The sequence below is a fragment of the Escherichia sp. MOD1-EC7011 genome (genome assembly GCF_002965005.1).
In the GTDB taxonomy this organism is placed as follows: domain Bacteria; phylum Pseudomonadota; class Gammaproteobacteria; order Enterobacterales; family Enterobacteriaceae; genus Escherichia; species Escherichia ruysiae.
Genome location: NZ_PTRD01000014.1, coordinates 1 through 101,385 on the forward strand (window position 1 = coordinate 1; position 101,385 = coordinate 101,385).

Sequence of the window (101,385 nt, forward strand, 5' to 3'; positions counted from 1 at the left end):
GCCGAAGCTGTTTTGGCGGATGAGAGAAGATTTTCAGCCTGATACAGATTAAATCGACAGGTCAGAACATGACGTGTTGATAAACAGAATTTGCCTGGCGGCCGTAGCGCGGTGGTCCCACCTGACCCCATGCCGAACTCAGAAGTGAAACGCCGTAGCGCCGATGGTAGTGTGGGGTCTCCCCATGCGAGAGTAGGGAACTGCCAGGCATCAAATTACGAAGAATGGCACTGACCTTTGAGGCAGTTCACTACTCGATAAGAGAGTAGGACAAAAGCGAAAGCTTTTGAACGTTGCGAAGCAACGGCTCGAAGGGTGAATCACGAAGTGATTCATAAACTGCCAGGCATCAGATAAAGCGAAAGGCCATCCGTAAGGATGGCCTTTTTGCGCTGGTGCAGAAAAATGCCGGATGCGACGCTGGCGCGTCTTGTCCGGTCTACGCAGGCACGGTAAGGGGAAACCGCGCATTATTCCCCCATATACGCCAGATTCAGCAATGGATACGGTTTCATCAATTTCCCCACTTCCATGCGTTCTCCTTACCAGGAATCTCTTCTGAAGCGCCTTAATAACCGTTCTCATGCTAACTAAAGTCACTGTTAAGGTTGCATAACCTCACGCAACAAATGTATAACATTTACTTTACTAAAAAATAAACAACAGCAACCGACAAAGCATCGGATTATGGCAGGAGAAATAGTGGCATGGCAGAAAGCACTGTAACGGCAGACGGCAAACTGACAAGTAGTGATACTCGTCGCCGCATTTGGGCAATTGTGGGGGCCTCTTCAGGTAATCTGGTCGAGTGGTTCGATTTCTATGTCTACTCGTTCTGTTCACTCTACTTCGCCCACATCTTCTTCCCTTCTGGGAACACGACTACTCAACTACTGCAAACAGCCGGTGTTTTTGCTGCGGGATTCCTGATGCGCCCAATAGGCGGTTGGCTATTTGGACGCATAGCCGATAAACATGGTCGTAAAAAATCGATGCTGTTATCGGTGTGTATGATGTGTTTCGGCTCACTGGTAATCGCCTGTTTGCCTGGTTATGAAACAATCGGTACCTGGGCTCCAGCATTATTGCTTCTCGCGCGTTTATTTCAGGGATTATCCGTTGGTGGAGAATATGGCACCAGCGCCACCTATATGAGTGAAGTCGCAGTAGAAGGTCGTAAAGGTTTTTATGCCTCATTTCAGTATGTCACGTTGATCGGCGGACAACTGCTAGCCCTACTGGTTGTCGTGGTTTTACAACACACCATGGAAGACGCTGCACTCAGAGAGTGGGGGTGGCGTATTCCTTTTGCGTTAGGAGCTGTGTTAGCTGTTGTGGCGTTGTGGTTACGCCGTCAATTGGATGAAACTTCACAACAAGAAACACGCGCTTTAAAAGAAGCTGGATCTCTGAAAGGATTATGGCGCAATCGCCGAGCATTCATCATGGTTCTCGGTTTTACCGCTGCGGGCTCCCTTTGTTTCTATACCTTCACCACTTACATGCAGAAGTATCTGGTGAATACTGCGGGAATGCACGCAAACGTAGCAAGCGGCATTATGACAGCAGCACTGTTTGTATTTATGCTCATCCAGCCGCTCATTGGGGCACTGTCGGATAAGATTGGCCGCCGAACTTCAATGTTATGTTTCGGTTCTCTGGCAGCCATTTTTACCGTTCCGATTCTTTCAGCATTGCAGAACGTTTCCTCTCCTTATGCCGCTTTTGGTCTGGTGATGTGCGCCCTGCTGATAGTGAGTTTTTATACTTCAATCAGTGGAATACTGAAGGCTGAGATGTTCCCGGCACAGGTTCGTGCATTAGGCGTTGGTCTGTCATATGCAGTCGCCAATGCTATATTTGGTGGCTCAGCGGAGTATGTGGCGCTGTCGCTGAAATCGGTAGGGATGGAAACAGCCTTCTTCTGGTATGTCACCTTTATGTCAGTTATTGCATTTCTGGTTTCACTAACATTGCATCGCAAAGGGAAGGGAATGCGTCTTTAGTGATGCGCCAGTTGCCAGACGGTATAGCCGGTGCTTGCACCGGCGATATCCCAGGCAAAATCTTTCCAGCTCCAGCCGCTCCCTTCAGGGCGGCTATCCCAAAGTTCTTTTGACGCGCCCAGCCCTACAGAGAACATCAGCCCGAACGTGGCGCTACGGTCAGAGCTCATTCCCTGATGCTGTGCGTATTCATTTCCGGCGGCAGAAAGCATCGCCGAGGCGATAAAGTGTTGAGCTTTATCCTGCCCGCTCCAGCTATCGTTAGCCATGTGGCTGCATCCAGAAAGTAACAATAGCGAACAGACAAAAAGAATACGCAAAACGTGGCCTCCAAAAAACAAACCCCGTACAGGACGGGGTTGTGATTACAGGATGCGGCTAATTAATCGGTCGATGCGGATACGGCGCAAACGGCGGATAAGTTTGCGAACCTTCACCGGATAATCGGCAATACTTTGCAGATCGCGGTAGTGCTTAACGATGGTAGTATGCTCGCGGATCAGCTCCAGTTCTTTCTCACGCTGTGGTGCAAGCTCCAGTTGCGGATCGTGGATCAAAATGGCGTTTTCCAGATCCAGACGCCAGGCGCGTGGGTTCAGGTTATTACCGGTTACCAGCATCCATTTATCATCAACCCACATCCCTTTCAGGTGATAGGTGTTGTCGTCATCTTTCCATAACCGAACCACTAACTGGTCAGTATTGACGTAATACTGCAAACGGCTCAGGAAGCGACGCAGATTGATCTCATAAAGATAAGGCAGTGCGCCAATTATCTTGAAAGGTTCATCTTCCGGAATGTAGAAGTCATTCGCGGTTTTATCACCAACAATAATTTCGACCTTTTTCCCTTCGCGCAGCAACTGGATGATATTGCGCACAAGGATTGCTGGCAGGTTGAAGTAGGGGGTGCAGATGGTTAGTTTCTGCTCGGCACAAGGCATAAGATGGAAAATGGTCTTGTTCAACAGACTCGATTTCCCCAGACCTACCAACGGCGTTACGGAAAGCTGATCGTTGTCGGCATCGCCCTGGAAATGATAAGCGGCATCACGCAGCTCCTGGCGGAACAGGCGAATGTCGTTCTTGATTTCCGGACTTTTTGGGCGATTAACATCATCCAGACGATTAACGCCGCGACCATTCATAATATTCTGTGTAACCCATTCAAACATAATGTCTGACATCTTACGGTTACGGATCAGATGATAACGGTCGTAGCGATATTTATCGTGCTGATGCAGGTAAACATCGTTCAGGCTGGCACCGCTATAAAGTACACTATCGTCGATGATAAAGCCTTTAAAGTGCAGAACACCAAGGGCTTCACGGGTATTGATTGGAACGCCATAAACCGGAACATCTACGCCCGGATTTTCCTGCGCCATGCGGCAGTACCAGTCAGCGTTAGTGTCAGATGCCGCAGCGCCAATGCGTCCACGTTGTGCACGATGCCAGTCGACCAGCACCCGCACATCCAGTTCCGGACGTTGCCGTTTAGCCTCATACAACGCGTTCAGAATGCCTTTGCCACCGTCATCCTGTTCGAGATACAGGGCAACAATGCAAATGCGCTGCTTCGCGCTGGCTATTTTTTCCAGCAGCGTCTCCCGGAAGTCGGCGGGAGCGTAAAAGAAATCGACATCATCAACTGATTGAGAAATCTTGGGTAGTTGGGCAAGGTGTTGTTGATGTTTATTACGCTTAAATTTTGACAACATCACAGTGCATTTCTTCTCTGTTCATTGAAGGGTCCTCTGTGCAATGCAGACGACATAAGCGAGCAATAATAACACCAGTCCCGATTAAGTGGTCAACATTTCCAGTACCTTACTCATGATTCCTCGCGCTGGGCAAGATTTAGCGTAAGCCCAACGATCCCCTCTTCGAGCTGGATATCAACGTTAAACCCGAGCTTGCGAGCCAGCGCCACCATGCCACGATTGTTTGGCATCGTAATACCATTCAGGCGTTGCAGTCCGTGATCTCGCGTATAGGTAATCAACTTTTCCATTAAGCGGCGGCCTAAGCCTAATCCTTTGAGATCCGATCGAACCAGTACGGCAAATTCGGCATCGATGTTATCAGGGTCAGAGATCGCTCGTGTGACACCGAGGATCTCTTCTGTTTGATCAATACGTCGTACCGCCACAAAAGCCATTTCTCGATCGTAGTCGATCTGCGTCATGTTGGCTAAATCTTCATGGGTAAATTCGTTGATCTCGCTAAAGTAGCGGTAATAAAGATCTTCTTTGGTGACTCGCGAAATGAATTGCTGAAGCTGTGGCTCATCTTCTGGCAAAATCGGGCGGAACAAGCAACGTTCGCCGTTTTTCAATTCTACCCACTCTTCCAGCTGATGCGGATAAGGGCGCACTGCCAGCCGACTCTCGTTATCGCCTTCAAAAGGCGCAATATCCAGCGTGACATCCAGCGCGGTAAATTCACTGCCGGAAGCCAGCAAAGGATGAATATCCAGACGCTGAATTTCCGGGCAATCGACAATCAGGTTGGAAACCTGCACCAGTAACTGGCTTAAGCCCGCGACGTCGAGTGGACGCAGTGCACTGCGAGCACGAATCTTTTTACTTTTGATCCCCTGAATAACCAGATAGCGGGCCAGGTTCATATTCAGCGGCGGCAGTGCGACGACGGCTTGATCTTCAGGACGCCACTCCACACCGCCTTCACCCAGCATGATCAACGGCCCGAAAACCGGATCGTGCTCGACGACTACGCGCAACTCCTGAGCACCTGCACGGTTAGCCATACTTTGCACTAAAAGGCCGTGAATACGCGCCTGCGGCCAGGCCATTTTTACCCGATCGAAAATAGCGTTCGCGGCTTGCTGGACTTCACTAGCCGTACGCAAATAGAGCATCACGCCCTGAACTTCTGATTTATGCGGAATATCCGGCGAGCGCAACTTAAGCGCCACCGGATAACCAATCTGTTCGGCAATATGTACAGCTTCGGTGCTGTCAGTGGCAATCCAGGTGGGAAGCGTGTTCATGCCATACGCTTGCAGGATGGGCTGAACTTCATGGGTATCGAGTGATGTCGCTCCTTCAGCAATGGCTTGCTGTAGCAGAATATGCGCTTTTGCGGTATTAGAGGTCAGATTGCTGGGCAGCGCCGGCGTTTCGCGTAGTTGCTTCTGATTACGTCGGTACTCCACCATATGCATAAAAGCGGTAATAGTACCTTCCGGTGTTCGATAGGTCGGCAGCCCGGCTTCGCTGAATAAGCGTCGTGCCTCTTGCGAGGAGTGTTCTCCACACCAGTTCGTCAGCAGAGATACATACTTGCTGCGAGGGTGATGTTTTACCGCTTCAATTAATGCTTGCGCACTTTCTGTTGCGGGCGCTGCGGCGCTGGGCGAATGAATAACCATCAGCGCATCAAAATCCTGGCTGTGAAAAAGAATATCCAGCGTTTTGACATAATGCTCGCTGCTGGCGTCATCGCGCAGATCGAGCGGGTTAGAGATTGCCACATGTCCTGGCAGTGCATCGCGCAGTTTCTGGCAGGTTTCTTCGCTTAGCGTTGCCAGCTTGCCATTACGTGACCATAAGGCATCCAGCGCCAGCGCGGCAGGCGCAGCACCGTTGCTGATAATCATCAGGCGATCGCCACGCAGCGGGCGCATATGGCTAAGGGTTTCCACCGCCGAAAACAGTTCGTGGGTGTCCTGTACCCGCAACAAACCGGCACGCTGAATAGCCGCATCCCACGCCGGATCCATTCCTGCCGTGGTGTTCAACAGACGTTGAGCCGCCGGGCTACGTCCGCTTTTAATCACCAGAATCGGTTTATTGCGCGAGGCACTACGGGCTGCCGAAACAAAGCGTCGCGCGTCGCTTAACTGTTCGAGATAGAGCAGGATGGCGCTGGTTTTACTGTCCCGCGCCAGATAGTCGAGCAATTCATCAACGTCGATATCCAGGCTGTCGCCGAGCGCAATAAAGTAGGAAAAGCCCATCTCACGCTGTTGCGCCCAGTCGAGGATGGTGTTGGAGACGGCAGCCGATTGCGAAATAAACGCCAGCTTGCCGCGTTTAATCGGCACAGGCGAAAAGCTGGCATTCAACCCTTGCCAGGGAGCCAGTAAGCCCAGACTGTTTGGTCCTAGCAGGCGCATGTTATGGCGCAAGGCGCAGGCGCGGAGATCTTCGTGTTGCGATGCCGGGGCGGAAAGAATAATGCAGGTTTTACAGCCTTTCTCGCCGAGCTCTTCCAGAAGAGCAAGATTACGGCTGGCATTGGTACATAAAACCGCAAGGTCGGGTGTAAAGGGTAAGCTGGCAATATCCGGCCAGGCCAACACACCCAACACCGCTTTCCAGGCTGGCGTCACCGGGAGTACCGGTCCGTTAAAGCCTCCCGCCAGCAGGTTACGCATCATCAGGTAACCTGCGCGATTGGGTTTCATCGATGCGCCAATTACCGCAATCGATTTTGGTCGCAGTAGTGCTTCCAGTCCTCGCTGACTCATACCGGTCTCCCGCAGAAGTGACCGAATGATTTTAAACGCTTTCTAACAGTTCTGCTGTGATGCTACCCAGATGTTGCGTTTTTCCTGCCAGATAGCGCGTTTTAAAACGAGTGAAATGCTCGCCTAAGCCCGTTGCTGCTTCGGTATCGCCTGCCATATCTAAAAGTGCGATGGCTACTTCGGCAGTACAATATTGGCCTTCGGCCTGGGCTTCACGCAGGCGATAGGCAGAAAGCCGGGAAAGATCGACGGAAATAACCGGGAAATTATCCAGATACGGACTTTTACGAAACATCTTGCGTGCTTCCGGCCAGGTGCCATCGAGCATAATAAACAGCGGCGGCTTACCGGAAGGCGGCGAGAAGATGACTTCCCGTTGCTCGCCGGCATACGAGGCAGGAAAAACCACCATTGGCTGATAATCCGGGTTTTGTACCAGATCCAGCAAATCTTGCGAGGGTTCGGTACGCGACCATTGAAACGCGACAGTATCCGGCAAGATATCAGCAATTAAACGTCCGGTATTGCTGGGCTTCATTGGCTCGGTATCGAACATCAGCAAACAAAAACGGCTTTTTGCTTCAGTTGGGGTGATTGTCGAACAGAGGCAAAGTTTCTCTGGCAAAAGACAGCGTTGGCAACGACGAACGCGATTACCACGGGCAAGAAAAGGACGCGTTGCGCGTGCAATACGTTCGGCGCGTAACTGGAGAACAGCGTTTTCGGTCATGAGAGAGAGCGTCGAAAAACCGCCATTGTCGCAGAGGAGAAAACGGGGCACAAGATGCGCCCCGGCAAGATTAAAGAGATTCGTTCAACCAGCTATCGAACGGCGCTTTCGGCACAGCGCCGTTAAGCATGTCAACAACCTGACCATTTTTGAAAATCATGATCGTCGGAATGCTACGAATACCAAAGCGGCTGCTTAATTCACGTTCGGCTTCGGTATTCACTTTTACAAAACGCACTTTACCGCTACGCTCTTGCGCAACATCTTCAAAAATCGGCGCGAAGTTACGGCAAGGGCCGCACCACGGCGCCCAGAAGTCGATCACTACAGGCAGATCGTCTTTCAGCAATTTGTCGAGTGTTTCACCTGTCGCATTAATCACCTCTCCGTCAAACAGGTCGTGACCGCAGCGTCCACATTTTGCCGCATCTTCGATCCGATCGTCGGGAATGCGATTGATGGCCTGACAATGGGTACAAACGGTATTCATAACTAACCTCGGGATGAGTAAGGAGACTTATCGGCAATGACGCCGGTATGTTTCTAATATGTTACATATTATCAAAGGCAATGTTCCAGACAACAATCTGTTTTATTCAATAGGTATGATAGTCGCAGGCTTTGGTACGAAATCATGGCGAACCGCGCGCACTTCGGGTAATCTGCGCGCTTCGCGCAGCGCTGGTGGAGAAAAGCATGAACGATGAAATGAAAGGTAAAAGCGGCAAGGTCAAAGTGATGTATGTCCGCAGTGATGATGATTCTGATAAACGTACCCACAACCCGCGCACCGGGAAAGGGGGCGGGCGTCCAGGAAAATCTCGTGCTGACGGTGGCCGTCGCCCCGCCCGCGATGACAAACAGAGTCAGCCCCGTGACCGCAAGTGGGAAGATTCGCCGTGGCGCACGGTTTCCCGCGCGCCGGGTGATGAGACGCCGGAAAAGGCCGATCACGGTGGCATCAGTGGTAAAAGTTTTATTGATCCGGAAGTGTTGCGTCGTCAGCGTGCGGAAGAAACCCGCGTCTACGGCGAAAATGCATGTCAGGCACTGTTCCAGAGCCGTCCGGAAGCGATTGTTCGCGCCTGGTTTATCCAGAGCGTAACGCCACGTTTTAAAGAAGCATTGCGCTGGATGGCGGCAAACCGCAAAGCGTACCATGTAGTGGATGAAGCGGAACTGACAAAAGCATCAGGCACGGAACATCACGGTGGCGTTTGCTTCCTGATCAAAAAGCGTAACGGCACAACCGTACAGCAGTGGGTAAGCCAGGCTGGCGCGCAGGATTGCGTACTGGCGCTGGAAAACGAATCTAACCCGCATAACCTGGGTGGCATGATGCGTAGCTGCGCGCACTTTGGCGTGAAAGGCGTTGTGGTGCAGGATGCGGCGTTGCTGGAATCGGGTGCGGCAATCCGTACCGCAGAAGGCGGCGCAGAGCACGTTCAGCCGATTACCGGCGACAACATTGTTAATGTGCTGGATGATTTCCGTCAGGCGGGTTACACCGTGGTAACCACTTCCAGCGAACAGGGTAAACCGCTGTTCAAAACCAGTCTGCCAGCGAAAATGGTGCTGGTGCTGGGTCAGGAATATGAAGGATTACCGGATGCCGCACGCGATCCGAACGATCTGCGCGTGAAGATTGACGGTACTGGCAACGTTGCCGGGCTGAATATCTCTGTCGCAACTGGTGTGCTGCTTGGCGAATGGTGGCGTCAGAATAAAGCCTGATAAATCAGCCGGATGGCAATTCTGCCATCCGGTATTTTTCCGTCAATTACTCACTCTCTGCCGGTAATACTGGCATCCAGTCAATCGGCGTCTCGCCACGTTGTACCAGCCACTGATTTGCCAGCACAAAATGGTTGCAGCCAAAGAATCCACGATGCGCCGAAAGCGGTGACGGATGTGGCGCTTTCAGCACGTGATGGCGTTGCTTATCTATAATCGCCCCTTTCTTTTGCGCATGTGATCCCCACAACAAAAACACCACGCCTTCACGATGCTGATTAATCAGGCTGATGACTTTATCAGTAAACGTTTCCCAGCCGAGGCTGGCGTGGGAATGTGCCTGGCCTGCGCGCACCGTCAATACGGTGTTGAGCAGGAGAACCCCTTGACGTGCCCAGCTTTCAAGATAGCCATGTGTCGGGCGAGTAAAGCCTGGAAGGGTATTTTCCAGCTCTTTGTACATATTCAGTAGAGAAGGCGGTATAGCAATGCCTGGGCGAACGGAAAATGCCAGACCGTGCGCTTGTCCGGGGCCGTGGTAAGGATCCTGACCGAGGATCACCACTTTGACATCGCCCAGTTCAGTAAAGCGAAAGGCGTTAAAGACATCTTTTTGTGGTGGGTAGATGGTTATCCCGGACTGCCGCTCGCTGGCAACGGTCTGGAGGGTGTTAAGAAAATAGGGTTGCTGCTTTTCTTCAGCCAGCACGTCATGCCAGGTTAATTGGTTAGTCATCTCGCTCTCCTGCGGATCTTCAATCCGCCTAGCTTAACTGCTTCTTTCTACAGAACAAAATCAAGCTCATTTTTTAGCCATAAACGAGTGCAAAAAAATGTAAATTGGTAAAATTCCACACTCGTATAAGTTGATGTAAAACAATAAAATCCATTTACGACCACATTTGATGTGTGGTTTTTATTGATTTAAATCAAAGAATCAAGGGTGTTTGAGGAGTATATATACACTCAAGCAACAATGGTTTTACCAATTGGCCGCGACAGGCTAATCAAATCAAATAATTTGCCGGGGAGGCATCACATGATTACAGGTATCCAGATTACTAAAGCCGCTAATGACGATCTGCTGAACTCTTTCTGGCTGCTGGACAGCGAAAAAGGCGAAGCGCGTTGCATCGTTGCGAAAGCAGGTTTTGCAGAAGACGAAGTGGTTGCAGTAAGCAAACTGGGTGACATTGAATACCGTGAAGTTCCAGTAGAAGTTAAACCAGAAGTTCGCGTTGAAGGTGGCCAGCACCTGAACGTAAACGTTCTGCGTCGTGAAACTCTGGAAGATGCAGTTAAGCATCCGGAAAAATATCCGCAGCTGACCATCCGTGTATCCGGTTATGCAGTTCGCTTCAACTCTCTGACTCCGGAACAGCAGCGCGACGTTATCGCTCGTACCTTTACTGAAAGCCTGTAAGGCTTAAGTAGCAAGTTATTAAGCGGAAGAGGGTGACCTCTTCCGCTTTTCTTTTGTCTTTCAATAGAAAATGCGTACCGCACAATAGACCAGCAACAGCGCCAGCACGATATTCAACTGACGGCCATAGCGGTTAAACAATCGCTGAAACAGATGTCCCGCCAGCGCCCAACACACATTGCCAAACGTCCCAATCATCGCCAGCAAAACGCTGACGCCAACTACCCAGCTTAACGCCTGTGTTTGCGGCAGAACAAACGTCGACAGTGCCGTAATGCCGTACAAAATAATTTTGACGTTCACAAACTGCAAAGCAAAGCTGGCCCAAAAACTGATCGGTTTTGCCTGAAGTCCGTCTTCTTTTGTTGGACTGGTAGCGATTTTCCACGCCAGCCAGACAATATATGCTGCCCCCGCCCAACTCAACAAATGCACTACTGCCGGATCGATAACAGCCAGTGAAAACGAAATTCCCGCACACAGCAACATGACGATTAAAAATCCCAGACTCATCCCTGCCAGCACGCGGGAACTCTGACGAACCCCATGCGACGTGGCTGAACTCAGAGCGAGAATATTGTTCGGTCCAGGCGTGAGGGCTGTAATCAGGGTGTAGGTCCAGAAAGCACTTAATAGGGTCGGTGTCACTTGTTATCTCCTTTGTTTTGATAGACAGTACCCGACATGAAACATTTAAAAAAATGAATGTTTTTACATTCTAAATTCGATATTTTCGATAGGTTTGGGGTTATGGATCTGCGCCGCTTTATTACGCTTAAAACCGTGGTGGAAGAGGGGGCCTTTTTGCGAGCTTCGCAAAAATTGTGCTGTACACAATCGACGGTTACTTTTCATATTCAGCAGCTTGAACAGGAGTTCTCGGTTCAGTTGTTTGAGAAAATTGGCCGACGGATGTGCCTCACTCGCGAAGGAAAAAAGCTGCTGCCGCACATTTATGAACTCACCAGAGTGATGGATACGCTACGCGAGGCTGCCAAAAAAGAGTCGGATCCGGACGGAGAGCTGCGCGTTGTTTCAGGTGAAACGCTACTCTCTTACCGAATGCCGCAGGTGTTGCAGCGTTTTCGGCAACGCGCACCCAAAGTACGTTTATCGTTGCAGTCGCTGAACTGCTACGTGATCCGTGATGCACTGCTGAATGATGAGGCCGATGTCGGTGTCTTTTATCGCGTAGGGAATGATGATGCTCTGAACCGACGAGAGTTAGGTGAACAATCGTTGGTGCTGGTGGCTTCGCCGCATATTGAAGATGTCGATTTTACTGAGCCGGGAAGACATAACGCCTGTAGCTTTATTATTAACGAACCGCAATGTGTCTTCCGCCAGATATTTGAAAGCACGCTGCGTCAGCGGCGGATCACGGTGGAAAGCACCATTGAGCTTATAAGCATTGAAAGTATCAAGCGATGTGTCGCAGCAAATATCGGAGTCAGCTACTTACCGCGCTTTGCGGTAGCAAAAGAGCTGGAGTGCGGAGAATTAATTGAATTACCCTTTGGCGAACCGTCGCAGACCATTACGGCAATGTGCGCTCACCATGCCGGAAAAGCGGTTAGCCCGGCGATGCACATTTTTATTCAGTGTGTTGAAGAGTGTTTTTTGGCGGGATAAAAAAATGCCGGGATTAAACCCGGCATTCAACTTGTCGACAAATGCGCTTTGTTCATGCCGGATGCGGCGTGAACGCCTTATCCGGCCTACAAAATTGTGCAAATTCAATACATTGCATGAGTTTCGTAGGCCTGATAAGCGTAGCGCATCAGGCAATTTTGCGTTTGCCTGCACTTTTAATACCGGGCTTAAACCCGGCATTATGATTACTCTTCTGTCGTTTGCGGCGGCACGCCCGTTCCGCTTGGTTTGCGGCGCTTACCAATATTTTTGGTATCGCGATGGCGTTTTTTCACCCGTGGCTTCTCTTTCTCTTTAGCCTTTTTCTTCTCGGCGCGTTTTGCCAACACTTTTTTCGATGGCTTGCCGGTCTGTTTCTCGCTTGGCGCACGCGTTTTCGGGCGTAACTCATCAATTACGCGAGCTTTAATTGGCTCTTCAATATAACGGCCAACTTTGCCCAGCAGCAGATGGTCATGAGCTTCAACCAGTGAAATTGCGGTGCCTTTACGGCCAGCGCGAGCGGTACGCCCGATACGGTGCAAATAAGTATCGCCACTGCGCGGCATATCGAAGTTAAAGACGTGGCTGACATCCGGAATGTCGATACCACGCGCGGCAACATCAGTTGCAACCAGTACGTTAACGCGGCCTTCGGTCAGGCGTTTGATCGCTTCGTTGCGTTTGCCTTGCACCATCTCACCTTCGAGATAGCAGTTGTTGATGCCCGCTTCGCGCAGCCAGTTTGCCAGTTCATGCACACGCTCACGCTTACGCACAAAGACAATTGAGCGAGTCGCTTCCGGCTGTTTTAACAGATGCACCAGCAACGCAGTTTTATGCTCAAGATCATCGGCGCGGTAATACCACTGATGAATCTTTTTGCGCTCACGGGTGGACGGATTCGCAGAAACTTCCACCGGATCTTCGAGCAGACGCTCAGCAAAATCCTGAATAGCATCGCCTTCCAGCGTTGCCGAGAAGAGCAGGGTTTGTTTACGCCAGCGAGTTTCGCCAGCAATATGTTCGATATCCTGGGCGAAACCCATATCCAGCATACGGTCTGCTTCGTCGAGGATCAGCGTTTCAACCGCGCGGCAATCGAAGTTCTCTTCTTTTATATACTGCAGCAGACGACCAGTTGTGGCGACCACGATGTCCTGGTTTTCGCTGAACACTTCTGCGTGGTTCATATAAGCCACGCCACCGGTGATGGTGGCAATATCCAGATGCGTATGTTTCGCCAGTTCGCGGGCATGATCGGCCACCTGCATCGCCAGTTCGCGAGTTGGGGTGAGGATCAAAATACGCGGCGGACCGGATTTCTTACGCGGGAAATCGAGCAGGTGCTGCAACGCTGGCAGCAGATACGCCGCCGTTTTACCGGTGCCTGTCGGCGCAGAACCGAGTACATCACGGCCATCGAGCGCAGGCGGAATGGCGGCAGCCTGAATGGCGGTCGGGCGAGTGAAACCTTTATCATGGAGTGCTTCCAGCAGGCTTTCGTCGAGTTCAAGTTCGGAAAAAGTCGTTACAGTCATGTTCTACCTCTGTGTGGGGCGCTGATTATAGACGTTACGGCTGCAATCTTCATCTGTTTGTATGGATATCGCTTCTCAGGTATTGTTCTTACCCGGCGCTATCGCCGTTTTTCCAGCAAGGTTTTATTTTCATGTCACAGTCTACATCCGTGCTTCGTCGTAATGGATTTACTTTTAAACAGTTTTTTGTCGCACACGATCGCTGTGCAATGAAAGTGGGAACGGATGGAATTTTGCTGGGCGCATGGGCTCCTGTGGCTGGGGTAAAACGCTGCCTTGATATCGGCAGCGGTAGCGGCTTATTGGCTTTGATGCTGGCGCAGCGCACCGATGATGGCGTGATAATCGATGCGGTTGAAATTGAAAATGAAGCGGCTGCCCAGGCGCAGGAAAATATCGCGCAGTCCCCGTGGGCAGAGCGGATTAACGTCCATACGGTGGATATTCAGCAGTGGATTACCCAGCAGTCTGCGCGTTTTGATTTAATTATCAGCAACCCGCCGTATTATCAGCAGGGAGTAGAGTGCGCAACACCACAGCGGGAGCAGGCGCGCTATACCACTACACTTGATCACCAGACGTTGCTCACTTGCGCGGCAGAATGCATTACCGAAGAGGGATTTTTCTGCGTGGTGCTGCCAGAACAGGTCGGTAATGGTTTTACTGAACTGGCGTTAAATATGGGCTGGCATTTACGTTTACGGACGGATGTGGCGGAAAACGAAGCGCGACTGCCGCATCGGGTGCTGCTGGCATTCTCCCCACAGGCGGGGGAGTGTTTTAGCGATCGCTTAGTGATTCGTGGGCCAGACCAGAACTATTCCGAAGCGTATACGGCGCTGACCCAGGCTTTTTATCTGTTTATGTAATGATTGCCGGGGGTGAGAATCGACGGACCGGAATGCGCGAGTAGCTCCGGGTAATCCAGCGTGTAATGCAAGCCCCGACTCTCTTTGCGCATTATCGCGCAGCGAACAATCAACTCGGCAACCTGCACCAGATTACGCAGCTCCAGCAAATTATTCGACACACGGAAGTGAGCATAATATTCATCTATCTCCTGCTGCAACATATTGATCCGCCGCAGGGCGCGCTCCAGGCGCTTTGTTGTGCGTACAATGCCCACGTAATCCCACATAAACAGGCGTAACTCATGCCAGTTATGTTGAATCACCACCAGTTCATCAGGATTCTCAACGCGGCTTTCATCCCACGGCGGTAACGTACTGACGCCGCGCACATAGGGCATACGCTTTGCAATATCTTCCGCTGCCGACCAGCCGTAGACCAGACACTCCAGCAATGAGTTAGAGGCCATTCGGTTAGCGCCATGTAATCCTGTATAGCTGACTTCACCAATGGCATACAGGCCATCAACGTCGGTACGCCCATAATCATCTACCATCACGCCACCGCAGGTGTAGTGCGCAGCGGGCACTATTGGGACAGGCTCTTTCGTGAGATCAATACCCAGTCCCAATAACTTTTCATAAATCATCGGGAAATGCTGACGAATAAAATCCGCAGGTTTATGGCTGATATCGAGGAACATACAATCCGCGCCGAGGTGCTTCATTTCGTGATCAATAGCACGAGCAACAATATCGCGCGGTGCCAGTTCGCCGCGATCATCAAAATCGGGCATAAATCGTGTATCGTCCGGGCGTTTCAAATAAGCGCCTTCGCCACGTAAAGCTTCCGTTAACAGGAAATTTCGAGCCTGTGGATGATACAGTGCGGTAGGGTGGAACTGATTAAATTCAAGATTAGCAACCCGGCAACCCGCGCGCCAGGCCATGGCAATACCATCGCCGGAGGATATATCAGGATTGGTGGTATACTGATAAACTTTCGATGCGCCTCCGGTTGCCAGCACTACCGCTTTTGCGTGGCAGGTTTCTACCGCTTCTTTATTGCGATTCCATACCCACGCGCCAACAACCCGCCGCGTACCCGGCAGACCAATTTTGTCAGAAATAATCAGATCGACTGCGTTGCTGCGTTCCAGCACGCGAATATTCGGATGGTTCTGCGCCTTGCTCACCAGCGTGGTTTCTACTTCTTTACCAGTGGCGTCGGCGGCATGAAGAATACGACGGTGACTATGTCCACCTTCACGGGTCAGATGGTAGCTCTCTTCGCCATTTGGCCGAACGTGGGTATCAAACAACACCCCCTGGTCGATCAACCATTGCACGCAGGAACGCGCATTGCTGGCAACAAATTCAACTGCATGGCGATCGCAAATTCCGGCACCAGCAATTAAGGTATCTTCCACATGGGAATCGATGCTGTCAGTTTCATCAAACACGGCGGCAATTCCGCCCTGGGCGTAAAACGTCGAGCCTTCTGTAACTTGACCTTTACTTAGAACGATGACTTGATGCTTATCCGCCAGACGTAGCGCCAGTGAAAGCCCGGCGGCACCGCTACCAATAATCAACACATCACAAGAATGTTCAGGGGAAATATTCATTTTGATTGTTTAATTTACTAAACACCGTTCGGCCAGCATAGCATCATGTTGTACAATTAAACATCTGTTATTTTGATGTTTGTTACAAGGGCTAAACATGTTGATTCAGGAAGACGGGAAAAAGAGAAGTTGCTCGTCGGCGGAGGATTAGGTGGTGAAATAAAAAGGCCGTTGGGTTACTCTTCAGGCAGTTAAATGGGCATTTCTACACAGATAATGCGTTATTCAGATTCTGTAGACTTATAATGATAGATAATGATCCGTCTACAGCATGACAAACAAAAACAGATGCGTTACGGAACTTTACAAAAACGAGACACTCTAACCCTTTGCTTGCTCAAATTGCAGCTAATGGAGTGGCGTTTCGATAGCGCGTGGAAATTTGGTTTGGGGAGATTTTACCTCGGATGAGCGAGCAGTTAACGGACCAGGTCCTGGTTGAGCGGGTCCAGAAGGGAGATCAGAAAGCCTTTAACTTACTGGTAGTGCGCTATCAGCATAAGGTGGCGAGTCTGGTTTCCCGCTATGTGCCGTCGGGTGATGTTCCCGATGTGGTACAAGAAGCTTTTATTAAAGCCTATCGTGCGCTGGATTCGTTCCGGGGAGATAGTGCTTTTTATACATGGCTGTATCGGATTGCTGTTAATACGGCAAAAAATTACCTGGTTGCTCAGGGGCGTCGTCCACCTTCCAGTGATGTGGATGCCATTGAAGCTGAAAACTTCGAAAGTGGCGGCGCGCTGAAAGAAATTTCGAACCCTGAGAACTTAATGTTGTCAGAAGAACTGAGACAGATAGTTTTCCGAACTATTGAGTCCCTCCCGGAAGATTTACGCATGGCAATAACCTTGCGGGAGCTGGATGGCCTGAGCTATGAAGAGATAGCCGCTATCATGGATTGTCCGGTGGGTACGGTGCGTTCACGTATCTTCCGTGCGAGGGAAGCTATTGATAATAAAGTTCAACCGCTTATCAGGCGTTGACGATAGCGGGATACTGGATAAGGGTATTAGGCATGCAGAAAGAACAACTTTCCGCTTTAATGGATGGCGAAACGCTGGATAGTGAGCTGCTTAACGAACTGGCTCACAACCCGGAAATGCAGAAAACCTGGGAAAACTATCACTTAATCCGTGACTCTATGCGGGGTGATACTCCCGAGGTACTTCATTTCGATATCTCTTCCCGCGTGATGGCTGCCATTGAAGAAGAGCCAGTACGTCAACCGACGACATTGATCCCAGAGGCTCAGCCTGCACCGCATCAATGGCAGAAAATGCCATTCTGGCAGAAAGTCCGTCCGTGGGCGGCACAGCTTACCCAAATGGGCGTAGCGGCGTGTGTATCGCTTGCAGTTATCGTTGGCGTCCAGCACTATAATGGACAATCTGAAACGTCCCAGCAGCCCGAAACTCCGGTATTTAATACTCTGCCGATGATGGGTAAAGCCAGTCCGGTAAGTCTGGGAGTGCCTTCTGAAGCGACTACGAACAATGGTCAACAGCAGCAGGTACAGGAGCAGCGTCGTCGCATTAATGCCATGTTGCAGGATTACGAACTGCAACGTCGACTCCACTCCGAACAGCTTCAGTTTGAGCAGGCCCAGACACAGCAAGCCGCTGTACAGGTGCCAGGAATTCAAACTTTAGGAACGCAATCGCAGTAATGAAGCAACTTTGGTTTGCCATGTCATTAGTGACAGGTAGCCTGTTATTCTCTGCTAACGCCTCGGCCACCCCTGCGTCCGGGGCGTTATTACAGCAGATGAACCTGGCTAGCCAGTCACTGAATTACGAGCTGTCATTCATCAGCATCAATAAACAAGGTGTTGAGTCTCTGCGTTATCGACATGCACGCCTCGATAACCGTCCTCTTGCACAGTTGTTGCAAATGGATGGCCCGCGCCGGGAAGTGGTACAGCGCGGCAATGAAATCAGCTATTTTGAACCGGGTCTTGAACCGTTCACACTTAATGGCGATTACATTGTTGATTCTCTGCCATCGCTCATCTATACCGATTTCAAACGTCTTTCTCCATACTACGACTTTATCTCCGTGGGGCGTACGCGTATTGCCGACCGCTTATGTGAGGTAATCCGCGTAGTAGCTCGTGATGGCACACGCTACAGCTACATCGTATGGATGGATACCGAATCGAAATTACCGATGCGGGTAGATCTCCTTGATCGTGATGGTGAAACGCTGGAACAATTCCGTGTGATTGCTTTCAACGTCAATCAGGATATCAGCAGCAGTATGCAGACGCTGGCGAAAGCGAACTTGCCACCGCTGCTTTCTGTACCTGTGGGTGAAAAAGCCAAATTTAACTGGACTCCAACCTGGTTGCCGCAGGGCTTTAGTGAAGTCTCCAGCAGTCGGCGTTCGTTACCGACGATGGACAACATGCCTATCGAATCACGTCTCTATTCCGACGGATTATTCAGCTTCTCGGTAAACGTAAACCGTGCTACGCCATCGAGCACCGACCAGATGTTGCGCACCGGACGCAGAACCGTCAGTACCAGCGTACGTGATAACGCCGAAATCACCATTGTTGGTGAACTGCCACCGCAAACGGCGAAGCGCATTGCCGAGAATATTAAGTTTGGGGCAGGGCAATGATTAAAGAGTGGGCCACTGTTGTCTCCTGGAAAAACGGGCAGGCGCTGGTCAGTTGTGATGTCAAAGCCTCATGTAGCAGCTGTGCTTCCCGTGCTGGTTGCGGTAGCCGCGTGTTAAATAAACTTGGCCCGCAAACCACGCATACCATCGTCGTACCCTGTGATGAACCGTTAGTGCCGGGGCAAAAAGTGGAATTAGGAATCGCCGAAGGCAGCCTGCTCAGCTCCGCATTACTGGTTTATATGTCGCCGTTGGTGGGATTATTCTTCATCGCTTCGTTATTTCAGCTACTCTTTGCTTCAGATATTGCAGCATTATGTGGTGCGATTCTCGGCGGCGTTGGCGGATTCCTCATTGCGCGTGGATTCTCACGTAAGTTTGCTGCCCGGGCAGAGTGGCAACCTGTCATTTTAAGTGTGGCATTGCCGCCTGGCCTTGTGCGATTTGAAACATCTTCGGAAGACGCGAGCCAGTGATTTCACTGGCTTTGTTGTATTTTGCATAACAAATGCGAGGACGTTTCCAGATACCACAATCCATACGGTATGAACATTTCCTCGCCTCAATGTTGTAGTGTAGAATGCGGCGTTTCTATTAATACAGACGTTAAGCTCAGAACAGCGACTTCTAAAAGCCTGGTTAACCGGGCATTAAGGCACAATAATCATACTTTATGAAGAATATACGTAACTTTTCGATCATAGCTCACATTGACCACGGTAAATCGACGCTGTCTGACCGTATTATCCAGATCTGCGGTGGCCTGTCTGACCGTGAAATGGAGGCACAGGTTCTCGATTCCATGGATCTTGAGCGTGAGCGTGGCATAACTATCAAAGCGCAGAGCGTGACGCTGGACTATAAAGCGTCCGATGGCGAAACCTATCAACTTAACTTTATCGACACCCCGGGTCATGTGGACTTCTCTTATGAAGTATCGCGTTCGCTGGCCGCTTGTGAAGGTGCATTGCTGGTGGTTGACGCCGGGCAGGGCGTAGAAGCGCAAACCCTGGCAAACTGCTACACCGCAATGGAAATGGATCTTGAAGTGGTGCCGGTACTGAATAAGATTGACTTACCGGCAGCCGATCCGGAACGCGTGGCGGAAGAAATTGAAGATATCGTTGGTATCGACGCCACCGACGCAGTGCGTTGCTCGGCGAAAACCGGCGTTGGTGTGCAGGACGTTCTTGAACGTCTGGTGCGCGACATCCCACCGCCGGAAGGCGATCCGGAAGGCCCGTTGCAGGCTCTGATTATCGACTCCTGGTTCGACAACTACCTGGGCGTTGTCTCACTTATCCGTATTAAAAACGGCACCCTGCGTAAGGGCGACAAAGTGAAAGTCATGAGTACCGGGCAGACTTATAACGCCGACCGTCTGGGTATTTTCACGCCGAAGCAAGTTGACCGTACAGAACTGAAATGTGGCGAAGTAGGCTGGTTGGTATGTGCGATTAAAGATATCCACGGCGCACCAGTCGGTGACACCTTAACGCTGGCGCGTAATCCGGCAGAAAAGGCGCTGCCAGGATTTAAAAAAGTCAAACCGCAGGTTTACGCCGGTTTGTTTCCGGTAAGTTCTGACGACTATGAAGCCTTCCGCGATGCGCTGGGCAAACTTAGCCTGAACGATGCCTCATTGTTCTATGAGCCAGAAAGCTCCACGGCGCTGGGCTTTGGTTTCCGCTGCGGCTTCCTCGGCCTGCTGCACATGGAGATCATTCAGGAACGTCTGGAACGCGAGTACGACCTTGACCTGATTACTACCGCTCCGACAGTAGTGTATGAAGTAGAAACTACGGCGAAAGAAGTTATCTACGTCGACAGCCCATCCAAGCTGCCAGCGGTGAATAACATCTATGAATTGCGCGAACCGATAGCAGAGTGTCACATGCTGCTGCCGCAGGCGTATCTTGGTAACGTCATTACGCTATGCGTAGAAAAACGCGGCGTACAGACCAACATGGTTTATCACGGTAACCAGGTGGCACTGACGTATGAGATCCCTATGGCGGAAGTGGTACTCGACTTCTTCGATCGCCTGAAATCTACCTCGCGTGGTTATGCGTCTTTGGATTACAACTTCAAACGCTTCCAGGCGTCCGACATGGTGCGTGTTGACGTTTTAATCAACGGTGAACGTGTTGATGCGCTGGCGTTGATCACCCACCGTGATAATTCGCAAAACCGTGGTCGCGAGCTGGTGGAGAAGATGAAAGATCTGATCCCCCGCCAGCAGTTTGATATCGCCATTCAGGCTGCGATTGGAACGCACATCATTGCGCGTTCCACCGTGAAACAGCTGCGTAAAAACGTACTGGCTAAATGTTATGGCGGCGATATCAGCCGTAAGAAAAAGCTGCTGCAGAAGCAGAAAGAAGGTAAGAAACGCATGAAGCAGATCGGTAACGTCGAACTGCCGCAGGAAGCGTTCCTCGCCATTCTGCACGTCGGCAAAGACAACAAATAACCATTAGGAGTTGGCATGGCGAATATGTTTGCCCTGATTCTGGTGATTGCCACACTGGTGACGGGCATTTTGTGGTGCGTGGATAAATTCTTTTTCGCACCTAAACGGCGGGAACGTCAGGCAGCAGCACAAGCAGCTGCCGGGGACTCACTGGATAAAGCAACGCTGAAAAAAGTTGCGCCGAAGCCAGGTTGGCTCGAAACCGGCGCTTCTGTATTTCCGGTGCTGGCTATCGTATTGATTGTGCGTTCGTTTATTTATGAACCGTTCCAGATCCCGTCAGGTTCGATGATGCCGACTCTGTTAATCGGTGACTTTATTCTGGTAGAGAAGTTTGCTTACGGCATTAAAGATCCTATCTACCAGAAAACGCTGATCGAAACCGGTCATCCGAAACGTGGCGATATCGTGGTCTTTAAATACCCGGAAGATCCAAAGCTTGATTACATCAAGCGTGCGGTGGGTTTACCGGGCGATAAAGTCACTTACGATCCGGTTGCGAAAGAGGTGACTATTCAACCGGGATGCAGTTCCGGTCAGGCGTGTGAAAACGCGCTGCCGGTCACCTACTCAAACGTGGAACCGAGCGATTTCGTTCAGACCTTCTCGCGTCGTAACGGCGGGGAAGCAACCAGCGGATTCTTTGAGGTGCCGAAAAACGAAACCAAAGAAAATGGAATTCGTCTTTCTGAACGTAAAGAGACACTGGGCGATGTAACGCATCGTATCCTGACCGTGCCGATTGCGCAGGATCAGGTGGGGATGTATTACCAGCAGCCAGGACAACAACTGGCAACCTGGATTGTTCCGCCGGGTCAATACTTCATGATGGGTGACAACCGCGACAACAGCGCGGACAGCCGTTACTGGGGCTTTGTGCCGGAAGCGAATCTGGTCGGTCGGGCAACGGCTATCTGGATGAGTTTCGATAAGCAAGAAGGCGAATGGCCGACTGGTGTGCGCTTAAGTCGTATTGGCGGCATCCATTAATAGCTTATCTTCGTTCACGTTGTCGCCGTTATGGCGACAACGTGAATTATTTATGAGATAAATCTCCCGTGACTAACGACATCCCCCGTCGTTGTGTATAGAATATTCCCCCGAAGTTTAAGGTTGGCATCTCCAGGTTGCCACGGCACACGAAACAGCGTTGGTCCCCATATACCGGTAAACTGAAACTGCAGCGAAGCAGTTAGCAGAGCCATGTATATCAGGTCTGTTTCGTGTGCTGAATTGTTGACGCATTTATTTATTGGTATCGCATGAACCCCATCGTAATTAATCGGCTTCAACGGAAGCTGGGCTACACTTTTAATCATCAGGAGCTGTTGCAGCAGGCATTAACCCATCGTAGTGCCAGCAGCAAACATAACGAGCGTTTAGAATTTTTAGGCGACTCTATTTTGAGCTACGTTATCGCCAATGCGCTGTATCACCGTTTCCCTCGTGTGGATGAAGGCGATATGAGCCGGATGCGCGCCACGCTGGTTCGTGGCAATACGCTGGCAGAACTGGCGCGTGAATTTGAGTTAGGTGAGTGCTTGCGTTTAGGGCCTGGTGAACTTAAAAGCGGTGGATTTCGTCGTGAGTCGATTCTTGCTGACACCGTTGAAGCATTAATTGGCGGCGTATTCCTCGACAGCGATATTCAGACCGTCGAGAAATTAATCCTTAACTGGTATCAAACCCGTCTGGACGAAATTAGCCCAGGCGATAAACAAAAAGATCCGAAAACGCGCTTGCAAGAATATTTGCAGGGGCGCCATCTGCCTCTGCCAACTTATCTGGTAGTTCAGGTACGTGGCGAAGCGCACGATCAGGAATTTACTATCCACTGCCAGGTTAGCGGCCTGAGCGAACCGGTGGTTGGCACAGGTTCAAGCCGTCGTAAGGCTGAACAGGCTGCCGCCGAACAGGCGTTGAAAAAACTGGAGCTGGAATGAGCATCGATAAAAGTTACTGCGGATTTATTGCTATCGTCGGACGTCCGAACGTTGGCAAATCCACATTGCTGAACAAACTGTTGGGGCAGAAAATCTCCATCACTTCCCGCAAAGCGCAGACAACCCGTCACCGCATTGTGGGTATCCATACTGAAGGCGCGTATCAGGCGATCTACGTCGATACTCCGGGTCTGCATATGGAAGAAAAACGCGCCATTAACCGCCTGATGAACAAAGCGGCGAGCAGCTCCATTGGCGACGTTGAGCTGGTGATTTTTGTCGTTGAAGGCACCCGCTGGACGCCGGACGATGAAATGGTGCTCAATAAGCTGCGTGACGGTAAAGCGCCGGTGATCCTCGCGGTGAACAAAGTGGACAACGTGCAGGAGAAAGCCGATCTGCTGCCACATCTGCAGTTCCTGGCAAGCCAGATGAATTTTCTCGATATCGTACCGATCTCTGCCGAAACCGGGCTGAATGTCGACACTATCGCAGCAATCGTGCGTAAGCATCTGCCTGAAGCGACCCATCACTTCCCGGAAGATTACATCACCGATCGCTCGCAGCGATTTATGGCCTCTGAAATCATCCGTGAAAAACTGATGCGTTTCCTCGGTGCTGAACTGCCGTACTCCGTGACCGTGGAGATCGAACGTTTCGTCTCTAACGAACGCGGCGGTTATGACATCAATGGTTTGATTCTCGTTGAGCGTGAAGGGCAGAAGAAGATGGTGATTGGCAACAAAGGGGCCAAGATCAAAACCATCGGGATTGAAGCGCGTAAAGACATGCAGGAAATGTTCGAAGCGCCTGTCCACCTTGAACTGTGGGTGAAAGTGAAATCCGGCTGGGCCGACGACGAACGTGCGCTGCGTAGTCTCGGTTACGTTGACGATCTCTAAGAGTTACTCCGATGGAAGGCTGGCAGCGCGCATTTGTCCTGCATAGTCGCCCGTGGAGCGAAACCAGCCTGATGCTGGATGTCTTCACGGAGGAATCGGGTCGCGTGCGTCTGGTTGCTAAAGGCGCACGTTCAAAACGTTCTACCCTGAAAGGCGCATTGCAGCCTTTCACGCCTCTCTTGCTTCGTTTTGGCGGGCGCGGTGAAGTCAAAACGCTGCGCAGTGCCGAAGCCGTCTCGCTGGCGCTGCCATTAAGTGGTATTACGCTTTACAGCGGTCTGTACATCAACGAACTTCTCTCCCGCGTGCTGGAATACGAGACCCGCTTCTCGGCACTCTTTTTCGATTACTTGCACTGCATTCAGTCTCTGGCAGGTGCCACTGGTACGCCAGAACCGGCGTTGCGTCGCTTTGAGCTGGCGTTGTTGGGGCATCTGGGTTATGGCGTCAACTTTACCCATTGTGCGGGTAGCGGTGAGCCGGTAGATGACACCATGACGTATCGTTATCGCGAAGAAAAAGGATTTATCGCCAGCGTAGTTATCGACAATAAAACTTTCACCGGGAGGCAGTTGAAAGCGTTATACGAGCGGGAGTTTCCTGACGCCGACACATTGCGTGCCGCGAAACGCTTTACCCGCATGGCGCTTAAGCCTTATCTTGGCGGTAAACCTTTAAAAAGCAGGGAACTGTTCCGGCAGTTTATGCCTAAGCGAACAGTGAAAACACATAATGACTGATGAGGATTGTCATGGCTGAATTACTGTTAGGCGTCAACATTGACCATATCGCAACGCTGCGTAATGCGCGTGGTACTGCTTACCCGGATCCGGTGCAGGCGGCGTTTATTGCCGAGCAGGCGGGCGCGGATGGCATTACCGTGCATTTGCGCGAAGATCGTCGCCACATTACCGACCGCGATGTGCGAATCCTGCGTCAGACGCTGGATACCCGCATGAATCTGGAAATGGCGGTGACCGAAGAGATGCTGGCGATTGCCGTTGAGACGAAGCCGCATTTTTGCTGCCTGGTGCCGGAAAAGCGTCAGGAAGTGACAACCGAAGGCGGCCTGGACGTTGCAGGTCAGCGTGACAAAATGCGCGATGCTTGCAAACGTCTGGCAGATGCCGGGATTCAGGTTTCTCTGTTTATCGACGCCGATGAAGAACAAATTAAAGCTGCCGCTGAGGTTGGCGCACCGTTTATTGAGATTCACACCGGTTGTTACGCTGATGCCAAAACTGATGCTGAACAGGCGCAAGAACTGGCGCGTATTGCCAAAGCTGCGACCTTTGCCGCAAGCCTCGGTCTGAAAGTTAATGCCGGTCACGGCCTGACCTATCACAACGTGAAAGCCATTGCTGCCATCCCTGAAATGCACGAACTGAATATTGGACATGCCATTATCGGTCGTGCGGTGATGACCGGACTGAAAGATGCGGTGGCAGAAATGAAGCGTCTGATGCTGGAAGCGCGTGGCTAATGGCAATATTAGGTTTAGGCACGGATATCGTGGAGATCGCCCGTATTGAAGCGGTGATCGCCCGATCCGGCGATCGCCTGGCACGACGCGTATTAAGCGATAATGAATGGGAGATCTGGAAAACGCACCATCAGCCGGTGCGTTTTCTGGCGAAGCGTTTTGCCGTGAAAGAAGCGGCGGCAAAAGCGTTTGGTACAGGGATCCGCAATGGCCTGGCATTTAATCAGTTTGAAGTGTTCAACGATGAACTCGGCAAGCCACGGCTGCGGTTGTGGGGCGAGGCGTTAAAATTGGCAGAAAAGCTGGGTGTCGCACATATGCATGTGACGCTGGCAGATGAACGCCACTATGCTTGCGCCACGGTAATAATTGAAAGTTAAAACTCTTTCTCGAACACCTAAATAATACCGTTCTTTTAAAAAGTAAAACCCCCGAACTGGTAAGGAACGGGGATTTTACTTTACAACTTTAAAATTTTGCAGCACACGATTCCAACGAAAATGATTATGGATCAATTTATCTGACCTGTACAAGCAACTTGCAATCTCTGACATAAAAAATTCGAGCCGGGACGAAGAATTTAATATTGATGAGAAGATTAACGTGACCGCTTTTTCATAAGTACATTAGAATCGACATCGTTATTGGCGATTTTGCTGTGTTCTACACCATACCACTGAATTCCCCCATTGAAACGAGTGGTGTCGTCAAAGCTCTGGTGTGGAGTGCAGCACTCGATTCCAATAACTCGCACGTTCAGTTTTGGGGAGATGTAAGGGCTAATCTGAACGGCTGCATTCCTTGTTTAAGGAAAAACGAATGACTGATTGTCGATACCTTATTAAACGGGTAATTAAAGTCGTCATTGCTGTTTTACAGCTGATCCTTCTGTTCTTATAACATCAGGAAACGTACTTAAGGCGCGTCGGCTTAACCAGTCTGACGCGCCTTTAATAATGATAATTAAGTGTCTGCGCAGATATTATAGAAATTCATTCAACGAATGTTTTTATTAATGACATCATGAAAATAAATATAATAATTTCGTTTTTACACGAGTGAATAAGTAATATCCTGCTCCAGAGGCAAAATACTAAATCTTATCCGCATGATGCATCAGCACAAATTTGTCCCACAACTGTTCTTCTGTTTCAACATGCGCCGGATCTTTCACAATAGTATTGGGGATCGGGCACACTTTCTGGCAGGTTGGCGTCTCGTAGTGACCTACGCATTCGGTACACTTATCGCTGTTAATCTCGTAGATATGTTCACCCATCGAAATCGCCTCATTCGGGCATTCGGGTTCACACATATCACAATTGATGCATTTTTTAGTGATTAACAGCGCCATAAGGAAACTCTCAAAACAACACAAACCGGGCGGGCATTATACGCGCATTCTTTACTCAAACCAGTTTTTTCACCAGCGCCTCACTATGACGAATACGTTCAGGTGCCAGTTCCAGATCCTGCTGGATCAGCGCAATGAACAGCAAATCCGTTAACATTCCCTGAGCATGACATGCGGAGATCGAAGCACTGTTTGTCGCTTGTTCTTCGGCAATGGTATACAGGCAATGAGAAGCGCGCTGTTGCAGGGCATTGGGGGTAAAACCGGTGATTGCCAGCACTTTTCCACCCACTCGTAGCATTTCATCTGCTGCCAGGTTTAACTCCCGCCGTACACCTGTGTATGAGATGGCTAATAACAAATCGTCCGGTGACGAAGCTTGTACTGTAGCAAGCAACGCGTGCATATCACGCTCAGCGGCAGCATTAAAACCAATCTTCATCAGCTTCCAGGCAAAATTCTGCGCCACCAGACCGGAAGCGCCGATACCAGTCAGAATAACCCGTCGCGCAGAACGAAGCATCGACACGCATTCATGTAGCTTCTCCTCACTATTGACGTTCAGTGTTGCGTACATGGCAGCCGTGTTTTCTTTAATCAGTTTTTCTCCAACCAGTCGTAACGGATCATTACCGCGAATTTGGTTATGAATGGGTACGGAAGGTGATTCCGGTTGGCTTGCCAGAGCTTCGCTTAACGCCAATTTAAGTGCCGGAAAACCTTTATAGCCAAGTTTTTGTGCGAACTTCACTACGCTTGACTGACTGACTCCGGCTTCGTTGGCCAGTTGTTGGGAACTAAGGTGGCGGGCAGTGTCCGGTTGTAGCAGGAGATAATCCGCCAGCTTTTTATCACTCTGGGCAAGCCCCTGGTAACGCTGACGGATACGAAGTAGGCCGTTCATATCTTTCCTCGCGATGAATTAATGGCGACAACAGGCAATATGAGACACAAGCGAGAGAATATTATATTCCATCAAAGTTAATTGCCATGAATTAAAAATTCCAGTCAACCATTATGCGATAGATTGTTGCCGGAAAAGTGATGATCTATCTGTTAGGCTATCTGGTAGTGAAAATTAATCAGGATGTATCAGTCCAGAGGGGTGTGGTTTGGCAACTCACGAGCGTCGTGTGGTGTTTTTTGACTTAGATGGAACATTGCATCAACAGGATATGTTTGGCAGTTTTCTGCGCTACTTACTGCGCCGACAGCCGCTGAATGCGTTACTTGTTCTGCCGCTGTTGCCGGTCATTGTCATTGCATTATTAATCAAGGGGCGAGCGGCACGTTGGCCGATGAGTCTGCTGCTATGGGGTTGTACCTTTGGTCATAGCGAAGCACGTTTACAGGCGTTACAAGCCGATTTCGTGCATTGGTTTCGCGACAATGTCACTGCTTTCCCGCTAGTGCAGGAACGTCTGACCAGCTATCTGCTAAGCTCCGATGCTGATATTTGGTTGATTACCGGTTCCCCTCAGGCTTTGGTCGAAGCGGTTTATTTCGATACGCCGTGGCTGCCACGCGTTAATCTTATCGCCAGTCAGATCCAGTGCGGCTATGGTGGCTGGGTGCTGACCATGCGCTGTCTCGGTTATGAAAAAGTCGCGCAACTGGAACGCAAAATCGGCACACCGCTGCGGCTGTACAGTGGCTATAGCGACAGTAATCAGGACAATCCGCTACTCTATTTTTGTCAGCATCGCTGGCGGGTAACGCCTCGCGGTGAACTCCAGCAACTGGAATAGAGTAAAGCATAGCGTCCGTGTATAATGCGCCGCGCTTTTATAACCGGAGTTTTCTTTTTGTCTGAAGTCGAATTTAGCCACGAATACTGGATGCGTCATGCGCTGACGCTGGCGAAACGTGCCTGGGACGAGCGAGAAGTGCCGGTCGGCGCGGTATTAGTGCATAACAATCGCGTAATCGGCGAAGGATGGAATCGTCCGATTGGCCGTCATGATCCTACTGCACATGCAGAAATCATGGCGCTGCGGCAAGGAGGGCTGGTGATGCAGAATTATCGCCTGATCGACGCCACGTTGTATGTCACGCTGGAGCCATGCGTGATGTGCGCCGGAGCGATGATTCACAGCCGCATTGGTCGCGTAGTCTTTGGCGCGCGTGATGCGAAAACTGGTGCCGCCGGATCATTAATGGATGTGCTGCACCATCCTGGTATGAATCATCGAGTGGAAATTACGGAAGGAATACTGGCAGATGAGTGCGCGGCGCTACTCAGCGATTTTTTCCGAATGCGCCGCCAGGAAATCAAAGCGCAGAAAAAAGCGCAACCCGCTACAGATTAATTTCGTTTCTCTTCACTTCCCTTCCTGGAAAACAGTAGAGAAGGGGAGTGCGTCAGATAATTAGATGACGACTGCGAAAGAAACGAGAGAAAGGGAAATTTTCCCTTTCCTAATTCAGCAGGTGATACCGCCGGATAATCCTGCGCCAGTTGCATCGCCGCTTCTGTAGCCTGCTTCTCTTTCTCTTGCAGATAACCCACCAGGCTAATCTGATACTTACGAATATTTTCGACATAAGCATAGGCTTCATGCCCACGCGCGTAGCCGTAAGTCAGCTTGCTGTAATAGGGTTTCTGGCTAAGTAAAGGCAGACGCTGTTTGACATCGGCCCAACTGTCAGGATTGCCTTTGGTTTTTGCCGTCAGGGCGCGGGCGTCCAGCATATGCGCATAGCCCATATTATAGGCGGCGAGCGCAAACCAGATCCGCTCATTTTCTGGCACGCTCTCTGGCACTTTACTCATCATATTCTGTAAGTAACGCGCGCCACCGCTGATGCTTTGTTCGGCATCAGTGCGGTCGGTAATGCCCAGGCTTTGCGCGGTATTTTTGGTTAACATCATCATGCCGCGTACACCGGTCGGCGAAGTGGCCTGTGCATCCCAGTGCGATTCCTGATAAGCAATCGCGGCCAGCAAACGCCAGTCAATTTCTTCGGCGTATTTCTCAAACAGCGGCTTTAACTGCGGCAGTACTGCATCAACGGCGCGTAAAAATGTGCGCGTATCAACGTAATCAAAATCATCGCCATGTCCGAGATATTTCTCTTCAATACGCGCCAGTGTGCCGTCCTCATTCATTTCATTGAAGAAGTCGAGCAGAGCCGCAGAAAGCGTATTATCGTTATCTAATTGACTAAACCAGGTTACCGGTTGTTCATCGGTGATATCCAGTGCCACAGCAAGTTCCGGGTGAACGCGCTGAAACAGGCTGATAGCGACAGAATCGGCAATGGTGTAATCCAGCTTACCTTCGATAACATCTTCCATTAACTCCACAGAACCTTTTCTGTCGTCCACTTTCCAGCTTAATTCCGGGAACTTAGTCTCTTTCAGTTTTTGCAGATCGTTAATGACAACATGCCCGGGAGCGACGGACAACTGTTCCGCCGTCAGATTGCCCAGCGTCCGTGGTCGATACTGACCCACTTTATAGACCAGTTGCTGTGAAACGGAATAATAGGTTGGGCCAGGCTGATAATTTTTAACCCTTTCGCTGTTATAGACCAGTCCCGCCGCCAGCAGATCGGCATCACCGTTATCGAGATCGTCAAACAACTGGCTGATGTTCTGCCGTACGGTGACTTTCAGTTTTACGCCGAGGTAATCGGCAAATTGTTTTGCCAGTTCGTAATCCAGACCAAAAGGTTTACCGTTGATTTCGTTATATGTCAGGGGAGTATGAATGGTGCTCACGCGCAACTCTCCCCGCGCTTGAATGGCGGCGATACGATTGTCGGCTTTACCAAACCAGGGAATGGATGGCCAGAGAGCGACCGCGAGAAGCAGTGCCAGAATGCCGATGAACAGATAATTAATCTTTAATTTTTTCAATTAGTTAATTCTCTGTGTCGTGCGCGTCCCAGCCTGAAAGATCGTAATGCTATTGAAAGGTTTACTCATAAATGAGCGGCATTTTGCGTAAACTTGCGCCAGTTGGCAACTTATTACAGAGATTGGCGGCACGCGTTGCTAATTCATGAGGGCGATTTTATTTCCACGCAAACGGTTTCGTCAGCGCATCAGATTCTTTATAATGACGCCCGTTTCCCCCCCTTGGGTACACCGAAAGCTTAGAAGACGAGAGACTTATGATGGAAATTCTGCGTGGTTCGCCTGCATTGTCGGCATTCCGAATCAACAAACTGCTGGCACGTTTTCAGGCTGCCAGGCTCCCGGTTCACAACATTTACGCCGAGTATGTCCATTTTGCTGACCTCAATGCGCCGTTAAACGATGATGAGCACGCACAACTTGAACGCCTGCTGAAATATGGCCCGGCACTCGCCAGCCACGCCCCGCAAGGTAAACTCCTGCTGGTGACCCCGCGTCCTGGCACCATCTCTCCCTGGTCTTCGAAAGCGACCGATATCGCCCATAACTGCGGGCTGCAACAGGTAAACCGCCTTGAGCGCGGCGTTGCTTACTATGTAGAAGTCGGTACGCTGACCAATGACCAATGGCAGCAGGTTACCGCTGAACTGCACGACCGCATGATGGAAACGGTCTTTTTCGCTTTAGATGATGCAGAACAGCTGTTTGCTCATCATCAACCGACTCCGGTTACCAGCGTTGATTTGCTGGGGCAGGGGCGTCAGGCGCTAATCGACGCTAACCTGCGTCTTGGCCTGGCACTGGCGGAAGATGAAATTGACTATCTGCAGGATGCTTTCACGAAGCTTGGTCGTAACCCGAACGACATAGAGCTTTATATGTTCGCCCAGGCGAACTCTGAGCACTGCCGTCATAAGATTTTTAACGCCGACTGGATTATCGACGGTGAACAGCAACCGAAATCGCTGTTCAAGATGATCAAAAACACCTTCGAAACCACACCGGATCACGTTCTCTCTGCTTATAAAGATAACGCCGCCGTAATGGAAGGTTCTGAAGTGGGCCGCTACTTTGCTGACCACGAAACAGGTCGCTACGACTATCATCAGGAACCGGCGCACATCCTGATGAAAGTAGAAACCCACAACCACCCGACGGCGATTTCTCCGTGGCCGGGCGCGGCGACTGGTTCCGGCGGCGAAATCCGTGATGAAGGCGCAACCGGACGCGGCGCGAAGCCGAAAGCCGGCCTGGTCGGTTTCTCCGTATCCAACCTGCGTATCCCTGGCTTTGAACAGCCGTGGGAAGAAGATTTCGGTAAGCCTGAACGTATTGTTACTGCACTGGATATCATGACCGAAGGCCCGCTGGGCGGCGCGGCGTTTAACAATGAATTTGGTCGTCCGGCACTGAACGGCTATTTCCGTACATATGAAGAAAAAGTGAACAGCCACAACGGCGAAGAGCTGCGCGGTTATCACAAACCGATCATGCTGGCGGGCGGGATCGGCAATATTCGCGCCGATCACGTACAAAAAGGTGAGATCAACGTCGGCGCGAAGCTGGTCGTTCTCGGCGGCCCGGCAATGAACATCGGCCTTGGCGGCGGCGCGGCGTCTTCCATGGCGTCTGGTCAGTCTGATGCCGACCTCGATTTTGCTTCCGTACAGCGCGATAACCCGGAGATGGAGCGTCGTTGCCAGGAAGTGATCGACCGTTGCTGGCAGTTGGGTGATGCCAACCCAATTCTGTTTATCCATGACGTTGGCGCGGGCGGTCTTTCTAACGCCATGCCGGAACTGGTGAGCGACGGCGGACGCGGTGGTAAATTCGAACTGCGCGATATTCTGAGCGATGAACCGGGCATGAGCCCGCTGGAAATCTGGTGTAACGAATCCCAGGAACGCTACGTGCTGGCGGTTGCAGCCGATCAGTTACCGCTGTTTGACGAATTGTGTAAACGTGAACGTGCGCCATACGCGGTGATTGGTGAAGCGACCGAAGAACTGCATCTTTCTCTGCACGATCGTCATTTTGATAATCAGCCAATCGATCTGCCGCTGGACGTGCTGCTTGGCAAAACGCCGAAGATGACCCGCGATGTACAAACGCTGAAAGCGAAGGGCGATGCGCTGGCTCGTGAAGGGATCACCATTGCTGACGCGGTGAAACGCGTGCTGCATTTGCCGACTGTGGCAGAGAAAACCTTCCTTGTGACCATTGGCGACCGCAGCGTAACCGGCATGGTGGCGCGCGATCAGATGGTGGGGCCGTGGCAGGTGCCGGTCGCTAACTGCGCGGTCACTACCGCCAGCCTCGACAGCTATTACGGTGAAGCGATGGCAATTGGCGAACGTGCGCCGGTTGCGCTGCTGGATTTCGCCGCCTCTGCCCGTCTGGCAGTTGGTGAAGCGTTAACCAACATCGCCGCTACGCAGATTGGCGATATCAAACGCATCAAACTTTCCGCCAACTGGATGGCGGCTGCAGGTCATCCTGGCGAAGATGCGGGTCTGTATGAAGCCGTAAAAGCGGTGGGTGAAGAGCTTTGCCCGGCGCTCGGCCTGACTATTCCGGTGGGTAAAGACTCCATGTCGATGAAAACCCGCTGGCAGGAAGGTAACGAAGAACGCGAAATGACGTCGCCGCTGTCACTGGTCATTTCTGCATTTGCCCGCGTGGAAGATGTGCGTCACACCATCACGCCGCAGCTTTCTACCGAAGATAACGCACTGCTGCTGATTGATTTGGGCAAAGGCAATAACGCGCTGGGCGCAACGGCGCTGGCGCAGGTTTATCGTCAGCTTGGCGACAAACCGGCAGATGTACGCGATGTCGCGCAACTGAAAGGCTTCTATGACGCGATTCAGGCGCTGGTTGCACAGCGTAAGTTGCTCGCGTATCACGACCGCTCTGACGGTGGCCTGCTGGTAACGCTGGCGGAAATGGCGTTTGCCGGTCATTGCGGTATTGAAGCGGATATCGCCACTCTGGGTGACGATCGCCTGGCGGCGTTGTTTAACGAAGAGCTGGGGGCAGTGATTCAGGTACGTGCCGCTGACCGTGAAGCGGTCGAAGCCGTACTGGCACAGTATGGCCTTGCTGATTGCGTCCATTATGTCGGCCAGGCGGTATCTGGCGACCGTTTTGTGATTACCGCCAACGGGCAGGCTGTATTCAGCGAAAGCCGTACTACGTTGCGTGTCTGGTGGGCAGAAACCACCTGGCAGATGCAGCGCCTGCGTGACAACCCGGAGTGTGCCGATCAGGAGCATCAGGCGAAATCTAATGACGCCGATCCGGGTCTGAATGTGAAATTGTCGTTCGATATCAACGAAGATGTGGCGGCACCGTTTATTGCTACTGGCGCGCGCCCGAAAGTTGCCGTACTGCGTGAGCAGGGCGTGAACTCGCATGTGGAAATGGCGGCAGCGTTCCACCGTGCGGGCTTCGATGCTATCGACGTGCATATGAGCGACCTGCTGGCTGGACGCACTGGCCTGGAGGATTTCCACGCTCTGGTGGCGTGCGGTGGTTTCTCCTACGGTGATGTGCTGGGTGCCGGTGAAGGTTGGGCGAAGTCTATCCTGTTCAATAATCGTGTACGCGATGAGTTTGCAACCTTCTTCCACCGTCCGCAAACGCTGGCGCTGGGGGTATGTAACGGTTGCCAAATGATGTCTAATCTGCGTGAACTGATCCCGGGTAGCGAGTTGTGGCCACGTTTTGTGCGTAACACCTCCGATCGCTTTGAAGCGCGTTTCAGCCTGGTAGAAGTAACCCAAAGCCCGTCGCTGCTGTTGCAGGGGATGGTGGGTTCACAGATGCCGATTGCCGTTTCTCACGGTGAAGGGCGTGCTGAAGTACGCGATGCGGCGCATCTGGCAGCACTGGAAAGCAAAGGGCTGGTGGCGCTGCGTTATGTCGATAACTTCGGCAAGGTTACCGAAACTTACCCGGCTAACCCGAACGGTTCACCGAACGGTATTACGGCGGTTACGACTGAAAGCGGTCGAGTTACCATTATGATGCCGCACCCGGAACGTGTTTTCCGTACTGTCAGCAACTCCTGGCATCCGGAAAACTGGGGCGAGGATGGTCCATGGATGCGCATTTTCCGCAATGCGCGTAAGCAGCTGGGTTAAGGTATCGGGCAATATGCGCATCGCCTGATGCGCTATGCTTACCTGGTTGGCTCGGTTAGTTTTGCAATATATTGAATTCGCAAGATTTTGTAGGCTGAATAAAGCGTTTACGCCGCATCCGGCATTACACAACCACTTAGCCAACAGTTATAAGCTCCCAGCTCCGGGAGCTTTTTTGTGTCTGTAAATCACGACAATGTGTGAGTTATCGTGTCGCTTATAGGTGACACTTAACTTATTGATTTAATTTAAAACGAATAATTTTAGCTTCAGATGTCTCTTTTAAGCGACACAGTGGCTGATTTATAGCCAAACAGTGGGGCAGCCATTAATCCATCAAACTCACGCTTTATCAATACGTTATCAAACCATTTTATTTATTGGCACAGTTACTGCATAATAATAACCAGTGGCTCATTCATCCGCTTATGTCAGCCCCTTCGGGACGTGCTACATAAAATTAGAATGACGCACAACAAGGTGCCTGCCGTCCAACTTCTGATATCAGCTTAGCTATATCAACCATCGGGCGAAACGTCGAGTTAGGCACCGCCTTATTCCACAACAAAGCCGGGTAATTCCCGGCTTTGTTGTATCTGAACGTCCCCTCGGTTAGCATCACTCTATTCGCGTCTGACGAGAGTAACACCTTGAAACGCTGGCCCGTTTTTCCCCGCTCATTACGACAACTGGTAATGCTGGCATTCTTGCTCATTTTGCTCCCTCTGTTGGTACTGGCATGGCAAGCCTGGCAAAGCCTGAATGCGCTTAGCGATCAGGCGGCGCTGGTTAACCGCACTACGCTTATCGATGCCCGGCGCAGTGAAGCGATGACCAACGCGGCGCTGGAGATGGAGCGTAGCTACCGTCAGTATTGCGTGCTGGACGACCCTACGCTTGCGAAGGTTTATCAAAGCCAGCGCAAGCGTTACAGCGAAATGCTCGATGCCCACGCAGGTGTGCTGCCGGACGATAAACTTTACCAGGCATTGCGTCAGGATTTGAATAATCTGGCTCAACTTCAGTGTAACAACAGCGGTCCTGATGCTGCCGCCGCCGCGCGTCTGGAAGCCTTCGCCAATGCCAATACCGAAATGGTGCAGGCCACGCGCACAGTGGTGTTCTCTCGTGGACAGCAACTTCAGCGTGAAATTGCCGAACGTGGGCAATATTTTGGTTGGCAATCGCTGGTGCTATTTCTGGTGAGTCTGGTGATGGTACTGCTTTTCACGCGGATGATTATCGGGCCGGTGAAAAATATCGAGCGCATGATCAATCGGCTGGGGGAGGGGCGTTCCCTGGGCAATAGCGTCTCGTTCAGTGGACCGAGCGAGTTACGCTCGGTTGGGCAACGTATTCTTTGGTTAAGTGAGCGCCTGTCATGGCTGGAATCCCAACGCCATCAATTTTTAAGACATTTATCTCATGAATTAAAAACGCCACTGGCGAGTATGCGCGAGGGCACTGAATTACTGGCTGACCAGGTTGTCGGGCCGCTTACGCCAGAGCAAAAAGAGGTGGTGAGCATTCTTGATAGCAGTAGCCGCAATTTGCAAAAACTGATCGAACAACTGCTTGATTACAACCGTAAACAGGCGGACGGCGCGGTGGAGCTGGAGAACGTAGAGCTGGCACCGCTGGTAGAGATGGTGGTTTCCGCTCACAGCTTGCCAGCACGGGCTAAAATGATGCATACCGACGTCGATCTCAAAGCAACAACTTGCCTGGCGGAGCCAATGCTGCTGATGAGCGTACTGGATAATCTTTACTCCAATGCGGTGCACTACGGGGCTGAATCCGGTAACATTTGCCTTCGCAGTAGTTTACATGGTGCGCGGGTTTATATTGATGTCATCAATACAGGCACGCCCATTCCGCAAGAGGAGCGCGCCATGATCTTCGAACCCTTTTTTCAGGGAAGCCACCAGCGAAAAGGGGCGGTGAAGGGCAGCGGTCTGGGATTAAGCATTGCCAGGGATTGTATTCGCCGTATGCAGGGGGAACTGTATCTGGTCGACGAGAGCGGGCAAGATGTTTGTTTCCGCATTGAATTACCGTCGTCGAAAAACACGAAATAATGTTAAGAGCCTATCCCATTAGGCTATTTTATTTGCCAGTTTGGCTCCGGGCGGTGCTCGAAATCCTCACGTACTACGTGTACGCTCCGGTTTCTCCGCGCTGTCCGTGTCCAAACTGCCTGCAACGATTACGCCTACAGGGAAAGGCTCTAAGTCTGGTGAATATGCGACACATTTTTCAACGATTATTGCCCCGACGGCTGTGGCTGGCAGGGCTGCCATGTCTGGCATTGCTGGGTTGCGTGCAGAGTCACAATAAGCCAGCTATTGATACGCCAGCAGAAGAAAAAATTCCGGTTTATCAACTGGCTGACTATCTTTCTACTGAATGTAGCGACATCTGGGCGCTGCAAGGTAAATCAACCGAAACCAATCCGCTTTACTGGCTGCGGGCGATGGATTGTGCTGATCGTTTAATGCCTGCGCAGTCGCGTCAGCAAGCCCGCCAATATGACGACGGCAGCTGGCAAAATACCTTTAAACAAGGGATTTTGCTCGCCGACGCCAAAATTACGCCGTATGAGCGTCGCCAGATGGTCGCGCGCATAGACGCGTTAAGTACTGAGATCCCGGCGCAGGTTCGCCCGCTGTATCAACTCTGGCGCGACGATCAGGCGTTACAATTGCAACTGGCACAAGAGCGTCAACGCTACAGTAAACTCCAGCAGTCCAGCGACAGCGAACTGGATACCTTGCGCCAGCAGCATCACTTTCTACAGCAACAACTGGAACTCACCACTCGCAAGCTGGAAAACCTGACCGATATTGAACGTCAGCTCTCGACCCGCAAACCGGCCGGAAATTTCGCGCCGGACACACCGCACGAGAGCGAAACGCCCGCACCATCTACCAGTGAGGTCACCCCTGATGAGCCATAAACCTGCGCATTTATTATTGGTCGATGACGATCCGGGATTGCTGAAACTGCTTGGCCTGCGCTTGACCAGCGAAGGCTACAGCGTGGTCACGGCAGAAAGTGGCGCTGAAGGATTACGGGTACTGAATCGCGAAAAAGTAGATTTAGTCATCAGCGACCTGCGGATGGATGAAATGGACGGTATGCAACTGTTTGCTGAAATCCAGAAAGTGCAGCCGGGAATGCCAGTAATTATTCTTACCGCGCATGGTTCCATTCCCGATGCCGTTGCCGCGACACAGCAGGGCGTGTTCAGTTTCCTCACCAAACCTGTTGATAAAGACGCGTTGTATCAGGCAATTGACGATGCACTGGAACAATCCGCGCCAGCCACAGACGAACGCTGGAGTGAGGCGATTGTTACCCGCAGTCCACTGATGCTGCGTTTGCTGGAACAGGCGCGGCTGGTGGCGCAATCAGATGTTAGCGTTTTGATTAACGGTCAGAGCGGCACCGGGAAAGAGATTTTCGCCCAGGCTATCCACAACGCCAGCCCGCGCAACAGCAAACCATTTATTGCTATTAACTGTGGCGCATTGCCCGAGCAGTTGCTGGAGTCGGAGCTGTTTGGTCATGCACGCGGCGCGTTTACCGGCGCTGTCAGCAATCGCGAGGGCTTATTCCAGGCGGCGGAAGGCGGTACGTTATTTCTCGATGAGATTGGCGATATGCCCGCGCCTTTGCAGGTCAAACTGCTGCGCGTGTTGCAGGAGCGCAAAGTACGCCCGCTGGGCAGCAACCGCGATATTGATATCGACGTGCGGATTATTTCCGCCACTCATCGCGACCTGCCAAAAGCGATGGCGCGCGGGGAGTTCCGCGAAGATCTCTATTACCGCCTCAACGTTGTCAGCCTGAAAATACCGGCACTGGCGGAGCGCACGGAAGATATTCCGCTACTGGCAAATCACTTGTTGCGCCAGGCGGCAGAGCGACATAAACCCTTTGTCCGCGCGTTCTCCACTGATGCAATGAAACGCCTGATGACCGCGAGCTGGCCAGGCAATGTGCGTCAGTTGGTCAACGTGATTGAACAGTGCGTGGCGCTGACCTCATCCCCGGTAATTAGTGATGCGCTGGTGGAACAGGCGCTGGAGGGCGAAAACACGGCGCTGCCCACCTTTGTTGAGGCGCGTAATCAGTTTGAACTCAACTATTTGCGCAAGCTGCTGCAAATCACTAAAGGCAACGTCACCCACGCGGCGAGAATGGCGGGGCGCAACCGGACAGAATTTTATAAACTGCTTTCCCGACACGAGCTGGATGCAAACGATTTCAAGGAATGAATCGGCGTAATGTGTTACGTTTAGCAGATCAGAAGACAGGCGACCTTTTCAAGGAATAGCATGAAAAAGATTGATGCGATTATTAAACCCTTCAAGCTGGACGATGTCCGCGAGGCACTGGCTGAAGTCGGCATTACCGGCATGACGGTCACCGAGGTGAAAGGTTTTGGCCGCCAGAAAGGCCATACCGAGCTGTATCGCGGCGCGGAATATATGGTGGATTTTCTGCCGAAGGTGAAAATTGAGATTGTCGTACCAGACGACATTGTCGATACCTGTGTAGATACCATTATTCGCACTGCGCAAACCGGCAAAATCGGTGACGGTAAAATTTTCGTCTTTGACGTGGCACGGGTTATTCGTATCCGTACCGGTGAAGAGGACGACGCGGCGATTTAAACCGCGTCAGGGTTGCCGGATGTTTCCATCCGGCAATATCAAATCACAGCACCTTATGCGGGCCAAAGCATTCGTAATGAATGTTTTCCTGCTTCACGCCCAGATCCACTAACTGTTTCGCGGCAAACTGCATGAAAACCACCGGACCGCAGAGATAGAACTGCATGGACGGATCGCTGAACGCACCTTCCAGTTTGCTCAAATCCATCAGACCTTCGCTATCAAACTGACCTTTCGCGCGATCGGCCTCACTCGGCTGACGATACCAGGTGTGTGCGGTAAAGCGCGGCAGTGATTGCCCCAGCTCCTTAACTTCATCAGCAAAGGCGTGAACATCGCCATTTTCTGCCGCATGGAACCAGTTCACTTGTGCTGTGTGGCCTGCTTTTGCCAGCGTATCGAGCATAGCCAGCATTGGCGTTTGACCGACACCGGCAGAGATTAAGGTTACCGGTGTGTCATTTGTCACATCCATAAAGAAATCACCCGCCGGAGCCACCAGCTTCACGACATCGCCAACATTGGCGTGATTGTGCAGCCAGTTGGATACCTGCCCACCCTCTTCGCGTTTCACCGCAATACGATAGCCTTTGCCATCCGGCTTGCGGGTCAAAGAGTATTGGCGAATTTCCTGATGCGGGAAACCTTCCGGTTTCAGCCAGACACCGAGATATTGCCCCGGACGGTATTCTGCCACTGCGCCACCGTCGACCGGTTCCAGTTCGAAGCTGGTGATAAGCGCACTGCGCGGCGTTTTAGCCACAATGTGGAAATCGCGTGTACCTTCCCAGCCACCGGCTTTGCTGGCGTTTTCGTTATAGATTTCCGCCTCGCGATTGATAAATACATTTGCCAGCACGCCATAGGCTTTCCCCCACGCGTCCAGCACTTCCTGACCCGGGCTGAACATTTCGTCCAGCGTCGCCAACAGGTGTTCGCCAACGATGTTGTATTGTTCCGGTTTGATCTGGAAGCTGGTGTGTTTCTGCGCGATTTTTTCTACCGCTGGCAGCAGGGCAGGCAGGTTTTCAATATTACTGGCATAGGCAGCAATAGCGTTAAACAGGGCTTCACGTTGATCGCCATTACGCTGGTTACTCATGTTAAAAATTTCTTTGAGTTCTGGGTTATGAGTAAACATACGGTCGTAGAAATGGGCGGTTAACTTTGGCCCCGTTTCCACCAGTAAAGGGATGGTGGCTTTTACTGTAGCGATGGTTTGAGCGTCAAGCATATGGTCTTCCTTTTTTTGTATCTTAATTGATGTATCTCAAATGCATCTTATAAAAAATAGCCCTGCAATGTAAATGGTTCTTTGGGGTTTTTCATTAAGAATGTGATGAAGTGAAAAATTTGCATCACAAACCTGAAAAGAAATCCGTTTCCGGTTGCAAGCTCTTTATTCTCCAAAGCCTTGCACAGCCTGAAGGTAATCGTTTGCGTAAATTCCTTTGTCAAGACCTGTTATCGCACAATGATTCGGTTATACTGTTCGCCGTTGTCCATCAGGACCGCCTATAAAGGCCAAAAATTTTATTGTTAGCTGAGTCAGGAGATGCGGATGTTAAAGCGTGAAATGAACATTGCCGATTATGATGCCGAACTGTGGCAGGCTATGGAGCAGGAAAAAGTACGTCAGGAAGAGCACATCGAACTGATCGCCTCCGAAAACTACACCAGCCCGCGCGTAATGCAGGCGCAGGGTTCTCAGCTGACCAACAAATATGCTGAAGGTTATCCGGGCAAACGCTACTACGGCGGTTGCGAGTATGTTGATATCGTTGAACAACTGGCGATCGATCGTGCGAAAGAACTGTTCGGCGCTGACTACGCTAACGTCCAGCCGCATTCCGGCTCCCAGGCTAACTTTGCGGTCTACACCGCGCTGCTGGAACCAGGTGATACCGTTCTGGGTATGAACCTGGCGCATGGCGGTCACCTGACTCACGGTTCTCCGGTTAACTTCTCCGGTAAACTGTACAACATCGTTCCTTACGGTATCGATGCTACCGGTCATATCGACTACGCCGATCTGGAAAAACAAGCCAAAGAACACAAACCGAAAATGATTATCGGTGGCTTCTCTGCATATTCCGGCGTGGTGGACTGGGCGAAAATGCGTGAAATCGCTGACAGCATCGGTGCTTACCTGTTCGTTGATATGGCGCACGTTGCGGGCCTGGTTGCTGCTGGCGTCTACCCGAACCCAGTTCCTCATGCTCACGTTGTTACTACCACCACTCACAAAACCCTGGCGGGTCCGCGCGGCGGTCTGATCCTGGCGAAAGGTGGTAGCGAAGAACTGTACAAAAAACTGAACTCTGCCGTTTTCCCTGGTGGTCAGGGCGGTCCGTTGATGCACGTAATCGCCGGTAAAGCGGTTGCTCTGAAAGAAGCGATGGAGCCTGAGTTCAAAACTTACCAGCAGCAGGTCGCTAAAAACGCTAAAGCGATGGTAGAAGTGTTCCTGGAACGCGGCTACAAAGTGGTTTCCGGCGGTACTGATAACCACCTGTTCCTGGTTGATCTGGTTGATAAAAACCTGACCGGTAAAGAAGCTGACGCCGCTCTGGGTCGTGCTAACATCACCGTGAACAAAAACAGCGTACCGAACGATCCGAAGAGCCCGTTTGTGACCTCCGGTATTCGCGTGGGTACTCCGGCGATTACGCGTCGCGGCTTCAAAGAAGCAGAAGCGAAAGAACTGGCTGGCTGGATGTGTGACGTACTGGACAGCATCAATGATGAAGCGGTTATCGAGCGCATCAAAGGTAAAGTTCTCGACATCTGCACACGTTACCCGGTTTACGCATAAGCGAAACGGTTAATCTGTTGAAAAAAGGCTTCCTCCGGGAAGCCTTTTTACGTTATCACACCATCAAATCTGTCGTAACTGCGCCTCAACATACAAATAGCCAATCCCCAGCACCTGTTGTGCGCGGCTTAATTGCCCGAAGCCAATCTGTGTCGCTTTTACGCTCGGCCCTTCGTCGCGGTCGAACGGGTTAAATCCCGTCTGGCGAATTATGGTATTAAGCCAGTTCTCGCCAAAGGCGCAACTGCGACCATACAACCAAATCTGATTAATATTGAGGATGTTGAGGAAGTTATACAGACTCAATCCTATAGCGTTGGCAGAGCGGTCAACCCAACTGGTGACCCACGGTTCTCCGCTCTGCCAGGCAGCGATTAATTGCGCGGTAGTCAGTTTTTCGGGATCAAGCTGAGTATTAACCGGTTGTGATTTTAGCCATACCCGCGCCTGCTTTTTAAATGCGCTTAACGAGGCGACGGTTTCCAGACAGCCATAACGCCCGCAGTCGCAGGCGACGCCATCCGGGTTAACGATGGTGTGACCAATCTGTCCGCTGCCATACAGACTGCCGCGATAAATTTGCTCGTTAATCACGAACGACGAGCCAATGCCGTAATCAACGTTGATTACGCAGAAATCCCGTCCCTGCGAATTATTTTGCCATTTCTCCGCCAGCGCCAGCATCACGCAGTCATTATCGACCATCACCCGAATGCCGAGCTTCTCTTCCAGCAGATACTTTACCTCAACAGGCGTTGTCCACGGCGCTTGCGGCATGGTTTGCGACACACCGGTCACTGGATCAACCTGACCGTGGATTGCCAGCGCCAGATTGATGGTACGACCCGGCCACAATTTACGGTGGCGATGCCAGCATTTTTCGATTTCGGACAGCAGAGCCTGCGGCGTCGGTGCATCAATCTGTAAATATTCAAATACACCTTTCGGACTTAAACAGGCATTAGCGACCTGGCACTCAATGCTGGTGGGCGTAACGTTCAGGCACAGCGTCCAGTCGCCATCCGGCGCAATCAGCCATGTGCCGCTACTATGCCCGCGCGTCTGGCTTTCATCGTCGATATTCACCACCCGCTTTTCGTTTTCCAGCTCCTGCAAAATGTTACTGACCGCCGGAATCGAAATTTGCGCCAGCCGGGCGAGCGTCGATTTATTGGCGCGTTTTTGCCGGTACAGCAGTTCCAGAATCACGCATTTGTTATGGTGGCGGATCTGTTGATTGTTAATGCAGGCTCTCATCTTCACTAAACCTTGTTTAGTTAATTGCGTGATTATTCCGCGAAAACATTGCCAGATTGTTCAATACACTGCCACAAATCTTTTAATTCAGTATGTCTTGTTAATATTGAGGGCACCATGACTCCAGTAAAAGTGTGGCAAGAGCGCGTTGAGATCCCGACCTATGAAACCGGGCCGCAGGATATACATCCCATGTTCCTGGAAAATCGCGTTTATCAGGGATCGTCCGGCGCGGTTTATCCCTACGGCGTGACCGATACGTTGAATGAGCAGAAAACCCTGAAATCCTGGCAGGCAGTGTGGCTGGAAAACGACTACATCAAAGTGATGATCCTGCCAGAACTGGGCGGTCGTGTGCATCGCGCGTGGGATAAAGTGAAACAGCGCGATTTTGTCTATCACAATGAAGTCATTAAACCTGCGCTGGTGGGGCTGCTGGGGCCGTGGATTTCCGGCGGGATTGAGTTTAACTGGCCGCAACATCATCGCCCGACGACCTTTATGCCCGTCGATTTCACCCTCGAAGCCCATGAAGACGGCGCACAGACTGTATGGGTTGGCGAAACGGAGCCGATGCACGGTCTACAGGTGATGACCGGCTTCACGCTGCGCCCTGACCGTGCGGCGCTGGAAATCGCCAGCCGCGTCTATAACGGCAACGCCACGCCGCGTCATTTCTTGTGGTGGGCCAACCCGGCGGTGAAAGGGGGGGAAGGGCATCAGAGCGTTTTCCCGCCCGATGTGACAGCGGTGTTTGATCACGGCAAACGCGCAGTTTCCGCTTTCCCCATCGCCACTGGCACCTACTACAAAGTGGACTACTCCGCCGGCGTGGACATTTCGCGTTATAAAAACGTGCCTGTTCCTACCTCATATATGGCTGAAAAATCGCAGTACGATTTTGTTGGCGCGTGGTGTCACGATGAAGATGGCGGTTTATTACACGTTGCCAACCACCACATTGCGCCGGGTAAAAAACAGTGGAGCTGGGGACACAGTGAATTTGGTCAGGCGTGGGATAAGAGTCTGACCGACAATAACGGTCCGTATATCGAGCTGATGACCGGCATTTTTGCCGATAACCAGCCCGATTTTACCTGGCTTGATGCTTACGAAGAGAAGCGTTTTGAGCAGTCTTTCCTGCCTTACCATTCTCTGGGCATGGTGCAAAACGCCTCCCGCGATGCGGTAATTAAATTACAGCGTAGCGAGCGGGGGATTGAGTGGGGGCTGTATGCCATCTCCCCGTTGAACGGATACCGACTGGCGATCCGTGAAATAGGCAAGCGCGAAGCGTTACTTGATGATGCCGTTGCCCTGACGCCAGCGACCGCCATCCAGGGGGTGTTGCACGGTATTGATCCGGACAGAATGACCATCGAACTTTCCGATGCGGATGGCAATATTGTACTGAGTTATCAGGAACATCAGCCACAAGAGTTGCCGCTTCCGGACGTCGCCAAAGCACCACTGGCAGCACAAGACATTACCAGTACAGATGAAGCCTGGTTTATCGGTCAGCATCTGGAGCAATATCATCACGCCAGCCGTTCACCGTTCGATTACTACCTGCGCGGCGTGGCGCTGGACCCGCTGGATTATCGCTGTAACCTGGCGCTGGCGATGCTGGAATATAACCGTGCCGATTTCCTGCAAGCGGTGGCGTATGCCACTCAGGCGCTGAAACGCGCACATGCGCTGAACAAAAACCCGCAGTGTGGGCAAGCCAGTTTGATCCGCGCCAGTGCGTATGAGCGTCAGGGACAATATCAACAAGCCGAAGAGGATTTCTGGCGAGCGGTCTGGAGCGGCAACAGTAAAGCGGGGGGCTATTACGGTCTGGCACGGCTGGCGGCGCGTAATGGCAACTTCGATGCAGGGCTGGATTTTTGCCAACAGAGTCTGCGCGCCTGCCCAACCAATCAGCAAGTGCTGTGCCTCCATAATCTGCTGCTGGTGTTAAGCGGTCGTCAGGACAATGCGCGTTTACAGCGTGAGAAACTGCTGCGCGATTACCCGCTGAACGCCACCTTGTGGTGGCTGAACTGGTTCGATGGTCGTACCGAGTCTGCCCTCACGCAGTGGCGTGGTCTGTGTCAGGGGCGTGACGTTAACGCCCTGATGACCGCCGGGCAACTGATTAACTGGGGAATGCCCGCTCTGGCGGCAGAGATGCTGAACGCTCTGGACTGCCAGCGAACGCTGCCGCTTTATCTGCAAGCCAGTTTGTTGCCGAAAGCTGAGCGTGGCGAATTGATTGCGAAAGCCATTGACGTGTTCCCGAAGTTTGTTCGTTTCCCTAATACGCTGGAAGAAGTCGCGGCACTGGAGAGTATTGAAGAGTGCTGGTTCGCCCGTCATTTACTGGCCTGTTTCCACTACAACAAGTGCAGTTATGGCAAAGCGATAGCGTTATGGCAACGTTGCGTAGAGATGTCGCCGGAGTTTGCCGACGGCTGGCGCGGGTTAGCGATCCATGCGTGGAATAAGCAGCATGATTATGAACAGGCCGCCCGTTATCTTGATAATGCTTATCAACTTGCGCCGCAGGATGCACGTCTGCTTTTCGAACGGGATTTGCTGGATAAGTTAATCGGAGCCGCACCGGAGAAACGGCTGGCGCGTCTGGAAAATAATCTGGCAATTGCCCTGAAACGCGACGACATGACCGCAGAACTGCTCAATTTGTGGCATCTCACCGGTCAGGCAGACAAAGCGGCGGACATTCTCGCCACGCGCAAATTCCACCCGTGGGAAGGCGGGGAAGGGAAGGTGACCAGTCAGTTTATCCTCAACCAGTTGTTACGCGCCTGGCAACATCTTGATGCCAGAGAGCCGCAGCAGGCCAGCGAACTGCTTCATGCCGCGCTGCATTATCCGGAGAATTTGAGCGAAGGCCGACTACCGGGGCAGACTGATAACGACATCTGGTTCTGGCAGGCAGTATGCGCCAAAGCACAGGGTGATGAAGTTGAGGCGACGTGTTGTTTACGCCTGGCGGCGACCGGCGATCGCACCATCAATATCCACAGTTATTACAACGATCAGCCAGTTGATTATCTCTTCTGGCAAGGGATGGCGCTGCGACTGCTGGGTGAAAAGCAAACTGCACAGCAACTGTTTACTGAAATGAAACAGTGGGCGCAAGAGATGGCGAAAACCAGTATCGAAGCGGATTTCTTCGCTGTTTCACAACCTGATTTATTGTCGCTGTATGGCGATTTACAACAGCAGCATAAAGAAAAATGCCTGATGGTGGCGATGCTGGCGGCAGCGGGATTAGGGGAGATTGCGCAATATGAATCTGTTCGCGCTGAATTGACGGCGATTAATCCGGCCTGGCCGAAAGCAGCATTATTCACTACCGTGATGCCTTTTATTTTTAACTACGTTCACTAAACCCTATTAACTGTAATCTTTGAGCGGCACGCGCTGCCGCTCATCACTAAATAATTAAAATAAGCTGTTGTAAATAAAAACCCTACAGGAGGCTCTATGCCTAAAAAAATGAGAACAACCCGTAATATAATTTTAATGGCTACGCTATTAGGTAGCGCCCTATTTGCCAGGGCCGCGGAAAAAGAAATGACCATTGGCGCAATATATCTTGATACTCAGGGATATTATGCCGGTGTGCGTCAGGGTGTTCAGGATGCAGCAAAAGATTCTTCAGTACAGGTTCAGTTAATAGAAACTAACGCCCAGGGCGATATTTCGAAAGAAAGTACATTTGTTGATACGCTTGTGGCGCGTAATGTCGATGCCATTATTTTGTCTGCTGTTTCTGAAAATGGCAGCAGTCGCACCGTTCGTCGCGCCAGTGAGGCGGGTATTCCGGTGATTTGCTACAACACCTGTATTAATCAAAAAGGTGTCGATAAATATGTCTCGGCGTATCTGGTCGGTGATCCGCTGGAATTTGGTAAAAAACTGGGTAACGCTGCCGCCGATTATTTTATTGCCAATAAAATTGACCAGCCAAAAATTGCCGTCATTAATTGCGAAGCCTTTGAAGTTTGTGTGCAACGTCGTAAAGGATTTGAAGAAGTATTAAAAGCCCGGGTTCCCGGCGCACAAATTGTCGCTAATCAGGAAGGGACTGTTTTAGATAAAGCGATTTCCGTTGGTGAAAAACTGATTATCTCCACGCCGGATCTGAACGCCATTATGGGGGAATCGGGCGGTGCGACACTCGGCGCGGTAAAAGCGGTACGTAATCAAAATCAGACCGGAAAAATTGCTGTTTTCGGTTCGGATATGACCACTGAAATTGCTCAGGAACTGGAAAACAACCAGGTGCTGAAAGCGGTGGTGGATATTTCCGGTAAGAAAATGGGCAATGCTGTTTTCGCGCAAACATTGAAAGTTATCAATAAACAAGCCGACGGTGACAAAGTGATTCAGGTGCCTATCGATCTCTATACCAAAACGGAAGACGGTAAACAGTGGCTGGCAACGCACGTTGATGGTCTGCCCTAATAGCTGATTCGCAGAGGTTCCTATGTTCACGGCAACAGAGGCAGTCCCGGTAGCAAAAATGGTGGCAGGAAATAAGCGTTATCCCGGCGTCGTTGCGCTGGATAACGTTAACTTTACGCTCAATAAAGGCGAAGTTCGCGCGCTGTTAGGTAAAAACGGCGCGGGCAAATCGACCCTCATTCGAATGCTTACCGGCAGCGAACGTCCGGACAGCGGTGATATCTGGATTGGCGAGACGCGACTGGAAGGTGACGAAGCTACGCTGACTCGCCGTGCCGCTGAACTGGGGGTACGTGCGGTTTATCAGGAATTAAGTCTGGTTGAAGGGCTGACGGTGGCGGAAAACCTCTGCCTCGGTCAGTGGCCTCGCCGCAACGGCATGATTGATTACCTGCAAATGGCGCAGGATGCCCAACGTTGCTTACAGGCGCTGGGTGTTGATGTTAGCCCTGAACAACTTGTTTCAACGCTAAGCCCGGCGCAAAAGCAACTGGTGGAAATTGCGCGGGTGATGAAGGGCGAGCCGCGCGTGGTCATTCTTGATGAACCTACCAGTTCACTTGCCAGTGCGGAAGTTGAACTGGTGATCAGCGCCGTGAAAAAGATGTCGGCACTGGGCGTGGCGGTGATTTATGTCAGCCACAGGATGGAAGAAATTCGCCGCATCGCTTCCTGTGCCACCGTTATGCGCGACGGGCAGGTGGCGGGCGATGTGATGCTCGAAAATACCTCCACGCATCATATTGTGTCGCTGATGCTTGGGCGCGATCACGTTGATATTGCGCCGGTTGTCCCTCAGAAAATTGTGGATCAGGCCGTGCTGGAAGTTCGCGCGTTACGCCATAAGCCTAAGCTGGACGATATCAGCTTTACGCTGCGTCGTGGCGAAGTGCTCGGCATTGCTGGCCTGCTGGGGGCTGGGCGCAGTGAGTTGCTGAAAGCGATTGTTGGGCTGGAAGCGTATGAGCAGGGCGAAATTGTTATCAACGGCGAGAAAATCACGCACCCCGATTATGGTGACATGCTGAAACGCGGCATTGGCTATACGCCAGAAAACCGCAAAGAAGCGGGGATCATTCCCTGGCTGGGCGTTGATGAAAATACGGTGCTGACCAATCGGCAAAAAATCAGCGCGAACGGCGTGCTGCAATGGTCCACCATCCGCCGCCTGACCGAAGAGGTGATGCAGCGGATGACGGTCAAGGCTGCCAGTAGCGAAACGCCTATTGGCACGCTTTCTGGCGGCAATCAGCAAAAAGTGGTGATTGGTCGTTGGGTCTATGCCGCCAGCCAGATTTTATTGCTCGACGAGCCAACGCGCGGCGTCGATATCGAAGCCAAACAGCAGATCTACCGGATTGTCCGCGAGCTGGCCGCCGAAGGGAAAAGCGTGGTGTTTATCTCCAGTGAAGTGGAGGAATTGCCGCTGGTGTGCGACCGCATCTTGTTATTACAGCACGGTACGTTCTCGCAGGAGTTTCACTCGCCGGTCAATGTGGATGAGCTGATGTCCGCCATTCTGTCTGTGCACTGATGAATTTTACCGAGGAACCTGAAGATGTCTGCTTCGTCATTACCATTGCCGCAGGGCAAGAGCGTCTCGCTCAAACAATTTGTCAGTCGCCATATTAATGAGATCGGTTTGCTGGTGGTGATTGCCATTCTTTATCTGGTCTTCTCCCTGAACGCGCCTGGCTTTATCTCATTGAATAACCAAATGAACGTGCTGCGTGATGCCGCCACCATCGGGATCGCCGCCTGGGCGATGACGCTGATTATTATCTCCGGTGAAATTGATGTCAGCGTTGGGCCAATGGTGGCCTTTGTCTCGGTGTGCCTGGCATTTTTGCTGCAATTTGACGTTCCGCTGGCGGTGGCGTGTCTGCTGGTGTTGCTGTTAGGCGCGCTGATGGGAACGCTGGCCGGGGTGCTACGCGGCGTGTTTAACGTGCCAAGTTTCGTTGCCACGCTGGGGTTGTGGAGCGCCCTGCGCGGAATGGGCTTGTTTATGACGAACGCCCTGCCCGTGCCAATTGACGAAAACGAGGTGCTGGACTGGCTGGGCGGGCAATTTCTCGGCGTGCCGGTATCCGCGCTGATCATGATGGTGTTGTTTGCGCTGTTTGTGTTCATCAGCCGTAAAACCGCTTTCGGACGCTCGGTGTTTGCTGTTGGCGGTAATGCCACAGCGGCACAGTTGTGCGGCATTAACGTTCGTCGGGTGCGCATTCTTATCTTTACTCTTTCGGGAGTATTGGCGGCAGTCACCGGGATTTTGTTGGCAGCCCGCCTCGGTTCCGGTAACGCAGGCGCCGCAAACGGTCTGGAGTTTGATGTCATTGCTGCGGTCGTGGTCGGCGGTACGGCACTTTCCGGCGGTCGTGGCTCGCTGTTCGGTACGCTGCTTGGCGTACTGGTGATTACGCTAATCGGTAACGGTCTGGTGCTGCTCGGGATTAACTCCTTTTTCCAGCAGGTGGTGCGCGGCGTAATCATCGTGGTGGCGGTGCTGGCGAATATCTTGCTGACCCAGCGAAGCACTAAAGCGAAACGCTAAACCTTAACGCCCCTGGCGCGGGTGCGGCAGGGATGAAAATTAATCGTATTGTTAATGAGGGATTTATGAAAACGATGCTGGCAGCTTATTTACCAGGAAATTCCACCGTCGATCTGCGGGAAGTTGCGGTGCCAACGCCGGGGATTAACCAGGTACTGCTCAAAATGAAATCCTCCGGAATTTGCGGGAGCGACGTCCACTATATCTACCACCAGCACCGCGCCACGGCGGCGGCGCCCGATAAACCGTTATACCAGGGATTTATCAACGGTCATGAACCGTGCGGGCAGATTGTAGCGATGGGGCAAGGCTGTCGCCATTTTAAAGAGGGCGATCGCGTGCTGGTGTATCACATTTCTGGCTGTGGTTTTTGCCCGAACTGCCGTCGCGGTTTTCCTATCTCTTGTACTGGAGAAGGAAAAGCCGCTTACGGCTGGCAGCGTGATGGTGGTCATGCCGAATATCTGTTGGCGGAAGAAAAAGACCTGATTCTCCTGCCGGACGCGTTGAGCTACGAAGATGGTGCGTTTATCAGTTGCGGCGTTGGCACGGCGTATGAAGGGATCTTGCGCGGCGAAGTCTCTGGCAGCGATAACGTGCTGGTGGTCGGTCTGGGGCCTGTCGGCATGATGGCGATGATGCTGGCGAAAGGTCGTGGTGCGAAACGGATCATCGGCGTTGATATGCTGCCGGAACGTCTGGCGATGGCGAAACAGTTAGGCGTGATGGATCATGGTTATTTAGCAACCACCGAAGGTCTGCCGCAGATTATTGCTGAACTCACCCACGGCGGCGCAGATGTTGCGCTCGATTGTTCCGGTAATGCCGCAGGTCGTTTGCTGGCATTGCAATCCACTGCCGACTGGGGACGCGTGGTCTACATCGGAGAAACCGGAAAAGTGGAGTTCGAGGTTAGCGCCGACCTGATGCATCATCAACGGCGGATTATTGGCTCCTGGGTAACCAGTTTATTCCATATGGAAAAATGCGCCCACGATTTGACCGACTGGAAACTATGGCCGCGTAACGCCATTACCCACCGCTTCTCGCTGGAACAGGCTGGTGATGCCTATGCGCTGATGGCAAGCGGCAAATGCGGCAAAGTCGTGATTAACTTCCCGGATTAAGGAGTTAGCGAATGGCCATCTATACCTTATCTCACGGGGCGCTAAAGCTGGACGTTTCTGACCAGGGTGGTGTTATTGAAGGTTTCTGGCGCGATACGACGCCACTGCTACGTCCCGGTAAAAAAAACGGTGTGGCAACTGATGCCTCCTGTTTTCCGCTGGTGCCGTTTGCAAACCGGGTGAGCGGCAACCGTTTTGTCTGGCAGGGGCGTGAGTATCAACTGCAACCGAATGTTGAGTGGGATGCGCACTATCTGCACGGCGATGGTTGGCTGGGTCAGTGGCAATGCGCATCGCGCAGCGATGATAGCTTGTGTCTGGTGTATGAACATCGCAGTGGTATTTATCACTATCGGGCAAGTCAGGCGTTTCATTTGACGGCAGATGCATTGACGGTCACGCTCTCTGTCACCAATCAAGGGGCAGAATCTTTGCCGTTTGGTACGGGCTGGCATCCTTATTTTCCGTTGTCGCCGCAAACGCGGATTCAGGCACAGGCGAGCGGTTATTGGCTGGAGCGGGAACAGTGGCTGGCGGGCGAGTTTTGTGCGCAGTTACCGCAGGAACTGGATTTCAACCAGCTCGCGCCGCTGCCGCGCCAGTGGGTGAACAATGGTTTTGCCGGCTGGAATGGTCAGGCACGCATTGAGCAGCCGCAGGAGGGTTACGCCATCATCATGGAAACGACGCCACCCGCGCCATGCTATTTCATCTTTGTTTCCGACCCGGCGTTTGATAAAGGTTATGCGTTTAATTTCTTCTGTCTGGAACCAATGAGTCATGCGCCAGATGACCATCATCGCCAGGAAGGTGGTGACCTCATTGCGCTTGCACCGGGGGAATCGACAACCTCAGCGATGTCGTTGCGGGTGGCGTTGCTGTAATTTATAAAATGCCGGATAAGGCGTTCACGCCGCATCCGGCATCTTTTCTAACGTCGATCGAGAGAAATCGCCCCCGGCCCGGTAATTGCCAGCAGCAGGAATGCGCCAGCGATACTGATATTCTTCCAGAAATTAATCATATTTGGTCCGACCGCATCTCCGGTCATATCCCAGTAATGGTGACCAATCACCGCCGTGCCCAGCGTGTAGAAAATAAACAGTACCGCCAGCGGACGGGTGAAAAAGCCAAGCACGATTAATATCGCGGCAGGCACTTCCATAACTACCGCAATAATCGCTGCCAGCATCGGCATCGGTGCGCCCAGCGAGGCCATATATTGTACCGTACCGTCAAAGCCCATCATTTTGGGAAAACCAAAAATAATGAAAATTAAGATGACGGCGATACGGGCAATTAATAACAAAACGGGGCGGGCGGCGCCAAAATCAAAATAACGTAGTGTGTTCATAACCAATCCCTTTGCAAGATAATGTGATTTAAACGTAATACACACACTCGCACCTCGCCACGCCTCAGCAGATGAGAAATTTGGTAATTATCCAGGTCAGCATCCAGCGCATTTTCTGTAGGTGATATTTTGTTAGCGGTATTAACGATAATTTTTTCCAGAATGGTGTACTGGAAGTGGCCCTGATTTTCTTATTTTTCAACTTGCAACAACATTCGATTAACCTCAGACTTACGCCTCCTGACGGGAGGGACTCATGGTTTTGCAATCCACGCGCTGGCTGGCGCTCGGTTATTTCACATACTTTTTTAGCTACGGTATTTTTCTACCTTTCTGGAGCGTCTGGCTTAAGGGGATTGGCTTAACGCCAGAAACTATCGGCCTGTTGTTGGGGGCAGGGCTGGTTGCCCGTTTTCTCGGTAGTTTGCTCATCGCGCCCCGCGTCAGCGATCCTTCTCGCCTGATTTCTGCACTTCGTGTACTGGCGTTGTTGACACTGCTGTTCGTCGTCGCCTTCTGGGCTGGCGCACATGTGGCGTGGCTGATGCTTGTGATGGTCGGTTTTAACCTCTTTTTCTCACCGCTGGTGCCGTTAACTGACGCGCTGGCGAATACCTGGCAAAAGCAGTTTCCGCTTGATTACGGCAAAGTGCGACTTTGGGGCTCAGTGGCGTTTGTCATTGGTTCGGCGCTGACGGGCAAACTGGTCAGCGTGTTTGATTATCGGGTGATTCTCGCGATGTTGACGCTGGGCGTGGCATCCATGCTACTTGGTTTTCTGATTCGCCCGACCATTCAACCGCAAGGGGAGAGCCGCCAGCAGGAGAGCACGGGGTGGCCGGCCTGGCTGGCGCTGGTTCGCCAGAACTGGCGCTTTCTGGCCTGCGTTTGTCTATTGCAGGGGGCGCACGCAGCATATTACGGTTTTAGCGCCATATACTGGCAGGCGGCGGGTTACTCGGCTTCGGCGGTGGGCTATTTATGGTCGCTTGGTGTGGTGGCGGAAGTCATTATCTTTGCGCTGAGTAACAAACTTTTCCGTCGCTGTAGCGCCCGCGATATGTTGTTGATTTCGGCGATTTGCGGGGTAGTACGTTGGGGCATTATGGGGGCAAGCACTGAGCTACCGTGGCTGATAGTGGTGCAAATTCTGCATTGCGGCACCTTTACCGTGTGCCACCTGGCCGCCATGCGCTACATTGCCGCTCGTCAGGGAAGCGAGGTTATCCGTTTACAGGCGGTTTATTCTGCCGTCGCGATGGGCGGCAGTATCGCTATCATGACCGTCTTCGCCGGTTTCCTGTATCAATATCTCGGACATGGCGTGTTTTGGGTGATGGCGCTGGTGGCGCTTCCGGCAATTTTTTTGCGCCCGAAAGTAGTTCCCTCATGCTGATTATTCCAGCATTTTACGGATCTGCTCCTGTTGGTGTGCGGTCAGGATCTGATTCGTATGAATCAGCGGCGGCGAAAAGAGCGGCAAAGGAATGGTATAAGGGGTAATAATCAGCACCGTATTTTTCGGGGCGCCATTTCGTAAAAATGTCTTCACCGATATATGCTTAATATTGAGTGGCAATAGTGTAAGTTCGCGCAATTGCTGCTCAATATTCGCTTCTCTTTCACTGTCATTGCCCGTCAACAAAATAATCTTTTTTTCGTTAATTTCATTTGCTTGCATCAGCCATGCGCCGAAAATCACCGCTACCAGGCCACTTTCCTCATCGGAAAAACGGACATTGTATTCATTTTCAAACCCGGTTAGCGCCGCGCGAGTTGTACGAACCAGGCGTGGGTAAAGTCGGCTGAACTCTTCTGGCAAGGTGTTATCAATACCGATGGCAAACAAACTACGACGTAATGCCTGAGCGAGATGAGTATAAAGCTGATCGCATAACCCCTGTTCATCATAGAAACGAACATTTCCCTGCTCACGAAAACGTTGTACCAAACGAACAATGGCCAGACGTAATTGCCGATCGCGCTGATGAGCATCCTGCAGCGGGTTGGGAACTTGCAACATGGAAAAGAGCAACGCCATAAACAACGGTTCATCTGGTGGAACAGGCTGGCGTGCCCGGCGTTGCCAGTGGCGACCAATTTCCTGTGCTACCTGAAACTCAAGACAGGACTCAGCCCATCGACGTTGCAGCGGGTTAAAATGTGGCGAGATCCCGGCGTGATGTTGTAGCAGGCAATATTGCAGATACAGGCACAGAAAATGAACATCACGTGCTTCAAAGCATTTTTGCAACCGTCGTGCACAGAGATTAACTAAAGCTTGCAGGTTGGTATCGTCGTAAAAGTTACGAGCAATCCCACGGCGCTTCAGTTCTTCCTTTAAGGCCGGAGTGAAACGGTTAGTGATGAATGATGGACATAAACGGAAACCGCGTCGTAGCCAGTGAAATAAACATAAACGTTGGTTAAGTACTGTACCTTCGACCCGGTAGCTACCGTCATAGCCAGTGGTGAGCGTGAGCTGGTGATAGCGGAGGATTTCCCGTCCTGTTTCGCTGATATCGCGAACCGCAATATTATCATCCACACCATTAAGCTCGCTGAGAGTGGTCGTGGTGGCGGTCAACCACGGCTGAAATAGTGTCAGCAAGATCTGGCAGCGGCGCTGGGGAGCAGAAAGGACAGATGGTGGAGCAAGTGTAGGCATCATCTGTAGATCTCCCATAAGCATAATTGATAAGAATAGCTAAAGTTTGCTTAGGGAAATGGTGAATGGAATGCTAATTATCAGAAATGCTGGCAGACATCACAGAATTTTTATCGATTTAAACCGATATGATCAGTTTAATACCATGTGTTAATGTGATTTATTGCTGTTTTATTCTTAGTGGGAATTCCCGGGATTCAATGCACTGAGAATAAAATCCACCATCTGCTCGCGGTAAACATCACCATGACGTTCCGAAAAGGCATCAATGTGTTCGCCGTCAGGGATCAGAATCAGGCGTTTTGGCTCTTTCGCCAGGCCATACAATTTTTCACTGTGCTGCCACGGGATAACATGATCGGCTTTACCGTGAATCAGTAAAAGCGGGATCGGGCTGACGCTGGCGATGTAATTTTCGCCGCTATAACTCTCATCAAGTAAATAGCCACTGCCAGGGATCATTTGGTTGGCGATGGTCGAATAAGAGGCAAACGTGGAGTCGAGGATCACCGCACGTATGCCCTCACGTTCTCCCTGACCAATAACATCCAGAATATTTGCCCCGCCAATACTCTGCCCGAACAGCACCAGCCGTTGTGGGTTTACATCACTGCGATGGCGCACCACGCTGATGGCGCTTAGCGTATCGTCCAGTAATCCAGCCTGGGACGGCGTGCCTTTTGATTTACCAAACCCGCGATAGTCAAACATAAAAACATTGAAATTGCGCTCGGGTAACCAACTGACCAGCGGCCAGTGGGCGGACATGTTTCCGGCATTGCCGTGAGCATGAATGATGGTTGCGATGGCGTTGTCAGCGGAACCCGTCGAAGAGGGGATAAACCAGCCTTGCAGACGAGTACCGTCCTTAGCCGTAAATTCGACGGATTCTGCAGACCAGGGTTCAGGGCCGTAAATTTTGTCGTCAGGATAATAGAAGAAGTTGATGGCTACGCGTGGTACTAAATAAATACAGAAGGCAACAACAAAGAGGATAAACAGAATTTTGAGAACGCGTTTGTTCACGGGCAGTGCCATAACCTTTCCTTGCGACTTCTTTATAATCCATTAATCGGCGAAAGATGGTGGGAGAGTGGCGAAAGAAAGTAAAGTGGTGAGGAAGTATTTCGGAATAGCGCCTGAAAGGCGAGGGCGGGTGAGTGATACCACCCGCCAGAGTCATTAACGCTTCAGAGCGTCGCTTAACTCGTCACGCATATTTGACAGCATGGCTTTTACTACGCGCGGGTTACCTGCAACGATGTTACCGGTCAGCATGTAGTTATGACCACCGGTGAAATCGCTGACGATCCCGCCTGCTTCACGAACCAGCAGTTCGCCTGCGGCGAAGTCCCACGGGCGCAGACCAATTTCGAAGAAACCGTCAACGCGACCAGCGGCTACGTAAGCCAGATCCAGCGCCGCAGAACCGGTACGACGGAAGTCAGCGCATTCGCTAAACAGTTTGCCAACGATATTGATGTAGGTGGTTGCGTACTGTTTCGCTTTGAAAGGGAAGCCGGTTGCCAGAATAGTACCGTCGAGATCGCGAGCGGTGCTGCCGCGCAGACGATAGCCGTTTAACTGTGCGCCCTGACCGCGAGTCGCGGTGAACAGTTCGTTACGCATAGGATCATAAACCACAGCAACTTCGGTGCGGCCTTTGATACGAACAGCGATAGATACCGCGAAGTGCGGCAGACGTTTGATAAAGTTGGTGGTGCCATCCAGTGGATCGATAACCCATTGAACATCCTGATCAGTACCCTCAAGTTCACCGCTTTCTTCGGTGATGATGGTGTGCTGTGGGTAAGATTTACGAATCGTGTCGATAATCACCGCTTCGGCAGCTTTATCTACGTTGGTCACGAAATCGTTACTGCCTTTCTGGCTCGCTTCTACAGCGTCCGGGGTTTCATAGTTTTTGGCAATTAAATTACCCGCCTTGCGCGCTGCGCGCACGGCGATGTTCAGCATCGGATGCATCGGTCTCTCTCACTGGATGTTAAAGAACGGGAAAACGGCGCAGAGTATAGCAGCGAGATCGGCATCTGTCTTCGTTTTATGATAAGATGCGCAAATAATCTTTAGACGAAGAAAGACAATGCTGCAAAATATTCGAATTGTGCTGGTGGAGACGTCACACACCGGCAATATGGGTTCCGTTGCCCGTGCCATGAAAACAATGGGATTAACCAATCTGTGGTTGGTTAATCCACTGGTGAAACCTGACTCTCAGGCCATCGCGCTGGCAGCGGGTGCCAGTGATGTGATTGGTAATGCTCACATCGTCGATACGCTCGACGAAGCGTTAGCCGGTTGTAGCCTGGTGGTTGGCACCAGCGCACGTTCCCGCACGCTGCCGTGGCCGATGCTCGACCCGCGCGAATGTGGTCTGAAAAGCGTCGCTGAAGCGGCAAATACGCCGGTGGCGCTGGTTTTTGGTCGCGAGCGTGTCGGTTTGACCAATGAAGAGTTGCAGAAATGCCATTATCATGTCGCCATTGCCGCGAACCCGGAATACAGTTCGCTGAACCTGGCGATGGCGGTTCAGGTTATCGCCTATGAAGTGCGTATGGCCTGGCTGGCGACTCAGGAAAACGGTGAGCAAGTTGAGCATGAAGAGACGCCGTATCCGCTGGTCGATGATCTGGAGCGTTTTTATGGTCATCTGGAACAAACGCTGTTGGCAACTGGTTTTATCCGTGAAAACCATCCGGGACAGGTGATGAATAAGCTGCGCCGTCTGTTTACCCGTGCGCGCCCGGAGAGTCAGGAGTTGAATATCCTGCGCGGGATTCTGGCTTCTATTGAGCAGCAGAATAAAGGTAACAAGGCCGAATAACAGCCGTCGCCTGATGCGACGTTTAACGCGTCTTATCAGTCCTGGAAGTGTACAGAACCGTAGGTCGGATAAGGCGTTCACGCCGCATCCGACAATGGGTACAAATACCGCGATAGTAAAATGGCACTGAAGGTTAAATACCTGACTAAATCAGTCAAGTAAATAGTTGACCAAATTACTCGGGAATGTCAGACTTGACCCTGCTATGCAATACCCCCACTTTTACAATAAAAAACCCCGGGCAGGGGCGAGTTTGAGGTGAAGTAAGACATGAGACTGACATCTAAAGGGCGCTATGCCGTGACCGCAATGCTGGACGTTGCGCTCAACTCCGAAGCAGGCCCGGTACCGTTGGCTGATATTTCCGAACGTCAGGGAATTTCCCTTTCTTATCTGGAACAACTGTTTTCCCGTCTGCGTAAAAATGGTCTGGTTTCCAGCGTACGTGGACCAGGCGGTGGTTATCTGTTAGGCAAAGATGCCAGCAGCATCGCCGTTGGCGAAGTGATTAGCGCCGTTGACGAATCTGTAGATGCTACCCGTTGTCAGGGTAAAGGCGGCTGCCAGGGCGGCGATAAATGCCTGACCCACGCGCTGTGGCGTGATTTGAGCGACCGTCTCACCGGTTTTCTCAACAACATTACTTTAGGCGAACTGGTTAATAACCAGGAAGTGCTGGATGTGTCTGGTCGTCAGCATACTCACGACGCGCCACGCAGCCGCACACAAGACGCGATCGACGTTAAGTTACGCGCTTAATTTAACCGTCCTGTTTCGTGTTGCATCTGCGTTGACTGCACATACTCACTCCGGTCACTTACTTATGTAAGCTCCCGGAGATTCGTAAGTTTGTCAACTTGCTGAAACCCGAAACAGTTAGGTTAAAGATAACAAGATATTAGAATCAGGCCGGGGCGTATCGCGCTCCGTAAACACGGTCGTACATCCAGCCGGTAGCCTGATTCCTTGCATTGAGTGATGTACGGAGTTTATAGAGCAATGAAATTACCGATTTATCTCGACTACTCCGCAACCACGCCGGTGGACCCGCGTGTTGCCGAGAAAATGATGCAGTTTATGACGATGGACGGAACCTTTGGTAACCCGGCCTCCCGTTCTCACCGTTTCGGCTGGCAGGCTGAAGAAGCCGTAGATATCGCCCGTAATCAGATTGCCGATCTGGTCGGCGCTGACCCGCGTGAAATCGTCTTTACCTCTGGTGCAACCGAATCTGACAACCTGGCGATCAAAGGTGCAGCCAACTTTTATCAGAAAAAAGGCAAGCACATCATCACCAGTAAAACTGAACATAAAGCGGTACTGGATACTTGTCGTCAGCTGGAGCGCGAAGGTTTCGAAGTCACCTACCTGGCACCGCAGCGTAACGGCATTATCGACCTGAAAGAACTCGAAGCGGCGATGCGTGACGACACTATTCTCGTTTCCATCATGCACGTAAATAACGAAATCGGCGTGGTGCAGGATATCGCGGCTATCGGCGAAATGTGCCGTGCTCGTGGCATTATCTATCACGTTGATGCAACCCAGAGCGTAGGTAAACTGCCTATCGACCTGAGCCAGTTGAAAGTTGACCTGATGTCTTTCTCCGGCCACAAAATCTACGGCCCGAAAGGTATCGGTGCGCTGTATGTGCGTCGTAAACCGCGCGTACGCATTGAAGCGCAAATGCACGGCGGTGGTCACGAGCGTGGTATGCGTTCCGGTACACTGCCTGTTCATCAGATCGTCGGTATGGGCGAAGCCTATCGCATCGCAAAAGAAGAGATGGCGACTGAGATGGAACGTCTGCGCGGCCTGCGTAACCGTCTGTGGAACGGCATCAAAGATATCGAAGAAGTTTACCTGAACGGTGACCTGGAACACGGTGCGCCGAACATTCTCAACGTCAGCTTCAACTACGTTGAAGGTGAGTCGCTGATTATGGCGCTGAAAGACCTCGCGGTTTCTTCAGGGTCCGCCTGTACGTCGGCAAGCCTCGAACCGTCCTACGTGCTGCGCGCGCTGGGGCTGAACGACGAGCTGGCACATAGCTCTATCCGTTTCTCTTTAGGTCGTTTTACTACTGAAGAAGAGATCGACTACACCATCGAGTTAGTTCGTAAATCCATCGGTCGTCTGCGTGACCTTTCTCCGCTGTGGGAAATGTACAAGCAGGGCGTGGATCTGAACAGCATCGAATGGGCTCATCATTAATCGGTATCGGAATCAGGAGAATTTATAATGGCTTACAGCGAAAAAGTTATCGACCATTACGAGAATCCGCGTAACGTGGGTTCCTTTGACAACAACGACGAGAACGTGGGCAGCGGCATGGTGGGTGCACCGGCCTGTGGCGACGTGATGAAGTTGCAGATTAAAGTCAACGATGAAGGTATCATTGAGGACGCGCGTTTTAAAACTTATGGCTGCGGTTCCGCTATCGCTTCCAGCTCCCTGGTGACCGAATGGGTGAAAGGGAAGTCTCTCGACGAAGCACAGGCGATCAAAAACACCGATATTGCAGAAGAACTTGAACTGCCACCGGTGAAAATTCACTGTTCTATTCTGGCAGAAGACGCGATCAAAGCCGCCATTGCGGACTATAAAAGCAAACGTGAAGCAAAATAAGAGTTGAGGTTTGGTTATGTCGATTACACTGAGCGACAGTGCAGCAGCGCGAGTAAATACCTTTCTGGCTAACCGTGGTAAAGGGTTTGGCCTGCGTCTGGGCGTGAGAACCTCCGGGTGTTCAGGTATGGCTTATGTACTGGAATTTGTTGACGAACCGACGCCGGAAGACATCGTGTTTGAAGACAAAGGCGTGAAAGTCGTGGTCGATGGCAAAAGCCTGCAATTTCTGGACGGTACGCAACTGGACTTCGTAAAAGAAGGCCTGAACGAAGGGTTTAAATTCACCAACCCGAACGTAAAAGATGAATGTGGTTGCGGCGAAAGCTTCCACGTCTGATGCGCATACCGATAACCCCACCGTGGTCGCCTGCGCGTGGGGTTTGTTTTACCTGATTCGCCGCCATCGCGGCGGATCGCAGCCCTGAGAATGTTATGGATTACTTCACCCTCTTTGGCTTGCCTGCCCGTTATCAACTCGATACCCAGGCACTGAGCCTGCGTTTTCAGGATCTACAACGTCAGTATCATCCTGATAAATTCGCCAGCGGAAGCCAGGCGGAACAACTCGCCGCCGTACAGCAATCCGCAACCATTAACCAGGCATGGCAAACGCTGCGTCATCCATTGATGCGGGCAGAATACCTGCTTTCATTGCACGGTTTTGATCTCGCCAGCGAGCAGCATACTGTGCGCGACACCGCGTTCCTGATGGAACAGTTGGAACTGCGTGAAGAACTGGACGAGATCGAACAGGCGAAAGACGAAGCGCGGCTGGAAAGCTTTATCAAACGCGTTAAAAAGATGTTTGATACGCGCCATCAGTTGATGGTTGAACAGTTAGACAACGAGACGTGGGACGCGGCGGCGGATACCGTGCGTAAGCTGCGTTTTCTCGATAAACTGCGAAGCAGTGCCGAACAACTCGAAGAAAAACTGCTCGATTTTTAATTTCTGGAAGCTAAACATGGCCTTATTACAAATTAGTGAACCTGGTTTGAGTGCTGCGCCGCATCAGCGTCGTCTGGCGGCTGGTATCGACCTGGGCACAACCAACTCGCTGGTGGCGACAGTACGCAGCGGTCAGGCCGAAACGTTAGCCGACCATGAAGGCCGTCACCTGCTGCCGTCTGTTGTTCACTATCAACAGCAAGGGCATTCGGTGGGTTATGACGCGCGTACTAACGCAGCGTGTGACACCGCCAACACCATTAGTTCTGTTAAACGCCTGATGGGGCGCTCGCTGGCTGATATCCAGCAACGCTATCCACATCTGCCTTATCAATTCCAGGCCAGCGAAAACGGCCTGCCGATGATTGAAACGGCTGCGGGGCTGCTGAACCCGGTGCGCGTTTCTGCGGACATCCTCAAAGCACTGGCGGCGCGGGCAACTGAAGCCCTGGCAGGCGAGCTGGATGGTGTAGTTATCACCGTTCCGGCGTACTTTGACGATGCCCAGCGTCAGGGCACCAAAGACGCGGCGCGTCTGGCAGGGTTGCATGTTCTGCGCTTACTTAACGAACCGACCGCTGCGGCTATCGCCTACGGGCTGGATTCCGGTCAGGAAGGCGTGATCGCCGTTTATGACCTCGGCGGCGGGACGTTTGATATTTCCATTCTGCGCTTAAGTCGCGGCGTGTTCGAAGTGCTGGCGACCGGCGGTGATTCCGCGCTCGGCGGCGATGATTTCGACCATCTGCTGGCGGATTACATTCGCGAGCAGGCGGGCATTCCTGATCGTAGCGATAACCGCGTTCAGCGTGAATTGCTGGATGCTGCCATTGCGGCCAAAATCGCGCTGAGCGATGCGGACTCCGTGACCGTTAACGTTGCGGGCTGGCAGGGCGAAATCAGCCGTGAACAATTCAATGAACTGATCGCGCCACTGGTAAAACGAACCTTACTGGCCTGTCGTCGTGCGTTGAAAGACGCGGGCGTAGAGGCTGATGAAGTGCTGGAAGTGGTGATGGTTGGCGGTTCTACTCGCGTGCCGCTGGTGCGTGAACGGGTAGGCGAATTTTTCGGTCGTCCGCCGCTGACTTCCATCGATCCGGATAAAGTCGTCGCCATTGGTGCGGCGATTCAGGCGGATATTCTGGTGGGTAACAAGCCGGATAGCGAAATGCTGCTGCTCGACGTAATTCCACTGTCGCTGGGGCTTGAAACCATGGGCGGCCTGGTGGAGAAAGTGATCCCGCGTAATACCACTATTCCGGTGGCTCGCGCACAGGATTTCACCACCTTTAAAGATGGCCAGACCGCGATGTCTATCCATGTGATGCAGGGTGAGCGTGAACTGGTGCAGGACTGCCGCTCACTGGCACGTTTTGCGCTGCGTGGTATTCCAACGCTACCGGCTGGCGGCGCGCATATTCGCGTGACGTTCCAGGTCGATGCTGACGGTCTTTTAAGCGTGACGGCGATGGAAAAATCCACCGGCGTTGAGGCATCTATTCAGGTCAAACCGTCTTACGGTCTGACCGACAGCGAAATCGCCTCGATGATCAAAGACTCAATGAGCTATGCCGAGCAGGACGTAAAGGCCCGCATGCTGGCTGAACAAAAAGTAGAAGCGGCGCGTGTGCTGGAAAGTCTGCACGGCGCGCTGGCTGCTGATGCCGCGCTGTTAAGCGCCGCAGAGCGTCAGGTCATTGACGATGCTGCCGCTCACCTGAGTGAAGTGGCGCAGGGCGATGACGTTGACGCCATCGAACAAGCGATTAAAAACGTAGACAAACAAACCCAGGATTTCGCCGCTCGCCGCATGGACCAGTCGGTTCGTCGTGCGCTGAAAGGCCATTCCGTGGACGAGGTTTAATATGCCAAAGATTGTTATTTTGCCTCATCAGGATCTCTGCCCTGATGGCGCTGTTCTGGAAGCGAATAGCGGTGAAACTATTCTTGATGCTGCGTTGCGTAACGGTATCGAGATTGAACACGCCTGTGAAAAATCCTGCGCTTGCACCACCTGCCACTGCATCGTTCGTGAAGGTTTTGACTCGCTGCCGGAAAGTTCTGAGCAGGAAGACGACATGCTGGACAAAGCCTGGGGACTGGAGCCGGAAAGCCGTTTAAGCTGCCAGGCGCGTGTCACTGACGAAGATTTAGTGGTCGAAATTCCGCGTTACACTATCAACCATGCGCGTGAGCATTAACAGAGGTTAGTATGGGACTTAAGTGGACCGATAGCCGCGAAATTGGCGAAGCACTGTACGATGCGTATCCCGATCTCGACCCGAAAACGGTTCGATTCACCGATATGCATCAGTGGATTTGCGAGCTGGAAGATTTCGACGACGACCCGCAGGCATCTAACGAGAAAATCCTCGAAGCGATTTTGTTAGTCTGGCTGGACGAAGCTGAGTGAATAAACGGGCTGCCTGGGGTAGCCCGTTTTGCTGTTAAACAAATAAGGATAACTAAAATGACAGAAGCGATGAAAATTACCCTCTCTACCCAACCTGCCGACGCGCGCTGGGGAGAAAAAGCGACTTACAGCATTAATAATGATGGCATTACCCTGCATTTGAACGGGGCTGACGATCCGGGCCTTATCCAACGTGCAGCGCGCAAAATTGACGGTCTGGGCATCAAACATGTTCAGCTAAGTGGTGAAGGCTGGGATGCGGATCGTTGTTGGGCATTCTGGCAAGGTTACAAAGCTCCGAAAGGCACGCGTAAAGTAGAGTGGCCGGATCTGGACGATGCCCAACGCCAGGAACTGGATAATCGTATAATGATCATCGACTGGGTGCGTGACACCATCAACGCACCGGCGGAAGAACTGGGGCCATCACAACTGGCACAGCGTGCTGTTGATCTGATCAGCAACGTCGCAGGCGATCGTGTGACTTATCGGATCACCAAAGGCGAAGATCTACGCGAACAAGGCTATATGGGGCTGCACACCGTCGGACGCGGTTCAGAACGTTCGCCGGTATTGCTGGCGCTGGATTACAACCCGACTGGCGATAAAGAAGCGCCGGTGTACGCGTGCCTGGTAGGCAAGGGCATCACCTTTGATTCCGGTGGCTACAGCATCAAACAAACCGCGTTTATGGACTCAATGAAGTCAGACATGGGCGGTGCGGCAACGGTTTCTGGGGCACTGGCATTTGCCATTACGCGTGGTCTGAACAAGCGTGTGAAACTGTTCCTCTGTTGTGCGGATAACCTGATCAGCGGCAACGCGTTCAAGCTGGGCGATATCATCACCTATCGCAACGGTAAAAAAGTCGAAGTAATGAACACCGATGCGGAAGGGCGCCTGGTGCTGGCAGATGGCCTGATTGACGCCAGTGCGCAGAAACCGGAACTGATTATTGATGCCGCGACCCTGACCGGAGCGGCGAAAACCGCGCTGGGTAATGATTATCACGCGCTGTTCAGTTTCGACGATGCGCTTGCCGCTCGCTTGCTGGCGAGTGCCTCACAAGAGAACGAACCGTTCTGGCGTCTGCCGTTGGCAGAATTCCACCGCAGCCAGTTGCCGTCAAACTTTGCTGAACTGAACAATACCGGCAGCGCGGCGTATCCGGCAGGTGCAAGCACGGCGGCGGGCTTCCTGTCGCACTTTGTTGAGAACTATCAGCAAGGTTGGTTGCATATCGACTGTTCGGCGACTTACCGTAAAGCGCCGGTTGAACAGTGGTCTGCGGGCGCAACAGGGCTGGGTGTACGCACGATTGCTAATCTGTTAACGGCGTAATCGTTTATGCCGGATGCGGCGTAAACGCCTTATCCGGCCTACAAAATACCGAAAATTCAATAAATTGCGATGCCTTGTAGGCCTGATAAGCGTAGCGCATCAGGCATTTTTGCCCCGAACGTTGAATGATTGTGGTTCTTATGTCCGAAATTAAAAACGAACTTGAAGACCTGCTGGAAAAAGCAGCAACCGAACCGGCACACCGCCCGGCTTTTTTCCGTACTCTACTGGAATCCACCGTCTGGGTGCCAGGTACAGCGGCGCAGGGCGAGGCTGTGGTGGAAGATAGCGCGCTTGATTTACAACATTGGGAAAAAGAAGACGGCACCAGCGTCATTCCTTTTTTCACCTCGTTAGAAGCACTTCAACAGGCGGTTGACGGCGAACAGGCATTTGTCGTAATGCCCGTTCGCACGCTGTTTGAGATGACCCTTGGTGAAACACTCTTTCTCAATGCCAAACTGCCTACCGGTAAAGAATTTATGCCGCGTGAAATCAGTTTGTTGATCGGTGAAGAAGGGAATCCGCTGAGCAGTCAGGAAGTACTGGAAGGTGGTGAATCGCTGATATTATCGGAAGTCGCAGAGCCGCCAGCACAAATGATTGATTCACTCACTACTTTATTTAAAACCATTAAGCCGGTGAAGCGCGCTTTCATTTGTTCAATTAAAGAGAGCGAAGAGGCACAGCCTAATTTGCTTATTGGCATTGAAGCCGATGGTGATATCGAAGAAATTATTCAGGCGGCGGGAAGTGTAGCGACCGATACATTACCTGGCGATGAACCTATTGATATTTGCCAGGTGAAAAAAGGGGAAAAAGGAATTAGCCACTTTATTACCGAACATATTGCGCCATTCTATGAACGTCGCTGGGGTGGATTTCTGCGTGATTTTAAACAGAATCGGATAATCTAAAATATGCCGCCCAAAAGGGCGGCATTCGGGCTTACTTGCTGCTCTGAAGGATGTTAGCCGCCAGTAAATTATTACCAGAGAGACTCCGGTTATTATTTACTTCGGAAAACAGCGCACCAGAAACAATAAGTACGATACAAAAGCACCGTATCTTCATTGTGCGGTCCATGCGAAGACCGCATCACGACAGCACCACTGGCGATATTGCCGCGATAGCAAGCACTGAGACGCGCTTGCCCTAACGGTCGCGGAACATCCTTTCCTTAAGCCAGCGCCCGCTTGCGAGACGGCGGAAAGGGCCGCAGTGGATAATACACTAACAGAACAATAATAACTCTCTTTTGCTTGACAAAAAGAGAGTTACTGGCGAGTATTGTCTCCGCTGAGACGCGCTTGCATTACTACGGTAATACAACCTGCTGGAAAGGCCGCGAACCAAACCGGCAACAAATAACCGCCTGATTTTGGCGGTTTTTTGTTTTTTTAAGAAAAGTGAATTTACACGTTTAAGTAATATCTTTTACCGGTTAGTATTTTAAATATTGAGCGGGATTTGTTTATATTTGTCTGAATTCGGACTAATAAGCCAAATGAATTCAAAACCTATCCTTTTTTATCTACTTGACATCGTTGAAGCTTAACGCGAGTATTAAGTAGACGAGATACACTTGCAGTAATACAACCTGCTGGAAAGGCCACGAACCAGACCAGCAACAAAAAACCGCCAAATTCGGCGGTTTTTTGTTGCCTGTAGAAAGCTTATTTCACTGGCTCGACCGGTAAATCTGCTCGCGCCCCCCATTCACTCCATGCGCCGTCGTACAGTTTCACGTTTGGCACATCCAGCGTAGCAAGTGCCAGCAACACAACGGCGGCCGTTACACCAGAGCCGCAGCTGACAATAATCGGTTTGTCATAGCTGATACCGTAACCAAAAAATATCGCATCGAGTTCATCTGTCGTCTTCAGTTCACCTTCACGCACCAGCTCCGTCCAGGGAACATTTAGCGCACCAGGAATATGCCCGCGACGTAAACCAGGGCGAGGTTCATCAATTTCAGCGTTAAAACGCGCAGCTGGACGGGCATCAATAATTTGTGCCGTTTTTTCATGGCTTGCCAGCAATACATCGGTTACTTTCACCACGGCTTCCGGGTTAAAGGCGGTGTTAAACTCTCCTTCTGGCAGTTCTACTTCGCCTTCTTCTAACAGCAGGTCATCACGCTGCCAGCCCGCCAGTCCACCACCAAGAATCGACACTTTCTCCACGCCAAAGGTGCGCAGCATCCACCATGCTCGCGGGGCTGAGAAAAGATTACCTTCGTCATAGACAATCAGATGTTTGTCCTGATTAACACCTAACTCACGCATCGCTACGGCGAACGTTTCCGGGCGCGGCAGCATGTGCGGAAACGGGGAGGTGTGATCGGAAAGAGCTTCGATATCGAAAAATACTGCGCCGGGAATATGCCCATTGAGATACTCCTGGGCAACGTTACGATCTTCCTGTCCGGGCGGTGCCATGCGGGCATCAATAATCTGAATTTCAGGATCATCAATATGTTCGGCGAGCCAGTCGGCTCCTACAAACCATGTCGTGGACATAGGCATCTCCATTTTTGCCGGGGTAGGCTAAATTGTCGGACGTTTAGTGAAAAGCGACAAGCAAAAGAGGCTGATTTGGCTGCCTGAGCCACATTTATCACCAAAATTCAGATTCTGTGGACGTGATACTGAATTACATAACGCTAATTCTCACGCATAATAATTATTCGACGTTGCTAACGGGCCATTGTGGCAGGGATGATAAATGAAAAAGTTACGCATAGCCGCCTGCATGTTAATGCTGGCGCTGGCAGGGTGCGACAACAACGATAACGCGCCAACAGCGGTTAAAAAAGATACCCCTTCTGAAGCTGCTAAAGGTACATCTTCGGAAAACGCGAGTTCTGCAAAACTCTCTGCACCGGAGAGGCAAAAGCTGGCACAACAGAGTGCCGGTAAGACACTGACATTGCTTGATCTCTCTGAGGTTCAACTCGATGGTGCAGCCACGCTGGTGCTGACTTTCTCTATCCCCCTCGACCCGGATCAGGATTTCTCGCGTGTTGTTCATGTCGTCGATAAAAAGAGCGGTAAAGTGGATGGTGCCTGGGAGCTGTCAGATAATCTTAAAGAGCTGCGTTTACGCCACCTCGAACCTAAACGTGATTTGATCGTGACTATTGGGCAGGAAATGAAGGCGCTCAATAACGCAACCTTCAGTAAAGATTACGAAAAAACGATCACCACCCGCGATATTCAACCCAGCGTCGGTTTTGCCAGCCGTGGTTCGCTGCTGCCTGGAAAAGTCGTTGAAGGACTGCCGGTAATGGCGCTCAACGTTAACAATGTCGATGTTAACTTCTTCCGTGTTAAACCCGAATCTCTGCCAGCATTCATTAGCCAATGGGAATACCGCAATTCGCTGGCGAACTGGCAATCTGACAAATTGCTGCAGATGGCGGATCTTGTTTACACCGGACGTTTTGATCTCAATCCTGCGCGTAATACCCGTGAAAAATTATTGCTGCCGCTGGGTGATATCAAACCGCTTCAGCAGGCGGGCGTGTATCTGGCTGTGATGAATCAGGCCGGACGTTACGATTACAGCAATCCTGCAACGCTATTTACGTTAAGCGACATTGGCGTATCGGCTCACCGGTATCACAATCGTCTGGATATCTTTACCCAAAGCCTGGAAAACGGCGCGGCTCAGCAAGGAATTGAAGTTTCGTTATTAAATGAGAAAAGGCAGATTCTGACTCAGGCGACCAGTGATGCACAGGGTCATGTACAGCTGGAAAACGATAAAAACGCCGCATTACTGCTGGCGCGTAAAGACGGTCAGACAACGCTGCTCGATTTAAAACTTCCGGCGCTGGACTTAGCGGAATTTAACATTGCTGGTGCACCGGGTTATAGCAAACAGTTCTTTATGTTTGGTCCGCGCGATCTTTATCGCCCGGGTGAAACAGTAATCCTCAACGGCTTACTGCGTGATGCAGACGGTAAAGCTCTGCCGGATCAACCCATCAAGTTAGACGTGATTAAACCCGACGGGCAGGTACTGCGTAGTGTCGTTAGTCAGCCGGAGAATGGCCTCTATCACTTAACCTGGCAACTGGATAGCAGTGCGGCAACCGGCATGTGGCATATTCGCGCTAACACTGGCGATAACCAGTATCGGATGTGGGATTTCCACGTCGAAGATTTTATGCCAGAGCGCATGGCGTTGAATCTGACTGGCGAGAAAACCCCGTTAGCGCCGAAAGATGAAGTGAAATTCTCCGTAGTGGGTTACTACCTTTATGGTGCGCCCGCGAACGGCAACACATTACAAGGGCAGCTTTTCCTGCGCCCTCTGCGTGAAGCGGTTTCTGCATTACCCGGCTTCGAATTTGGCGATATCGCTGCCGAAAACCTTTCCCGCACGCTGGATGAAGTTCAGTTGACGCTGGATGATAAAGGGCGCGGCGAAGTATCTACAGAAAGCCAGTGGAAGGAAACGCATTCCCCATTGCAGGTTATTCTCCAGGGGAGTTTGCTGGAATCGGGTGGTCGCCCGGTGACGCGCCGTGCTGAACAGGCTATTTGGCCTGCCGATGCATTGCCGGGGATCCGCCCGCAGTTCGCCTCGAAATCGGTTTACAATTACCGTACTGACACGACTGTAAAACAACCCATTGTTGATGAAGGCAGCAACGCCGCTTTTGATATCGTTTATAGCGATGCGCAGGGCGTGAAAAAAGCCGTGTCGGGCTTGCAGGTGCGTCTGATTCGCGAACGCCGTGATTACTTCTGGAACTGGTCAGAAGATGAAGGCTGGCAGTCTCAGTTTGATCAAAAAGATCTGATCGAAAATGAACAAACGCTGGATCTTCAGGCGGATGAAACCGGTAAGGTCAGTTTTCCGGTAGAGTGGGGCGCTTATCGTCTGGAAGTCAAAGCGCCGAATGAAGCGGTCAGTAGTGTGCGTTTCTGGGCTGGCTATAGCTGGCAGGACAACAGCGACGGTGGCGGTGCGGTGCGTCCAGATCGCGTCACGATGAAACTGGATAAAGCCAGTTATCGCCCTGGCGATACCATTAAGTTGCATATTGCCGCGCCAACGGCGGGTAAAGGCTACGCGATGGTTGAGTCCAGTGAAGGGCCGCTGTGGTGGCAAGAGATTGATGTTCCGGCTCAAGGGCTGGATCTGACGATTCCGGTCGATAAAACCTGGAATCGTCATGATCTTTATTTGAGTACGCTGGTGGTGCGTCCAGGCGATAGATCTCGCTCCGCGACGCCAAAACGTGCGGTTGGTGTGTTGCATTTGCCGCTTGGCGATGAAAACCGTCGTCTTGATCTGGCGCTGGAAACACCGGCAAAAATGCGCCCCAATCAGCCATTAACTGTGAAAATCAAAGCCAGCAATAAAAATGGTGAGATGCCAAAACAGGTGAATGTGCTGGTGTCTGCCGTTGATAGCGGTGTGTTGAATATTACTGATTACGTTACGCCAGATCCGTGGCAGGGGTTCTTCGGTCAGAAACGCTATGGCGCAGACATATACGATATTTACGGTCAGGTCATTGAAGGACAGGGACGCCTGGCAGCACTGCGTTTTGGTGGCGATGGCGATGAACTGAAACGTGGTGGTAAGCCACCGGTCAATCACGTCAATATTGTCGCGCAACAGGCACAGCCGGTAACGCTCAACGAACAGGGCGAAGGTACGGTTACACTGCCGATTGGCGATTTTAACGGTGAATTGCGCGTCATGGCGCAAGCCTGGACGGCAGATGACTTCGGCAGCAACGAAAGCAAAGTGATTGTTGCTGCACCGGTGATAGCCGAACTGAACATGCCGCGCTTTATGGCGAGTGGCGACACTTCGCGTCTGACGCTGGATATCACTAATCTTACTGATAAACCGCAAAAACTGAACGTTGCCCTGACCGCCAGCGGCTTGGTTGAACTGGTAAGCGATTCACCCGCACCTGTTGAATTAGCGCCAGGCGTGCGAACCACGCTGTTTATCCCGGTGCGAGCATTGCTGGGTTATGGCGATGGTGAAATTCAGGCGACTATCAGTGGCCTGAATTTGCCAGGAGAAACCGTTGCCGATCAGCATAAGCAGTGGAAAATTGGCGTCCGTCCGGCATTCCCGGCACAAACAGTCAATTATGGTACGGTGTTGCAGCCTGGTGAAACATGGGCGATTCCGGCTGGCGGACTGCAAAACTTCTCGCCTGTTACGCTGGAAGGGCAATTGTTGTTGAGCGGCAAGCCACCTCTGAACATTGCACGTTATATCAAAGAGTTAAAAGCATATCCGTACGGCTGTCTGGAGCAAACCACCAGCGGCCTGTTCCCGTCGCTCTATACCAATGCAGCCCAGCTACAGGCGTTGGGCATCAAAGGCGACAGTGATGATAAACGCCGTGCGGCAGTTGATATTGGCATTTCCCGCTTGCTGCAAATGCAACGCGATAATGGCGGTTTTGCGCTATGGGATAAATACAGCGACGAAGAGTACTGGCTGACGGCTTATGTGATGGATTTCCTGGTTCGCGCAGGTGAGCAGGGTTACAGCGTGCCGACAGAAGCCATTAACCAAGGGAATGAGCGTCTGCTGCGCTATTTACAAGATCCGGGCATGATGTCGATCCCGTACGCCGATAATCTCAAAGCCAGTAAATTCGCCGTACAGTCTTACGCTGCGCTGGTACTGGCTCGTCAGCAAAAGGCACCGCTGGGTGCGCTGCGTGAAATCTGGGAGCGTCGTGCAGATGCCGCTTCTGGTTTACCGCTACTGCAACTTGGCATTGCGCTGAAAACCATGGGGGATGCGACGCGGAGTGTAGACGCAATTGCGCTGGCGCTGAAAACGCCGCGTAATAATGATGAGCGGATATGGCTTGGCGATTACGGTAGCCCACTGCGCGACAACGCGTTGATGCTCTCCTTACTGGAAGAGAACAAACTGCTGCCAGATGAGCAGAACACCTTGCTGAATACACTTTCGCAGCAGGTGTTTGGTGAACGCTGGCTATCAACTCAGGAAAGTAACGCGTTGTTCCTGGCTGCCCGTTCGATACAGGATTTACCGGGTAAATGGCAGGCGCAAACCTCTTTCTCTGCCGAGCCGCTGACTGGCGAGAAAACGCAAAACAGCAATCTGAATAGCGATCAACTTGCAACTTTGCAGGTAACTAACAGTGGCTCCCAGCCGTTATGGCTGCGTGTGGATGCCAGCGGTTATCCGCAATCCGCACCTTTACCTGCGAGTAATGTGCTGCAAATCGAGCGCCATATTCTTGGTACTGACGGTAAGAGCAAATCGCTGGACTCGTTACGTAGCGGTGATTTGGTACTGGTCTGGTTGCAGGTAAAAGCCAGTAACAGCGTGCCAGATGCGCTGGTGGTTGATTTGCTGCCAGCGGGTCTGGAGCTGGAAAACCAGAACCTGGCTAACGGCAACGCCAGTCTGGAGCAAAGTGGTAGCGAAGTGCAAAACCTGCTTAATCAAATGCAGCAGGCGAGCATTAAGCACATTGAGTTTCGTGATGATCGCTTTGTGGCGGCGGTTGCCGTTGATGAATACCAGCCGGTTACACTGGTATATCTGGCGCGGGCGGTGACGCCGGGAACGTATCAGGTGCCGCAGCCGATGGTGGAATCGATGTATGTTCCTCAATGGCGGGCGACCGGCGCGGCTGAAGATCTGTTGATTGTCAGACCGTAAATGCCTCGTCTGTTAAGTAAACGCGGCTGCTGGATAACGCTGGCAGCCGCGCCCTTTATTATCATTCTGGCGGCGTGGGGAGCAGATAAACTCTGGCCTCTGCCGCTGCATGAAGTCAATCCCGCACGTGTGGTCGTGGCGCATGATGGTACGCCGCTCTGGCGTTTCGCCGATGCTGACGGTATCTGGCGTTATCCCGTGACTATCGAAGATGTTTCTCCGCGTTACCTTGAAGCACTGATCAATTACGAAGATCGCTGGTTCTGGAAGCATCCAGGCGTAAACCCGTTCTCGGTGGCGCGCGCTGCCTGGCAGGATCTGACTTCTGGTCGAGTTATCTCCGGCGGGAGCACGCTCACTATGCAGGTTGCTCGTCTGCTTGATCCTCACCCCAAAACGTTTGGCGGTAAAATTCGCCAGCTCTGGCGCGCGTTGCAACTGGAGTGGCATCTGTCTAAGCGTGAAATTCTGACCCTGTATCTTAACCGCGCTCCGTTTGGCGGTACGTTGCAGGGGATAGGTGCGGCAAGCTGGGCTTACCTCGGAAAAGCGCCTGCGAATTTAAGCTATTCCGAGGCGGCGATGCTGGCTGTTTTGCCGCAAGCGCCCAGCCGTCTTCGCCCGGATCGCTGGCCGGAACGTGCCGAAGCCGCGCGTAATAAAGTGCTCGAACGGATGGCTGCGCAAGGTGTGTGGTCCCGTGAGCAGGTAAAAGAGTCAAGGGAAGAACCCATCTGGCTGGCACCCCGACAAATGCCGCAACTGGCACCGCTGTTTTCGCGCATGATGCTCGGTAAAAGCAAAAGCGACAAAATCGTTACTACGCTGGATGCCGGTCTTCAACGACGTCTGGAAGAACTGGCGCAAAACTGGAAAGGACGATTACCACCGCGCAGCTCACTGGCGATGATCGTGGTTGATCATACCGATATGCGTGTTCGCGGCTGGGTGGGATCGGTTGATCTCAACGATGATTCACGCTTTGGTCATGTCGATATGGTCAATGCGATCCGATCGCCAGGATCGGTGCTCAAACCGTTTGTTTATGGACTGGCGCTGGATGAAGGCTTGATCCACCCGGCATCACTGTTGCAAGACGTCCCCCGGCGCACCGGTGATTACCGACCAGGTAACTTTGATAGCGGTTTTCATGGCCCGATCAGCATGAGTGAGGCGCTGGTGCGATCGCTGAACTTACCTGCCGTGCAGGTGCTGGAAGCCTATGGCCCGAAACGGTTTGCGGCAAAATTACGCAATGTTGGATTGCCGTTGTACCTGCCCAACGGTGCTGCGCCGAACCTTTCGCTGATCCTCGGCGGCGCAGGTGCAAAACTGGAAGATATGGCGGCAGCGTATACCGCGTTTGCTCGCCACGGCAAGGCAGGCAAATTGCGCTTACAGCCTGACGATTCCCTGCTTGAACGCCCCTTAATGTCGCCGGGCGCCGCGTGGATCATTCGCCGGATCATGGCTGATGAAGCGCAGCCCCTGCCGGACGGCGCCTTGCCGCGCGTTGTACCACTGGCGTGGAAAACAGGAACCAGTTATGGCTATCGCGATGCATGGGCGATAGGTGTAAATGCTCGCTATGTGATAGGAATATGGACTGGCAGGCCGGATGGCACGCCCGTTGTCGGTCAGTTTGGTTTTGCCAGCGCCGTACCGTTGATGAATCAGGTCAATAATATCTTACTGTCACGCAGTGCAAATCTGCCGGAAGATCCGCGCCCGAACTCCGTCACTCGTGGTGTTATCTGTTGGCCAGGTGGGCAGTCTTTGCCCGTGGGTGACAGTAATTGCCGTCGTCGTCTGGCAACCTGGTTATTGGATGGAAGCCAGCCGCCAACCCTGTTACTGCCAGAGCAAGAAGGGATTAATGGCATCCGCTTTCCCATCTGGCTGGATGATAATGGCAAACGCGTCGCCGCCGATTGCCCGCAGGCGCGACAAGAAATGATGAATGTCTGGCCGCTACCGCTGGAACCCTGGTTGCCTGCATCAGAACGCCGTGCCGCACGCTTGCCAGCGGCCTCGACAATTTGCCCACCGTATGGTCACGACGCCCAACTCCCGCTGCAACTGACTGGCGTCCGTGATGGCGCCATTATCAAGCGTTTACCTGGTGCGGCGGAAGCGACTTTGCCGGTGCAATCCAGCGGTGGTGCCGGAGAACGCTGGTGGTTTCTGAATGGCGAACCGTTAGCTGAACGTGGGCGCAGTGTGACTCTGCATTTAACGGAAAAAGGCGATTATCAATTGCTGGTAATGGATGAAGTGGGGCAGGTAGCGACAGTGAGATTTGTTATGCAATAGTCTGTTTTCACTATGTTTGTTGCTTAAACTAGGTTTATTTTAAAAAAATGTTACCTTCGTCAATGGTCAACGGCTCTGTTGCTCATTATAATCCGCGCCATCTCGTACGCTGGTACAGACAACAACAGAATAATTTACAGAGGTAAAAATGGCTATTGAACGTACTTTTTCCATCATCAAACCGAACGCGGTAGCAAAAAACGTCATTGGTAATATCTTTGCGCGCTTTGAAGCTGCAGGGTTCAAAATTGTCGGCACCAAAATGCTGCACCTGACCGTTGAACAGGCTCGTGGCTTTTATGCTGAACACGATGGGAAACCGTTCTTTGATGGTCTGGTTGAGTTCATGACCTCTGGTCCGATCGTCGTTTCCGTGCTGGAAGGTGAAAACGCCGTTCAGCGTCACCGCGATCTGCTGGGCGCGACCAACCCGGCGAACGCTCTGGCGGGAACTCTGCGCGCAGACTACGCTGACAGCCTGACCGAAAACGGCACACATGGCTCTGATTCCGTAGAATCTGCCGCTCGCGAAATCGCCTACTTCTTCGGTGAAGGCGAAGTGTGCCCGCGCACTCGTTAATAATTTCGTAAATGCCGCGTGCAAACGTGGCATCCGTGCGCCAGAATTTGTACAATACAGCGCCCCCGGACGAGCAGCCGCTCACCGGGGCGTTTCTTTTTTCAACCCTCCAGGGGCCATAACGTGTAATAACGAGGCCGGAATAGCATATGTCTGAACAATTAGTCACACCTGAAAACGTCACCACGAAAGATGGAAAAATCAACCTGCTGGATCTCAACCGTCAGCAGATGCGGGAGTTTTTTAAAGATTTAGGTGAAAAACCCTTCCGCGCCGATCAGGTGATGAAGTGGATGTATCACTATTGCTGCGACAACTTTGATGAGATGACCGACATCAACAAAGTGTTGCGTGGCAAACTGAAAGAGGTGGCGGAAATCCGCGCACCGGAAGTGGTTGAAGAACAGCGTTCATCTGACGGCACCATTAAATGGGCGATTGCCGTTGGCGATCAGCGCGTCGAAACGGTGTATATCCCGGAAGACGACCGCGCCACGCTTTGCGTCTCCTCGCAGGTGGGGTGTGCGCTGGAGTGTAAATTCTGTTCCACCGCCCAGCAGGGCTTTAACCGCAACCTGCGGGTGTCGGAAATTATCGGCCAGGTGTGGCGTGCGGCGAAAATCGTCGGCGCAGCAAAAGTCACCGGTCAGCGTCCGATCACTAACGTAGTGATGATGGGTATGGGCGAGCCGCTGCTCAACCTGAACAATGTCGTTCCGGCGATGGAAATCATGCTTGATGATTTCGGTTTTGGCCTGTCTAAACGTCGCGTGACGCTTTCCACTTCCGGTGTAGTTCCGGCGCTGGATAAACTGGGCGATATGATTGACGTTGCACTGGCAATTTCCCTGCACGCGCCGAACGACGAAATTCGTGACGAAATTGTACCAATCAACAAAAAGTACAATATCGAAACGTTCCTTGCTGCAGTGCGCCGTTATCTGGAGAAATCCAATGCGAACCAGGGGCGCGTCACTATCGAGTACGTGATGCTTGACCACGTTAACGATGGCACTGAACATGCGCACCAACTGGCTGAACTGCTGAAAGATACGCCGTGTAAGATTAACCTGATCCCATGGAACCCGTTCCCCGGCGCGCCGTATGGACGCAGTTCGAACAGCCGTATCGACCGTTTCTCAAAAGTGCTGATGAGCTACGGCTTCACCACCATTGTGCGTAAAACTCGTGGTGATGATATCGACGCCGCCTGTGGTCAGCTGGCAGGTGATGTCATTGACCGTACTAAACGTACTCTGCGTAAACGGATGCAGGGTGAAGCTATCGACATTAAAACGGTCTGATAGTTATTACGCCACGGTTACTTTATGTACCGTGGCGTAATGTTTTATGAATGTAGCATTAAGTTGCAATTGTCTGATCAATATTAACGGTGCGTTTTTGCTGACTTTAAGGCAGTATGTAACGATGCAACAGTAAGTTAGCTTTGATTCATGTGGGCTTTGTCACGAGCACACAGACAGTCTTATACTGTATGATAAAGGTTAACTTTACGGATGTTTCGCGGTGTGGGTGGGCGTGATGGTTCACCGGCATCCCAATTCTCTTTTAAACGTACCTGCAGCGAATGAATACTGAAGCCACGCACGACCAAAATGAAGCACTTACCACCGGCGCTCGCTTGCGTAATGCCCGTGAACAACTTGGACTTAGCCAGCAAGCCGTTGCCGAACGACTTTGTTTGAAGGTTTCCACGGTACGCGACATTGAAGAAGATAAGGCGCCAGCCGATCTTGCTTCAACATTCTTGCGCGGGTATATCCGCTCTTATGCGCGTCTGGTTCATATTCCGGAAGAAGAACTGCTGCCGGGACTGGAAAAGCAGGCACCACTGCGGGCGGCAAAAGTTGCGCCAATGCAGAGTTTTTCCCTCGGCAAACGCCGCAAAAAACGCGATGGTTGGCTGATGACTTTCACCTGGCTGGTGCTGTTTGTGGTGATTGGCCTGAGCGGCGCCTGGTGGTGGCAGGATCACAAAGCCCAGCAGGAAGAGATCAGCACTATGGCTGATCAATCCACTGCGGAGCTGAATAATAACCAGAGCCAGAGTGTACCGTTAGATACGTCTGCTACCGAAACCCAGACGACTACATCGCCTGCGGCTGTAGATACCACCGCCACGAACACGCAAACGCCAGCCGTGACGACGCCAGCACCCGCTGTAGCGCCGCAGCAGGACGCAGTTGTTCCTCCTTCACAGGCAAATGTTGATATCGCGGCTACTACACCAGCGGCTCCGGTCGCAACAACAACGCCAGATGGCGCAGCGCCGTTGCCAATCGATCAGGCTGGCGTGACCACTCCAGCGGCTGATCCTAATGCGCTGGTGATGAACTTTACTGCTGATTGCTGGCTGGAAGTCACCGATTCTACCGGCAAAAAACTGTTTAGCGGGATGCAGCGTAAAGGCGGTAATTTGAATTTAAGCGGTCAGGCACCGTACAAACTGAAAATTGGTGCCCCAGCTGCAGTGCAGATCCAGTATCAAGGGAAACCTGTCGATCTGAGTCGTTTTATCAGAACTAACCAGGTTGCGCGTCTGACCCTCAATGCCGAACAATCACCGGCGCAGTAACAGACGGGTAACGCGGGAGATTTTTCATGCATAACCAGGCTCCAATTCAACGTAGAAAATCAACACGTATTTACGTTGGGAATGTGCCGATTGGCGATGGTGCACCCATCGCCGTACAGTCCATGACCAATACGCGTACGACAGACGTCGAAGCTACGGTCAATCAAATTAAGGCGCTGGAACGTGTCGGCGCTGATATCGTTCGCGTCTCTGTACCGACGATGGACGCGGCAGAAGCGTTCAAGCTCATCAAGCAGCAGGTTAACGTGCCGCTGGTAGCCGACATCCACTTCGACTATCGCATTGCGCTGAAAGTAGCGGAATACGGTGTTGACTGTCTGCGCATTAACCCTGGCAATATCGGTAATGAAGAACGCATTCGCATGGTGGTTGACTGTGCGCGCGATAAAAACATTCCGATTCGTATTGGTGTTAACGCCGGATCGCTGGAAAAAGATCTGCAAGAAAAGTATGGCGAACCGACGCCGCAGGCGTTGCTGGAATCTGCCATGCGCCATGTTGATCATCTCGATCGTCTGAACTTTGATCAATTCAAGGTCAGCGTGAAAGCGTCTGACGTTTTCCTCGCCGTTGAGTCTTATCGTCTGCTGGCAAAACAGATCGATCAGCCGCTGCACCTGGGTATCACCGAAGCCGGTGGCGCACGCAGCGGGGCGGTGAAATCGGCTATTGGTTTAGGTCTGCTGTTGTCGGAAGGTATTGGCGACACACTGCGCGTCTCGCTGGCGGCTGATCCGGTCGAAGAGATCAAAGTCGGTTTTGATATTTTGAAATCGCTGCGCATCCGTTCGCGCGGCATCAACTTCATCGCCTGCCCGACCTGCTCGCGTCAGGAATTTGACGTTATCGGTACGGTTAACGCACTGGAGCAACGTCTGGAAGATATCATTACCCCGATGGACGTTTCGATTATTGGCTGCGTGGTGAATGGCCCGGGCGAGGCGCTGGTTTCTACGCTTGGCGTTACGGGCGGCAACAAGAAAAGCGGCCTCTATGAAGATGGCGTGCGCAAAGACCGTCTGGACAACAACGACATGATCGACCAGCTGGAAGCACGCATTCGTGCGAAAGCCAGCCAACTGGACGAAGCGCGTCGAATTGACGTTCAGCAGGTTGAAAAATAATAACGTGATGGGAAGCGCCTCGCTTCCCGTGTATGATTGAACCCGCATGGCTCCCGAAACATTGAGGGAAGCGTTGAGGGTTCATTTTTATATTCAGAAAGAGAATAAACGTGGCAAAAAACATTCAAGCCATTCGCGGCATGAACGATTACCTGCCTGGCGAAACGGCCATCTGGCAGCGCATTGAAGGCACACTGAAAAACGTGCTCGGCAGCTACGGTTACAGTGAAATCCGCTTGCCGATTGTAGAGCAGACCCCGCTATTCAAACGTGCGATTGGTGAAGTCACCGACGTGGTTGAAAAAGAGATGTACACCTTTGAGGATCGCAATGGCGACAGCCTGACTTTGCGCCCTGAAGGGACGGCGGGCTGTGTACGCGCCGGCATCGAGCATGGTCTTCTGTACAATCAGGAACAGCGTCTGTGGTATATCGGGCCGATGTTCCGTCACGAGCGTCCGCAGAAAGGGCGTTATCGTCAGTTCCATCAGTTGGGGTGCGAAGTTTTCGGTCTGCAAGGCCCCGATATCGACGCCGAACTGATTATGCTCACTGCCCGCTGGTGGCGCGCGCTGGGTATCTCCGAACACGTAACTCTTGAGCTGAACTCTATCGGTTCGCTGGAAGCACGTGCCAATTACCGCGATGCGCTGGTTGCGTTCCTTGAACAGCATAAAGAAAAACTGGACGAAGACTGCAAACGTCGCATGTATACCAACCCGCTGCGTGTGCTGGATTCTAAAAATCCGGAAGTGCAGGCGCTTCTCAACGACGCTCCGGCGTTGGGCGATTATCTGGATGAGGAGTCTCGCGAGCATTTTGACGGTTTGTGCAAACTGCTTGAGAGCGCAGGTATTGCCTATACCGTAAACCAGCGTCTGGTGCGTGGTCTGGATTACTACAATCGTACCGTTTTCGAATGGGTCACTAACAGCCTCGGTTCCCAGGGCACCGTGTGCGCAGGCGGTCGTTATGACGGTCTTGTGGAACAACTGGGCGGTCGCGCCACACCGGCAGTCGGTTTTGCGATGGGCCTGGAACGTTTGGTGTTGTTAGTTCAGGCAGTTAATCCGGAATTTAAAGCCGATCCTGTTGTCGATATATACTTGGTGGCTTCGGGTACTGATACACAATCTGCGGCTATGGCATTAGCAGAGCGTCTGCGTGATGAATTACCGGGCGTGAAACTGATGACCAACCACGGCGGCGGCAACTTTAAGAAACAGTTTGCCCGCGCTGATAAATGGGGTGCCCGCGTTGCTGTGGTGCTGGGTGAGTCCGAAGTGGCTAATGGTACGGCAGTAGTGAAGGATTTGCGCTCTGGTGAGCAAACGGCAGTTGCGCAGGATAGCGTAGCCGCGCATTTGCACACGTTACTGGGTTAAGGAAGGAGAAGGACAGCGTGGAAATTTACGAGAACGAAAACGACCAGGTTGAAGCGGTTAAACGCTTTTTTGCTGAAAATGGCAAGGCACTGGCTGTTGGGGTGATTTTAGGCGTTGGCGCACTGATTGGCTGGCGCTACTGGAACAGCCATCAGGTTGAGTCTGCACGCTCCGCTTCTCTTGCCTATCAAAATGCGGTTACCGCAGTTAGCGAAGGCAAACCTGACAGCATCCCGGCGGCGGAAAAATTCGCTGCTGAAAATAAAAATACTTACGGCGCGCTGGCTTCTTTGGAACTTGCGCAGCAATTTGTTGACAAAAATGAACTAGAGAAAGCCGCCGCTCAATTGCAACAAGGGTTGGCGGACACGAGCGATGAAAATCTCAAAGCCGTGATAAATCTGCGTCTTGCCCGAGTTCAGGTGCAGCTCAAGCAGACTGATGCCGCGCTGAAAACCCTCGATACCATTAAAGGTGAAGGTTGGGCTGCTATTGTTGCCGACTTGCGTGGTGAAGCATTACTGAGCAAAGGTGATAAGCAAGGTGCGCGTAGTGCGTGGGAAGCAGGCGTGAAAAGCGATGTGACCCCGGCACTGAGTGAAATGATGCAGATGAAAATTAATAATTTGTCCATCTGAGAGGGACCCGATGCAATTGCGTAAATTACTGCTGCCAGGAGTGCTTTCCGTTACCCTTTTAAGCGGCTGTTCGCTGTTTAACAGTGAAGAAGATGTGGTCAAGATGTCCCCATTGCCGACCGTTGAAAACCAGTTTACGCCGACCACGGCGTGGAGCACTTCCGTTGGTAGCGGCATTGGTAACTTCTACTCTAATCTTCATCCGGCACTGGCGGATAACGTTGTCTATGCAGCCGATCGCGCTGGTTTGGTAAAGGCGATGAATGCGGATGACGGTAAAGAAATCTGGTCTGTCAGCCTGGCTGAAAAAGATGGCTGGTTATCTAAAGAGCCGGCATTACTTTCCGGCGGCGTGACCGTCGCAGGTGGTCATGTCTATATTGGCAGCGAAAAAGCGCAGGTTTACGCGCTGAACACCAGCGATGGTACTGTGGCATGGCAAACCAAAGTAGCGGGTGAAGCACTTTCTCGCCCGGTGGTCAGCGATGGTCTAGTGTTGATTCACACCAGCAACGGCCAGTTGCAGGCGCTGAACGAAGCTGATGGCGCTGTTAAATGGACCGTTAACCTTGATATGCCTTCGCTCTCTCTGCGTGGCGAGTCTGCGCCAGCAACCGCATTTGGTGCGGCAGTCGTTGGTGGCGATAATGGTCGCGTCAGTGCTGTGTTGATGCAGCAGGGACAGATGATTTGGCAACAGCGTATCTCCCAGGCGACGGGTTCTACCGAAATTGACCGTCTGAGCGATGTTGATACTACGCCTGTAGTTGTGAACGGTGTTGTTTTCGCGCTGGCCTATAATGGTAACCTGACGGCGCTTGATTTGCGCAGTGGTCAGATTATGTGGAAACGCGAACTGGGCTCGGTGAATGATTTCATCGTTGACGGTAACCGTATCTATCTGGTTGATCAAAATGACCGGGTAATGGCGTTGACCATCGATGGTGGCGTGACGCTGTGGACACAAAGCGATCTGCTGCACCGCCTGCTGACTTCTCCGGTGTTGTATAATGGCAACCTGGTGGTGGGTGATAGCGAAGGTTATCTGCACTGGATTAATGTGGAAGATGGACGTTTCGTTGCCCAACAAAAAGTTGATAGCTCTGGTTTCCAGACTGACCCGGTTGCCGCTGATGGCAAACTGCTGATCCAGGCAAAAGACGGAACCGTGTACTCCATTACACGTTAATCGTCTCTGTCGTTCACTTTGAAAACGGCTCCTGGACAGGAGCCGTTTTCCTGTTTTTAACAACGACGCGAAAATAGCGTGCGTTGTCTGATGATTTATAAAAATGAGGCTTTAAACATGGTACCTGTGGTCGCGCTTGTCGGGCGCCCTAACGTAGGAAAATCCACGTTATTTAACCGTCTAACTCGCACCCGAGATGCGCTGGTTGCGGATTTCCCGGGTCTGACTCGTGACCGTAAGTACGGTCGTGCGGAAATTGAAGGCCGCGAGTTTATCTGTATTGATACCGGCGGGATTGATGGCACAGAAGACGGTGTAGAAACCCGCATGGCGGAACAATCGCTGCTGGCGATTGAAGAGGCGGACGTCGTACTGTTTATGGTCGATGCGCGCGCGGGTCTGATGCCTGCGGATGAAGCCATTGCCAAACATTTGCGTTCCCGTGAAAAGCCAACCTTCCTGGTGGCGAACAAAACCGATGGACTGGACCCGGATCAAGCAATTGTTGATTTTTATTCACTTGGTTTAGGTGAAATTTACCCAATTGCCGCTTCGCATGGTCGTGGCGTATTAAGTCTGCTGGAGCACGTGCTGCTGCCGTGGATGGAAGATCTCGCACCGCAAGAAGAAGTCGACGAAGACGCTGAATACTGGGCGCAATTTGAAGCGGAAGAGAACGGTGAAGAAGAAGAGGAAGACGACTTCGACCCGCAAAGTCTGCCGATCAAACTGGCGATTGTTGGTCGTCCAAACGTCGGTAAGTCTACACTCACTAACCGTATCCTGGGTGAAGAGCGCGTCGTGGTTTACGACATGCCAGGCACGACGCGTGACAGTATCTACATTCCGATGGAACGTGACGGACGTGAGTATGTACTCATTGATACTGCGGGCGTGCGTAAACGCGGAAAAATTACTGATGCGGTAGAGAAGTTCTCGGTAATCAAAACATTGCAGGCGATTGAAGATGCCAACGTTGTGATGTTGGTGATTGACGCACGCGAAGGTATTTCCGATCAGGATCTCTCCCTGCTTGGTTTTATTCTCAATAGCGGGCGCTCACTTGTGATTGTGGTGAACAAGTGGGACGGCCTGAGCCAGGAAGTGAAAGAGCAGGTGAAAGAGACGCTGGACTTCCGTCTGGGTTTTATCGACTTCGCTCGTGTGCATTTTATCTCTGCATTGCACGGTAGCGGTGTTGGTAACCTGTTTGAATCAGTACGTGAAGCATATGACAGCTCTACCCGTCGCGTGGGGACATCTATGCTGACGCGTATCATGACCATGGCTGTTGAAGATCACCAGCCGCCGCTGGTTCGCGGGCGTCGTGTGAAACTGAAATATGCCCACGCCGGTGGTTACAACCCGCCGATTGTGGTGATTCACGGCAACCAGGTGAAAGACCTGCCTGACTCGTACAAACGTTACCTGATGAACTACTTCCGCAAATCTCTGGACGTGATGGGTACGCCGATTCGTATTCAGTTCAAGGAAGGGGAAAACCCGTATGCGAACAAGCGTAACACTCTGACGCCGACCCAGATGCGTAAACGTAAGCGTCTGATGAAGCACATCAAGAAAAGTAAGTAATTACTTATTGGGTTTCTCTTGCCATCCAGGAAGAGAAACCCAACCAATCGCGAGGAACAAATATGGAACTCAACTGCCCTGTCTGCCAAAACCCTCTCGAACGCAATGGCGAGACGGCTCACTGCACAACTTGCGATAAAGATTTCACTGTTCAGGCGCTTTGCCCTGACTGTCATCAGCCGTTACAGGTATTAAAAGCCTGTGGCGCGGTGGATTATTTCTGCCAGAATGGACACGGTTTAATTTCTAAAAAGCGCGTTGAATTTACCACTGCTTAATATCACGGGAATATATGTTTTTCTTTTATATATTCCCGGTATAAATATAATGAGCCAATTTCTATTAGCTTAACACGTAATTAGAGTGAACAAACTCCCATTGTTATAACTTTAAGAATATATTTAGCATTTCTGGTGTGTAATATCTGAACTATCTGGAATACAATGCCGAAGCTGATTTCAGATTATAAAATCGTTACAAGGAAAAGGCATGTTGCGATGGATACGCTATTTTATGCTAATTTTTATCTCTGGTGCTGCTTATGCGACACCAGAGATAAATGTTAAGCAAAGTGACTCTTCATTACCGGATTTGGGAAGCGAAGCTGCCTTACAAGAAGAACAAAATAATAAAGGTAAATCCTTGAAAGAGCGTGGTGTCAACTACGTCGCCGAATCCGCCCAGCAGGGATTTGAGAACCTGACCCCAGAAGCTCTGGAATCTCAAGCAAGAAGCTATCTGCAAGGGCAAATCACCTCATCTGCACAGTCTTATATCGAAGGTGCGCTTTCTCCATACGGTAAAGTCCGTTCGAATCTTTCTATCGGTCAGGATGGCTCGCTGGACGGCAGTTCAATCGACTATTTTGTTCCTTTATATGATTCTCAAAAAAGTGTTTATTTCAGCCAGTTATCCGCTCAACGTAAAGAGGAACGCACGATAGGTAATATTGGCTTCGGCGTTAGACATAATTTTGACAAATGGTTATTGGGTGGAAATATATTTTATGATTATGATTTCACTCGTGGACATCGCCGTTTAGGGTTAGGGACTGAAGCCTGGACGGATTATTTAAAACTTTCTGGTAACTATTATCATCCACTTTCTGACTGGAAAGATTCAAAAGATTTCGACTTCTATTTAGAACGACCTGCGCGTGGTTGGGATGTTCGTGCGGAAGCCTGGCTACCTTCTTATCCACAGTTGGGGGGCAAAGTTGTTTTCGAGCAATATTATGGTGACGAAGTTGCGTTGTTCGGCACCGATAATTTAGAAAAAGATCCCTATGCAGTGACGCTCGGCGTGAACTATCAACCAGTTCCGTTATTGACAGTCGGGGCGGACTATAAAGCAGGCACTGGAGATAACAGTGATCTTAGTGTTAACGCCACGATTAATTATCAGTTCGGTGTTCCGCTAAAAGATCAACTGAATAGCGATAACGTCAAAGTCGCTCACTCGCTGATGGGGAGCCGCCATGACTTCGTCGAACGTAATAACTTTATCGTGCTGGAATACAAAGAAAAAGACCCACTTGATGTCACCTTGTGGCTTAAAGCGGACGCCACCAATGAGCACCCGGAATGTGTGATTAAAGACACGCCAGAAGAAGCGGTTGGACTGGAAAAATGTAAATGGACCATCAACGCGCTGATCAACCATCATTACAAAATTATTTCCGCCTCGTGGCAGGCGAAAAATAACGCTGCCCGCACGCTGGTCATGCCTGTTGTTAAAGCGAATACCATCACTGAAGGTAACAACAACCACTGGAATCTGGTGCTGCCCGCCTGGCAGTACAGTTCCGATAAAGCAGAGCAGGAAAAGCTGAATACCTGGCGGGTACGGTTGGCGCTGGAGGATGAAAAGGGTAATCGGCAGAATTCCGGTGTGGTGGAAATCACCGTGCAGCAAGACCGTAAAATTGAGCTGATCGTCAACAATATTGCGGATGTACCTGAAGAGAACAATCACAGCCACGAAGCCAGCGCCCAGGCAGACGGCGTTGATGGCGTGGTGATGGATCTCGACGTCACTGACAGCTTCGGTGATGACACTGACCGCAACGGCAATACACTGCCAGAAGATAACCTTTCCCCGCAGCTTTACGATGCGCAGGATAAAAAAGTCACGCTCACCAATAAACCCTGTTCAACCGAGAATCCCTGCGTCTTTATCGCCAAACAAGATAAAGAAAAAGGAACCGTCACACTCTCCAGTACGTTACCCGGCACTTTCCGTTGGAAAGCAAAAGCTGCTCCGTATGACGACAGCAACTATGTGGATGTGACATTCCTTGGTGCGGGAGGGAATGATGTTAATGCGTTTATCTACCGTGTATCTGCGACTAATCCCGTCAATCTTATCGACAATGAGAAAGAGCATTTGCCTGTGGATAACGCCTACCGCTTTGTTTTGTGGCGCGATGCCAACAAAGATGGCGTTTTCCAGCAGTCGGAAAAACTGACGGAAGAGGAAATGACGCAATACGACTACCAGTGGGAATTTACCGGGCAAAGCGTTAACGGCTACACCGGCGCCCAAACAAATACCAGCAATGAAGATATTGTCATCCCTGCCACTAACGAAGAAGCCGTGCAGAAATTTGGTGCCCAAAAACAAGATGGCGTGCAAGGGTATGGATTACGTGTGGTTTACAGCAAGCACTAGATCGGCGTAATGGCCGATTGGCCAGTCACTGGATATTAATCAAGGAGAGAGTTGAATGAAACATTATTTAAAGCGACCGATGACCAAAGTTGCGCTGGCGCTGGCTTTAGCAGGGTACTGCGCAGTGCCAGCAGCCATGGCAGAAGGGCAGGGTAATCTAAGAGCTGGTCAGTGGCAATCAGAGACGCAATCAACCGGAACGATTCAGGGTACAGTGCCGTGGATAACTCGTAGCGCGACAGAAACGAGCGATGCTGATAAATCTCATGTGACTATTACTATTGATCGCGGTGCGCGAACTGCTTCAACGGATGGCGAAAAGCAATTTCATGTTGGCGATAAGTTAACGGCAAACTGGGCCATTGGCGATACCCAGGGCGATCTTGATGACAACAACACAGCGACAAAAGCCACGCTGCAATGGATGAGCTACAAAGATCAAGCGGGTGGTGACCCAAGAGAGATTGGTACAGTTGGCAGTGACACTTACACCATCGCTGCAGCAGATGCGGATCGATACATCGGCTTGAAGATCACACCAACCACCACAACCGGTGACCCTAACGTCGCAGAACAGTTGGTGATGCTTGACCTCTCGACAAATGCTGGTGGTGGTTCTGACAGCGATGATATTCCTGAAGGTCCGGTATTTGATGATGCGGTTAAAGTGGTCATTCATGAACAGGGCGTTAATACCAACCTGCTGGGCAAAGCAACCAAACTCAAAACCAATACCACCTATCAGGTCATGCTGTGGAAAGATGGAAACAGCAATGGAACCTATGATACGGGTGAAGAAGTTACCAACCAGTACAACTACCGCTGGCGCTTTACCGGCAGCAGTTTGCAGTTGGGTACTAACGGTGGGATTGTCAACCCGAGCCACAACAACAACGACCTGGTCATCCCGGTTACCAACGCCGAAGCGAAGACCTCTTTCGACTATTCCGAAGGCGGCCTCACTATTGGCGCAGACGGTGTTCAGGGCTACGGTTTGTCTATCGACTACCAGAGAAAATAATCTTTACCGGCACCATTCCCGTATGGGAATGGTGCTTTTCCGCACACTTTGCTTAGCCAACGTTAAGCAAAGTGGGTTGAGGTAAGAAAGTAACGTTAACGGGCAGGTTTCACTCATGGACGGGAAATTGAAACGCGTAAAAATGGTGATGGCATGTTTAATGCTTACTCTGGCTACGCCAGCAGTAGCGGCATTGAAAGGGAGCCAGTGGCAACATACCGCCGTTTCAACGGATGCCATAAATGGCACCCCTCCCATAGCAGACAGCGCCAGCGTGCCCGTTTATCAGGGCAGCCTCCAGCTTGATCCCGCCAAAGAGCACAATGTCGCCAGTACGGCCACGCCGGGGAACTTCAGCGTGGATGCCAGCGCAACCAGTATGATTTTAATTAACCCGGGCGATACCGAAGGTGACATGTTCAGCACTCCGCCGCTGCTGCGCTGGCAAAACCAAACGCTACCTGACGTTTCGCTGGTATGGGCGGAGGCTGCCACGTCTGATGTGCCGCTCGACCCGCAGCCTCGCGCCGATCGCTCCTTCTGCGCGCAAAACCTGGCGGGGCATAAGCTGGTAGTCATTCCACAGTTTGACCCTAAAGAAACGCTTCCGACGCTGAATCTTTTTACCCTGACCGGCGTGCCAAATCAGGGTTCGGTGTTGTTGAACGAAAAGCAGGTGACGCTCAATATTGCCGCAGCCCAGGGTGATTTAGTGAGTGCAAGCGTCAGCGGTTATGACGATACGCTAAAGGCAGCAAAAACCACCGTCGGCAGTACGATAACCTTAACGGTGACCACCAAAAACTGCGAGGGTAACCCAACAGGAAATCTTCCCTTTGTTATCAAACGGAAAGACGCAAGGAATCGCCAGGATGTTGTCAATAACACCAGCCCGGTGAGCATCGATAGCACGGAACTTACCACGACCACAACAGAGTATCACGGCACAACCGATGCCAACGGCACCGCGACCGTCACCGTCACGCAGCCTGCCGGACCAGGCGTAAAAACTCCGCTGGTTGTCAGTCTGCCAGGCATTACACAAACCAGCGAAACGGCAGTGATTTTTACCGTTCTGACCAGCCCGGACGTTGTGGTCGCCAGTATGTGGGGTCACATGCCGGATACGCTGAAAGCGCAGCAGTACACCTTCAGCCGACCAAAACTGGCGGCGGAAGTCAGCAATGAGGATGGCACCGCAGACGATCACAATGAAACCTGGTCCACGTTTGTCTGGAGTGGGGCTGATAACCACTGTGACATTTTGCCGGGTATGCGTCAGTTCGGCGCGTTGGCAACGGTCATTCCCACCTCGATTCAGGAAGTAGCGGGATGGCCAATGCAGGGAAACTATTACTGGTCTTCGCTGGCGGGGGCAAGTGGAATGCACCACGCGGCTGACGTTTCTAACCGTAGCGAGGCGCAAAAACCAGATGCGACGAAATTCCTGGTCAGTTGTATCGATAAAGAAGCTCCGGACGTCGAACCGAAAATTGTTCTCACGCCCGCGAGTTTTAATGATACGGCGCAGGCGATGAAAGCGAAGGTTGGGGAAGACGCCATCATGCGTCTGACTATTACTGACAACAAAAATAACGATCAGCCGTTAGCGTATTACTATTTCTCTTTGCATCTGGACGACGGCGTTAACCGTAAAAATCAATCCAATCCCACCTGGGAGACGCACCCGGTTCAAATCCGTGGTGGCACCAACCTACAACAGGTAGATGCGCATAATTACGAAGGGATTACTGACGCTAATGGCCAGGCCACGCTGACGTTAAGTCAGCCAGACGGCGTTGGTGTGAAAACACACATCACGGCGGCGATGCGTAGTAACTATAACGCATCGGATGCCAAAGACGTCATCTTCACCGTGGTCACCAGCCCGGACAGCGAATATGCCCGCATGTGGGGCCATATGGGCAGTGGGATTATGGCGGAGGGGAATCTCTATAAACGGCCACGCCTGGCGGATGAAACGACGCATGAAGTAGGGGTGATGCGTGAAAATAATGAAGACTGGGCGTTGTTTGACCAGAATACCAGTATGCAGGCGGAATGCGGTGTGGGGCATATTCCCTCGCAAAGCTCTCTGGAGATTTTATTTGCGGGTCATCAGGGAAATACGATAGGCACTGAACATGGCTGGCCGACGGCAAACTATGATTATCTTACCGCCGCCCAGCAAGTCGAATCGCATTCGTCCGTAGATCTGGGAACAGGTGTCGTGGATACCTATTCCGGTTTTAAACCCAACTATCTCTCCTGTTCTGCCAACGAACTGATTGCGCGGGTGGTGGTGGAAACCGATAAAGATGTTTCACCCACCTCTAAACAGGCAAGAGCAAAAGTCGGCGAAAAAATCACCATGACGGTGCGTACAGTCAATGGTCAAAATAATGCGCCCATCCCTTATGCTGACTTTACTATCACGAAAGATATCAGCCTTGATAGAGAAGGAAAGGCAACCGACTATAGCGATCCCAGCAATGGTGCGATAACCCTGAACGGCACGCAATATGGCACCTCACAGCCTTCGATGGTCTACTCCGGCACCACGGACGCGCAGGGCATGGCGACCGTCGTTATCGAGCAGCCGCAGGGGGTAGGTTTAAGAACCAAACTTATCGTCACACCGACCAATTCCGTGCTGCCGAACACAATCAACTACTACGTGATCTTTACCGTTCCCACCAGCCCGGATGTGACCGGTGCGAAAATGTGGGGTCACATGGATAACACCATCACCGTTGGGTCGCTAACCTTTGAACGCCCAAAACTGATTAATGAAGTCAGTGGTGAAACCAGTCAACTGGCTGAAAATAACGAAACCTGGGTACGCGTGGCGCAGGCGGATATTGAAAATACGGCGGCGGGCGGTTGCGGAGTCAATAAAGTGCCGCGCAAAGAACAGCTAAATATGCTTTATGCCGCCAACGACAATAATACTATCCAGACGGTTCACGGTTGGCCAACCCAGCGTGAAGAGTACTGGAGCAGCACACCTGTCGATAAAGTGCCGCATCTGGCGGCGGTCTGGTTGAATAACGGCAGTATAGAGAGTGCGAATACCACGCCAACGTATATGACGTGTTTAGCTACCGCTAATCCGCCTGCAAGTATCATCATGCTTGAAGTTGTGAACCAGGCGCAGTGGAACAGTTCGCTTAACGCAGCGAAGCTGAAAAAGGGCGAGACGTTGCAGGTGAAAGTGACGGTAAAAGACGCTGCCGGTAACCCGATGGCAGATATGCCGTTTACCCTGAAACGCGGTGATGGCTATACCCGCCCAGGTGAGCGTCATACGGCAGGCAGCAGCGATGGGGTTGTCTCATCGGTGGTGGTTGATGCTGGTCTGCCAGATGAAATGGCGCTCAATGATACCGCTACGGCGTATGCCGCCCTGACAGGTAGCGATGGCAGTAAAATACTCAACATTACGCGCCCGGATACCTACGGCACGAAAACGGCACTCACCGCTGCGCTCTATTCCGATCCAACAAAAAATGCATCGATGGATACCATTTTCACCGTCGTCACCAGCCCGGATAGTGCAAAAGCAAAAATGTGGGGGCACATGCCGGAAACGCTAACGGCAGGTGGTCTGACGTTTAAGCGCCCGATCCTGTTTTCAGAGTTGACCGGTAGCCCCGGCAATAAACGCAAGGGGCCGGAAGAAGATAACGAAATCTGGGCGCTGTTTACAGAAGCGCAGGCAGCGAAGAACAGTAATGGCGGCTGTGGTACGGATTATGTCCCCTCCATGAACTCGCTGGTCGCGCTCTCTGGCGCCTGGCACGGGCACTCGGTTGACGGCTGGCCGATACTGAAATCCTATGACTCCAGTACGCCGGACCAGAACAGTATTGACGATCGTAAATACAAAGGCGTGCAGCTTAACGGCGGCACCAGCAGTAGTCTGGCGGCAACGGACAACGGGTATTTGACCTGTCAGACAACGGCAAACCCGTCGGTTAGCACCATTGAGTTGAGGTCAGCCCAGGCGGCTAAATATGATGGTAACGATGCGGTAAAAGTCAGAACGGATTACAACAAAGTCGGGGATCAAATCACTATGGTAGTGACGACCCGAGATGCGCAGGGTAACCCGCTGGGCTATGTACCGTTTACGCTGAATCATGGTATCACACTGCCCCGTAACCCGAATTCGATTAGCATGGATAACCAGTCACGGTTGTTACATGTAGAGGATAGTTACAGTAACAGTAGTGACTACCTTGATGATAATGCTAAATATTACAGTATGACTGGGCCTGACGGTACGACGACATTTACGCTATATCAGCCCTATGATGGGAAGGGCACACGTATTCCGTTGACGGCGGAAATCGATGACGGTAGCGCCAGAACGTCGAATACCCTGAGTGCTATTTTCACTGCCATCACCAGCCCGGATACGCCAAAAGCGAATTTCTGGGGGCATATGCCGGAAACCTTAACAGCACATAACGGCAAGGTATTTAAACGTCCATTGTTAAAAGTGGAGGCAGGTTCTTCAAACGGGCTTATTGTCAACAATGAGAACTGGCAGCGACTGACTATCGCTAATGCGCTGAGTGGTATGCAGGGAGGTTGTAAAGATAAACTGCCGTCTATTAACGATTTGCAATCGTTATATGAAGCGTATCCTTCGGGAACCATTGAAACGGCACAGGGCTGGCCGCTCGATAAGTCAACATTGCCAAGACCGTACTTCTGGTCGCGAAGCGTAGTCACCAGTCCAGGCACAGCGAAGATCAGTTATCAGTACATTAATCTCAAATCGGGAACGACTGGGCAGGCAGCTTCAGATGCTACAGATCTCAACTTCCAGACCTGCCTGGAGAGTGCGGAGTCGGTAGGCAAAATTACCCTGACCACGGCGGCGGAAAACTGGGATATTTCGTTGCCGGCCGGAAAAGCGCATAAAGGCTCACCGCTGCCGCTGACGATTACGGTGACCCGACCAGATGGCTCTCCTGCGGCATTTGAGTCGGTGGGGATTTTGCGTGCCGCCAGTTACAATCGTGCGGGCACATCGCTCAGCGAAACGGTAACGACGGATGATTTGGTGGCCGATACGTTCAACCCAGCACAAACCATACAAAGCGTCAGCATGAATGGTCGGAGTAATACCAGTTATCTGGTTATTCAGACCGATGCTCAGGGTAAAGCGACGCTGAATCTTCACCAGGATAGCTCGACCGGTCTTAGAACACCGATAACCGCATCAGCACTTGGCAGTAGCCCTATGCTAACCGACTCGCTGGATGCAATTTTCACGGTTCTCACCAGCCCGGACGTTAGCGTAGCCAACATGTGGGGGCATATGGCGGAAACGGTGACGGCGGCAGATGGCACCGTTTTTGTGCGGCCTAAAATAAAGGCTGAGTTAACGAACACCTCAGGCGTTCACGTTAAGGATTTAAATAGTGAAAGTTGGCTTGTGCCTACTGTTCAGGAAAGGGAACGTAGCGGCACGGCGGCGTGTGAGGCCGCGCGCTGGCCGACCAACGAGCAACTTATATCGCTGTATAACCGTCATCCCAATGGAACATTGATGGCTGATACCGGCTGGCCGGTGGAGTCATCGGGGTATGCCTGGTGGGCAGTGGACTCGACGTGTGATACCAGCGGAGCCAACAGATGCGCGACTGTCGATTTGTATAATGGCCAGGCTGAGGCGGCGAGCAGAAGCCGCGCATTGCAGGCCTGCTTGCTGAACCCTAACGTTTCGGTGTCTACCGTAACGCTCACCTCAACGGTATTTGACGCTACCACTCAGGCTGCGAAGGTGAAGAAAGGGGAATCTATGCCGGTGACGGTCACAGTGAAAGACAGCGCCGGGAAACCGGTGCCGAACGTGGCCTTTACACTGACGCGCGGTGATGCCGTGCCACGCAACCCAGGGGCGACTTTGTATGGCGACGTGGCGGCGATGGATGACCTGCGCGTTCAGCCGTCCACTGGCGCGATGGTCACGTTATCCGATAGCGGTAATACACTTCAGGGAACCACCGGTTCTGACGGTACGGCGACGTTTATGATTAAACAGGATAATACGCCTGGATATAAAACGCCGCTGACGGTGACACTGACCGATAACACCAGCATCACCGCGACGATGGATGCCATTTTCACAGTAGTGACCAGCCCGAACGTGGCAAGTGCCTACTTCTGGGGGCATATGAGCGACACCGAGACGGTAAGCGGCAAAACATTGCACCGTCCGTTGCTGAAGTCAGAACTGCCGTCGAATGCTGTCGCAGCGGTAACGCCGGTCGTCAATAATGAAATCTGGGCGCTGGCGCATACGGTTGACAGCAGTAAATGGGATCTGGCGAAACAGTGCGGCAGACTGGGGAATGCACCGGAATACAGCGAACTGCAAACGCTGCATTCCAGCTTTAGCGCGTTGGGATGGCCGTCATCGCCCAGCTTCCCGTATTTATCGCAAAGCCGCTCTGGCAGCCTCTATTGCGGTATCATTGAACCTGCGGGCTCATTGGACTGTGCAATCTCCCCGGCGACGACATCAGGGTTTGCCACCTGCTTCCAGTAACACTTACGCCGCATCCGGCATGAGCGAGAGCCTGTGCCGGATGCGATGCTTGGCGCATCTTATCCGGCCTACGGATTAGCCGCTTTCTTACGCGGTTTACGCGTTTTTGTTACAGCACTGACTTCGCTAATCACCACGCCATCACCTAACCGCGTGGTCAACGTATCGCCCGTTTTCACCTGCTTAACTTGCTTCAGCACTGTCCCATCGGCGGCGCTGGTGACGCTATAGCCACGCGCCAGCGTGGATAGTGGACTCACGGCTTCCAGATGTGTCACTGCATTACCAAAGCGTTCACGCGTGGCACTAAGCTGTGCTCGCAGAGTTTCTGCCAGGCGATATTCCAGTTGTTGAATGCGAGTCTGCGCGCGATGAATGCGTGGTTGAGGATTTTGCTGATTCAGACGCTGTTCAAGCCGTTGCTGTTGCTGCACGACTCGTTTGAGTTGATTTTCCAGCGCATAGCTCATCCGCTTTTGCAGCCGCTCCAGCATGGTTTGCTGGCGCGCCAGACGTAACTGCGGATGTTGCTGCTGTAAACGATGGTGGATCTGCGTAAAGCGCCTGGTACGGTTGGCGAGATAATAATCCATCGCCATTTCCAGCCGCTGGCGGGAAGATTGCACCTGGCGCAGTAACTCCTGCTGATTGCGGCTCACCACTTCGGCGGCGGCAGAGGGGGTTGGTGCGCGTAGGTCGGCAACAAAGTCGGCGATAGTCACATCGGTTTCATGACCGACGGCGCTGACAATCGGAATACGGCTGGCAAAAATCGCCCTCGCCACGCGCTCGTCGTTAAAACTCCACAAATCTTCCAGCGAACCGCCGCCGCGACCGACGATCAAGACGTCGCATTCGTTGCGCAGGTTCGCCAGTTCAATTGCGCGAACGATTTGCCCCGGCGCATCATCGCCCTGTACGGCGGTAGGGTAAATAATCACCGGCAGAGAAGGATCTCGACGTTTTAACACATGCAAAATATCGTGCAGCGCCGCGCCGGTTTTGGATGTAATCACACCGACACAGTGCGCGGGGGAGGGGAGAGGTTTTTTTAGTTGCTGATCGAACAAACCTTCAGCCTGCAACTTCGCTTTTAGCTGTTCGTATTTCTGTTGCAACAAGCCTTCACCGGCTGGCTGCATACTCTCGACGATAATCTGATAATCACCGCGCGGCTCATACAGCGTAATGTTGGCGCGAACCAGAACCTGTTGCCCGTGCTGTGGGCGAAAGGTAACCCGGCGGTTGCTGTTGCGGAACATCGCGCAGCGAACCTGGGCGGTATCGTCTTTGAGCGTAAAGTACCAGTGACCGGAGGCCGGTTGTGTGAAGTTCGAGATTTCACCGCTGATCCACACCTGTCCCATCTCCTGCTCAAGCAGCAGACGAACCGTTTGATTCAGGCGGCTAACGGTAAAAATTGCAGGGGATTGAGACGGTAACATGTGAGCGAGATCAAATTCTAAATCAGCAAGTTATTCAATCGATAGTAACCCGCCTTCTGGGGATAGCAAGCATTATTTGCAAAAAGGGGTAGATGCAATCGGTTACGCTCTGTATAATGCCACGGCAATATTTATTAACCACTCTGGTCGAGATATTGCCCATGCTACGTATCGCTAAAGAAGCTCTCACATTTGACGACGTTCTCCTCGTTCCTGCTCATTCTACCGTTCTGCCGAATACTGCTGACCTCAGCACCCAGCTGACGAAAACTATTCGTCTGAATATCCCTATGCTCTCCGCAGCAATGGATACCGTAACGGAAGCGCGCCTGGCTATTGCTCTGGCTCAGGAAGGCGGTATCGGCTTTATCCACAAAAACATGTCTATTGAACGCCAGGCTGAAGAAGTTCGCCGTGTGAAAAAACACGAATCTGGCGTGGTGACTGACCCACAGACGGTTCTGCCAACCACGACGCTGCGCGAAGTGAAAGAACTGACTGAACGTAATGGCTTTGCGGGCTACCCGGTCGTTACTGAAGAAAACGAACTGGTCGGCATCATCACCGGTCGTGACGTGCGTTTTGTGACCGATCTGAACCAACCGGTTAGCGTTTACATGACGCCGAAAGAACGTCTGGTAACCGTGCGTGAAGGTGAAGCCCGCGAAGTTGTGCTGGCAAAAATGCACGAAAAACGCGTTGAGAAGGCGCTGGTGGTTGATGATGAATTCCACCTGATCGGCATGATCACCGTGAAAGACTTCCAGAAAGCGGAACGTAAACCGAACGCGTGTAAAGATGAACAAGGTCGTCTGCGTGTTGGCGCAGCGGTTGGCGCGGGTGCTGGAAACGAAGAGCGTGTTGATGCGCTGGTTGCCGCAGGCGTTGACGTTCTGCTGATCGACTCCTCTCACGGCCATTCTGAAGGCGTTCTGCAGCGTATCCGTGAAACCCGTGCTAAATATCCGGATCTGCAAATCATCGGCGGCAACGTGGCAACGGCTGCTGGTGCTCGCGCGCTGGCAGAAGCAGGTTGCAGCGCGGTTAAAGTCGGTATTGGTCCTGGCTCTATTTGTACGACTCGTATCGTTACTGGTGTAGGTGTTCCGCAGATCACTGCCGTTGCTGATGCAGTAGAAGCCCTGGAAGGCACCGGTATTCCGGTTATCGCTGATGGTGGTATTCGTTTCTCTGGCGATATTGCGAAAGCTATCGCTGCTGGTGCAAGCGCGGTGATGGTAGGTTCCATGCTGGCAGGTACTGAAGAATCTCCGGGTGAAATCGAACTCTACCAGGGGCGTTCTTACAAATCTTACCGTGGGATGGGCTCTCTGGGCGCAATGTCCAAAGGTTCTTCTGACCGTTACTTCCAGAGCGACAACGCCGCTGACAAACTGGTGCCAGAAGGTATCGAAGGTCGCGTAGCGTACAAAGGCCGCCTGAAAGAGATCATCCACCAGCAGATGGGCGGCCTGCGCTCCTGTATGGGGCTGACCGGCTGTGGTACTATCGACGAACTGCGTACTAAAGCGGAGTTTGTACGTATCAGCGGTGCGGGCATTCAGGAAAGCCACGTTCACGACGTGACCATCACCAAAGAGTCCCCGAACTACCGTCTGGGCTCCTGATTCTCTTCGCCCGACTTCATGTCGGGCGATTTATATTATCTGTTTCACTTGCCTCGGAATAAGCGTCAATGACGGAAAACATTCATAAGCATCGCATCCTCATTCTGGACTTCGGTTCTCAGTACACTCAACTGGTTGCGCGCCGCGTGCGTGAACTGGGTGTATACTGCGAACTGTGGGCGTGGGATGTGACAGAAGCACAAATTCGTGACTTCAATCCAAGCGGCATTATTCTTTCCGGCGGCCCGGAAAGTACCACCGAAGAAAACAGCCCGCGTGCGCCGCAGTATGTCTTTGAAGCAGGCGTACCGGTATTTGGCGTTTGCTATGGTATGCAGACTATGGCGATGCAGTTAGGTGGTCATGTTGAAGCCTCTAACGAACGTGAATTTGGTTATGCGCAGGTTGAAGTACAAACTGATAGCGCGCTGATTCATGGTATCGAAGATGCATTAAGCGCAGATGGCAAACCGCTGCTTGACGTGTGGATGAGCCACGGTGATAAGGTAACTGCGATTCCTCAAGATTTCGTCACCGTAGCCAGCACCGAAAGCTGCCCGTTTGCCATTATGGCTAACGAAGAAAAACGCTTCTATGGTGTGCAGTTCCACCCGGAAGTGACTCACACCCGTCAGGGTATGCGTATGCTGGAGCGTTTTGTGCGTGATATCTGCCAGTGTGAAGCCCTGTGGACACCGGCGAAAATTATCGACGACGCGGTAGCCCGCATCCGCGAGCAGGTGGGTGACGATAAAGTGATCCTTGGCCTCTCTGGTGGCGTGGACTCTTCCGTTACTGCGATGCTGCTGCACCGTGCAATTGGTAAAAACCTGACCTGCGTATTTGTCGACAACGGCCTGCTGCGTCTCAACGAAGCAGAGCAGGTTCTGGATATGTTTGGCGATCGCTTCGGCCTGAACATTGTTCACGTTCCGGCAGAAGATCGCTTCCTGTCAGCACTGGCTGGCGAAAACGATCCGGAAGCAAAACGTAAAATCATCGGTCGTGTCTTTGTTGAAGTATTCGATGAAGAAGCCCTGAAACTGGAAGATGTGAAGTGGCTGGCGCAGGGAACTATCTATCCTGACGTTATTGAATCTGCCGCGTCTGCAACCGGTAAAGCGCACGTTATCAAATCTCACCACAACGTTGGCGGCCTGCCGAAAGAGATGAAGATGGGCCTGGTTGAACCGCTGAAAGAGCTGTTCAAAGACGAAGTGCGTAAGATTGGTCTGGAGCTGGGCCTGCCGTACGACATGCTGTACCGTCATCCGTTCCCGGGGCCGGGTCTCGGCGTTCGTGTTCTGGGCGAAGTGAAGAAAGAGTACTGCGACCTGCTGCGCCGTGCGGATGCCATCTTCATTGAAGAGCTGCGTAAAGCGGATCTGTACGACAAAGTCAGCCAGGCGTTCACTGTCTTCCTGCCAGTTCGTTCCGTTGGCGTAATGGGCGATGGTCGTAAGTATGATTGGGTTGTTTCTCTGCGTGCTGTCGAAACTATCGACTTTATGACCGCACACTGGGCGCACCTGCCGTACGATTTCCTCGGTCGTGTTTCCAACCGCATTATCAATGAAGTGAACGGTATTTCCCGCGTGGTGTATGACATCAGCGGCAAGCCGCCTGCGACTATTGAGTGGGAATGATTTGACCCTGCACTATGAATGAACAAAACCCTCTGTTACTACAGAGGGTTTTTTATCCTCAAGAATTATAGGCTTGAAGTTACTAACATCGATTAATTAAACCAACTGTCCGATTTATTCTCTTCTGCTTTACCTACGCTCTTCATTAAATCGCGACCGCCTTCAGTCATATTCCTGTTAGCATCAGCTTCTGACTGCACAACATCGGTTTGCGCGGCTTTGTGCTTCAGTTCCTGATCGATAAATTCGTTTTCTCGCTTAACGCGGGCTTCTTCTTTCGCCAGCGCCAGTTTTTGTTTCTGAATCTCTAAGCTGCGCAGCTCATCTTCATAACTTTGATCGCGTTTTTTGTCCGCAGTGGCTTCGGTGTCCAGTTTATCCTGACGAGCTTTCTTATTTGCCGCTGCCGTTGCCGCTCTTTTGTTAGCGGCGGCCTGGGCATTTGCACGCCGTTGCTTCTCTTGCTGGATTTCCCTGTTGCGCTCCGCTACCCATTCGTCATGCTGCCTTTGCTCTTCATTTTTGCCTTGCTGTTCCGCTTCTGCGACAGCAGAGAGTTGATCCTGTAATGAAGAGGCGAAAGTTGAACTACTTAAGGCGGCTAAGATGGCGCAAAGTAAAACCTTCTTCATGAATCCTCCTGATTATTAGCTTTTTTCAGGACATTTTGTATTTGGCTGAATACGCGTTTCGTTATACGTAGTGGTAATAACAACGGCTAAACCCGTCGTGAACTGGCACTCTTTACCCACCTGGGTGGAGGTATACACTTTGGTGCCTTCTTTGTATGTTAAAGAAACACCTTCCACTAAGGTTTTATCATTCACCATAGAACCTGCCGCCGCACCTACGGCTCCGCCGCCAACTGCACCTGCCGTCGTTCCAAAGTTACTGCCGGAGCCGACGTTATGGCCAATAACGCCGCCAGCGACTGCGCCAATAAGTGCGCCGAAGGCTTGTGCGTTCCGTTTATTTTGTGAGTTGTCTACGGCAACTTTGGCAGGAAGAATAGAAATAATATTAACAGTTTTGGTTTCTTGTTTTGTATTCAGTTGATCGGTTTGATAAACATCGGCGGCATGATCGTCAGCGTTTGACTGGCATCCAGCCAGGGTGAATGACGCTAAAATTGCCACAGGCAGAAGACATTTTTTTAATTTCATCACTATTCCTTGTTATACACATTACGAAAAATAAGATATTTAAGATCATCAAAAGAGGAAAGTAAATGTATTGCGTATAAAGTAATAGATTAAATTTATGAAAATTCATGCGAGAAATAAATTATTAAATAAATATAATTTAAATATATGTATTAATTTAGAGCTTATGCCTTCTAAGGCAGGA

83 protein-coding genes and 1 rRNA gene are annotated in these 101,385 nt (G+C 51.7%); 61 read left to right on the top strand and 23 right to left on the bottom strand.

Translation table 11 applies throughout. From position 1 onward, the window contains the following. The first annotated feature begins 93 nt into the window (after positions 1-93). Positions 94-209 (top strand): 5S ribosomal RNA (rrf, locus tag A7098_RS06670). 498 nt (positions 210-707) lie between these two features. Continuing rightward, positions 708-2,006, top strand: a complete 1,299-nt coding sequence (gene kgtP, locus A7098_RS06680; RefSeq protein ID WP_000841090.1) for an alpha-ketoglutarate permease — start codon at positions 708-710, stop codon at positions 2,004-2,006. Here kgtP and A7098_RS06685 read toward each other — a convergent pair. From A7098_RS06685 to trxC, 5 genes are all read right to left on the bottom strand, one after another. Further along, the gene (locus tag A7098_RS06685) at positions 2,003-2,326 is read right to left on the bottom strand and encodes a YfiM family lipoprotein (RefSeq protein ID WP_071987900.1); all 324 of its coding nucleotides are present in this window, start codon (positions 2,324-2,326) and stop codon (positions 2,003-2,005) included. The genes kgtP and A7098_RS06685 overlap by 4 nt on opposite strands. Before the next feature lie 45 nt (positions 2,327-2,371). Then, positions 2,372-3,727 (bottom strand): CDP-diacylglycerol--serine O-phosphatidyltransferase, encoded by a 1,356-nt coding sequence (gene pssA / locus A7098_RS06690; RefSeq protein WP_000949251.1) that lies wholly within the window; start codon positions 3,725-3,727, stop codon positions 2,372-2,374. 113 nt (positions 3,728-3,840) lie between these two features. Beyond that, a complete protein-coding gene (gene pat / locus A7098_RS06695) occupies positions 3,841-6,501 on the bottom strand; it encodes a protein lysine acetyltransferase (protein ID WP_105280535.1) in 2,661 nt (886 codons plus the stop codon). Positions 6,502-6,532: 31 nt separating this feature from the next. Further along, positions 6,533-7,231 carry a tRNA-uridine aminocarboxypropyltransferase gene (gene tapT / locus A7098_RS06700; protein WP_000138186.1) on the bottom strand — a complete coding sequence of 233 codons (699 nt, stop codon included), beginning with the start codon at positions 7,229-7,231 and terminating at the stop codon, positions 6,533-6,535. Positions 7,232-7,301: 70 nt separating this feature from the next. Further along, positions 7,302-7,721, bottom strand: a complete 420-nt coding sequence (gene trxC, locus A7098_RS06705; RefSeq protein ID WP_001098726.1) for a thioredoxin TrxC — start codon at positions 7,719-7,721, stop codon at positions 7,302-7,304. Between the two features lie 206 nt (positions 7,722-7,927). On the opposite strand from trxC, the gene A7098_RS06715 reads away from it, so the two are divergent. After that, a complete protein-coding gene (locus A7098_RS06715) occupies positions 7,928-8,965 on the top strand; it encodes a tRNA/rRNA methyltransferase (protein ID WP_000997403.1) in 1,038 nt (345 codons plus the stop codon). A gap of 46 nt (positions 8,966-9,011) precedes the next feature. Here A7098_RS06715 and ung read toward each other — a convergent pair whose 3' ends face one another. Beyond that, on the bottom strand, positions 9,012-9,701 hold the full coding sequence (gene ung, locus A7098_RS06720; protein ID WP_032225983.1) for a uracil-DNA glycosylase: 690 nt from the start codon (positions 9,699-9,701) through the stop codon (positions 9,012-9,014). 303 nt (positions 9,702-10,004) lie between these two features. On the opposite strand from ung, the gene grcA reads away from it, so the two are divergent. Further along, a complete protein-coding gene (gene grcA / locus A7098_RS06725; RefSeq protein ID WP_000627804.1) occupies positions 10,005-10,388 on the top strand; it encodes an autonomous glycyl radical cofactor GrcA in 384 nt (127 codons plus the stop codon). A 60-nt stretch (positions 10,389-10,448) separates the two neighbouring features. On the opposite strand, the gene eamB is transcribed toward grcA, so the two are convergent. Then, positions 10,449-11,036 carry a cysteine/O-acetylserine transporter gene (gene eamB, locus A7098_RS06730; RefSeq protein WP_105280536.1) on the bottom strand — a complete coding sequence of 196 codons (588 nt, stop codon included), beginning with the start codon at positions 11,034-11,036 and terminating at the stop codon, positions 10,449-10,451. Positions 11,037-11,138: 102 nt separating this feature from the next. Here eamB and A7098_RS06735 point away from each other — a divergent pair, with 102 nt between their 5' ends. Next, positions 11,139-12,020: a LysR family transcriptional regulator gene (locus A7098_RS06735; protein ID WP_105280562.1), complete on the top strand. Its 882-nt coding sequence runs from the start codon at positions 11,139-11,141 to the stop codon at positions 12,018-12,020. Between the two features lie 206 nt (positions 12,021-12,226). Here the strand turns inward: A7098_RS06735 and srmB are convergent, their stop codons facing one another. Then, positions 12,227-13,561, bottom strand: coding sequence for an ATP-dependent RNA helicase SrmB (gene srmB, locus A7098_RS06740; protein WP_053896866.1), 1,335 nt, complete (start codon positions 13,559-13,561; stop codon positions 12,227-12,229). A gap of 131 nt (positions 13,562-13,692) precedes the next feature. On the opposite strand from srmB, the gene trmN reads away from it, so the two are divergent. After that, positions 13,693-14,430 (top strand): tRNA(1)(Val) (adenine(37)-N(6))-methyltransferase TrmN, encoded by a 738-nt coding sequence (trmN, locus tag A7098_RS06745; RefSeq protein ID WP_024212358.1) that lies wholly within the window; start codon positions 13,693-13,695, stop codon positions 14,428-14,430. Here trmN and nadB read toward each other — a convergent pair. After that, positions 14,415-16,037 (bottom strand): L-aspartate oxidase, encoded by a 1,623-nt coding sequence (gene nadB, locus A7098_RS06750; RefSeq protein ID WP_105280537.1) that lies wholly within the window; start codon positions 16,035-16,037, stop codon positions 14,415-14,417. The two genes, trmN and nadB, sit on opposite strands and share 16 nt — an antisense overlap. Positions 16,038-16,292: 255 nt before the next feature. Between nadB and rseD the strand changes: the two genes are divergently transcribed. The 13 genes from rseD (at position 16,293) to shoB (ending at position 26,360) form a co-directional block, all read left to right on the top strand. Then, positions 16,293-16,448 (top strand): rpoE leader peptide RseD, encoded by a 156-nt coding sequence (rseD, locus tag A7098_RS23675; RefSeq protein WP_032147913.1) that lies wholly within the window; start codon positions 16,293-16,295, stop codon positions 16,446-16,448. Beyond that, positions 16,445-17,020 carry an RNA polymerase sigma factor RpoE gene (rpoE, locus tag A7098_RS06755; RefSeq protein ID WP_001295364.1) on the top strand — a complete coding sequence of 192 codons (576 nt, stop codon included), beginning with the start codon at positions 16,445-16,447 and terminating at the stop codon, positions 17,018-17,020. Before rseD ends, rpoE begins: the two co-directional genes overlap by 4 nt. A gap of 32 nt (positions 17,021-17,052) precedes the next feature. After that, a complete protein-coding gene (gene rseA / locus A7098_RS06760) occupies positions 17,053-17,703 on the top strand; it encodes an anti-sigma-E factor RseA (RefSeq protein WP_085461026.1) in 651 nt (216 codons plus the stop codon). Further along, on the top strand, positions 17,703-18,659 hold the full coding sequence (rseB, locus tag A7098_RS06765; protein ID WP_105280538.1) for a sigma-E factor regulatory protein RseB: 957 nt from the start codon (positions 17,703-17,705) through the stop codon (positions 18,657-18,659). The genes rseA and rseB overlap by 1 nt, the downstream gene beginning before the upstream one ends. Further along, positions 18,656-19,135 (top strand): SoxR-reducing system protein RseC, encoded by a 480-nt coding sequence (gene rseC, locus A7098_RS06770; protein WP_000589060.1) that lies wholly within the window; start codon positions 18,656-18,658, stop codon positions 19,133-19,135. The genes rseB and rseC overlap by 4 nt, the downstream gene beginning before the upstream one ends. A 197-nt stretch (positions 19,136-19,332) precedes the next feature. Then, positions 19,333-21,132, top strand: coding sequence for a translation elongation factor 4 (gene lepA, locus A7098_RS06775; RefSeq protein ID WP_000790173.1), 1,800 nt, complete (start codon positions 19,333-19,335; stop codon positions 21,130-21,132). Positions 21,133-21,147: 15 nt separating this feature from the next. Further along, positions 21,148-22,122, top strand: coding sequence for a signal peptidase I (lepB, locus tag A7098_RS06780; protein ID WP_000002532.1), 975 nt, complete (start codon positions 21,148-21,150; stop codon positions 22,120-22,122). Between the two features lie 272 nt (positions 22,123-22,394). Then, positions 22,395-23,075, top strand: coding sequence for a ribonuclease III (gene rnc / locus A7098_RS06790; RefSeq protein ID WP_001068343.1), 681 nt, complete (start codon positions 22,395-22,397; stop codon positions 23,073-23,075). Then, complete coding sequence (era, locus tag A7098_RS06795) at positions 23,072-23,977, top strand: GTPase Era (protein WP_000020737.1); 906 nt, start codon at positions 23,072-23,074, stop codon at positions 23,975-23,977. Before rnc ends, era begins: the two co-directional genes overlap by 4 nt. Before the next feature lie 11 nt (positions 23,978-23,988). Then, positions 23,989-24,717: a DNA repair protein RecO gene (recO, locus tag A7098_RS06800; protein WP_105280540.1), complete on the top strand. Its 729-nt coding sequence runs from the start codon at positions 23,989-23,991 to the stop codon at positions 24,715-24,717. A gap of 11 nt (positions 24,718-24,728) precedes the next feature. After that, positions 24,729-25,460: a pyridoxine 5'-phosphate synthase gene (gene pdxJ / locus A7098_RS06805; RefSeq protein ID WP_001297412.1), complete on the top strand. Its 732-nt coding sequence runs from the start codon at positions 24,729-24,731 to the stop codon at positions 25,458-25,460. Next, positions 25,460-25,840 carry a holo-ACP synthase gene (gene acpS, locus A7098_RS06810; protein ID WP_000986026.1) on the top strand — a complete coding sequence of 127 codons (381 nt, stop codon included), beginning with the start codon at positions 25,460-25,462 and terminating at the stop codon, positions 25,838-25,840. Before pdxJ ends, acpS begins: the two co-directional genes overlap by 1 nt. A gap of 439 nt (positions 25,841-26,279) precedes the next feature. Then, positions 26,280-26,360 (top strand): type I toxin-antitoxin system toxin ShoB, encoded by an 81-nt coding sequence (gene shoB / locus A7098_RS06820; protein ID WP_000128779.1) that lies wholly within the window; start codon positions 26,280-26,282, stop codon positions 26,358-26,360. A gap of 193 nt (positions 26,361-26,553) precedes the next feature. On the opposite strand, the gene yfhL is transcribed toward shoB, so the two are convergent. Both yfhL and A7098_RS06830 read right to left on the bottom strand, forming a co-directional pair. After that, the gene (gene yfhL, locus A7098_RS06825) at positions 26,554-26,814 is read right to left on the bottom strand and encodes a 4Fe-4S dicluster ferredoxin YfhL (protein ID WP_001196294.1); all 261 of its coding nucleotides are present in this window, start codon (positions 26,812-26,814) and stop codon (positions 26,554-26,556) included. 55 nt (positions 26,815-26,869) lie between these two features. Beyond that, the gene (locus tag A7098_RS06830) at positions 26,870-27,718 is read right to left on the bottom strand and encodes a MurR/RpiR family transcriptional regulator (RefSeq protein ID WP_001013782.1); all 849 of its coding nucleotides are present in this window, start codon (positions 27,716-27,718) and stop codon (positions 26,870-26,872) included. 208 nt (positions 27,719-27,926) lie between these two features. On the opposite strand from A7098_RS06830, the gene yfhb reads away from it, so the two are divergent. Then, positions 27,927-28,562 carry a phosphatidylglycerophosphatase C gene (yfhb, locus tag A7098_RS06835; RefSeq protein ID WP_105280541.1) on the top strand — a complete coding sequence of 212 codons (636 nt, stop codon included), beginning with the start codon at positions 27,927-27,929 and terminating at the stop codon, positions 28,560-28,562. 57 nt (positions 28,563-28,619) lie between these two features. Next, entirely contained in the window at positions 28,620-29,123 is a 504-nt protein-coding gene (gene tadA, locus A7098_RS06840) for a tRNA adenosine(34) deaminase TadA (RefSeq protein ID WP_016158802.1), read from the top strand. Here the strand turns inward: tadA and mltF are convergent. After that, on the bottom strand, positions 29,120-30,676 hold the full coding sequence (gene mltF / locus A7098_RS06845) for a membrane-bound lytic murein transglycosylase MltF (RefSeq protein WP_085461025.1): 1,557 nt from the start codon (positions 30,674-30,676) through the stop codon (positions 29,120-29,122). The genes tadA and mltF overlap by 4 nt on opposite strands. Before the next feature lie 257 nt (positions 30,677-30,933). Here mltF and purL point away from each other — a divergent pair, with 257 nt between their 5' ends. The 5 genes from purL to glnB all read left to right on the top strand — a co-directional run bounded on the left by purL (position 30,934) and on the right by glnB (position 39,500). Next, positions 30,934-34,821 (top strand): phosphoribosylformylglycinamidine synthase, encoded by a 3,888-nt coding sequence (gene purL / locus A7098_RS06855; RefSeq protein WP_105280542.1) that lies wholly within the window; start codon positions 30,934-30,936, stop codon positions 34,819-34,821. A 650-nt stretch (positions 34,822-35,471) separates the two neighbouring features. Beyond that, entirely contained in the window at positions 35,472-36,899 is a 1,428-nt protein-coding gene (qseE, locus tag A7098_RS06860; protein WP_024165054.1) for a two component system sensor histidine kinase QseE/GlrK, read from the top strand. Between the two features lie 164 nt (positions 36,900-37,063). Then, positions 37,064-37,777, top strand: a complete 714-nt coding sequence (gene qseG, locus A7098_RS06865; protein WP_105280543.1) for a two-component system QseEF-associated lipoprotein QseG — start codon at positions 37,064-37,066, stop codon at positions 37,775-37,777. After that, positions 37,767-39,101 carry a two-component system response regulator GlrR gene (glrR, locus tag A7098_RS06870; protein WP_000018522.1) on the top strand — a complete coding sequence of 445 codons (1,335 nt, stop codon included), beginning with the start codon at positions 37,767-37,769 and terminating at the stop codon, positions 39,099-39,101. Before qseG ends, glrR begins: the two co-directional genes overlap by 11 nt. A 60-nt stretch (positions 39,102-39,161) precedes the next feature. After that, positions 39,162-39,500 (top strand): nitrogen regulatory protein P-II, encoded by a 339-nt coding sequence (gene glnB, locus A7098_RS06875; protein ID WP_000717694.1) that lies wholly within the window; start codon positions 39,162-39,164, stop codon positions 39,498-39,500. Between the two features lie 43 nt (positions 39,501-39,543). Here glnB and hmpA read toward each other — a convergent pair whose 3' ends face one another. Then, complete coding sequence (gene hmpA, locus A7098_RS06880; protein ID WP_105280544.1) at positions 39,544-40,734, bottom strand: NO-inducible flavohemoprotein; 1,191 nt, start codon at positions 40,732-40,734, stop codon at positions 39,544-39,546. A 327-nt stretch (positions 40,735-41,061) separates the two neighbouring features. On the opposite strand from hmpA, the gene glyA reads away from it, so the two are divergent. Continuing rightward, entirely contained in the window at positions 41,062-42,315 is a 1,254-nt protein-coding gene (glyA, locus tag A7098_RS06885) for a serine hydroxymethyltransferase (protein WP_105280545.1), read from the top strand. 63 nt (positions 42,316-42,378) lie between these two features. Here the strand turns inward: glyA and A7098_RS06890 are convergent, their stop codons facing one another. Then, positions 42,379-43,572: an ROK family protein gene (locus A7098_RS06890; RefSeq protein WP_010344299.1), complete on the bottom strand. Its 1,194-nt coding sequence runs from the start codon at positions 43,570-43,572 to the stop codon at positions 42,379-42,381. Positions 43,573-43,689: 117 nt separating this feature from the next. Here A7098_RS06890 and A7098_RS06895 point away from each other — a divergent pair, with 117 nt between their 5' ends. From A7098_RS06895 to A7098_RS06920, 6 genes are all read left to right on the top strand, one after another. Continuing rightward, the gene (locus A7098_RS06895; protein WP_105280546.1) at positions 43,690-46,971 is read left to right on the top strand and encodes a DUF5107 domain-containing protein; all 3,282 of its coding nucleotides are present in this window, start codon (positions 43,690-43,692) and stop codon (positions 46,969-46,971) included. Positions 46,972-47,067: 96 nt separating this feature from the next. After that, positions 47,068-48,051 (top strand): substrate-binding domain-containing protein, encoded by a 984-nt coding sequence (locus A7098_RS06900; protein WP_105280547.1) that lies wholly within the window; start codon positions 47,068-47,070, stop codon positions 48,049-48,051. Between the two features lie 22 nt (positions 48,052-48,073). Next, positions 48,074-49,585: a sugar ABC transporter ATP-binding protein gene (locus tag A7098_RS06905; protein ID WP_105280548.1), complete on the top strand. Its 1,512-nt coding sequence runs from the start codon at positions 48,074-48,076 to the stop codon at positions 49,583-49,585. 24 nt (positions 49,586-49,609) lie between these two features. After that, positions 49,610-50,608 (top strand): ABC transporter permease, encoded by a 999-nt coding sequence (locus A7098_RS06910; RefSeq protein WP_001276660.1) that lies wholly within the window; start codon positions 49,610-49,612, stop codon positions 50,606-50,608. 32 nt (positions 50,609-50,640) lie between these two features. Next, positions 50,641-51,735, top strand: a complete 1,095-nt coding sequence (locus tag A7098_RS06915; RefSeq protein WP_171000940.1) for a zinc-binding dehydrogenase — start codon at positions 50,641-50,643, stop codon at positions 51,733-51,735. Positions 51,736-51,746: 11 nt separating this feature from the next. Next, entirely contained in the window at positions 51,747-52,619 is an 873-nt protein-coding gene (locus tag A7098_RS06920) for an aldose 1-epimerase (protein ID WP_105280549.1), read from the top strand. A gap of 47 nt (positions 52,620-52,666) precedes the next feature. Here A7098_RS06920 and A7098_RS06925 read toward each other — a convergent pair whose 3' ends face one another. Further along, positions 52,667-53,089 (bottom strand): DoxX family membrane protein, encoded by a 423-nt coding sequence (locus A7098_RS06925; protein WP_001094720.1) that lies wholly within the window; start codon positions 53,087-53,089, stop codon positions 52,667-52,669. A 256-nt stretch (positions 53,090-53,345) separates the two neighbouring features. On the opposite strand from A7098_RS06925, the gene A7098_RS06930 reads away from it, so the two are divergent. Then, positions 53,346-54,485 carry a 3-phenylpropionate MFS transporter gene (locus tag A7098_RS06930; RefSeq protein WP_105280550.1) on the top strand — a complete coding sequence of 380 codons (1,140 nt, stop codon included), beginning with the start codon at positions 53,346-53,348 and terminating at the stop codon, positions 54,483-54,485. Here the strand turns inward: A7098_RS06930 and csiE are convergent, their stop codons facing one another. The 3 genes from csiE to suhB all read right to left on the bottom strand — a co-directional run bounded on the left by csiE (position 54,486) and on the right by suhB (position 57,743). Continuing rightward, positions 54,486-55,760 (bottom strand): stationary phase inducible protein CsiE, encoded by a 1,275-nt coding sequence (gene csiE, locus A7098_RS06935; RefSeq protein ID WP_105280551.1) that lies wholly within the window; start codon positions 55,758-55,760, stop codon positions 54,486-54,488. It abuts the gene before it with no gap. 174 nt (positions 55,761-55,934) lie between these two features. Further along, positions 55,935-56,795, bottom strand: coding sequence for an alpha/beta hydrolase (locus A7098_RS06940; protein ID WP_001207720.1), 861 nt, complete (start codon positions 56,793-56,795; stop codon positions 55,935-55,937). 144 nt (positions 56,796-56,939) lie between these two features. Beyond that, positions 56,940-57,743 carry an inositol-1-monophosphatase gene (suhB, locus tag A7098_RS06945; protein ID WP_000553455.1) on the bottom strand — a complete coding sequence of 268 codons (804 nt, stop codon included), beginning with the start codon at positions 57,741-57,743 and terminating at the stop codon, positions 56,940-56,942. Positions 57,744-57,861: 118 nt separating this feature from the next. Here suhB and trmJ point away from each other — a divergent pair, with 118 nt between their 5' ends. The 11 genes from trmJ to sseB all read left to right on the top strand — a co-directional run bounded on the left by trmJ (position 57,862) and on the right by sseB (position 66,855). Further along, on the top strand, positions 57,862-58,602 hold the full coding sequence (gene trmJ, locus A7098_RS06950; RefSeq protein WP_000940019.1) for a tRNA (cytosine(32)/uridine(32)-2'-O)-methyltransferase TrmJ: 741 nt from the start codon (positions 57,862-57,864) through the stop codon (positions 58,600-58,602). A gap of 270 nt (positions 58,603-58,872) precedes the next feature. Continuing rightward, positions 58,873-59,361: a Fe-S cluster assembly transcriptional regulator IscR gene (iscR, locus tag A7098_RS06955; protein ID WP_001241355.1), complete on the top strand. Its 489-nt coding sequence runs from the start codon at positions 58,873-58,875 to the stop codon at positions 59,359-59,361. A 240-nt stretch (positions 59,362-59,601) separates the two neighbouring features. After that, positions 59,602-60,816, top strand: a complete 1,215-nt coding sequence (iscS, locus tag A7098_RS06960) for a cysteine desulfurase (protein WP_001295373.1) — start codon at positions 59,602-59,604, stop codon at positions 60,814-60,816. A 27-nt stretch (positions 60,817-60,843) separates the two neighbouring features. Further along, positions 60,844-61,230 (top strand): Fe-S cluster assembly scaffold IscU, encoded by a 387-nt coding sequence (iscU, locus tag A7098_RS06965; protein WP_000331707.1) that lies wholly within the window; start codon positions 60,844-60,846, stop codon positions 61,228-61,230. A 16-nt stretch (positions 61,231-61,246) separates the two neighbouring features. Continuing rightward, positions 61,247-61,570: an iron-sulfur cluster assembly protein IscA gene (iscA, locus tag A7098_RS06970; protein ID WP_000028953.1), complete on the top strand. Its 324-nt coding sequence runs from the start codon at positions 61,247-61,249 to the stop codon at positions 61,568-61,570. 95 nt (positions 61,571-61,665) lie between these two features. Next, complete coding sequence (hscB, locus tag A7098_RS06975; protein ID WP_000384413.1) at positions 61,666-62,181, top strand: co-chaperone HscB; 516 nt, start codon at positions 61,666-61,668, stop codon at positions 62,179-62,181. A gap of 16 nt (positions 62,182-62,197) precedes the next feature. Continuing rightward, positions 62,198-64,048: a Fe-S protein assembly chaperone HscA gene (gene hscA, locus A7098_RS06980; RefSeq protein WP_105280552.1), complete on the top strand. Its 1,851-nt coding sequence runs from the start codon at positions 62,198-62,200 to the stop codon at positions 64,046-64,048. Position 64,049: 1 nt separating this feature from the next. Then, positions 64,050-64,385, top strand: coding sequence for an ISC system 2Fe-2S type ferredoxin (gene fdx / locus A7098_RS06985; protein WP_001124469.1), 336 nt, complete (start codon positions 64,050-64,052; stop codon positions 64,383-64,385). Between the two features lie 11 nt (positions 64,386-64,396). Next, positions 64,397-64,597, top strand: a complete 201-nt coding sequence (iscX, locus tag A7098_RS06990; RefSeq protein WP_000523619.1) for a Fe-S cluster assembly protein IscX — start codon at positions 64,397-64,399, stop codon at positions 64,595-64,597. A 57-nt stretch (positions 64,598-64,654) separates the two neighbouring features. Continuing rightward, positions 64,655-65,938: an aminopeptidase PepB gene (pepB, locus tag A7098_RS06995; RefSeq protein ID WP_105280553.1), complete on the top strand. Its 1,284-nt coding sequence runs from the start codon at positions 64,655-64,657 to the stop codon at positions 65,936-65,938. 140 nt (positions 65,939-66,078) lie between these two features. Further along, the gene (gene sseB, locus A7098_RS07000; RefSeq protein ID WP_032225987.1) at positions 66,079-66,855 is read left to right on the top strand and encodes an enhanced serine sensitivity protein SseB; all 777 of its coding nucleotides are present in this window, start codon (positions 66,079-66,081) and stop codon (positions 66,853-66,855) included. Positions 66,856-66,886: 31 nt separating this feature from the next. Here sseB and timP read toward each other — a convergent pair whose 3' ends face one another. Beyond that, positions 66,887-67,012, bottom strand: a complete 126-nt coding sequence (gene timP, locus A7098_RS24180; RefSeq protein ID WP_251981826.1) for a small toxic inner membrane protein TimP — start codon at positions 67,010-67,012, stop codon at positions 66,887-66,889. Between the two features lie 602 nt (positions 67,013-67,614). Next, entirely contained in the window at positions 67,615-68,460 is an 846-nt protein-coding gene (gene sseA / locus A7098_RS07005; protein WP_000108601.1) for a 3-mercaptopyruvate sulfurtransferase, read from the bottom strand. 205 nt (positions 68,461-68,665) lie between these two features. Between sseA and yfhM the strand changes: the two genes are divergently transcribed. The 14 genes from yfhM (at position 68,666) to A7098_RS07080 (ending at position 95,319) form a co-directional block, all read left to right on the top strand. Then, the gene (yfhM, locus tag A7098_RS07010) at positions 68,666-73,627 is read left to right on the top strand and encodes an alpha2-macroglobulin (protein WP_105280554.1); all 4,962 of its coding nucleotides are present in this window, start codon (positions 68,666-68,668) and stop codon (positions 73,625-73,627) included. Further along, positions 73,628-75,940: a peptidoglycan glycosyltransferase PbpC gene (gene pbpC, locus A7098_RS07015; protein ID WP_105280555.1), complete on the top strand. Its 2,313-nt coding sequence runs from the start codon at positions 73,628-73,630 to the stop codon at positions 75,938-75,940. A gap of 148 nt (positions 75,941-76,088) precedes the next feature. Continuing rightward, positions 76,089-76,520 (top strand): nucleoside-diphosphate kinase, encoded by a 432-nt coding sequence (ndk, locus tag A7098_RS07020; RefSeq protein WP_000963837.1) that lies wholly within the window; start codon positions 76,089-76,091, stop codon positions 76,518-76,520. A 149-nt stretch (positions 76,521-76,669) separates the two neighbouring features. After that, positions 76,670-77,824 (top strand): bifunctional tRNA (adenosine(37)-C2)-methyltransferase TrmG/ribosomal RNA large subunit methyltransferase RlmN, encoded by a 1,155-nt coding sequence (locus A7098_RS07025; protein WP_000003318.1) that lies wholly within the window; start codon positions 76,670-76,672, stop codon positions 77,822-77,824. A 284-nt stretch (positions 77,825-78,108) separates the two neighbouring features. Beyond that, entirely contained in the window at positions 78,109-79,116 is a 1,008-nt protein-coding gene (rodZ, locus tag A7098_RS07035; RefSeq protein WP_032225953.1) for a cytoskeleton protein RodZ, read from the top strand. Positions 79,117-79,142: 26 nt separating this feature from the next. Next, positions 79,143-80,261, top strand: coding sequence for a flavodoxin-dependent (E)-4-hydroxy-3-methylbut-2-enyl-diphosphate synthase (gene ispG, locus A7098_RS07040; RefSeq protein WP_000551807.1), 1,119 nt, complete (start codon positions 79,143-79,145; stop codon positions 80,259-80,261). Between the two features lie 110 nt (positions 80,262-80,371). Continuing rightward, complete coding sequence (hisS, locus tag A7098_RS07045; protein WP_032225951.1) at positions 80,372-81,646, top strand: histidine--tRNA ligase; 1,275 nt, start codon at positions 80,372-80,374, stop codon at positions 81,644-81,646. A gap of 17 nt (positions 81,647-81,663) precedes the next feature. Then, positions 81,664-82,284 (top strand): ancillary SecYEG translocon subunit YfgM, encoded by a 621-nt coding sequence (gene yfgM, locus A7098_RS07050; RefSeq protein WP_000409213.1) that lies wholly within the window; start codon positions 81,664-81,666, stop codon positions 82,282-82,284. 10 nt (positions 82,285-82,294) lie between these two features. Then, positions 82,295-83,473 (top strand): outer membrane protein assembly factor BamB, encoded by a 1,179-nt coding sequence (gene bamB / locus A7098_RS07055; protein ID WP_001177079.1) that lies wholly within the window; start codon positions 82,295-82,297, stop codon positions 83,471-83,473. A gap of 117 nt (positions 83,474-83,590) precedes the next feature. Further along, positions 83,591-85,063 carry a ribosome biogenesis GTPase Der gene (der, locus tag A7098_RS07060; RefSeq protein WP_024165069.1) on the top strand — a complete coding sequence of 491 codons (1,473 nt, stop codon included), beginning with the start codon at positions 83,591-83,593 and terminating at the stop codon, positions 85,061-85,063. 62 nt (positions 85,064-85,125) lie between these two features. After that, positions 85,126-85,341 carry a zinc ribbon domain-containing protein gene (locus A7098_RS07065; protein WP_000422358.1) on the top strand — a complete coding sequence of 72 codons (216 nt, stop codon included), beginning with the start codon at positions 85,126-85,128 and terminating at the stop codon, positions 85,339-85,341. Positions 85,342-85,552: 211 nt separating this feature from the next. Then, entirely contained in the window at positions 85,553-87,733 is a 2,181-nt protein-coding gene (gene sinH / locus A7098_RS07070; protein WP_000946974.1) for an intimin-like inverse autotransporter SinH, read from the top strand. 55 nt (positions 87,734-87,788) lie between these two features. Next, the gene (locus tag A7098_RS07075; RefSeq protein WP_105280556.1) at positions 87,789-88,754 is read left to right on the top strand and encodes a SinI family autotransporter-associated protein; all 966 of its coding nucleotides are present in this window, start codon (positions 87,789-87,791) and stop codon (positions 88,752-88,754) included. Positions 88,755-88,869: 115 nt separating this feature from the next. Next, complete coding sequence (locus tag A7098_RS07080) at positions 88,870-95,319, top strand: DUF823 domain-containing adhesin (protein ID WP_105280557.1); 6,450 nt, start codon at positions 88,870-88,872, stop codon at positions 95,317-95,319. 68 nt (positions 95,320-95,387) lie between these two features. On the opposite strand, the gene xseA is transcribed toward A7098_RS07080, so the two are convergent. Next, positions 95,388-96,764, bottom strand: a complete 1,377-nt coding sequence (gene xseA / locus A7098_RS07085) for an exodeoxyribonuclease VII large subunit (RefSeq protein WP_000937959.1) — start codon at positions 96,762-96,764, stop codon at positions 95,388-95,390. Between the two features lie 161 nt (positions 96,765-96,925). Here xseA and guaB point away from each other — a divergent pair, with 161 nt between their 5' ends. Beyond that, positions 96,926-98,392: an IMP dehydrogenase gene (gene guaB, locus A7098_RS07090; RefSeq protein ID WP_001299507.1), complete on the top strand. Its 1,467-nt coding sequence runs from the start codon at positions 96,926-96,928 to the stop codon at positions 98,390-98,392. 68 nt (positions 98,393-98,460) lie between these two features. After that, positions 98,461-100,038 (top strand): glutamine-hydrolyzing GMP synthase, encoded by a 1,578-nt coding sequence (gene guaA / locus A7098_RS07095; protein ID WP_000138265.1) that lies wholly within the window; start codon positions 98,461-98,463, stop codon positions 100,036-100,038. Positions 100,039-100,130: 92 nt separating this feature from the next. On the opposite strand, the gene A7098_RS07100 is transcribed toward guaA, so the two are convergent. Together A7098_RS07100 and A7098_RS07105 are read right to left on the bottom strand one after the other, a co-directional pair. Next, positions 100,131-100,670: a DUF5384 family protein gene (locus A7098_RS07100; protein WP_105280558.1), complete on the bottom strand. Its 540-nt coding sequence runs from the start codon at positions 100,668-100,670 to the stop codon at positions 100,131-100,133. A 15-nt stretch (positions 100,671-100,685) separates the two neighbouring features. Beyond that, a complete protein-coding gene (locus A7098_RS07105; protein ID WP_105280559.1) occupies positions 100,686-101,204 on the bottom strand; it encodes a glycine zipper 2TM domain-containing protein in 519 nt (172 codons plus the stop codon). Between the last annotated feature and the right edge of the window lie 181 nt (positions 101,205-101,385).

Bases quoted from the DNA above. Each gene is read 5' to 3' on its own strand.
- bamB (WP_001177079.1), top strand. From the start codon at position 82,295: ATGCAATTGCGTAAATTACTGCTGCCAGGAGTGCTTTCCGTTACCCTT.
- purL (WP_105280542.1), top strand. From the start codon at position 30,934: ATGATGGAAATTCTGCGTGGTTCGCCTGCATTGTCGGCATTCCGAATC.
- ndk (WP_000963837.1), top strand. From the start codon at position 76,089: ATGGCTATTGAACGTACTTTTTCCATCATCAAACCGAACGCGGTAGCA.
- A7098_RS06915 (WP_171000940.1), top strand. From the start codon at position 50,641: ATGAAAATTAATCGTATTGTTAATGAGGGATTTATGAAAACGATGCTG.
- guaB (WP_001299507.1), top strand. From the start codon at position 96,926: ATGCTACGTATCGCTAAAGAAGCTCTCACATTTGACGACGTTCTCCTC.
- lepB (WP_000002532.1), top strand. From the start codon at position 21,148: ATGGCGAATATGTTTGCCCTGATTCTGGTGATTGCCACACTGGTGACG.
- rseD (WP_032147913.1), top strand. From the start codon at position 16,293: ATGATCCGTCTACAGCATGACAAACAAAAACAGATGCGTTACGGAACT.
- sseA (WP_000108601.1), bottom strand. From the start codon at position 68,460: ATGTCCACGACATGGTTTGTAGGAGCCGACTGGCTCGCCGAACATATT.
- ispG (WP_000551807.1), top strand. From the start codon at position 79,143: ATGCATAACCAGGCTCCAATTCAACGTAGAAAATCAACACGTATTTAC.
- xseA (WP_000937959.1), bottom strand. From the start codon at position 96,764: ATGTTACCGTCTCAATCCCCTGCAATTTTTACCGTTAGCCGCCTGAAT.
- acpS (WP_000986026.1), top strand. From the start codon at position 25,460: ATGGCAATATTAGGTTTAGGCACGGATATCGTGGAGATCGCCCGTATT.
- yfhL (WP_001196294.1), bottom strand. From the start codon at position 26,814: ATGGCGCTGTTAATCACTAAAAAATGCATCAATTGTGATATGTGTGAA.
- A7098_RS06715 (WP_000997403.1), top strand. From the start codon at position 7,928: ATGAACGATGAAATGAAAGGTAAAAGCGGCAAGGTCAAAGTGATGTAT.
- A7098_RS06890 (WP_010344299.1), bottom strand. From the start codon at position 43,572: ATGAGAGCCTGCATTAACAATCAACAGATCCGCCACCATAACAAATGC.
- sseB (WP_032225987.1), top strand. From the start codon at position 66,079: ATGTCCGAAATTAAAAACGAACTTGAAGACCTGCTGGAAAAAGCAGCA.
- rnc (WP_001068343.1), top strand. From the start codon at position 22,395: ATGAACCCCATCGTAATTAATCGGCTTCAACGGAAGCTGGGCTACACT.
- era (WP_000020737.1), top strand. From the start codon at position 23,072: ATGAGCATCGATAAAAGTTACTGCGGATTTATTGCTATCGTCGGACGT.
- trmJ (WP_000940019.1), top strand. From the start codon at position 57,862: ATGCTGCAAAATATTCGAATTGTGCTGGTGGAGACGTCACACACCGGC.
- shoB (WP_000128779.1), top strand. From the start codon at position 26,280: ATGACTGATTGTCGATACCTTATTAAACGGGTAATTAAAGTCGTCATT.
- A7098_RS07100 (WP_105280558.1), bottom strand. From the start codon at position 100,670: ATGAAGAAGGTTTTACTTTGCGCCATCTTAGCCGCCTTAAGTAGTTCA.
- rpoE (WP_001295364.1), top strand. From the start codon at position 16,445: ATGAGCGAGCAGTTAACGGACCAGGTCCTGGTTGAGCGGGTCCAGAAG.
- pdxJ (WP_001297412.1), top strand. From the start codon at position 24,729: ATGGCTGAATTACTGTTAGGCGTCAACATTGACCATATCGCAACGCTG.
- rodZ (WP_032225953.1), top strand. From the start codon at position 78,109: ATGAATACTGAAGCCACGCACGACCAAAATGAAGCACTTACCACCGGC.
- A7098_RS07080 (WP_105280557.1), top strand. From the start codon at position 88,870: ATGGACGGGAAATTGAAACGCGTAAAAATGGTGATGGCATGTTTAATG.
- timP (WP_251981826.1), bottom strand. From the start codon at position 67,012: ATGAAGATACGGTGCTTTTGTATCGTACTTATTGTTTCTGGTGCGCTG.
- A7098_RS06930 (WP_105280550.1), top strand. From the start codon at position 53,346: ATGGTTTTGCAATCCACGCGCTGGCTGGCGCTCGGTTATTTCACATAC.
- glyA (WP_105280545.1), top strand. From the start codon at position 41,062: ATGTTAAAGCGTGAAATGAACATTGCCGATTATGATGCCGAACTGTGG.
- hmpA (WP_105280544.1), bottom strand. From the start codon at position 40,734: ATGCTTGACGCTCAAACCATCGCTACAGTAAAAGCCACCATCCCTTTA.
- yfhM (WP_105280554.1), top strand. From the start codon at position 68,666: ATGAAAAAGTTACGCATAGCCGCCTGCATGTTAATGCTGGCGCTGGCA.
- A7098_RS07075 (WP_105280556.1), top strand. From the start codon at position 87,789: ATGAAACATTATTTAAAGCGACCGATGACCAAAGTTGCGCTGGCGCTG.
- der (WP_024165069.1), top strand. From the start codon at position 83,591: ATGGTACCTGTGGTCGCGCTTGTCGGGCGCCCTAACGTAGGAAAATCC.
- A7098_RS06940 (WP_001207720.1), bottom strand. From the start codon at position 56,795: ATGGCACTGCCCGTGAACAAACGCGTTCTCAAAATTCTGTTTATCCTC.
- rseB (WP_105280538.1), top strand. From the start codon at position 17,703: ATGAAGCAACTTTGGTTTGCCATGTCATTAGTGACAGGTAGCCTGTTA.
- iscS (WP_001295373.1), top strand. From the start codon at position 59,602: ATGAAATTACCGATTTATCTCGACTACTCCGCAACCACGCCGGTGGAC.
- glrR (WP_000018522.1), top strand. From the start codon at position 37,767: ATGAGCCATAAACCTGCGCATTTATTATTGGTCGATGACGATCCGGGA.
- iscU (WP_000331707.1), top strand. From the start codon at position 60,844: ATGGCTTACAGCGAAAAAGTTATCGACCATTACGAGAATCCGCGTAAC.
- tapT (WP_000138186.1), bottom strand. From the start codon at position 7,231: ATGACCGAAAACGCTGTTCTCCAGTTACGCGCCGAACGTATTGCACGC.
- hscA (WP_105280552.1), top strand. From the start codon at position 62,198: ATGGCCTTATTACAAATTAGTGAACCTGGTTTGAGTGCTGCGCCGCAT.
- csiE (WP_105280551.1), bottom strand. From the start codon at position 55,760: ATGATGCCTACACTTGCTCCACCATCTGTCCTTTCTGCTCCCCAGCGC.
- A7098_RS06910 (WP_001276660.1), top strand. From the start codon at position 49,610: ATGTCTGCTTCGTCATTACCATTGCCGCAGGGCAAGAGCGTCTCGCTC.
- A7098_RS06905 (WP_105280548.1), top strand. From the start codon at position 48,074: ATGTTCACGGCAACAGAGGCAGTCCCGGTAGCAAAAATGGTGGCAGGA.
- suhB (WP_000553455.1), bottom strand. From the start codon at position 57,743: ATGCATCCGATGCTGAACATCGCCGTGCGCGCAGCGCGCAAGGCGGGT.
- kgtP (WP_000841090.1), top strand. From the start codon at position 708: ATGGCAGAAAGCACTGTAACGGCAGACGGCAAACTGACAAGTAGTGAT.
- hscB (WP_000384413.1), top strand. From the start codon at position 61,666: ATGGATTACTTCACCCTCTTTGGCTTGCCTGCCCGTTATCAACTCGAT.
- guaA (WP_000138265.1), top strand. From the start codon at position 98,461: ATGACGGAAAACATTCATAAGCATCGCATCCTCATTCTGGACTTCGGT.
- qseG (WP_105280543.1), top strand. From the start codon at position 37,064: ATGCGACACATTTTTCAACGATTATTGCCCCGACGGCTGTGGCTGGCA.
- A7098_RS07025 (WP_000003318.1), top strand. From the start codon at position 76,670: ATGTCTGAACAATTAGTCACACCTGAAAACGTCACCACGAAAGATGGA.
- A7098_RS06900 (WP_105280547.1), top strand. From the start codon at position 47,068: ATGCCTAAAAAAATGAGAACAACCCGTAATATAATTTTAATGGCTACG.
- trxC (WP_001098726.1), bottom strand. From the start codon at position 7,721: ATGAATACCGTTTGTACCCATTGTCAGGCCATCAATCGCATTCCCGAC.
- A7098_RS06920 (WP_105280549.1), top strand. From the start codon at position 51,747: ATGGCCATCTATACCTTATCTCACGGGGCGCTAAAGCTGGACGTTTCT.
- rseC (WP_000589060.1), top strand. From the start codon at position 18,656: ATGATTAAAGAGTGGGCCACTGTTGTCTCCTGGAAAAACGGGCAGGCG.
- A7098_RS06830 (WP_001013782.1), bottom strand. From the start codon at position 27,718: ATGAACGGCCTACTTCGTATCCGTCAGCGTTACCAGGGGCTTGCCCAG.
- glnB (WP_000717694.1), top strand. From the start codon at position 39,162: ATGAAAAAGATTGATGCGATTATTAAACCCTTCAAGCTGGACGATGTC.
- pbpC (WP_105280555.1), top strand. From the start codon at position 73,628: ATGCCTCGTCTGTTAAGTAAACGCGGCTGCTGGATAACGCTGGCAGCC.
- A7098_RS06735 (WP_105280562.1), top strand. From the start codon at position 11,139: ATGGATCTGCGCCGCTTTATTACGCTTAAAACCGTGGTGGAAGAGGGG.
- fdx (WP_001124469.1), top strand. From the start codon at position 64,050: ATGCCAAAGATTGTTATTTTGCCTCATCAGGATCTCTGCCCTGATGGC.
- A7098_RS06895 (WP_105280546.1), top strand. From the start codon at position 43,690: ATGACTCCAGTAAAAGTGTGGCAAGAGCGCGTTGAGATCCCGACCTAT.
- iscX (WP_000523619.1), top strand. From the start codon at position 64,397: ATGGGACTTAAGTGGACCGATAGCCGCGAAATTGGCGAAGCACTGTAC.
- rseA (WP_085461026.1), top strand. From the start codon at position 17,053: ATGCAGAAAGAACAACTTTCCGCTTTAATGGATGGCGAAACGCTGGAT.
- sinH (WP_000946974.1), top strand. From the start codon at position 85,553: ATGTTGCGATGGATACGCTATTTTATGCTAATTTTTATCTCTGGTGCT.
- pat (WP_105280535.1), bottom strand. From the start codon at position 6,501: ATGAGTCAGCGAGGACTGGAAGCACTACTGCGACCAAAATCGATTGCG.
- grcA (WP_000627804.1), top strand. From the start codon at position 10,005: ATGATTACAGGTATCCAGATTACTAAAGCCGCTAATGACGATCTGCTG.
- trmN (WP_024212358.1), top strand. From the start codon at position 13,693: ATGTCACAGTCTACATCCGTGCTTCGTCGTAATGGATTTACTTTTAAA.
- lepA (WP_000790173.1), top strand. From the start codon at position 19,333: ATGAAGAATATACGTAACTTTTCGATCATAGCTCACATTGACCACGGT.
- pssA (WP_000949251.1), bottom strand. From the start codon at position 3,727: ATGTTGTCAAAATTTAAGCGTAATAAACATCAACAACACCTTGCCCAA.
- recO (WP_105280540.1), top strand. From the start codon at position 23,989: ATGGAAGGCTGGCAGCGCGCATTTGTCCTGCATAGTCGCCCGTGGAGC.
- nadB (WP_105280537.1), bottom strand. From the start codon at position 16,037: ATGAATATTTCCCCTGAACATTCTTGTGATGTGTTGATTATTGGTAGC.
- iscR (WP_001241355.1), top strand. From the start codon at position 58,873: ATGAGACTGACATCTAAAGGGCGCTATGCCGTGACCGCAATGCTGGAC.
- ung (WP_032225983.1), bottom strand. From the start codon at position 9,701: ATGACTAACCAATTAACCTGGCATGACGTGCTGGCTGAAGAAAAGCAG.
- A7098_RS06925 (WP_001094720.1), bottom strand. From the start codon at position 53,089: ATGAACACACTACGTTATTTTGATTTTGGCGCCGCCCGCCCCGTTTTG.
- iscA (WP_000028953.1), top strand. From the start codon at position 61,247: ATGTCGATTACACTGAGCGACAGTGCAGCAGCGCGAGTAAATACCTTT.
- A7098_RS07065 (WP_000422358.1), top strand. From the start codon at position 85,126: ATGGAACTCAACTGCCCTGTCTGCCAAAACCCTCTCGAACGCAATGGC.
- srmB (WP_053896866.1), bottom strand. From the start codon at position 13,561: ATGACTGTAACGACTTTTTCCGAACTTGAACTCGACGAAAGCCTGCTG.
- pepB (WP_105280553.1), top strand. From the start codon at position 64,655: ATGACAGAAGCGATGAAAATTACCCTCTCTACCCAACCTGCCGACGCG.